This is a genomic window from Ornithinibacillus bavariensis (genome assembly GCF_050433565.1).
Classification (GTDB): domain Bacteria; phylum Bacillota; class Bacilli; order Bacillales; family Amphibacillaceae; genus Ornithinibacillus; species Ornithinibacillus bavariensis.
Genome location: NZ_JBNPWZ010000001.1, coordinates 311,852 through 427,194, shown reverse-complemented (window position 1 = coordinate 427,194; position 115,343 = coordinate 311,852). Strand labels below are relative to the sequence as shown.

Annotated in this window: 103 protein-coding genes, 1 pseudogene and 2 riboswitches (1 of these 106 cut by a window edge); of the genes and pseudogenes, 31 read left to right on the top strand and 73 right to left on the bottom strand. The window is 36.1% G+C overall.

Annotation, left to right across the window (positions count from 1 at the left end; genetic code table 11):
- The 3 genes from HNR27_RS01925 to HNR27_RS01915 all read right to left on the bottom strand — a co-directional run.
- On the bottom strand, window positions 1–198 hold the 5' portion of the coding sequence (locus HNR27_RS01925) for a chemotaxis protein (protein ID WP_429338558.1). It extends 678 nt beyond the left edge of the window; the window shows 198 of its 876 coding nt (coding positions 1–198); its start codon is at window positions 196–198; the stop codon falls past the left edge of the window.
- 87 nt (window positions 199–285) lie between these two features.
- Complete coding sequence (locus tag HNR27_RS01920; protein ID WP_429338557.1) at window positions 286–786, bottom strand: hypothetical protein; 501 nt, start codon at window positions 784–786, stop codon at window positions 286–288.
- A 938-nt stretch (window positions 787–1,724) separates the two neighbouring features.
- Window positions 1,725–1,991 (bottom strand): DUF4190 domain-containing protein, encoded by a 267-nt coding sequence (locus tag HNR27_RS01915; RefSeq protein ID WP_212920549.1) that lies wholly within the window; start codon window positions 1,989–1,991, stop codon window positions 1,725–1,727.
- 327 nt (window positions 1,992–2,318) lie between these two features.
- Between HNR27_RS01915 and HNR27_RS01910 the strand changes: the two genes are divergently transcribed.
- Window positions 2,319–3,182, top strand: coding sequence for a Cof-type HAD-IIB family hydrolase (locus tag HNR27_RS01910; RefSeq protein ID WP_429338556.1), 864 nt, complete (start codon window positions 2,319–2,321; stop codon window positions 3,180–3,182).
- A 143-nt stretch (window positions 3,183–3,325) separates the two neighbouring features.
- Here the strand turns inward: HNR27_RS01910 and HNR27_RS01905 are convergent, their stop codons facing one another.
- The 3 genes from HNR27_RS01905 to HNR27_RS01895 form a co-directional block, all read right to left on the bottom strand.
- The gene (locus HNR27_RS01905; RefSeq protein ID WP_429338555.1) at window positions 3,326–4,366 is read right to left on the bottom strand and encodes a C39 family peptidase; all 1,041 of its coding nucleotides are present in this window, start codon (window positions 4,364–4,366) and stop codon (window positions 3,326–3,328) included.
- A gap of 329 nt (window positions 4,367–4,695) precedes the next feature.
- Window positions 4,696–6,549, bottom strand: coding sequence for an asparagine synthase (glutamine-hydrolyzing) (gene asnB, locus HNR27_RS01900; RefSeq protein WP_429338554.1), 1,854 nt, complete (start codon window positions 6,547–6,549; stop codon window positions 4,696–4,698).
- A 322-nt stretch (window positions 6,550–6,871) separates the two neighbouring features.
- Window positions 6,872–7,003, bottom strand: a complete 132-nt coding sequence (locus tag HNR27_RS01895; RefSeq protein ID WP_280530740.1) for a hypothetical protein — start codon at window positions 7,001–7,003, stop codon at window positions 6,872–6,874.
- Window positions 7,004–7,433: 430 nt separating this feature from the next.
- Here HNR27_RS01895 and HNR27_RS01890 point away from each other — a divergent pair, with 430 nt between their 5' ends.
- Window positions 7,434–7,895 carry an SRPBCC family protein gene (locus HNR27_RS01890; RefSeq protein ID WP_212920545.1) on the top strand — a complete coding sequence of 154 codons (462 nt, stop codon included), beginning with the start codon at window positions 7,434–7,436 and terminating at the stop codon, window positions 7,893–7,895.
- Between the two features lie 44 nt (window positions 7,896–7,939).
- Here the strand turns inward: HNR27_RS01890 and HNR27_RS01885 are convergent, their stop codons facing one another.
- Window positions 7,940–8,203, bottom strand: coding sequence for a YciI family protein (locus tag HNR27_RS01885; protein WP_212920544.1), 264 nt, complete (start codon window positions 8,201–8,203; stop codon window positions 7,940–7,942).
- Window positions 8,204–8,344: 141 nt separating this feature from the next.
- Here HNR27_RS01885 and HNR27_RS01880 point away from each other — a divergent pair, with 141 nt between their 5' ends.
- Entirely contained in the window at window positions 8,345–8,809 is a 465-nt protein-coding gene (locus HNR27_RS01880) for a YndM family protein (protein ID WP_429338553.1), read from the top strand.
- A gap of 153 nt (window positions 8,810–8,962) precedes the next feature.
- Here HNR27_RS01880 and HNR27_RS01875 read toward each other — a convergent pair whose 3' ends face one another.
- The 3 genes from HNR27_RS01875 to HNR27_RS01865 all read right to left on the bottom strand — a co-directional run bounded on the left by HNR27_RS01875 (window position 8,963) and on the right by HNR27_RS01865 (window position 12,100).
- Complete coding sequence (locus tag HNR27_RS01875; RefSeq protein ID WP_429338552.1) at window positions 8,963–9,916, bottom strand: ABC transporter permease; 954 nt, start codon at window positions 9,914–9,916, stop codon at window positions 8,963–8,965.
- Complete coding sequence (locus tag HNR27_RS01870) at window positions 9,909–10,835, bottom strand: ABC transporter ATP-binding protein (RefSeq protein ID WP_429338829.1); 927 nt, start codon at window positions 10,833–10,835, stop codon at window positions 9,909–9,911. Before HNR27_RS01870 ends, HNR27_RS01875 begins: the two co-directional genes overlap by 8 nt.
- Before the next feature lie 71 nt (window positions 10,836–10,906).
- The gene (locus HNR27_RS01865; RefSeq protein WP_429338551.1) at window positions 10,907–12,100 is read right to left on the bottom strand and encodes a DUF418 domain-containing protein; all 1,194 of its coding nucleotides are present in this window, start codon (window positions 12,098–12,100) and stop codon (window positions 10,907–10,909) included.
- Window positions 12,101–12,330: 230 nt separating this feature from the next.
- On the opposite strand from HNR27_RS01865, the gene HNR27_RS01860 reads away from it, so the two are divergent.
- The 5 genes from HNR27_RS01860 (at window position 12,331) to HNR27_RS01840 (ending at window position 18,975) form a co-directional block, all read left to right on the top strand.
- Window positions 12,331–13,041: a response regulator transcription factor gene (locus HNR27_RS01860; RefSeq protein ID WP_212920541.1), complete on the top strand. Its 711-nt coding sequence runs from the start codon at window positions 12,331–12,333 to the stop codon at window positions 13,039–13,041.
- Window positions 13,038–14,774: a sensor histidine kinase gene (locus tag HNR27_RS01855; protein ID WP_212920540.1), complete on the top strand. Its 1,737-nt coding sequence runs from the start codon at window positions 13,038–13,040 to the stop codon at window positions 14,772–14,774. The genes HNR27_RS01860 and HNR27_RS01855 overlap by 4 nt, the downstream gene beginning before the upstream one ends.
- Window positions 14,775–15,033: 259 nt before the next feature.
- The gene (corA, locus tag HNR27_RS01850) at window positions 15,034–15,984 is read left to right on the top strand and encodes a magnesium/cobalt transporter CorA (RefSeq protein WP_212920539.1); all 951 of its coding nucleotides are present in this window, start codon (window positions 15,034–15,036) and stop codon (window positions 15,982–15,984) included.
- 85 nt (window positions 15,985–16,069) lie between these two features.
- Complete coding sequence (locus HNR27_RS01845) at window positions 16,070–17,671, top strand: esterase/lipase family protein (RefSeq protein WP_429338550.1); 1,602 nt, start codon at window positions 16,070–16,072, stop codon at window positions 17,669–17,671.
- A 437-nt stretch (window positions 17,672–18,108) separates the two neighbouring features.
- The gene (locus tag HNR27_RS01840; RefSeq protein ID WP_212920537.1) at window positions 18,109–18,975 is read left to right on the top strand and encodes a YitT family protein; all 867 of its coding nucleotides are present in this window, start codon (window positions 18,109–18,111) and stop codon (window positions 18,973–18,975) included.
- 77 nt (window positions 18,976–19,052) lie between these two features.
- Here the strand turns inward: HNR27_RS01840 and HNR27_RS01835 are convergent, their stop codons facing one another.
- A complete protein-coding gene (locus HNR27_RS01835) occupies window positions 19,053–19,430 on the bottom strand; it encodes a DUF3006 family protein (protein WP_212920536.1) in 378 nt (125 codons plus the stop codon).
- A gap of 292 nt (window positions 19,431–19,722) precedes the next feature.
- Between HNR27_RS01835 and HNR27_RS01830 the strand changes: the two genes are divergently transcribed.
- The 4 genes from HNR27_RS01830 to HNR27_RS01815 all read left to right on the top strand — a co-directional run bounded on the left by HNR27_RS01830 (window position 19,723) and on the right by HNR27_RS01815 (window position 23,140).
- The gene (locus tag HNR27_RS01830) at window positions 19,723–20,931 is read left to right on the top strand and encodes an MBL fold metallo-hydrolase (RefSeq protein ID WP_212920535.1); all 1,209 of its coding nucleotides are present in this window, start codon (window positions 19,723–19,725) and stop codon (window positions 20,929–20,931) included.
- Window positions 20,932–20,947: 16 nt separating this feature from the next.
- Window positions 20,948–21,208 carry a DUF3006 domain-containing protein gene (locus tag HNR27_RS01825; protein WP_429338549.1) on the top strand — a complete coding sequence of 87 codons (261 nt, stop codon included), beginning with the start codon at window positions 20,948–20,950 and terminating at the stop codon, window positions 21,206–21,208.
- Window positions 21,209–21,286: 78 nt separating this feature from the next.
- Window positions 21,287–22,078: an SDR family oxidoreductase gene (locus HNR27_RS01820; protein WP_429338548.1), complete on the top strand. Its 792-nt coding sequence runs from the start codon at window positions 21,287–21,289 to the stop codon at window positions 22,076–22,078.
- 84 nt (window positions 22,079–22,162) lie between these two features.
- A complete protein-coding gene (locus tag HNR27_RS01815) occupies window positions 22,163–23,140 on the top strand; it encodes a proline dehydrogenase family protein (RefSeq protein ID WP_212920532.1) in 978 nt (325 codons plus the stop codon).
- Window positions 23,141–23,180: 40 nt separating this feature from the next.
- Here the strand turns inward: HNR27_RS01815 and HNR27_RS01810 are convergent, their stop codons facing one another.
- The 7 genes from HNR27_RS01810 to HNR27_RS01780 all read right to left on the bottom strand — a co-directional run bounded on the left by HNR27_RS01810 (window position 23,181) and on the right by HNR27_RS01780 (window position 28,098).
- A complete protein-coding gene (locus tag HNR27_RS01810; RefSeq protein ID WP_429338547.1) occupies window positions 23,181–23,903 on the bottom strand; it encodes an amino acid ABC transporter ATP-binding protein in 723 nt (240 codons plus the stop codon).
- Between the two features lie 4 nt (window positions 23,904–23,907).
- Window positions 23,908–24,606, bottom strand: a complete 699-nt coding sequence (locus HNR27_RS01805) for an amino acid ABC transporter permease (protein ID WP_212920530.1) — start codon at window positions 24,604–24,606, stop codon at window positions 23,908–23,910.
- Between the two features lie 119 nt (window positions 24,607–24,725).
- A complete protein-coding gene (locus tag HNR27_RS01800) occupies window positions 24,726–25,508 on the bottom strand; it encodes a basic amino acid ABC transporter substrate-binding protein (RefSeq protein ID WP_429338546.1) in 783 nt (260 codons plus the stop codon).
- Between the two features lie 187 nt (window positions 25,509–25,695).
- A complete protein-coding gene (gene lepB, locus HNR27_RS01795) occupies window positions 25,696–26,232 on the bottom strand; it encodes a signal peptidase I (protein WP_429338545.1) in 537 nt (178 codons plus the stop codon).
- 97 nt (window positions 26,233–26,329) lie between these two features.
- Complete coding sequence (locus HNR27_RS01790) at window positions 26,330–26,788, bottom strand: hypothetical protein (protein ID WP_212920527.1); 459 nt, start codon at window positions 26,786–26,788, stop codon at window positions 26,330–26,332.
- Window positions 26,789–26,862: 74 nt separating this feature from the next.
- Window positions 26,863–27,639 (bottom strand): hypothetical protein, encoded by a 777-nt coding sequence (locus HNR27_RS01785; RefSeq protein WP_429338544.1) that lies wholly within the window; start codon window positions 27,637–27,639, stop codon window positions 26,863–26,865.
- Between the two features lie 15 nt (window positions 27,640–27,654).
- Window positions 27,655–28,098, bottom strand: coding sequence for a hypothetical protein (locus HNR27_RS01780; protein ID WP_429338543.1), 444 nt, complete (start codon window positions 28,096–28,098; stop codon window positions 27,655–27,657).
- A 643-nt stretch (window positions 28,099–28,741) separates the two neighbouring features.
- Between HNR27_RS01780 and HNR27_RS01775 the strand changes: the two genes are divergently transcribed.
- On the top strand, window positions 28,742–29,845 hold the full coding sequence (locus HNR27_RS01775; RefSeq protein WP_429338542.1) for an N-acetylmuramoyl-L-alanine amidase: 1,104 nt from the start codon (window positions 28,742–28,744) through the stop codon (window positions 29,843–29,845).
- Between the two features lie 97 nt (window positions 29,846–29,942).
- Here the strand turns inward: HNR27_RS01775 and menC are convergent, their stop codons facing one another.
- Both menC and HNR27_RS01765 read right to left on the bottom strand, forming a co-directional pair.
- On the bottom strand, window positions 29,943–31,052 hold the full coding sequence (menC, locus tag HNR27_RS01770; RefSeq protein WP_429338828.1) for an o-succinylbenzoate synthase: 1,110 nt from the start codon (window positions 31,050–31,052) through the stop codon (window positions 29,943–29,945).
- A gap of 45 nt (window positions 31,053–31,097) precedes the next feature.
- Window positions 31,098–32,228, bottom strand: a complete 1,131-nt coding sequence (locus HNR27_RS01765) for a M20 peptidase aminoacylase family protein (RefSeq protein WP_429338541.1) — start codon at window positions 32,226–32,228, stop codon at window positions 31,098–31,100.
- Window positions 32,229–32,667: 439 nt separating this feature from the next.
- Between HNR27_RS01765 and HNR27_RS01760 the strand changes: the two genes are divergently transcribed.
- Window positions 32,668–33,048 carry a reverse transcriptase-like protein gene (locus tag HNR27_RS01760; protein WP_429338540.1) on the top strand — a complete coding sequence of 127 codons (381 nt, stop codon included), beginning with the start codon at window positions 32,668–32,670 and terminating at the stop codon, window positions 33,046–33,048.
- A gap of 68 nt (window positions 33,049–33,116) precedes the next feature.
- Here HNR27_RS01760 and cbpA read toward each other — a convergent pair whose 3' ends face one another.
- The 3 genes from cbpA to HNR27_RS01745 form a co-directional block, all read right to left on the bottom strand.
- Window positions 33,117–33,743, bottom strand: coding sequence for a cyclic di-AMP binding protein CbpA (gene cbpA, locus HNR27_RS01755; protein WP_212920522.1), 627 nt, complete (start codon window positions 33,741–33,743; stop codon window positions 33,117–33,119).
- Window positions 33,744–34,003: 260 nt separating this feature from the next.
- Window positions 34,004–34,510, bottom strand: coding sequence for a YiiG family protein (locus HNR27_RS01750; RefSeq protein ID WP_212920521.1), 507 nt, complete (start codon window positions 34,508–34,510; stop codon window positions 34,004–34,006).
- 279 nt (window positions 34,511–34,789) lie between these two features.
- A complete protein-coding gene (locus HNR27_RS01745) occupies window positions 34,790–35,725 on the bottom strand; it encodes a DMT family transporter (RefSeq protein ID WP_429338539.1) in 936 nt (311 codons plus the stop codon).
- 189 nt (window positions 35,726–35,914) lie between these two features.
- Here HNR27_RS01745 and HNR27_RS01740 point away from each other — a divergent pair, with 189 nt between their 5' ends.
- Entirely contained in the window at window positions 35,915–37,159 is a 1,245-nt protein-coding gene (locus HNR27_RS01740) for a TraB/GumN family protein (protein ID WP_429338538.1), read from the top strand.
- Between the two features lie 98 nt (window positions 37,160–37,257).
- Here the strand turns inward: HNR27_RS01740 and HNR27_RS01735 are convergent, their stop codons facing one another.
- From HNR27_RS01735 to HNR27_RS01685, 11 genes are all read right to left on the bottom strand, one after another.
- On the bottom strand, window positions 37,258–42,636 hold the full coding sequence (locus HNR27_RS01735; RefSeq protein ID WP_429338537.1) for a diguanylate cyclase: 5,379 nt from the start codon (window positions 42,634–42,636) through the stop codon (window positions 37,258–37,260).
- Window positions 42,637–42,821: 185 nt separating this feature from the next.
- Window positions 42,822–42,912, bottom strand: a riboswitch (cyclic di-GMP riboswitch).
- A 368-nt stretch (window positions 42,913–43,280) separates the two neighbouring features.
- Window positions 43,281–43,640 carry a response regulator gene (locus tag HNR27_RS01730; RefSeq protein ID WP_212920517.1) on the bottom strand — a complete coding sequence of 120 codons (360 nt, stop codon included), beginning with the start codon at window positions 43,638–43,640 and terminating at the stop codon, window positions 43,281–43,283.
- A 13-nt stretch (window positions 43,641–43,653) separates the two neighbouring features.
- A complete protein-coding gene (locus tag HNR27_RS01725) occupies window positions 43,654–44,115 on the bottom strand; it encodes a chemotaxis protein CheW (protein ID WP_212920516.1) in 462 nt (153 codons plus the stop codon).
- Between the two features lie 18 nt (window positions 44,116–44,133).
- The gene (locus tag HNR27_RS01720) at window positions 44,134–46,101 is read right to left on the bottom strand and encodes a chemotaxis protein CheA (protein WP_429338536.1); all 1,968 of its coding nucleotides are present in this window, start codon (window positions 46,099–46,101) and stop codon (window positions 44,134–44,136) included.
- 64 nt (window positions 46,102–46,165) lie between these two features.
- The gene (locus HNR27_RS01715) at window positions 46,166–47,908 is read right to left on the bottom strand and encodes a methyl-accepting chemotaxis protein (RefSeq protein ID WP_429338535.1); all 1,743 of its coding nucleotides are present in this window, start codon (window positions 47,906–47,908) and stop codon (window positions 46,166–46,168) included.
- 73 nt (window positions 47,909–47,981) lie between these two features.
- Window positions 47,982–48,434 carry a chemotaxis protein CheX gene (locus HNR27_RS01710; RefSeq protein WP_212920513.1) on the bottom strand — a complete coding sequence of 151 codons (453 nt, stop codon included), beginning with the start codon at window positions 48,432–48,434 and terminating at the stop codon, window positions 47,982–47,984.
- Window positions 48,435–48,511: 77 nt separating this feature from the next.
- Window positions 48,512–48,598, bottom strand: a riboswitch (cyclic di-GMP riboswitch).
- Between the two features lie 288 nt (window positions 48,599–48,886).
- Complete coding sequence (locus tag HNR27_RS01705; RefSeq protein WP_212920512.1) at window positions 48,887–49,327, bottom strand: hypothetical protein; 441 nt, start codon at window positions 49,325–49,327, stop codon at window positions 48,887–48,889.
- 380 nt (window positions 49,328–49,707) lie between these two features.
- Complete coding sequence (locus HNR27_RS01700; protein WP_429338534.1) at window positions 49,708–50,871, bottom strand: mannitol-1-phosphate 5-dehydrogenase; 1,164 nt, start codon at window positions 50,869–50,871, stop codon at window positions 49,708–49,710.
- The gene (locus HNR27_RS01695) at window positions 50,872–51,309 is read right to left on the bottom strand and encodes a PTS mannitol transporter subunit IIA (RefSeq protein WP_429338533.1); all 438 of its coding nucleotides are present in this window, start codon (window positions 51,307–51,309) and stop codon (window positions 50,872–50,874) included.
- A gap of 14 nt (window positions 51,310–51,323) precedes the next feature.
- Complete coding sequence (locus HNR27_RS01690) at window positions 51,324–53,426, bottom strand: BglG family transcription antiterminator (protein WP_429338532.1); 2,103 nt, start codon at window positions 53,424–53,426, stop codon at window positions 51,324–51,326.
- Between the two features lie 32 nt (window positions 53,427–53,458).
- Window positions 53,459–54,886 (bottom strand): PTS mannitol transporter subunit IIBC, encoded by a 1,428-nt coding sequence (locus tag HNR27_RS01685; RefSeq protein ID WP_212920508.1) that lies wholly within the window; start codon window positions 54,884–54,886, stop codon window positions 53,459–53,461.
- 458 nt (window positions 54,887–55,344) lie between these two features.
- Between HNR27_RS01685 and HNR27_RS01680 the strand changes: the two genes are divergently transcribed.
- From HNR27_RS01680 to HNR27_RS01665, 4 genes are all read left to right on the top strand, one after another.
- Window positions 55,345–55,902: a hypothetical protein gene (locus tag HNR27_RS01680; RefSeq protein ID WP_429338531.1), complete on the top strand. Its 558-nt coding sequence runs from the start codon at window positions 55,345–55,347 to the stop codon at window positions 55,900–55,902.
- Window positions 55,903–56,317: 415 nt separating this feature from the next.
- Window positions 56,318–57,484 (top strand): HD-GYP domain-containing protein, encoded by a 1,167-nt coding sequence (locus tag HNR27_RS01675; protein ID WP_429338530.1) that lies wholly within the window; start codon window positions 56,318–56,320, stop codon window positions 57,482–57,484.
- 202 nt (window positions 57,485–57,686) lie between these two features.
- Entirely contained in the window at window positions 57,687–58,712 is a 1,026-nt protein-coding gene (locus tag HNR27_RS01670; RefSeq protein WP_429338529.1) for a PqqD family protein, read from the top strand.
- Between the two features lie 493 nt (window positions 58,713–59,205).
- Window positions 59,206–59,772: a glycerol-3-phosphate responsive antiterminator gene (locus HNR27_RS01665; RefSeq protein WP_212920505.1), complete on the top strand. Its 567-nt coding sequence runs from the start codon at window positions 59,206–59,208 to the stop codon at window positions 59,770–59,772.
- On the opposite strand, the gene HNR27_RS01660 is transcribed toward HNR27_RS01665, so the two are convergent.
- Genes HNR27_RS01660 through HNR27_RS01645 form a run of 4 tightly spaced genes read right to left on the bottom strand, consistent with a single transcriptional unit; the run spans window position 59,729 to window position 64,447 of the window.
- Window positions 59,729–60,547, bottom strand: coding sequence for an HAD-IIA family hydrolase (locus HNR27_RS01660; protein WP_429338528.1), 819 nt, complete (start codon window positions 60,545–60,547; stop codon window positions 59,729–59,731). The genes HNR27_RS01665 and HNR27_RS01660 overlap by 44 nt on opposite strands.
- 20 nt (window positions 60,548–60,567) lie before the next feature.
- Window positions 60,568–62,271 carry an ABC transporter permease gene (locus HNR27_RS01655; RefSeq protein ID WP_212920503.1) on the bottom strand — a complete coding sequence of 568 codons (1,704 nt, stop codon included), beginning with the start codon at window positions 62,269–62,271 and terminating at the stop codon, window positions 60,568–60,570.
- Entirely contained in the window at window positions 62,268–63,389 is a 1,122-nt protein-coding gene (locus tag HNR27_RS01650) for an ABC transporter ATP-binding protein (RefSeq protein ID WP_212920502.1), read from the bottom strand. Before HNR27_RS01650 ends, HNR27_RS01655 begins: the two co-directional genes overlap by 4 nt.
- Before the next feature lie 14 nt (window positions 63,390–63,403).
- A complete protein-coding gene (locus HNR27_RS01645; RefSeq protein WP_212920501.1) occupies window positions 63,404–64,447 on the bottom strand; it encodes an ABC transporter substrate-binding protein in 1,044 nt (347 codons plus the stop codon).
- A 537-nt stretch (window positions 64,448–64,984) separates the two neighbouring features.
- Here HNR27_RS01645 and HNR27_RS01640 point away from each other — a divergent pair.
- The gene (locus HNR27_RS01640; protein WP_429338527.1) at window positions 64,985–67,276 is read left to right on the top strand and encodes a glycerophosphodiester phosphodiesterase family protein; all 2,292 of its coding nucleotides are present in this window, start codon (window positions 64,985–64,987) and stop codon (window positions 67,274–67,276) included.
- A 150-nt stretch (window positions 67,277–67,426) separates the two neighbouring features.
- On the opposite strand, the gene HNR27_RS01635 is transcribed toward HNR27_RS01640, so the two are convergent.
- The 10 genes from HNR27_RS01635 to HNR27_RS01590 all read right to left on the bottom strand — a co-directional run bounded on the left by HNR27_RS01635 (window position 67,427) and on the right by HNR27_RS01590 (window position 78,661).
- Window positions 67,427–68,254, bottom strand: coding sequence for an ABC transporter permease (locus tag HNR27_RS01635; protein WP_212920499.1), 828 nt, complete (start codon window positions 68,252–68,254; stop codon window positions 67,427–67,429).
- A gap of 17 nt (window positions 68,255–68,271) precedes the next feature.
- The gene (locus HNR27_RS01630) at window positions 68,272–69,210 is read right to left on the bottom strand and encodes an ABC transporter permease (RefSeq protein WP_429338526.1); all 939 of its coding nucleotides are present in this window, start codon (window positions 69,208–69,210) and stop codon (window positions 68,272–68,274) included.
- A 15-nt stretch (window positions 69,211–69,225) separates the two neighbouring features.
- Complete coding sequence (locus HNR27_RS01625; protein ID WP_429338525.1) at window positions 69,226–70,758, bottom strand: ABC transporter substrate-binding protein; 1,533 nt, start codon at window positions 70,756–70,758, stop codon at window positions 69,226–69,228.
- Between the two features lie 542 nt (window positions 70,759–71,300).
- Entirely contained in the window at window positions 71,301–72,347 is a 1,047-nt protein-coding gene (locus HNR27_RS01620) for a galactitol-1-phosphate 5-dehydrogenase (protein WP_212920496.1), read from the bottom strand.
- A gap of 272 nt (window positions 72,348–72,619) precedes the next feature.
- Window positions 72,620–73,291: a deoxyribose-phosphate aldolase gene (deoC, locus tag HNR27_RS01615; RefSeq protein ID WP_212920494.1), complete on the bottom strand. Its 672-nt coding sequence runs from the start codon at window positions 73,289–73,291 to the stop codon at window positions 72,620–72,622.
- Between the two features lie 34 nt (window positions 73,292–73,325).
- Window positions 73,326–74,357 carry a zinc-binding dehydrogenase gene (locus HNR27_RS01610; RefSeq protein ID WP_212920493.1) on the bottom strand — a complete coding sequence of 344 codons (1,032 nt, stop codon included), beginning with the start codon at window positions 74,355–74,357 and terminating at the stop codon, window positions 73,326–73,328.
- A 72-nt stretch (window positions 74,358–74,429) separates the two neighbouring features.
- Window positions 74,430–75,689, bottom strand: a complete 1,260-nt coding sequence (locus HNR27_RS01605; protein WP_212920492.1) for a galactitol-specific PTS transporter subunit IIC — start codon at window positions 75,687–75,689, stop codon at window positions 74,430–74,432.
- 102 nt (window positions 75,690–75,791) lie between these two features.
- Entirely contained in the window at window positions 75,792–76,076 is a 285-nt protein-coding gene (locus HNR27_RS01600) for a PTS sugar transporter subunit IIB (protein WP_212920491.1), read from the bottom strand.
- Window positions 76,076–76,564 (bottom strand): PTS sugar transporter subunit IIA, encoded by a 489-nt coding sequence (locus HNR27_RS01595; RefSeq protein ID WP_212920490.1) that lies wholly within the window; start codon window positions 76,562–76,564, stop codon window positions 76,076–76,078. The genes HNR27_RS01600 and HNR27_RS01595 overlap by 1 nt, the downstream gene beginning before the upstream one ends.
- 33 nt (window positions 76,565–76,597) lie before the next feature.
- Window positions 76,598–78,661: a BglG family transcription antiterminator gene (locus HNR27_RS01590; protein ID WP_212920489.1), complete on the bottom strand. Its 2,064-nt coding sequence runs from the start codon at window positions 78,659–78,661 to the stop codon at window positions 76,598–76,600.
- Window positions 78,662–78,906: 245 nt separating this feature from the next.
- On the opposite strand from HNR27_RS01590, the gene tkt reads away from it, so the two are divergent.
- The gene (tkt, locus tag HNR27_RS01585; RefSeq protein ID WP_429338524.1) at window positions 78,907–80,907 is read left to right on the top strand and encodes a transketolase; all 2,001 of its coding nucleotides are present in this window, start codon (window positions 78,907–78,909) and stop codon (window positions 80,905–80,907) included.
- A gap of 150 nt (window positions 80,908–81,057) precedes the next feature.
- Here tkt and HNR27_RS01580 read toward each other — a convergent pair whose 3' ends face one another.
- From HNR27_RS01580 to HNR27_RS01565, 4 genes and pseudogenes are all read right to left on the bottom strand, one after another.
- Complete coding sequence (locus tag HNR27_RS01580) at window positions 81,058–81,834, bottom strand: aldo/keto reductase (protein WP_429338827.1); 777 nt, start codon at window positions 81,832–81,834, stop codon at window positions 81,058–81,060.
- Window positions 81,835–82,214: 380 nt separating this feature from the next.
- On the bottom strand, window positions 82,215–82,337 hold the full coding sequence (locus HNR27_RS01575) for a hypothetical protein (protein WP_429338523.1): 123 nt from the start codon (window positions 82,335–82,337) through the stop codon (window positions 82,215–82,217).
- Window positions 82,337–82,539, bottom strand: a pseudogene (locus tag HNR27_RS01570) (helix-turn-helix transcriptional regulator). The gene HNR27_RS01575 and the pseudogene HNR27_RS01570 overlap by 1 nt, the downstream one beginning before the upstream one ends.
- Window positions 82,540–82,793: 254 nt before the next feature.
- The gene (locus tag HNR27_RS01565; RefSeq protein WP_429338522.1) at window positions 82,794–83,540 is read right to left on the bottom strand and encodes a hypothetical protein; all 747 of its coding nucleotides are present in this window, start codon (window positions 83,538–83,540) and stop codon (window positions 82,794–82,796) included.
- 237 nt (window positions 83,541–83,777) lie between these two features.
- Here HNR27_RS01565 and HNR27_RS01560 point away from each other — a divergent pair, with 237 nt between their 5' ends.
- The 9 genes from HNR27_RS01560 to HNR27_RS01520 all read left to right on the top strand — a co-directional run bounded on the left by HNR27_RS01560 (window position 83,778) and on the right by HNR27_RS01520 (window position 93,703).
- Window positions 83,778–85,559 carry a methyl-accepting chemotaxis protein gene (locus tag HNR27_RS01560; RefSeq protein WP_429338826.1) on the top strand — a complete coding sequence of 594 codons (1,782 nt, stop codon included), beginning with the start codon at window positions 83,778–83,780 and terminating at the stop codon, window positions 85,557–85,559.
- 483 nt (window positions 85,560–86,042) lie between these two features.
- Window positions 86,043–88,175 carry a BglG family transcription antiterminator gene (locus tag HNR27_RS01555; protein WP_429338521.1) on the top strand — a complete coding sequence of 711 codons (2,133 nt, stop codon included), beginning with the start codon at window positions 86,043–86,045 and terminating at the stop codon, window positions 88,173–88,175.
- 12 nt (window positions 88,176–88,187) lie between these two features.
- Window positions 88,188–88,634: a PTS sugar transporter subunit IIA gene (locus HNR27_RS01550; RefSeq protein WP_212920484.1), complete on the top strand. Its 447-nt coding sequence runs from the start codon at window positions 88,188–88,190 to the stop codon at window positions 88,632–88,634.
- Entirely contained in the window at window positions 88,631–88,900 is a 270-nt protein-coding gene (locus HNR27_RS01545) for a PTS sugar transporter subunit IIB (RefSeq protein WP_212920483.1), read from the top strand. Before HNR27_RS01550 ends, HNR27_RS01545 begins: the two co-directional genes overlap by 4 nt.
- Window positions 88,901–88,916: 16 nt before the next feature.
- On the top strand, window positions 88,917–90,212 hold the full coding sequence (gene ulaA, locus HNR27_RS01540) for a PTS ascorbate transporter subunit IIC (protein ID WP_212920482.1): 1,296 nt from the start codon (window positions 88,917–88,919) through the stop codon (window positions 90,210–90,212).
- Window positions 90,213–90,377: 165 nt separating this feature from the next.
- Window positions 90,378–91,370: a phosphotriesterase family protein gene (locus tag HNR27_RS01535; RefSeq protein ID WP_429338520.1), complete on the top strand. Its 993-nt coding sequence runs from the start codon at window positions 90,378–90,380 to the stop codon at window positions 91,368–91,370.
- An 86-nt stretch (window positions 91,371–91,456) separates the two neighbouring features.
- Window positions 91,457–92,179, top strand: coding sequence for a creatininase family protein (locus tag HNR27_RS01530; RefSeq protein ID WP_429338519.1), 723 nt, complete (start codon window positions 91,457–91,459; stop codon window positions 92,177–92,179).
- A gap of 79 nt (window positions 92,180–92,258) precedes the next feature.
- Window positions 92,259–92,975, top strand: a complete 717-nt coding sequence (locus HNR27_RS01525; protein WP_429338518.1) for a KDGP aldolase — start codon at window positions 92,259–92,261, stop codon at window positions 92,973–92,975.
- On the top strand, window positions 92,975–93,703 hold the full coding sequence (locus HNR27_RS01520; protein WP_212920478.1) for an SIS domain-containing protein: 729 nt from the start codon (window positions 92,975–92,977) through the stop codon (window positions 93,701–93,703). Before HNR27_RS01525 ends, HNR27_RS01520 begins: the two co-directional genes overlap by 1 nt.
- Window positions 93,704–93,855: 152 nt before the next feature.
- Here HNR27_RS01520 and HNR27_RS01515 read toward each other — a convergent pair whose 3' ends face one another.
- From HNR27_RS01515 to HNR27_RS01480, 8 genes are all read right to left on the bottom strand, one after another.
- Entirely contained in the window at window positions 93,856–94,821 is a 966-nt protein-coding gene (locus HNR27_RS01515) for a Gfo/Idh/MocA family protein (RefSeq protein ID WP_429338517.1), read from the bottom strand.
- Window positions 94,818–95,504, bottom strand: coding sequence for a hypothetical protein (locus HNR27_RS01510; protein WP_429338516.1), 687 nt, complete (start codon window positions 95,502–95,504; stop codon window positions 94,818–94,820). The genes HNR27_RS01515 and HNR27_RS01510 overlap by 4 nt, the downstream gene beginning before the upstream one ends.
- A gap of 70 nt (window positions 95,505–95,574) precedes the next feature.
- Window positions 95,575–96,642 carry an ABC transporter permease gene (locus HNR27_RS01505; protein ID WP_429338515.1) on the bottom strand — a complete coding sequence of 356 codons (1,068 nt, stop codon included), beginning with the start codon at window positions 96,640–96,642 and terminating at the stop codon, window positions 95,575–95,577.
- Entirely contained in the window at window positions 96,639–98,156 is a 1,518-nt protein-coding gene (locus HNR27_RS01500) for a sugar ABC transporter ATP-binding protein (protein WP_429338514.1), read from the bottom strand. The genes HNR27_RS01505 and HNR27_RS01500 overlap by 4 nt, the downstream gene beginning before the upstream one ends.
- Before the next feature lie 199 nt (window positions 98,157–98,355).
- The gene (locus HNR27_RS01495; protein ID WP_212920473.1) at window positions 98,356–99,330 is read right to left on the bottom strand and encodes an ABC transporter substrate-binding protein; all 975 of its coding nucleotides are present in this window, start codon (window positions 99,328–99,330) and stop codon (window positions 98,356–98,358) included.
- A 60-nt stretch (window positions 99,331–99,390) separates the two neighbouring features.
- Window positions 99,391–100,377, bottom strand: coding sequence for a Gfo/Idh/MocA family protein (locus tag HNR27_RS01490; RefSeq protein ID WP_212920472.1), 987 nt, complete (start codon window positions 100,375–100,377; stop codon window positions 99,391–99,393).
- A 71-nt stretch (window positions 100,378–100,448) separates the two neighbouring features.
- The gene (locus HNR27_RS01485; RefSeq protein WP_212920471.1) at window positions 100,449–101,462 is read right to left on the bottom strand and encodes a Gfo/Idh/MocA family protein; all 1,014 of its coding nucleotides are present in this window, start codon (window positions 101,460–101,462) and stop codon (window positions 100,449–100,451) included.
- A gap of 34 nt (window positions 101,463–101,496) precedes the next feature.
- A complete protein-coding gene (locus HNR27_RS01480; RefSeq protein ID WP_212920470.1) occupies window positions 101,497–102,483 on the bottom strand; it encodes a LacI family DNA-binding transcriptional regulator in 987 nt (328 codons plus the stop codon).
- Window positions 102,484–102,656: 173 nt separating this feature from the next.
- On the opposite strand from HNR27_RS01480, the gene HNR27_RS01475 reads away from it, so the two are divergent.
- Complete coding sequence (locus tag HNR27_RS01475; protein WP_429338513.1) at window positions 102,657–103,625, top strand: sugar phosphate isomerase/epimerase family protein; 969 nt, start codon at window positions 102,657–102,659, stop codon at window positions 103,623–103,625.
- 252 nt (window positions 103,626–103,877) lie between these two features.
- Here HNR27_RS01475 and HNR27_RS01470 read toward each other — a convergent pair whose 3' ends face one another.
- From HNR27_RS01470 to HNR27_RS01410, 13 genes are all read right to left on the bottom strand, one after another.
- The gene (locus tag HNR27_RS01470) at window positions 103,878–104,237 is read right to left on the bottom strand and encodes a helix-turn-helix domain-containing protein (RefSeq protein ID WP_212920468.1); all 360 of its coding nucleotides are present in this window, start codon (window positions 104,235–104,237) and stop codon (window positions 103,878–103,880) included.
- Window positions 104,227–105,288, bottom strand: a complete 1,062-nt coding sequence (galE, locus tag HNR27_RS01465; protein WP_429338512.1) for a UDP-glucose 4-epimerase GalE — start codon at window positions 105,286–105,288, stop codon at window positions 104,227–104,229. The genes HNR27_RS01470 and galE overlap by 11 nt, the downstream gene beginning before the upstream one ends.
- A gap of 28 nt (window positions 105,289–105,316) precedes the next feature.
- Entirely contained in the window at window positions 105,317–106,117 is an 801-nt protein-coding gene (locus HNR27_RS01460; RefSeq protein WP_212920466.1) for a CDP-alcohol phosphatidyltransferase family protein, read from the bottom strand.
- Complete coding sequence (locus HNR27_RS01455) at window positions 106,114–107,397, bottom strand: oligosaccharide flippase family protein (protein ID WP_429338511.1); 1,284 nt, start codon at window positions 107,395–107,397, stop codon at window positions 106,114–106,116. The genes HNR27_RS01460 and HNR27_RS01455 overlap by 4 nt, the downstream gene beginning before the upstream one ends.
- A gap of 42 nt (window positions 107,398–107,439) precedes the next feature.
- Window positions 107,440–108,285 carry a hypothetical protein gene (locus HNR27_RS01450; protein WP_429338510.1) on the bottom strand — a complete coding sequence of 282 codons (846 nt, stop codon included), beginning with the start codon at window positions 108,283–108,285 and terminating at the stop codon, window positions 107,440–107,442.
- A gap of 18 nt (window positions 108,286–108,303) precedes the next feature.
- The gene (locus HNR27_RS01445; RefSeq protein ID WP_429338509.1) at window positions 108,304–108,978 is read right to left on the bottom strand and encodes a CpsD/CapB family tyrosine-protein kinase; all 675 of its coding nucleotides are present in this window, start codon (window positions 108,976–108,978) and stop codon (window positions 108,304–108,306) included.
- Window positions 108,968–109,705 (bottom strand): YveK family protein, encoded by a 738-nt coding sequence (locus HNR27_RS01440; protein ID WP_429338508.1) that lies wholly within the window; start codon window positions 109,703–109,705, stop codon window positions 108,968–108,970. The genes HNR27_RS01445 and HNR27_RS01440 overlap by 11 nt, the downstream gene beginning before the upstream one ends.
- Window positions 109,706–109,756: 51 nt before the next feature.
- On the bottom strand, window positions 109,757–111,001 hold the full coding sequence (locus HNR27_RS01435) for an O-antigen ligase family protein (RefSeq protein ID WP_429338507.1): 1,245 nt from the start codon (window positions 110,999–111,001) through the stop codon (window positions 109,757–109,759).
- Between the two features lie 42 nt (window positions 111,002–111,043).
- Entirely contained in the window at window positions 111,044–112,054 is a 1,011-nt protein-coding gene (locus HNR27_RS01430; RefSeq protein ID WP_429338506.1) for a polysaccharide deacetylase family protein, read from the bottom strand.
- 23 nt (window positions 112,055–112,077) lie between these two features.
- Complete coding sequence (locus tag HNR27_RS01425; RefSeq protein WP_429338505.1) at window positions 112,078–113,253, bottom strand: glycosyltransferase family 4 protein; 1,176 nt, start codon at window positions 113,251–113,253, stop codon at window positions 112,078–112,080.
- A gap of 319 nt (window positions 113,254–113,572) precedes the next feature.
- A complete protein-coding gene (locus HNR27_RS01420; protein WP_429338504.1) occupies window positions 113,573–114,343 on the bottom strand; it encodes a tyrosine-protein phosphatase in 771 nt (256 codons plus the stop codon).
- 196 nt (window positions 114,344–114,539) lie between these two features.
- A complete protein-coding gene (locus HNR27_RS01415) occupies window positions 114,540–114,755 on the bottom strand; it encodes a DUF2922 domain-containing protein (protein ID WP_212920457.1) in 216 nt (71 codons plus the stop codon).
- Window positions 114,756–114,802: 47 nt separating this feature from the next.
- A complete protein-coding gene (locus tag HNR27_RS01410; RefSeq protein WP_429338503.1) occupies window positions 114,803–115,027 on the bottom strand; it encodes a DUF1659 domain-containing protein in 225 nt (74 codons plus the stop codon).
- Between the last annotated feature and the right edge of the window lie 316 nt (window positions 115,028–115,343).

Genomic DNA, 115,343 nt, shown 5'->3' with positions numbered 1-115,343 from the left:
AAGTTCCCACAACTTCTCTTGCTCTGGTGCAAAAATTTGGGACCAATAAACAGGTTGAAAAATGAGTTCAGCCTCTGCATTTTGTTTAGGAAGCTTTCTTGCAAATGTTTCCTTAATCCGCTTGACTAACTTATCTGCAAAATTTGTCTCAGGAGTACCAGCACCATGAAGAATCAAGATAGCAATTTTTTGACTCATGAATCCTTCCTCCTATTCGTTTTTAATATAGACAAGTTATTGTTCTATCATATGAGAAAGTCATTAAAAAGTTAAGATGAAAATTACCTAATTTTCATCCATTTTCAAGAAATCTTCTGATTCATTATAATCCCAAAGTACTGTCCACTCTCCATCAAGACTCGTAACATAAACCGATTGAACAATCTCAAAGTTTCCAAAGATGCCCTCAAAAAATTGTCTCACTTCTGTTTTATATACTTCTTCGATTGGCTCACTGTCTTCATCTACCTGCCAATTTTTAATTAATTCTGGATCGTCCACTGTAAATGAAAATGTATGTACACCATTGTCATTAAATAAAGCCTGGACACGATCTTCTATATACTGATTCTTCTCCAGACGTTCCTTCATAAATGGATGGAACATTTTCCATGACTCTGCAAAATTCCCATCCTGTTCATAAGCGTAGAATTCCTCAACTGCGGCTTTTGCTTTACTGGAGGGAGATTTAACAAAAGTGAAGAACAGAACAACCGCTAACATACCTATAATCATCACAATAAGGAAAAGAATAAGGAATCTCTTTTGATAATTTCTTATCACCATATTGTACCCCCTACTGTTGAGCTACTATATAACTGTCTATTTGAAAATCTATGTATTACTACTATAAAATTGTATATGTTAGCAGTTGCTAAGTTATCATACAATAAGAATCGCAAGTGCGCATCACAACTAAAGTTCCAAAGTATTATCTATTCTTATAGCTAAAAATGTGTTTAGATTAAGAAACCATTCTATTTATTAAAAAAGTTATTTGTATTTTTTAAATAAATAGTTTGAGTATATGAAAAAAAATGAACACAACTTATTATTCAAAATCTATCATTTTAATAATAGTTTTTGCTTCTCAATTGCTATATTTCCCAACAGAAAGTCTTTTTCCACTAATCCGAAAATTAATTAATATGTAACTGGCGGCGCCTTGTAATTCAAATTTTTGCAAAAAAGGGGGATATTTACATGAAGAAAAAACTATTCAATATCATAATTATATTATTATCACTAAGTACTACGTTGCCAACTACAGTACTAGCAAAAAATAAAGATAAAGTCACATTTATGAAGTGAATTAATGCCTTTAGCACCAAAAAATTGCTGATCAAGAAATAATACAAGTAAAACAAGAAAATAGCTATATAACAGATGATAGTATAGGAAATTACCTTTTAATCGCAGAAGAAATTGATTCTATACTTTATGAAAAAGATATTAAAAGTATTCTTAAGGATTTTGATAATAAAACTATTGGATTTTTCTGAATAATAAATAATGCACCTGTTACTGAAATTCAGGTGGTGGAAGTTGTACCCTTATTGATTCTTTTCATTATCGGATGTGAATAGGTGAATAAACCTAGACCGAAAATAAATATATTATTTTATTAATGGTATGATATGAACTAGGAATTGTAAGTTTGTAACCCATAATTAAAAAAGTTCTTCCCATATTAAAATGGGAAGAACTTTTTTGTTTAAATATTATTAGTATGTAAATATTGAAGCTAATGCAGCCCAGAAAAGAACTTTTAAAATAATAGTAATGATTCCAGTAATTAATCCTGTTATTGCAAACCCCTTTTTCACAGGGTTTTTCATTGCAATTAAACCAAAAATAATAGCTAATATTCCAAGTGGATATGGTAATCCCGGAACAAATACTAAAACAAGACCAACTATACCTAGTACCATAGAAGTTATTCCTAAACCATTAGACTGATTCGAAACAGTTACATTTTGATTAGTCTCCATAATTATCCCCCCTTCTTTTGAACTAGTCCATAAGAATTATATATGAAATTAATAACTGAGTAAATACCTTTTATTATATTTACCATTAATAATGAATCATTATTAATTACTTAATTCACTAAGCACCACGCTCTTTAACCATTTTAGAAATTAGTTATCTGAATGCCTATTAATTAAAGTTCACTTTTCTCTAAGTGTACTCTTGGACAGAACATTATTAATTGCGTTTTATTAGGCTAGGGTTATGTACAGCAGCTATCTTTGGGTCTTTTTTATTTTTCAGCTATAATATAGATGTACATCAAAAATATATAGGAGATATAAAACATGAAATTAATAGCAACTGATATGGATGGGACATTATTAAATGAATATGGGAAAATAAGCGAAGAAAATTGTACCGCTATTAAACACGCTTTAAATAAAGGAGTTCAGGTAGTTGTAGCAACAGGCCGTTCATATGAAGCAGCATACAAACCTCTTCAGGAAGTAGGTTTAAAACTTCCAATTATTAGCCTTAATGGTGCAAACATCCACGATCTCCATGAAAATTTACTTCAAAGTACTCCAATGGATCCGACCTCTTGTCTATCCATTCAACAGGCATGTCATAATGAAAACATGTATTTTGAAGTTTTTACAAACAAAGGGATATTTTCCGTAAGTCGAGAGCATTTTCGGGATGTATTAGTAGATATAATGGTCACCGCCCACCCAACATTTACAAAAGAAGAAATTCAAATTGCTGTTGAGCAACGCTTTCAAGACGAAAGGGTAAAATTTACCGAGGATTATCATACATTATTTCATGATCCTGCCATTGAAGTATATAAGATTCTTGCTTTTTCACTAGATGAGACAGCCTTAAATAGAGTGAAGCAATCCTTAAGGGATCAGAATCAAATTGCTATCACTTCCTCTGGGAGTATAAATCTTGAATTTAATCATGTGCATGCGCAAAAAGGAATTGCTCTAAAGTTTTTTGCAGATTCATTACAAATTGATATGAAAGACGTCGTTGCATTTGGAGACAATTATAACGATTTAAGTATGCTACTTGATGCTGGTATTGGTATCGCAATGGAAAACGCTGAAGAGGACATTAAAAAACAATGTGATATGGTTACAAAGAAAAATACTGAGCATGGCGTTGGGTATGCTATCGAAAAGCTATTGAGTGAAACAGATTAATATACTTATTTTTTTGTATCAAAAATAACCAAAATAAGCATAGAGTATCGTGGTATGCTTATTTTGGTCTCTCAATAATTAGGACTATTGTATAGGTAATAAAATTGTCCAAGCCTCTTACGGTTATTCAGCTATTGCAAGCATTATTGTATTATCATCGCATGGCTACCAGCCATCTCATATATTTCAAAGAATCTCTTTTTAGGGTATGCTATGTTTCCCTTGAGTGGATCCATTACAAATACTTGATTCTCACTAAAGCCCGTTAAAACTACAGTATGAGAGTTTCGAAGTACATCTATACGTTTATCAGTATCGCGGATATACCAAGAATAATTAAATAATGGATCTCTTTGATCAATGGTTGTCCAAATGATTACAGGTATACCTTCTAAAATATAGCTTAGCAATTCTTTCTCAGTACTCCCACTAATATCCACTGGTTGATGAGCACCTTTTACTGACTTGAAAAATAGATTCGCGGTTTCAATAATAGGCTGGACATAGCTATAAAAGCCTTGGTTTTTACTTCTTGGATCACCAGCATAAGCTTCCATAGGGTTTGCCCCATATAATTTACCATTTATAACCTCAAATGGTACCTTTGGAAGATAATCATCGGCAAGTTCAGTTTTATCAGCTTCATACCCATAATAAGTTAAAATAGCTGCTAAAGATGTTACCTCACAGCCATTAGGCAATTCAGGCTGCTGAAGTGTTGCTTCAACTGGAAGTTTCATTTCTGTTGGTATTAATTCATTGTTGTCATTTCGTTTAAATGCAGTAACTACAGAGGATATCTCATTTTGAAATTCAATGGTCTCTTTTTCTGTTTTCAATTCCACCATTAGGGTTTCGTCATTCACTTGGTAAGGCAGGACGACATTTGACTGTATTACTTGATATTGCCTATTTAGTGGTAACTTTTCTGATTCTGCTATCCCATCACTAGATGTAATAAGCTCTGTTATTTTCTGCTTTGTCTCTGGGTCAATTATTTGAAATGTTGCTCCATTTATCGGGTAGCCATTATGAGAATCGACATTTACAATGGTAATAACTCCCTTAGATTCATCAAAAATATCATGCACAAACGCATATAATTTATCCCCCTGAGTAATCAGGAGGATTGTGCCTGTGAATGCAATAAATAATAGGAATGAGTTTCGCAAAATTAACTTCATTGTGAACTACTCCCTTTAGTCCATTGTTAAAAAATAATAACCACTTTATAGGTCAAAAACACTAGTTTCTCCGCAAATTAACAAACATTCAATAAGGGGTTTCTCCCACTGAAAGTTAGTGATCTAATGTTTATTTGCTTGCGGTGAATCACCAACTTACCTTCCTTGGTAATCTCGCAGGCATCTTGAAAGCAATATGTGGAATTAGTAGGTAAGTCACACTTTTCCATTTGTACAGAGTAGTAAAAAATTACTATCTACATAGGTGTACTGAAAGCATTCGCCAAAAAATTCGGCGAATGCACTTTTATAAATTTCTGATACACCATTTAATCTTCTATATCTACAAAAAATCGCTTATACCATACGAGGAATACATACACTGTCCAAATATAACGAGCACGGTTTACTTGACCGTTATAATGCTCATCTAAATATTTCACAAGTTCTTCTGTATGGAAAAACTGTTTTGCTATATCGGATTCAAAGGTTTCTTTTACAAGGTTATAATATTTGGATTGCTTCATCCAGTCACGGAATGGTACAGGAAATCCAACCTTTGGACGGTTTGCCCATTCGTCAGGAAGTACCTCATTTGCAGCTTTCCGTAGTACATATTTTGTATCAATATCATTAACTTTTAAATGTGCAGGAATCTTTCCAGCCATCTCCATTACTTCTTTATCTAAAAAAGGAACGCGAAGCTCGATAGAATGAGCAGAGCTCATTTTATCTGCTTTTAAGAGAATATCTCCAGGTAGCCAATGCTTCATATCGACATATTGCATCTTTGTCACATTATCTTTTCCTGAAACCTTTTCATATGATTCGCGGACAATTTCTGCAGGTGATGGTGCATTTTTGTAATCATCTTTTAAAACATGTATTGCATCCTTTTCATCAAATACTTTAGCTTGGCCAATAAACTTCTCCTCTACCCTTTGACCACCTTTAGTAAAGAAGGTTGTAATCCTATTTTCAGGTAACTTCTTCGCTATATTAGAAACTGCTCTTCTTAAGAAGAATGGAAGCTTTTCATAGGCACGCATTTCTTTAGATGTCTCGTACCATGCATATCCACCGAAAATTTCATCCGCACCTTCACCAGATAGGAGTACAGTTGCATGCTTGCTTGCTAATTCTGCTAAGAAATATAGCGGAACTGAGGATAGGTTAGATTGTGGCTCATCCATATGGTATTGTACAGTTGGAATAACATCAAAGAATTCATCAACACTAATAAGCTTTTGATGATTTTCAATCCCAAGCTGTTTTGATAAATCTGCTGCGATGTTCGTCTCATTAAATATTCCCTCATAATCCTTAAATCCTACGGAGAAAGTCTTATCTGGCTTTAGGAGTGCTGTAACATAGCTTGAGTCAACTCCACCAGAAAGGAAGGAACCAACCTTCACATCACTAATACGATGGTATTTAACCGACTCTTCCATCGTTTCTTTAATTTTTCCCACATAATATTCCAATGAATTTTCTTCCGTATCAAATGGAATATCCCAATATTGCTTAATATCAATTTGACCATTCTTGTAAATCATATAGTGACCCGGTCTTAATTTATATACTCCTTTAAAAAAGGTTTCATCAAGAACAGAGTATTGGAAAGTTAAATATGGCTTTAATGCTTGTTTGTTCAATTCTTTTTGGAAGCCTGGAAACTTCAAGAATGACTTAATTTCAGAACCAAAAAGTAAAGAATTATCGGTAGTATTTTGTGTATAATAAAGTGGTTTAATACCAAAAAAGTCACGAGCAATAACTAGTGATTCCTTCTTCTTATCCCAAAGTGCAAAAGCGAACATCCCACGTAGCTTTTGAAGAATATCAATTCCGTACTCCTCATATCCATGAATAATGACTTCTGTATCACTTTGACTTTTGAAAATGTGGCCCTTTTCCTTTAAATCATCCATTAAAGTTTGGTAATTGTAGATCTCTCCATTGAAAATTATTGAAATGGAGTCATCTTCATTAAACATGGGCTGACTAGCATCTGTTGTCAGGTCAATAATTTGTAGTCTACGAAAACCTAATGTAATATTCCCATCTACGAAATATCCGTCACTGTCTGGTCCACGATGACCGATGGTATTCATCATCTCTTGAATAACACTTGCTTTATCTATATCATTTGAATTAGTTGCAAATCCTACAATACCGCACATAAACATAATCTCCTCTTATTCGGATTGAAAAACATTTTTCTATAAGATTATTTATCTATATATAATGTATGAGTAAGCCTATATCAATTCATACCTAATAATTTTATCAATTTCATGCTTTATTCTCAAGAGAAAGTACGACAAATCCCCTTATATTTCTACAAATAGTATTTATCGTATATTTACTATTTTCTTATAACAATGGTAAAAAAGAGGAAAGGAGTAGTCCGAGGATGGACTACTCCTTTAGGTTAACCTTGGAGAGAGGGGCCATAAAGGGCTATAAGAGGATTATTGCAGAAATAAGATTAGAAGTGCTATATTATGTAAATCTAGCTAGACTAATTTCAGACAATCTTCTATTTGTTGCGGCAATAATTTCCATTAGCTGTACAATTGTTTCTTCATGTCTTTCTACTATCCTTTTTAATTCAAGAAATTCTGTTTGGTTCATTATCATACCTCCTTCTCATACCCTTGTATTATAAATACCATATTTTAAACACCGTGACTAATACTCATTTTTTAAATTTGCGACCTAAATCGACTGGTAAAATACACAATAAATAAAGTTTGCTTGGAAATATTTTTGCATAATGGCATTTTAGATAAAATAATTCAAAAGAAAATTAATTATTTGCATTCGTTCTACATTTTTCGACAATATCTAAACTTCATTCATTTGTAGCAAAACTTTCGTGAATAATTAACCATAATCCTAATATACTTTGTAACATGAATTAAAGTGAAGGTTGTATTTTTGTCCAATGGATACAAACAATTTCTTCAAAACCCTAAGTTGAACAAAGCAGCTAATAGAAGGAGTTTATGTCAGACTTTCGTTACTATATGGGTTGTTATAAGAGAATAAAGGAGGTTGTGCTATGCCTGGAGGCACCTATTCCAAGGAATTGGATTTACCAATTGAAAAAATCTGGGAGTTTGTTAGCGATATGAATAAGTGGGCACCTTTAGTACCCGGGTATATTGACCATCAAATACTTAATGAAAAACAGTCGACTTGGAAGTTTAAAGGAGATATCGGAAAAATCCAAAAAACTGTTAATATGCGAATTGATATTACCGAGTGGAAAAAACCAACGAGTGTCCGATTTACGTTAACTGGAATCAGTGAAAATGTGACAGGAAATGGTTATTTCGAGGCAGAGAGCATAACAGCTTATAAAACGAAAATGACTGGTTATCTTACAATGTCTGCAAAAGGACTAATGGGGCCAATGGTTAATCCCGTATTAAAATCGTTAATTCCCAAAACAACAAAGCGACTTACAGAATCTGTCGCAATTAAAATAATTGAAAATCAGCGAATTGCTGCTAGAGGCTAATAAGCGTGAAGGACTGCACCTATCTAAAGGGACAGTCCTTCTATTTATGCCTGTTTCATATCCCATTCATGGATTTCATAGCCTCTTGCACCAGTTTGAATATAGGGATCCTCTTTGACTATCACCTCGACAGCATTCCGATTTTGTGCCTTATAAATGACTAGACCACCCGCTCCGTCGGTAAAGGGGCCTTTCGCAAATATATGACCCTCTTGTTGTTTCTTCTCTAAAAAACGTAAATGCTCTGGCCTGTGAATCTTACTTTTCTCCTCGTCCTTCATAGGTAAGAATACAGCAAAATATTTCATGTAAACTCCTCTTTTCTAATTTTATTTTCCATCGTATTGATATCATATTTTTAAGTGATTTGCCAAATAATAAGAGAAATACCATCATCATTTATTGTGGACGAGTTATTGTTAAAACTTATCTAAAGGATGTGTTTCGCTTTGAATCTGAACTGGAAGGTAATTGGGATTAAGCTAATCATTAGTACAATTGTTGTTTTCTCGATCTTTGGGATATTTTATCACGCCAATATCATGAATTTAATAGTCGTCAGTATCCTAACAGCAGGTGTCTCTTACTTCGTTGGGGATCAGTATATTCTACCAAGAACAAATAATCTAATGGCAACACTGGCCGATTTTGTTTTGGCATTCGCAACACTTGCCGTACTTGGAAGCTTTTTAATCGTCACAGATATGCCTGTTATATTAGCTTCCTTATTCGCTGCATTTTTCCTAGCCCTAACAGAGCCTTTGCTACATGCGTATATACAGGACGGAGAGGAAAAGGAAAGGGATAATATGCGTTATGTACCAGGAAGAAATTTACAAACGGAATTTGCCGAGGAGACGGACGAGGAAACCTTGCTACGTAAAAAAGATCCAAGACGAGATCAGACAGATTAGCGAACATGTACCTCGATTACAATATTACTGTGTTTATTATCCCCCTTACATTTTCAAAAGGATTCTAGTTAAATCTTTCTAAACTAGAATCCTTTTTATCCTTTTCCATAGTAAATAAGGGTAAAAGGGTTTTTTATGATTAAAATAAGCTTTTTACGTACCAGCTACATCACGCTTAACAAATACAATCCAAGATGAGATTACGAAAAAGGCATAATAAATCAATAGGATGATGATAGAAAATGTTAGACTCATTCCTTCTATGAAAGGTTCGTTACCATTTACATATTGGCTTAAATCTGTATTCGCAAACAAAATAAATTTTGCCCAGCTATGTTCTGCAAAAAACATGACAATTGAGTTTCCTGCTAACATTAAAAATACAGCTATACCAATAGCAAGAGCACTACTCCTAAAAATACTCGAAATCATAAACGCAAAGGTAGCCATCATAATTAGATTAACCATCTTGAAACCATATCCGACTAAAACTTCTTTTATTATTGATACATACGCTAATCCATTATTCTTCTCCATTACCATATGGGGATTTAATCCATCAACACCGAAGAATAAAGCACCAATCAACCATGAAAAAGCTATTAAAAAAAGAAGTGTCAGCAAAGCAAACAATATTACTGCAACATATTTTGATAAGAGTATCTTTACTCTAGAACTAGGACGTATCAGCAATAGCTTGATTGTTCCCCACTTAAATTCATTAGCAACTATCCCAGCCGCTACAATAATAGTGAACAAGCTAATAAGTGATACTAGAATGATGTTTTCGTGTACATATTGCCAAGCACCATAGCCTGGTGGCATGATATCATGTTCTAAATAATAATTGTTTTGTTCAATTAAACCGGTATTGTACTCCTGAAAAATTGCCTCTTCTTGCATCTCCTTCGTTAATTTATTGTTTTCCTCCTGTAGCTCTTCACGCCAAGTGTCTTCATTGTAGTCCCTCGTTATGAAGTCACTAGTAATTGTAATTAATGCTGCCCCAAATAGAATGACAGTAAGAAGGATATACATCACCCAAGTAGCCTTTTGGATGTAAATCTTTTTTAATTCATTTTGTGTAAGCTGCCAAAAATTAACCAATTGTGTTCTCTCCTATCAAATCAAAAAATTTATCTTCTAAGGTTGCCTTTGATACCTCTACCTGATATATGGAGATATCGTTTTTCACAAAGCTTTGAATGACGTTTGGTATGAGTTCCCGTTGACAATGAAAATGAATCAATCCACGATCGAAGTCCCCATCCATTCCAAATTCTTCTTTCATAATGCTAATAGCTTTGTTAGCTGGTTTTGCTTCTAATTGGACCCGACAAACCAGTTCTTCTATGTCATCTGCTATAGGACTCACCGATTGAATGGCGACTAGCTCCCCATTCTTTATAACTGCAATCCGATCACACATCAATTCTATTTCGGATAACAGATGACTAGAGATAATCACAGCCACATTTTCCTCTGTCGCTAGCCTGCGAATATATTGACGAATTTCTCTTATTCCTGCTGGATCAAGCCCATTAGTCGGTTCATCTAAAATAAGAACAGAAGGCTTATGTAACAATGCTTGAGCAATTCCTAATCGTTGACGCATTCCTAAAGAGTACTTGTTCACCTTTTGCTTAATCGCTTTTTCCAGGCCTACTAAGGAAATAACCTCTTGAACTCTCTCCTTACTAATACCAGGAATCATCCTAGCAAAGTGGTTTAAATTTTGTAAGCCTGTCATAAACGGATACATTTCCGGATTCTCTACAATAGCACCAACCTCACGTATTGCCTCTTTATAATGATGTTTTATACTTTTACCTTGTATAACCACATCCCCTTCTGTAATTCTCATTAGACCTACCATCATACGGATTGTTGTTGTTTTCCCTGCCCCGTTTGGTCCAAGAAAGCCAAAAACTTCACCAGATTTAATTTCAAATTCTAATCCTTTAATGATTTGTTTCTTTCCTATTGATTTCTTCAGATTTATTAGTTTCATTGCTGTATTATCCAATAGATATCGCTCCTTAAATCGATTATTAAAGTTAGACTGTGAGAGGACTACCATCCTCCCTCCATACTTTTTTAACTACCCACAGCTTTCTGTCCCGTATGTTGCTTTTTCTTTAGAGTGGTCTTTACCCTTCCTTTCCATGTTAAATAGGTGAAAACCCTCAACAGCTTTTCAAATGGCCCCATTTTCCAAAGTCTTAAATAATAATAACTAGCTATAAATTGGAGGCTATATATCCCGATAGCTAATATAATTCCATAAAATACACCGATCTTGCCAAATAGACCTATACCATATCCATAAAAAATAGAGGTACAAATGATGCTTTGAAGTAAATAATTGGTCATCGATAGGCGCCCAACTTGTTCAAAAAACAATAAAAAGCTCCACCTTTTTTCGGTATATAGAATACTGAATAGAAAGATATATCCAATTGCAAGAAGTGGTGCCCCAATCATATATAGACTCTCACCTAATGCAAAATCTAGGAAAACGAATTTGATTGATTTTAAGATAAGCCCAGTCACTAAAAAGATTACTGCAAAACGGATATACCCTTTTCTTTCCTGACTAGGATCTGTAAACCAGCCACTTTTAGCGGCATACATCCCGAATAAAAGCATTGGACAATACATCATCGGTGCCAACAATAGAATAAATAAGTAAGCATAATCTGGAATACCTAAAGGAAGATCTGCATTCAAGCGAAAATCAACGGTTTCCCAATATCCTCCAGATGAATAAATTGTCGTTTCCTTCTGAACATATGCTTCAGCACTTGTTATTTCCTTAGCTGATTTTTCAAATTCTCCTAGTCCTAAGATAGATGTTAGGGTAAATAAAACAATCGCCCAAATGAAAAGTGTCCTTTTCTTTCGATTTAAGAAGAACAAAGTCACAAAACCTAGCATCCCATAAGCAAATAAAATATCTCCCTCCCAAATAAACGTACTATGCAGTAATCCAATAACCAATAATAGAAAGAACCGACGGACTAGATGCCATATCGTTCTTTTATTGTGATATTCAAGTTTATTTTTCAGTAGAATAATAGAATAACCAAATAAAAACAAAAAAATAGGCATAAAGCTAGATTCTACAAATATCTTTACCCACACATATGCAGGCATATCAAATGCTGTTAGCTGAAAGCTAGTTATACTATCCTTGCCAAACATCCCATATTGAAAGATAAGCATGTTTGCAATCAATATACCTATTAAACTAAGACCTCTTAACCCATCAATAATTTGTAATCTTCTCATCTCTCTTTACTCCTTCTTCATCTCTAAAGTTATCGTAGCAATTCCAGTTTTCTACAAATTGAACAAAAGTTTACCAATAGATAAATTATTAATAATTCTGTGCCATTGAGAGATCCTTTGCTTTTCTATGGGTTGTTGGCATATTCTTAATGGAATTCTTACTTACTGTAATAATTTTTTGTTCAACTTCTCGTAAACTTCAAATGGTATGATAAATTGGGGTGAGGAAGTTGAAAGATATATCTATACTGATTGTTGATGACGAAAAATCAATCGTAACGATGCTAGAAACAATGTTGCATAAAGAGGGGTTTCATTATGTATACAAAGCCCACACGGGAAAGGATGCATTGAAGTTCTTAGAGGGAAATACCGTTGATATTATTATTCTTGATGTCATGCTTCCTGATGGAAATGGGTTTGAATTTTGTCCACAAATAAAACAGCTTTCGAACGCTTATATCCTGTTTTTGACTGCTAGGGTCTCTGACTTAGATGTTCTGACTGGCTTTGCAACAGGGGGCGATGATTATGTTACCAAACCATTTAACCCTTTAGAGATTGCTGCTAGAATTAAAGCGTATATCAGAAGGGCTGAAAGTCAGATTCAAAATACCTCTATTCCACAGAAGCGATATGAATATGGAAGATTTGTATTAGATGAAGCAGCTGGAGAATTGATCGTAGCGGGAAAGGTGGTCAGTTGTCCTTCACAGGTCTATTTACTATTACTTTATTTCTGTAAACATCCAAATATTGTATTATCCAAATCTACCCTCCTGGAAGCAGTATGGGGATTTGATAGCTATGTAGATGATAATACCGTTTCTGTACATATTAGAAGAATTCGAGAAAAAATTGAGAAAGACCCTAGTAATCCTGAGTATCTTGTTACAGTTCGTGGACTTGGCTATAAACTAGTAAAAGGAAATATATCATGAAAAAGTTAAGATGGCGTTTATTTTTAAATTTTTTACTGCAATTTATTCTAATTGCTGCTTCAATGCTGCTTGTTATCTTATTCACCTTAATATTTGCAGTATTGTTTTTTACACAAAATTATTCGCAACATAATTACTATCAAGCAATGATTGAAGCCATTTCCATGGATACAGGGAATTCTTTCACCGAATTAGAAATGACTGACGGCTGGGACAAAAACCTTTCCAAAGATAATGTATGGGTGCAAATAATTAATGAGGATGGACATGTCATTGATTCAGGAAATGTGCCAAGCAATATTCCAAAATTTTATAGCCATAATGATTTAATCACTTTAAAAGAGTCGAAGGAGCTTTATGGATATTCACTAGTTTTTTATTTGGAAACTACATATAAAGATAATTACCTATTTATTTTAGGCTACGAGGATAGAGCGAATCAATTATTACATCAAATTGTACAGAACTATGGTAGAGCGGGATATATTTCAGATAAGGATGTCCCCTACGTACAGGCTATACTAGAAAAAAACGAAGGAAAACTAGAAATTTATGATTCAAGTGACACATTACAGCTAACAATCGGCGAAGATATTGATAGTGGAAAGCCGATAGACGTTTTTGTAAGGGATGAATATCCAGATACTTTTTCTACTAAAGAAACTACCTATCAAGATCCAGATTCTGGAGTATTATGGGTACTTTACACACCAAATGAGAATAATAAGGAAATTGAGTTTAACGAAGCTCGTAATGTTTTAATTGCCTTTGCAGTTACTGCATTTATTGTTCTTTTCATCACGATCCTAGTATCCATTTGGAATGGTTTTCGATATGGGAACCCTTTGTTTATCTTCACTAATTTCCTGAGTAGGCTTGGAGATGAGCAATATGAAGAAGTACTTACATCTCGTGAAAAGAAACAAATTTTTAAACGTAATGGAAAAGTTAAATTTCGCTATCGATTATATAAAGAAGTTTTTCAAGCTTTTTATACTATGGCCGAAAAATTAAATAGCTCGAAAAAGGAAAGGGAACTGTTAGAAAAATCGAGAGAAGAATGGATGGTAGGAATATCTCATGATTTACGTACTCCGCTAACCACAATGCAAGGGTACGGAAAACTATTAGAAAATGAAGGATACGATTGGACGAAGGAAGAACTAACTGAAATCGGTAAAACGATTAATGATAAAAGTGAATATATGGTTAGGCTAATTGAAGATTTTACTCTAAGTTTTCATTTAAAAAATGATAACAACCATTTCTTGTTTGAATCTGTAGAACTAAACGCATTCCTGAAGGCGATCACGGAAAAATACTTTAACGATCGAACCATTGAGGACTATGCAATTAATGTCCACTTATTGAATTATGAAGTCTATTTGTCTATGAATAAAAGACTTTTCGAGAGAATGATGGATAATCTCATTTATAATGCAATCAAACATAATCCAAAAAATACGACGATTGATATACATGTTGTGGATGTTACGGAGAGTGACCAAATAATGATAACTATTAGTGATAATGGTGTTGGTATGGATGAGAGCACGAAACAGCATTTATTTGATCGTTTCTATCGTGGCACCAATACAGATGAAAGAGTGGAAGGAACCGGACTTGGCATGAGCATTGCTTTACAGATTGCAAAGCTCCATAAAGGAGATTTTCAGGTGGAATCAGAAGAAAATGAAGGCACGACCATTTCTGTATCATTACCAATTGAATGACAATATGCAAAAAGGAATTTCATTTACGAAATTCCTTTTTGTCTTTTTTCTAAGTCTCAGGATGATAATTCACCTATTTGCCTGTACATGGTTTCTAAATATGGTGTTTTACATTCACCCATGAACTTCCTAATGACAATTGAATAATAGAACCGCTCAGTAATGTAAAAATTAAAGCCAATAGCATTTATACATAATTAGACTGCTAAATGCACAAACTTAGAGGATGAAGTAACTTTAGTTTGAAGGGGAAAATCCATTGATTCAAGTAATTGCTATCTCAAATAAAAATGAACGAATAACAGATTTAACGATTGAGAGTGTTGACTTTGATAGGTTCAAATGGTGGTGGATTGATTTTAATAATCCAACAGAAGACGAAATCAAGAAGCTTGATTCTGTGCTACATTTCCACCAATTAGCGATTGAGGACTGCATTTTTGGCCAACAACGAGCGAAGCTAGATTATTATGATGATTATTCATTAATCGTCACCCATACACTCGGTCCAACGGATTTTGATCAATATGAGCTTAACTTCTTTATCGGTCCAAATTATATCGTTACCTTTCATCTGTCAGATCTTAATGAGGTTAATCAAGTATGGAATAACTTCTTATTAATAGAGGATCTAAGTGAATGGGATGAATACCGTATTTTTTATGAACTATTTGACAAGATAGTCGATAACTTTTTTCCAATAATTTATGAGCTAGAGGATAAAATTAACGAGGTTGAGCAAAATCCACACGATTTATCGATGGACATTCTTCTCGATTATTTATTTGAGCTCCGTCATCAATTATTAAAACTACGTCATGCGATTCACCCTATCCGGGATTTACTTTATCGTATATTAAATTCACATCATCTCGTTGGAATTGAGGAACGAAAGGAATACTTTCGTGACATCTATGACCATTTATTAAAACTTTCGGAAATGATAGAGTCCAATCGTGAAATAACAAATGATATTCGGGATAATTTTATCTCCTTAAACTCCTACCAACAAAATAAAGTAATACAAATTTTAACCGTGATTACTTCAATATTTGCACCATTAACCTTTATCGCTGGTATATATGGAATGAACTTTATCCATATGCCAGAGCTTAAATGGCAATATGGCTACTTTATTATTCTTGCTGTAATGGCTATAATCACTATTTTCATGATTATTTGGTTTAAGAAAAAAGGCTGGTTTGACTAACTTTTCTACTTTCCCAACCTTAACCCCTCATGAAAGCCCTTTCAATTGAATAAAATGGAAGGACTATTTCATGAGGAGGAATATAATGACCAGACGTTTTTCTATTTGTGCTTTGTTCGTTTTTTTTAGCATTTTCTTTACTATACCAGGCTCTATATCCGCTTTAGAAAAAAACATATTAACTACAGAACTTGCTGATCCTACTCCAGTTAAACAAGCTGAACCGAACTTCATGGTATCTGGTAAGGCGAATAATGGAAATAATGAGGTTCCTGGTGAATGGTATATAGGGGAAACACCACCAAATTTGATTACAAATTCCCCTATTCTTCTATTTGTTCCTGGACTAAATAATGTCGCACAGATTTTTTGGGAAGATAACGATATGTATCAAACAGCATATAATGCTGGTTATCAAACTACCTTTGTTCAGCTTTATGATGCTGGAGGAGCAAGTGCTGATATGTGGGAAAATGGACAGCTTCTAGCAGATAAAATTAAGGAAATATCGAATCACTTTGGAGGAAGACCGATTACTGTCGTCGCTTATAGTAAAGGTGGTGTAGATACACAAACAGCCCTTACCTATTATGGGGCATGGCAATATGTGGATAATGTTATTACATTGTCGAGTCCACATCATGGCTCCCAGTTAGCAGACCTAGCTTATAGTTCCTCTGCAGGATGGTTGGCTCGCTTATTAGGGGCAACAGGGGATGGAACCTTCTCAATGCAAATGGGATATATGGCCGATTACCGTAACCAAACTGATATTCAACCGAAAGCTTACTACAATAATTATTACACGCTAGGCGGAACAAGCTGGGGGAGTGTGTTTTCTTCCACATGGTTTGGAGGCATTTACTTATCCCAATATGGTCCAAATGATGGGGTTGTGACTACTGTGAGTAGTCAGTTACCACATGGGCAAGTACTAGCTATAGATAATTGGAACCATACATCTGTGCGTACAGGTACAACCTTCCCTATCTTTCAAAACTATTTATCTGATAACGATTATTTTCATTCTTCCTTCCAAGAACCGATTCACAGCAAAGTTTCCCCATCCTTTAATCAATGGGTTGACGGGGGACCTTTAACAGCTAACAAACAGGCTGCTATATCATTTGTAGTAGAAGACGGTGTCCAGGAGCTTAACCTAAATATGATGACCTCTACAGAACGGATGAAGTTAAAACTTGTTTCCCCTACAGGAGATGAAGTTGCTCCAAAATTCCAAGTAAACAAAGTGGAAGAAGGAGTATTCAAGGGTGCTATTCAGACCAAAATTACTTTAAAGGTTCCACAAGACGGGAAGTGGAACTTATACGTAACAGCAGAACAAGAGGATGCTTACCTATTCGTTGCAACATATGATGAGTTACAACCTAAACTCGTTCAAAGTAAAAAGTTCACCCTAAATAAATCCTCCCTCCTTTATCAAATAGACGGAAATCCGAAAGCCGTGCGAGAAGGTTCTCTACAGGCTACCTACAAAATTACCCAATCAAGCGATCCTACTATTTCTCAATCAGTCACTACTTCGGGAAAGAACAATTCACTTTCGCAATCAATAACCTTTCCAAACCGAGATGAAGTATATAATATTACCATTGAAATAGACGGAATCACTAAAAATGGAATCCCCTTTAAACGAACCCTCATTGATTCGGTTTACGTAGAATAATAGACATTAAATCTGCCATCACCCCTATAAGGCTGATGGCAGATTATCTATTAGATTTTATAATAATTTAGTATCGGGCAATTCGTTCCTTTCAAAATACTTGGAAGGAACCGAAGCCACTTCAATCAAATTGTAGATAGCACAAGTTCTTTAAACTACGCTTGGAATCATTTACATTTCCCTATTGCATCAATAATGGAGGGAGCCTATTAATCAAAGGAGATAAAAATTCAAAAATAACTATAAGGATGTAACTAGAAATTTGTCGATAAAATGAGCAATTATTGAATCTATCCCCCCAACCCTAACTACGAAAAGTTCTACATAATCAACAGAAAAAGTATGATTATGGAGAGTTTAGCACAACATAAAATGACATTTTTTAGTATACTTTAAAAGTACCATTTATTTCATATTTTTATAAAGAGGGTGTATATATGGGGAAACAGCATAGAAAGGAAAATTTTCCCAGGCTGATTGCTCGGTACTTTATGATGTTAATTGGGGCTTTACTTGCTGCCATCTCACTGGAATTATTTTTAGTACCGAATTCAATTATTGACGGTGGTGTCATCGGTATTTCGCTAATAACCAACCATCTAACTGGCCTTAATTTTGGTATTTTAATCTTACTTTTCAATATTCCATTTTTATTTGCTGGTTATCGACATATTGGAAAAAACTTCGTATTCTCTTCTCTATTTAGTATTATTGCACTTGCACTTATTGAACCAGCACTTCACGCTATCCCACCGGTTACGGATGAACCGTTATTATCTACTGTATTTGGAGGAATTATTTTAGGAACCGGAGTAGGTATTGTTATTCGTAATGCCGGCGCCCTAGATGGAACAGACATCTTAGGAATTCTTCTATCTAAAAAGTTCCCCTTCTCGGTTGGAGAATTTATTATGTTCTTTAACCTTTTCATCTTTGGTTGGGCAGGCTTTGTACTTGGCTGGGATCAAGCAATGTTATCCATTATCACCTACTTTATTGCATCAAAAGCAATAGATATTGTTGGACAAGGCTTTACAGGCGATACAAAAGCAGCAATTATTGTTTCGGATGAGCATGAAGAGGTTGGTGAGGCCATTCAGCATCGTCTTGGACGTATGATTACGAAATTGTATGGAAAAGGTGGGTATATCGAAAATGACAAGGAAGTTATCTTTGTTGTCTTAACCCGTCTAGAAATTGCAAAACTGAAGTCAATTGTACACGAAACCGATCCGAAAGCATTCATCACCATCGTGGATGCCCAGGAAGCTCATGGTGGAAAATTTAAATCTGCAATCCACTAAGAATTATTAGCATCGAAGCTTGTAACGGTAATCAGTATATAGGAAAATATGCCTTTTAATTTAGTAGGCATATTTTTTTATTTTCTTTTTTCGTTTAGTTGTTGTCGTAATACTGTTAACCGCCTTCTTTCCTTTCGTGTTTTATTATCATCAACAGATATTCCTCTTACACGGTTATCCTCGAAATATATGGATACCCACGTACTTGGATTAATTTCTTCCTCTACTTTATCTATTGGAACTACGATTTCTCTATTATCATTCTCGAGAAGAATGATGTAAAACTTTTCTTCTATTCGATCAACCACTCCCTGATGTTCCCGTTTGAACGATTTTTCCCTATTTACTTCTACCGTCTTCCCGGTACAAATATTAACGAATCCACTAAGTATGTAAAGAAGTACTAAGGTGGTTATGCATGTGTCTCGACATTTATTTTCAATGAAATATCGCATCGCCATTCTTCCTTATCCTTTTTAGATTAGTATGGCAGTTGGATAGAAAAATCTCATCTTGGTAAAAAACTAATTTATCGGAGTATGCAGTTCAAAATGACTGATTTTCTTAATATTAATGTGCATTTTCACCTTCAAAAATTAACTAAACAGTTGAAACAATCATTTTTAAAAATTTTTTCGAAGCTATATCTAATTCTCCTTACATTAGCTATGATTACTTCATATAGATTTACCTGTGTATTTTTGCTACGATTAATAAGGATTTTATTTTTATTGGGGGAAATTATATATGTATAAAAGGCTCATACTTCCTGTGCTTATGACAATCTTATTAGTAGCCTGTGGTCAGAGCATGGATCAAGAAATTAATGCAGATGATTCCCATAGTAATACGGGAACTACAAAGCAAGAAGAGGAGATGGAAAAGGATAACCTCTCTGAATTAAAGGTCCATTTCTTAGATGTCGGTCAAGCAGATGCCACATTTTTTCAATTTGGTACACACGCTATTCTCTTTGACACAGGGGATTGGAGCGGAAATGAAGTAGTAGATTACATAACCTCACTAGGTGTTTCTAAAATCGATTTAGTTATTGGTAGCCACCCTGATGCTGATCATATTGGTCAATTAGCGAATGTAATGCAATCCTTTAAGGTGGAGGAAGTATGGCTATCAGGAAACGAAAGTACTTCACAAACCTTCCAACGAGGACTTGAAGCGATATTAGCTAGTGATGCAGAATATGCTGAACCTAGATCTGGAGAACATTATAGGATTGGCTCGATGGATATTAAGATACTGAATCCCAAATCAATAACGGGGGCTTCCAATGAGGAATCCATTGCCATGCTTTTAACCTATGGAAATATTAAATTCATCCTAACTGGAGATGCTGACCAAAACGCAGAGCAACAGATGATGAAATTAGGAATCGATTTAGATGCCGATATAATGAAATTAGGGCATCATGGCTCCAATACGTCAAGTAGTCCCTCCTTTATACAAGCTGTAAGTCCAGAGGTCGCCATCTATAGTGCCGGAGCGGAAAACAGTTATGGACATCCACATGCAGAAGTAGTTTCTCGTATCCAAAAAGCGGGAATTGACTTATATGGGACAGATGTTCATGGAACGATTGTCGTCACAACAGATGGTATTAATTACAAGATTGATACAAAAAAACAGGGAACCATTAAACCAAAAAGCACCGAACATAGGGCAAGTTCCCCGTCTACTTCAGTTTCAAGCTCTAGTAGGAAAAAAAGCGGAGGCTCTAGCAGTAATAATAAGCAATCCACATCGAGTGGGAGCTGTATTGATATTAATACGGCTTCTAATGAAGAGGTAGAGCGTATTAAACATATTGGTCCAGAACTAGCTCAGGACTTAATTAATCTTCGTCCTTTTAGTTCTGTTAGTGATCTTACTAGAATTAAAGGAATTGGACCGGCAAGAATAAAGGATATCGAGGAAGAAGGACTTGCCTGTGTAAAATAATTATTTGGAGGTAATTATGAAAGGTGTATTCGATCGTATAGAGGGAAACAATGCTGTCATTCTAATCGAAGAAGAAAAAGCAGAGCTTGTTGTACCTATGAATGAACTTCCGTACGGGAGCAAAGTGAACACCGTCTTCTCCATTGATAAAGTTGATGAAAAATATCATATCATTGGCATTGATCAAATAGCAGAACAGGAGGCGAAAGAAAAAACATCAAATCTATTAGCAAAGCTTCGTGCCAAAAGCACTGGTAGCAAATTTAAGAATGACTAACGATAAATGATTCCCTACATTAGATTTTTCTAATGGATATTGGACTTTCGATGATTTTTAACATAGGAGGTTGATAGAATGGATCTTGGATTAAAGGATAAATCTGTCATTGTACTGGCGGCTAGTAAAGGACTTGGAAGAGCTACAGCTGAAGCATTTGCAACAGAAGGAGCATCGATTATTATCTCCAGCCGTAACGAAGAGGAACTTAAAACAGTCGCATTAGCGATTCAGGACAAGACGAATAACCGTAATGTTTACTTTAAGACTTGTGATGTCACTAATCCTACTGATATTAAAGAACTGGTTCAATTTGCAATAGAAAAGAATGGTAGAGTGGATGTGCTTGTTAATAATGCCGGTGGTCCACCAGCAGGTGAATTTATGAAGTTTAGTGATGAGGAGTGGCAGCATGCTTTTGAACTCAACCTATTAAGCTTTGTAAGAGCCATACGAGAAGTCATACCATACATGAAAGAGCAAAAAAGTGGTCATATTATCAATTTCACATCCTCTTCTATCAAACAAACATTAGATAATCTTATCCTTTCTAACACTTTTCGTGCAGGAGTTGTGGGATTAGCAAAAGGGCTTTCTCAAGAGCTTGCACATGATAATATTTTAATTAATACAATAGGTCCTGGCAGAATAGCTACTGATCGCGTAGCAGAACTTGACCAAATCCGTGCAAATAGTCTTGGAAAGTCCTATGACGAAGTGAGAAAAGAAACCGAAAACAGTATTCCTATTGGTCGTTATGGGCTACCAGAGGAATTTGCAAAGCATGTTGTCTTTCTATGTTCTGCTGCTAACACATATGTTACAGGACAAACCCTCCTCGTTGACGGTGGACTAGTAAAAGCATTATAAAAAGCGATGCATCTGAAATCAAAAGTGACAGAAACCCACATTTTCCGATATAATAAAAGAAAAAATATAAATGAGGTATGAAGTATGTCATTAAAGGATTTTTTCATTGGAATGTCTCAAAATCAATTTTTAAATAGTGCTGCAAAAAAATATGGTCTAAAATTAGGAGCACAATCTGTTGTTGCGGGTACGAATATACAAGAAATGATTCAATCGGTTAAAGAATTAAATGCGCAGGGAATTTCCGCTACCATCGATAATCTTGGAGAATTTGTTTATGAGGAAGAGGAAGCCTTAAAGGCTAAAAACCAAATTCTTGAGGTAATTGAAGCTATCAAAATAAATGATATTGATGCCCATATTTCATTAAAGCCTACACAATTGGGACTGGATATAGACTATGAATTCTGTAGGAAGAATTTGAGAGAAATCGTTTCAAAAGCATATGAGTATGGCATATTCATTAACTTTGATATGGAAGACTATGGCCATTTAAAACCATCCTTTGACTTGTTAGACGAACTTTCTAAGGACTATGACAATATTGGAACAGTTATTCAGGCCTATTTCTATGAGTCCATTAAAAATATTGAAAAGTATAAGGACTATCGCTTACGTATTGTAAAAGGCGCCTATAAAGAACCTGAAACCGTTGCCTTTCAGGATAAAAAGGATATTGATCAAAATTTCCTAAAACTAATAGAATATCATTTACTAAGTGGCAAATTCACTTCGATTGCAACGCATGACCATCGCATTATTAATCATGTAAAGCAATTCGTACAAGAAAACAATATTCCATTAGACAAATTTGAGTTTCAAATGCTTTACGGATTCCGTAAAGAAATGCAAATCGAGCTTGCAAAAGAAGGATACAACTTCTGTACATATGTTCCTTTTGGTGATGACTGGTATGGATATTATATGCGTCGCCTAGCAGAGCGCCCACAAAATATGAATCTAGTAGTCAAACAAGTATTCAATAAGAAAACGAACACGGTAATCGGGGTGGCGGCTGGTGCATTCCTATTAGGTAGACTTACAAAACGTAAAAAGAAATAGATAGAAAAAAGATGCGATTTTCTCGCATCTTTTTTTCTATTTATAGTACTTTACTTAAAAAATCTTGTGTTCTTGCACTCTTCGGCTGTCCATAAACCTCTTCAGGTGTACCTTCCTCAACGATAATACCACCATCCATAAAGAAGACTCGGTCTCCCACTTCTCTAGCAAATCCCATCTCATGCGTAACGACGACCATGGTCATACCTTCCTCTGCAAGTTGTTTCATCACATCAAGTACTTCTTTTACCATTTCCGGGTCTAGAGCTGATGTTGGCTCATCAAACAACATAATTTTTGGTCGCATCGCAAGGGCTCTAGCAATTGCGACACGCTGCATTTGCCCACCTGATAACTGCTCAGGGTAAGCATCTGCCTTATCACGTAATCCTACCTTTTCTAACAATTGAAGCGCTAAATCATTCGCTTCGATTTGATCCATTTTCCGTATTTTGATTGGTGCAATCGTGATATTTTCTAACACTCTCATATGTGGGAAAAGATTGAACTGTTGAAATACCATCCCTACCTCTTTGCGAATTTCGTTTATGTCTGTTTCTTTTGCATTAACCTGAACTCCATCAATAAAAACCGATCCATTGGTGATATCTTCAAGCAAGTTAATACAACGCAAAAAAGTACTCTTCCCTGACCCACTTGGCCCAATAACACAAACAACCTCTTTCTCTTGAATCTCACAATTTATGCCCTTTAAAACCTCTAGGCTGCCAAATGATTTATAAAGACCTTCAACTTTTATCATTTAATCACCTACCCACTGAAGTGCGTCCAAACGAAAAGACCCGTCGTCTTTGTGGAGGAACATAGCTATTACTGTATCGATTTTCCACATAGGCAATAATTTTTGTAAATATCCAGGTTAGAAGTAAGTAAAGAATTGCAACAGTAATATAAGGCTCCCAAAAGCGTGCATAGGCACCTGCAACGACTTTACCTGCATACAAAAGGTCCGTTGCTGCAATTACGTTGACCAATGAAGAATCCTTCAGTAAGGCTATTAGCTCATTTCCAAGTGGAGGAATCATTCGTCTAAAAGCCTGTGGCAAAATGATATGCTTCATTGCTTCCCTTTTCGGCATACCTAAGGATCTAGCGGCTTCCATTTGTCCTTTTTCAATAGATTGAATTCCAGCACGAATTATTTCTGCATTATAGGCTGCACAATTTAGTATTAATGCTAACGATCCAGATACAAAGAATCCTAAGGAATGACCAAAGATTGATGGAATTAGAGCCAGATGAATAAGTAATATTTGGACCAGTAAAGGTGTTCCTCGGAAAAAATCAACATAATACTTACAAGGATAATAGACCCATTTCTTTTTTGAGAGCTTACCCAATCCAAGGAACAGTCCTAATATCACACCACCAATATATCCGATTGCAGTTAAAGCTAGTGTAACCCAGAGCCCTGTGATAAAGAGCTCCTTATAATTCCATATCATATCAAGTCTAATATCGAATTCGATGGAAATCACCTCCAGTATGTTTAGAAGTATAGCCCAGACGCCCTTAGCTATATATCTTTTGAAATAAAGGTATCTTTGTATGGAACTAGCTATACTTATTCAATGTCTAACCCAGTGATTTTTTTTAACGTTCCATCCTCTTTAATCTTTTTAATTCCTTCATTTAAGAGGTCTACCACTTCATTATTTCCTTTTTGTACCATTAATCCGTAATACTCCTTCTCGAAACTTGCATCCTCAATGGTTTTCAACTCAACATTCGGATTATTTTTCACGTATTCTAGCACAACAGAGTTATCCCCTACTGCAGCATCTGCATTACCATTTAGCATCTCTGTAATAGCAAGTGGCATCGTTTCTGTTGCAACGATGTCTAAACTTGTATTTCCTAAAAGACCTTTTACTACCTTATGACCAGTTGTATTAATTTGCACCGATACCTTTTTATCTTTTAAATCCTCAAAACTCTCAATATCCGTATCTTCAGGTACTAGAATTAACTGATTTGCTACAAAGTATGGATCTGAAAAATCGAAGGTCTTCTCACGGTCAGGATCGATAGTAATAGAGGATACCGCAAAATCAACCTCACCATTCTCCACTGCAGCAAATAAAGGCTCCCAACCATAATTTTTAAACTCCACTTCAAATCCAGCCGCTTCTGCAATTGCTTTTACTATATCAATATCTATCCCAACAATCTTACCTTCATCATCCATGTATTCCATTGGTGCATATGTAGCATCTGTTGCAACAATTAGCTTGTCCTTAGAGCCTGACGAGCCATTACTACTATTCCCTGTCCCACAAGCTTGCAACCATATACTGAAAGAAAGAATCAAAATACCAAGCAATAGAAATTTACGTCCGAACTTCATTCCATTTTCCCCTCTCCATTCATGTACCATCTATTTAATTGGAATTATCCAACAATTCGGATGATTATCATAATTATAAACGAACAAGCAAGTAGAAATCAATAACAATTAAGGTGCGAGTAGTATGGAAATATCAATTTCCCTTACTACACGCACCTATGAGATGTGATCAAAAATAAAATCCTTCCTAAAACGGAAATAGGGTGAACATAACTTCACCTAATATATTTTCTTGTTGAATGGCACCAACATTCTCACTCCTGCTATCCAAACTCTCACCAGGTGTACGATTGTCACCTATTACAAAATAAGAATTTCTTGGGACAATCACTTCTTGAAAATCATTTGGAACCCCGATAATAGAAGTTTCCTGTAAGACTTTCCCATTAACAATTACTGCTCCATCTTGAATGGCAATTGTATCATTTGGTAAGCCTATAACTCTCTTAATTACATTAAAACCGTCTTGGTCACGGTATACGATAATGTCATTACGTTCAATATTGAAGAATATATTACTAGTTACAATGACATTCCCTTCTTCTAGCGTTGGATTCATCGAGTCACCTGCAATAACAGTAAAACCAATAACTAAACGAAAAACGATGAATACGATTACTAATAATAGAAGAAAAACTATCCAGCTTAACCATCCTAATTTTTCTTTTTCTCTATCCCTTGTGTCCTTTTTTAAAACCAACACCTCTGAAGCTATATTAACCACCTCTCGTCCTAGAACAAATACCGATTCTTATGTTCGGTTGTCAATTTTCTACTTCTTGACAATCAGATTTCTTAAGCCGAATTTATTCCCTTCTTTCTCAATTATTGCTACAACTAATTAACTCATTCTCCCCCTTTTTCCCCAGAACAATATCCATTTCTATTTCTGCTTTTTGTTTTATACATTCTAGCTTCTTAATCGTTTCCTCCCTTGATATTTCAGGGGCTTCATATTTTTCAATGAGCTGTGTGGTATATTTTTCCAAGCCTTGAACTCGTTTTAACTTTTCGCTTTCAATAAACGAATGATATTGTTCTTCTGCAGCCTTTATTTTTTTATTTATTTCACTCTTTAAGCGGCTTGTCTGAGTTGCTTGTTCTTCAGAAATAGTATTGTCTATTTCTTTTAAGGATTCTATTCTCTTTCTATCCAGCCAATTGGATATCATATAGCCAATATCCTGATCGGCAAAGGCAATTTTCACCCCACTAAAAATAATCATTAGGATTAGGGACATTCCTGCTAATCGTAAAAATAATTTTTTATTTTTTTTCATGAATGCACCTCCTAAAAGAAGAGAGATGTCCCGTTAGTTAAGGGGGTAACTAGTTTGGGACATCCTCTTTTTAATTAATTAATATTATTTACAACCTCATCTAAAGCAGCCTTTGCATTATCTTCAAGCTCCTGTGCTTTTGCCACAATAATGGCTTGCTGCTCTTCAACAAGCGTGTCTAATAATGCTGTTACATCCTCTCTCAACTCCTGGATGCGCCAATCAATTTGGTTTTTTAAATTTCTAACAGTTATTTCCTCTTGATTATTTAGCTCCATGGCAAGTCTCTCTTGTGCTTGACGAATTGCGTCTTCCAGTTCTTGAACAGCTCGATCTCTAGCTGTATTAATATCTGCTGTCATTTCATTTATAGCTGCTTGACCTAATTGACCAGTATAATTCGTGAGATCATTGGTAGCAAATTGTATTCCCTCATCTTTCAGACGGATAATTTCGAAATAGCCATCGAGGAATACGTTGTAAAATTCTTGCCCTATCCCCTCTAAAATGGCACGTTCTTCTTCACTTAAAGAATCCAAGTGACTTAACTTAGCGTTAATAATTTCTTCTAGTGACTGGCCAGTTGCTAACTCCCTTGACAGATCAATGTCAATCTGAGCTTCTGACTTCAATCTCTCGTATTCTTGCTCTAAGCCTGGGATTTTACTCTCTCCATATGCGTTTACTTGTTCTTCAATGGATGAAACTGTCTCACCAAACATCGCTTGATACCACTCACGAAGCTTTGTGCCTGCATCAGTATTTGCAAACGCTATTCCTGAACCAGTTATAACCCCAACTGCAATAACTCCCGCTGCCAGCTTCATCTTCAGCTTTTTACCTTTTTCCAATTTTCTTCTTCCTTTCTATTTAATAATATTGTTGCTTCCTTCTCCTCCAAGTAATTCACTTAGGTAATCTTCCATATCCTCTTCTATCTCCAACTGTATTTCTCTCGTTTTCTGATTGATATATTCTTCATATTGTGTGCTCATAAGAATATCTTCTTCCAATTGTTTAAGGCTCATTTCGTAATTTCCCTTATACTGGATGACACCGCTAGTCGTATTCTCTCTTGTATTGCTAATCACAGCAGCTAGTTCCTCCTCCATACGTTTGAAGTGTTTTTCCTGACGACGATCCTTTAGAAATTCTGACACTGCTGCCTTAGGATCCATTAACATAGTTTCAATCGCATCTATTAAGCTCTCTAGCTTTTCCTTATGGAAGAATTTTTCTGCTTGAACAGTTATGACTCCAAATATTAGGATTGTGATTGATATGAGAATGACGGCTAGTATTTTCCTCATTATCACCCGACCTTTCTATCATAAAATTTCCAACATTTCACATCATGTTGACTCAGTATACCCATATTAACAGAAAAGTCCGAATTGCAAATCCTATTAATCTACCATTTATTGAATAGGATGATAGATTTAATTCCTTCCGAATAAATCAGTATATCCTGTAGAAATTTTCCGTTGTTCCTTTGATAACTGTTCTTTATCGTCGAGAAAAGAATTAAATCTGGATAATTGATATGACTTATTTGTATACTTAGTCAGTATTAGATACACTACTAGTTCGAATCGACTAGTCTATCTTCCCTAACTTAATAGTTAGTCAGCTACCAATTATTGTCTAAAGAACAAATAATAAGTAACTATTTGACAACTACACGAATATAGGTAAATAAGATATATCGAAGTTCGACAGTTCTACCATTTCAGCATTATATAAGATGAACTAATAACAAAGACCAATTAATTCTTTTTAATAGATTTCCCCCTACTAAAGTAGGGTTTACTCCTAATAAACCCTTAATAAGTCCTATATATAAGCTAGCATCAGTACTTATATAATTTTTTTCATTTTAATAGTATAAATCTATTAATTTGTGGTCATCCTTTCTACTAGTTTCATAATTTGTAAGAGAAGGATTGATAGAATATGAGAAAAATATTACTGATGTTTTTACTAATTGGAACAGTATTTGTGCTGTTCTTTATTACTCCAAACAAATCTGTTCATGCTGAGGCAAACGGGCAAGAGGATCACCAATTATTTGAGGTAAAAACAAAATTTCTAACGATGCGAACAGCACCTGATGAAGGCGCAGAAATTGTCGGCCATCTTGTGGTAGGAAATAAGCTCCGTACATTTGAAGAATTCAATGGCTGGGTAAAGACTTTTTACGCTGGACAGCCTGTATGGGTTATGAAAGAGCACATATCATTAATTGAAGAGCAAGTACATGTTGAAGAAATAGAGCCAGAATTTGATGAAGAGCAAGCTGCTACAAAAGAAGTAGAGGATAAGAAGTCTACTGCAGAGAGTCATCAGAAGAGTAATAGTTACGATAAAAAAGAAGTGTCAGAAAATGCACAAGAGAATTTTACTAATCCATTTTCAATTAAACAGGAAAATAATGAATATGCCGATATTCCGACTGGCTACTTAGAAGCTAAAGAAATGAAAATCTCGGAAAATACGATTATGATAACAAAACAGGAACTAGAAGGTGTTGAGATTTTACTAGATCCGGGTCATGGCGGGAAGGATTCAGGGGCAACAAAAGATAAAATATTCGAGAAGAATTTAGCATTATCCACTGCGAAAAAAGTAGCGGAAAAACTATCACAGGCTGGTGCCAGTGTACATTATACAAGGGAAAATGATACGTTTATTTCCTTAGAAAATCGGGTAAAAAAGAGTAATAGCCATCAAACAGATGCCTTTATTAGTCTCCATTTTGATTACTTTAATGATCCTGAGGCAAACGGTGTAAGTACCTATTTTTATAATCACGGTACTAGTAAAGCACTTGCAAACGAAATACACTCAGCACTTATGGATGGTATTCCTATGGCCGACAGAGGTGTACGGACAGCAGATTACTATGTATTAGTGAATAATCTGAAGCCATCTGTATTACTCGAGTTAGGCTTTATGACAAGTCCTACTGATTTTGAAAAAATTCAAACCGAAGAATACCAAGATAAGGTTGCAAAAGCAATAACTGATGGCTTAGTAAACTATTTTAATCAGAATTAGCACACTATCAAGACATAGGCCCTCCCATATTTACATGCACCTGAATCAATTGATTCAGGTGCTCCTTTTATTTCTTTCTTGAATGTCATAACTGTTACTATATTTGGTATTCCTGTCGTTCAACACGGAATTTTCTTAAAGCATCTTCGTTTATCTCGTATCCAATACCAGGGGAGGTTGGAACTTTAATGATACCTTTTTCAGCTACAACCTCTGGATGAATGATATCCTCTTCCCAATATCTGGATGAACCAGAGGTGTCCCCTGGTAGTGTAAAATTAGCTAGCGCTGACAATGCAATATTGTGGGCTCGTCCAATCCCTGCTTCTAGCATTCCCCCACACCATACAGGAATCCCCTGTTTCTTACAATAATCATGAATCCGCTTTGACTCGGAAAGTCCTCCAACACGCCCAATTTTAATATTAATAACTTTGGAACTTCCAAGTTCAATTGCCTTTTCTACATCATATAAGGAATGAATACTTTCATCTAAACAAATTGGTGTTTTTAATTGATTCTGAAGCTTAGCATGGTCAATAATATCGTTATGCTGCAGTGGCTGTTCAATCATCATTAAGTCCAGATCGTCTAACTCCTTTAAGAGAGAGATATCCTTTAGTGAATAGGCCGAATTTGCATCCGCCATAATAGGTGTATCCGGAAAATGCCTTCGTACTTCACGAAGAATTTCTACATCTAGTCCAGGCTTAATTTTAAGCTTAATACGTTTGTAGCCTTCCTCTAATGACTGCTCTATCTTAGAGATGAGTTCTCCCACGGTCCGTTGTATACCAATACTAATACCTACACCAATTTCTGTCTTTTCTCCTCCAAGTGCAGTCGCTAAGGAAATGCCCTTCCGCTTGGCATATAGATCCCATATTGCACCTTCTACAGCAGCCTTTGCCATGTTATTTCCTCTTAGTTTTTCAAAAAGAGGGAAAACCTCATCGGGATGATAAAGCTCGTGTTCGCGGAGTATTGGAATTAAGCAATCTACAATAATATCCCGATTCGATTTCACGGTTTCTTCTGTATACCACGGTACAGAAAATGCAACTGTTTCCCCATATCCCTTGTTCCCATCAGAATCTACTACTTCAATAATATAAAATTCCTTCTCCTGCATTACTCCAAAGCTAGTTGCAAATGGTTCCTTTAGGCGCATCCTTAGCTTATGCATAATAATTTTCTTTAACGGGATAACCAATTCTTATAACCTCACTTTAATGCTGTTTATATCAAAATCCTATGCCTGATATCTTTCTAGGGTTTTTAACAAAACCTGTACCATTATTTTAACACTTGGCTCAATAGCCTCATAATTGAATGTCATTTTTGGATGATGTAAACCCGGTTCTAGGTCACAGCCAACTGCTAGCATGGTTGCCTTCATCGATGGCTTTTTTATCGAATAAAAGTGGAAATCATCCCCACCAGTCGTTCGTATCATAGGTACAAGATGCTCCTTGCCTACTGTTTCAATAATCGCCTCCTGCATAATTTGACTAGCCTCTTCATTGATTACTGCAGCTACTACATCGGAAGTAATTGATATATCAATCTCGACCCCATGGTATTCGGAAAGCATCCTTGCCACGCGGTTTACCTTATCCATCAATGCTTCCATCCCCTCATTGGTTTGAGCACGCATGTCTATAGAAAATGTGGCATTTCCTGGAATGATATTCGTACTTTCACCACCAGCATGAAAGCTTGTCATCTTTACAGAATGAGGAATGATTGGGTCAATATATATGTTATTTAGGTGTTGAAAAAACTCACACCCTACTTGAATAGCATTCGCGTTTAGATGTGGTCTCGCACCATGAGCATCCTCTCCAGTAATTACCCCTTCAAGTGAACGTGATGCACCGTGCTGTATTGCTGGGGAAAACTGACCATGGGCCAGTTCTTGAATTGGTCGTAAATGTAACCCATATAAATAATCTACATCATCAATTATACCCTTTTTCACTATAGCAAGTGCCCCTTCTCCCTTCTCCTCCGCAGGCTGAAAAATAAAACGTAATGTACCTTGGGAAGGGGCTCCATTTTGGAGCAAAGTGAACAAAACGCCAAGTACGATAGTCATATGGGCATCATGTCCACAGGAATGATTCGCTCTAAATTCTCCATCTACCTCCTGCCACAATGCGTCCATATCTGCCCGAACTGCAATAACTGGTCTCCCACTACCTATCTCAGCAACTAGACCTGTCATGTCTTCAAACGTCCTAATCCTACAATTCAATTCTTTTAACAACCCTTTTAAATACTCTGTTGTTTTATATTCCTTCCAGCTAATTTCTGGATGCTGATGTAAATGTCTATATATCTTTTGAAGCATTGGTTTAATCGTTTTATATGTCCTATTCATGATGTAACAAAAGCTCCCTTCGATATTATCTTATGCAAAATTAATTTTTTTTCTAATATCGTTAATAGCTGCAAATCAATACCACGAAAAGCATACCTGCATTCAAGCTTTATAAAAAAGTATTAGGATTAATGTCAAATAATTTTTCAGAAAAAAGGTACTGGTATTTATTATACCAGTACCCCTCACATCTATAATGAAACGAATAAGGGCTGTTCCACTTTCCCATCATTAAGCGATTTCGATAATTAGCCGCTTCTTCTGAATGTGTAACCTAATCAACCTAACTTTCAGTATATTTACAAAAAGACAAAAGTGTTTTTACTTCCACTATTCCACTTAAAATGAGGACCGCCATGTATACTGGACTACGACTTGAATACTTGCTAGAATTAGACTGCATTGTAAAAATCAAGATATTTTAAAGGAATGGTATATATTGATAGAGGTATACACGGATGGTGCATCGAGAGGTAATCCAGGTGCTAGTGGTGCAGGTATTTACATTAAAGCTCAAAACAAAACATTTGAATATAGCATTCCACTTGGGGAAATGTCCAATCATGAAGCTGAGTTTTATGCAGTATTAAAAGCACTTGAAATTTGTCTACAGGAATTCCCAGGGGAAATCTTATCTTTTCGTTCGGATTCAGAAACTGTTGTTCGTGTCATCGATAACGATTTTACCAAGAATAAAACATTTCTTCCCTTCCTTGAGAAAATTCGCGAGTTGACAGCTAAATTTCCTTATTTTTTTATTAAATGGATACCAGAAAAAGAAAATAGTCATGCCGATCATTTAGCCCGAAAAGCAATATGAAGTCTGTGAAATTCCATATAGGAATAAATATAGGCTGCTGGAGTCTATTCCAACAGCCTCGGGCATTCCTAGTTTAGCTTCTCAACATCTGTTACTGTAAAATTATTCTTTTCCAGGTCATCCTTTACTTTTTCCATTAATTCCTCATCCACTTCTATAGGGAGTACAATACATACCCTTCGAACATATTGGGAGTTATTATTTAAGGAGATTACACTCTGAACGTTACAGTATTTATTTACTATCCTCAGCATCTTCTGAAGTGCACCTGCATACTCAATAGTTCCTATGGTAAACGAATAGCTTCCATTATGAACTCCCCAGGCATTTTCCAGTACTTGAAGGACATTTCCATTCGTTAGAATTCCTAAGAACTCCATCGATTCATTTACGACAGCAAGGTATGGTAATTTCTTGATGGAAGAAAAAACTTTGAAGAAAGGGTCATCTTCCTTTATGTAGCCTTCTTTATCTGTTACTAATTGTTGAAGTGTACCTACCAATGAGTGGTCAATCTCAAACTCTAGTAAATCCACTTTATAGATATTTCCAACATACTTCTCACCTGCTTCATCCAACACAGGTATGCAGCGGTAACCAGAGTCTTCCAGTGTCTTCGTGACTACTTCTAAACTGTCATTTTCCCTTACAAAAACGACATCCTTTTTATTAACATAATCATTTTTTACTAACATTTTATTCCCCCTCTTCATCATCGTAAGCAAAAGGTAAAGACTACAACCATATTTTCCCACATTTTCAGTAAAATATCAATACTCAGAAATATTGATGGTCATATCGTCATGCCTCAAATGCTTGATAGCCTGCAAAGAACTATAGCTTCAATTTTCTTTTTATCCATAGGTATTATATTATGGTTGCTCAACTAAAAAAAGACCATTAGCTAGGAGCTACCTATGTATCTCCCAGACTAACAGTCTCTTAAATAAATTGTTTATTCTTCTTCTTCCTCAATAAAGTCATATTTTTCAATTAATGAATCCCAGTGATCTGATACAGCCTTGTCTTTTTCTGCTGCAACTTCCGTTAATTCATCTAATTCTTCCTCAAGTGCAAGAATATCCTCTTCCGTAGAATTTTCATCTAGAAATGCAGACAAATATTCCTTTTCTTTTTGAACAACATTATCCATCGCATCTACTAATTCTAAATGCAACTTATGATATTCCTTTGCAACATCACTTTCTACCTTCTGTGAATCATAGTAATCTCTTATCTCACCAATAAGTGGAACTAATTCATTATCAAAAACTTCTAGTGCCTCTTCGTCAGATGCAGCTGCTGCAACCTTTGTATAAAGTTCATCAATTTTGTCTATCTTCGGATTAATATTTTCTGCCATAGCATTATGGTACTCTAAAACTTCATCCGCTTCAGGTGAGCTACACGCTGCAAGCACCATGATAAAAATAATTCCAATAACTCCAAGTATTTTTTTCATCTTGTCAATTCCCCTTTATTTATGTACTCTTTAGTATTTTAAATGAAAAAAATAATGTGTCAATTGGGTAAAAGTTCCTATACCAACATTAATAGTAAATAAGTCTTACTTTTACCAGATTGTACCATTCCATTAAATGGAAATATCACTATAAATAGGGGTATTTAGAATCAATAAACTAACAATAAATGTCAGAAAAATAGTCCAAAAGAATTATTTTTAGTGTTTTTTCAACATTAAGTGACATTAGAAAAAATTCTCACTCTTATATAACTATTGTTAAGATGCTCGCCCGATATTATTCTTTCCATGATAATTGACAACAATTATTCCGATAGCAACTAATACGATAGAAACGATTATGAAAAAGTTTAGCTTTTCTCCTGGGATAGTCATAGCAGACATCACTGCTCCTGACACAGGAACGATAAATTTATACATGCTTAGTTCACCCGCAGGATTGTATTTTAGTAATGAATACCAAAGCGTAAATGCTACAGAGGATAGTAGTGCCGAATAGATAAACAATCCAAAGCCAAACTGCGTAAAAATAATAGCACCCTTAGACATAACGGGTACGCCAACCATTAACATGATAAGGCCACCTAACGATAATTGCCATCCAGTAATCGCGAATGGGTGAATGCCAGAAGCTAGTTCTTTTGCCATAATTGTTGCAATGGCAGCGGTTAGACCAGATAAAATCATATAGCCTTCCCCGTCCCACTGGAAGGTAGTTCCAAAATCCTTCCCCCAATTCGCAACAATTATTCCCATAAATCCCGTAAGAAGCCCCACGGTTTTTTGCCAATTCATCCGATCACTACGATAATAAAAATGTGCCAGAATTACGGTAAAAAACGTGCCTGCTGAATTTAATATTGCTCCTTTCATTCCAGATACATTCGCTAAACCATTATAAAAAAAGAAATATTGTAAGGAGGTTTGGACAACCCCTAGTAAAATTAATACAATAAATTGCTTCTTGGTTACCAATAATTGTTTCCAATTACGTACGAATAAAAATACTAATACGATAACTCCGGCAAGAAGAAATCGCATCCCCGCAAATACTATTTTTGCAATGACATCATCCTGTGCAATTTGTAGTTCCTCATAGCTGACCTTTAATACTGGAAAAGCACTACCCCATAGCAATGAACAAAAAATGGCAATTGCTATTACTGACCATTTTGTTTGAAATATTCCCTTCAATCTAATCATCTCCGCTGTCTTGATCCAATAATTTTCACTAAAGTGTAATGATACTTGAAAACATATCTCAGCTCAAGATAACTGCATCATTCCATGAATAATTTTGCAGTTTATTGCTCACTTTTGCTGAGGCTGTTATAGTTATGTGAAATAATACTAGTAATTTTTAAACAGATTGGGGGAGATTTTTTGAAGCGTTTTTTTAGTCATCTTGTACTGTTGTTAATCCTATTTGTTGTTGTGTCCTGTCAGGCAAATGAAAAGGAAAATTCGGTGCTTTTTTCTGATTATCAGCTGGAGCAACTCATTCGTGAAGAAATCAATCAACCGGAGGGCGATATCCAATTAGAGGCATTACAGAAAATTACCAGTTTAAATCTATCCAATAGCCGAATTAAATCTATTGATGGTCTTGAGTATTTGGATAAAGTAACAAATCTTAACTTAGAGAATAATAGAATATTAGATTTTTCACCACTAGTGAAGATGGATAGTCTTAAGGAGGTAAGCATTGGCGGAAATCCTTATGATGAATCCACTATCGCAAAGCTTGAGGCAAAAAATATCGTCGTTCATTCTAAGGTAATGGTTGCGGTAAGAGGGGAGCCAGATGGACCTGGTGGCTTTTTATGGAAGGTGGATAACGGTAATACAACCGTCTACCTTCAAGGCACCATTCATATTGCAACAGAAGCATTTTTCCCTCTTAATCAAAAAATAGAAGAGGCATATGCGGAAGCGGATATTATTGTTCCAGAAATTGATTTAAATAATATTAACCTATTAGAAACTCAAGCACTATATTTGGAGCTAGCAACGTATTCTGACGGAAGTAGTATTGAAGATAATATTATTAGTAGCCTTTACGCCAAACTGAAGAATACGTATAGCGAACTAAATTCCTCGGTAGATATGTTTAGTATGTATCAGCCCTGGTTTCACTCTACATTAATACAACAATTAATGAATGAAGAACTTGGCTATATTGAAGGGGTAGATATGTATTTTCTAGATCGTGCAGAACGTGATCAAAAGAAAATTATTGCACTGGAAACAGTAGAAGAGCAGTTAAGCCTTTTTGCAGATACAACTCCTGAATATCAAGTACAAATGCTTGAAGAATCGTTAGTTGATATCGATGACTATGGTAGTCAAATGGAGAAATTATTCTCCCTGTATGTGAATGGGGATAGTGAGGCGCTGCTTTCCTACCTAATAGATGAGGATGGAAATCCTTCAGCAGAGGAACAGGCATTTATGGAAGCATTAAACGACAAGCGTAACTACAAAATGGCTGAAAAAATTGCGGGATTTTTAGAAGAAGATAGTGGAGATACTTATCTCGTTATTGTTGGAAGCCTACATCTATTATTAGAGCCACATATCCGCTCTATTTTAGAGGAAAAGGGTTATACGATAGAAAGAGTATTATAAAAAGGCTGTATGGGTAGGAGTGAACGTATCTCCTTCTCATACAGCCTTTAATAAAGTTTGAACAGTAAAAGCCTCTTAATCTATAAGAAAATCTCCATTTATAATATAGTTGCAATTAAATCACTATACACATTTAATACATTGAGCTCATCTGTACCAAATTCTTTTAATCTTGTCGGGGCAGAAAGATACAAAACGCCCTTCATGTTCCCGGCTGACATAATTGGAACAGCAAGAATAGAATCCCAATCTGGTAGTCCGTTTACCATATTAATTTTATCCGTTGTCTCCCAATCAATCTGGTATAGTCCCTGTCCACTTAAAATAACTTTTTGTATAATTTCTTGATTATAAGCAACGTTTTCTACCCATTCTTCTACTTGTGTCTTTCTACCAAATTGCTTAGTTATGGAATTATTGCTTGTTAAGAAAACATACCCATATTGTGCTTCCATTATTTCAATCATACGACCGAGGAACTTGTATATTTTATCCTGCTGACTAATATTTTTATTTGTTAGCTGAATCAGCTCCACAAGCGCCAACACATTCCGAGCATCTCTAATTTCATCACCAGACATAATTCCTGTTAATTTATTTGCAGGCTTTGCCTTACTCTCAAAATCTTTCTGCCATGTTTGTGAATTATTTCTACCATTTTCCTTTGCAACATACAGTGCCTGGTCTGCCTTCAATATAAGTTCTCTCACTGTTTGTCCATGTTCAGGATATGTTGCAATGCCCATGCTAAGGGTAATGTCTTGTTTATCACCTAGAATCTGCCTACCTTGTACTTTTTTTCGAAGCGATTCTGCAACTTCCTTAGCTTCTAGCACATCTGTTGTAGGTAATATGATAACAAACTCTTCCCCCCCATAGCGTCCTAGGGTACGATTTCCAGTCAGGTTGTCTAAAATAATCGAGGAAACCTCTCTTAGTACTTTGTCACCTACTTGGTGTCCATATCTGTCATTAACACCCTTGAATTTATCTAAATCAAACATAATAATACTAAATTCTCTTCCATTTTTCCTGGAAAAGTCTAGCGTATTTTGTAAGGTATCCTCTAAGTATTTTCTTGTTAATGCACCTGTTAGCTTATCAATAGATGCCGTTAGCATTAACTGGCGTTTCTCTAATAATAACGCTAAAAGGCCCACTAATTCAGTACACAAATCAAGTCCGCGTTGGTTAAAATTATTAACCATTTTATCCGTTTCTAAATAAATATAGCCTAGAATTGTATTGCGCTCCTCTAACCTTCCTGCTTGTAACTTAATAATTGGAATACACATAACAGCGCGTTTATCATTCAGAAGTAAATTATGTTCCATTTTATCCTGCTTCTCCGATTCTGCGAATAGAAATGGTTTTTGGGTTGTGCGTACACGGTTAAATATGGACATGTTCACCGTAAACTGCTTATTACCATCTGTTGAAGACAGAACCGTTAAATTGTGTCCATTTTCCGCGGAAACGATTAATCCCTTCGTAGCTAGGGTTCCACCAGCAAGATATTTTCCAATCATATCAAGATTTTTCACGTCATCACTGTCCAGATTTCTCAGAATATCTTGCTCTGACAAAATGCCACTTGACAACCGTTTCATATGCCGCGTACGAATATAGTACATAAATTCATGATTATGAATAAATGCATATATGTCATTCGTACGCAGTAAATCCTCTAACTCATCTAGTGAAGTAACTAATTTAGGGGCCGTATCACTTTCTTGAGGAATTTCTTCCTGTAAAAAGATCCACCTTCCAATTAATTCCAGTTGATAAAATACATTAGCAAAATATCGCCCATTAATAAAATTCACCCGGTTTTCCTTTGGCAGTTGTCCTAATAACGTTTTTATACTTTCAACACTTTCTAATAAATAGTTAGCCGCATCGTAATATTTTCCTAAGGTATAGTAACATGCACCTAAATCAGCTGTTATACGAGAAATAAGCTCTCTACTTTTAGATTCCTTTGCCAACTCTAAGCTGCTCTCAAGGTAACGTATTGCCATCTTTGGATTTATACCAAACTCTACGATACCTTGTGCATGCTGAAAAATGGATATTAATCGACCAGGTGAATCCCTCCGAATATTCTGTTGAACCTTGATTAATAGCTCTTTAGCTAAAGTATAGTCGCCTTTATGGCAAAGGATGAAGATCACATCGCATATGCTTTCTATATTCATCTGTTTATTTGTAATTTTTTCTGATAGGGACTGGATTTGTTTCACTAAATAGGAATGATTCCGTCCTTCACTCTTTCTCAGTTGATTAATGAGCATATTCAAACTTGATGTATACTTTGAAATATGCTCATGTTCACTATGAAAGGCAATTACCTTCTTGTTATAATAATCCGCTTCTTCATAATTGCCAAGTACTTGAAATAGCTTTGCACAAGTATTATAAAAACTACCAATATCAAAGCCTTTGTTTGGATTTTCTTCTATGTCCTGTCTTAAACGGTTATAATAATGAAAGGCGTCTGAAAAACGATCCATTTCTAGGCTTACTAAGGTTAAAAAGTTCAAAAGCATGAATTTTTCTTGAATCATCTTATAGCGCTCTGCCTTTTTAAGTGCTATATTGAAATGATCAAAGGCAGTTTCAAAATCATATTTATTCAAATTAGCTTCGGCAATATTAATAAGACCAAAGACTTCACTAGTAAAAATGCCGTATTCTTCACTTAAATTTTTAACTTGCAGATGGTATTCCATCGCTTTATCAAAATCTTCATAAACCTCCGCGTAAACGGCACCAATATTGTTGAGTGCCAGTAATACACCTCTTGTATAGTCAATTTTCTCTAATGCACGAATCGATTCATGGTATGCTGCCAAAGCTTTTTCAGGCTTTCCGGTATGGACATAGATAAACCCTAACGTTCGATAGGCATTACCTTTTACTTTATTAAATCGCTCTCCGCATTCTTCAATTACCTCAATTAATAAGTCTCTTGCCTCTGCAAGGTAATTCTCATCTAATAATAATAGGGCGCGGATACGCTTTATATCTAATCGAGCCTCTTCATCTGGATTACTATCCAGTACCTGTTCAATTCTATTAATATACTCCAATACCTTGTCATTGGCATATAAGAGAAGATTAGCATTTGCTAAATTTAGATACACATCTACGATATTTCTTGCAAATCTATCAGAGGTTGATAAATCTTCCGCATCATGAAGATATTCAAGTGCTAGTGGAATATCACCTGTATCCGCAAGTAGTGCACCAATTTCTATTAATAACTCTGTTTTTTCCTTCTGATTTTCGGTTAAATTTAGAATACAAATTAAGTTATCAATTTGAGCCTTCGTATTATGGAGAGACTTCATTTTAGCTGCATTTAATCGATAGTAGGCTTTCACTTTAGAAATCTCATTTGCCTGACCATAGTGATAAATTAGTTCATCATAATTAGTGAGGGTTGATAGCTCTAACCTTTCCTCCAGCATTGCTGCTGCTTTGCGATGTTTTTCAATTTTTTCTTCTGGCAAAACCTTGTCATAAACAATATTTTTCAATACCTTACTACGAAAATCATATAGATAGGAGCTATCACCGATTAGACGTTGGATGACACCTCTTTTTCCTAGAATTTCTAAGCTTTCTTCTAAACTGTTGCAGGAAGAGATAAACTGCTCAATCATTTCCATGGAAATTGGTTTTTGAAAAATAGAAATAACCTTTAGTATCTCTATACTAAAGGAATCAATATCCTTTAGCTGGTTTACTAGTGCTTGTTCTACACTATCTGGTAATTCCAGTAAGCTATAGTTGCTTTCCTCCGGCAAATCAATATTCCATCTAGCTGTAGACTCATGTATATAGATAATATGACGACTATAGAGATCCTTCATAATTTCGGTGATAAACAAAGGATTACCATAGGATTGACTATAAATTCTACGTGACAAATTCTTCGGAACAAACGGCATTGTCAATATACACTGAATCATATCACCAGTTTCCGCTTCATTAAGAGGCTCTAACCGAATCGTTTCCGAATCTGGTCTCTTTTTCATATTACTAACAAATTCCAAGGCAACAGAATTCCAGGAAGCTTCGCTGTCGTCACACGAAAATATCAATGTTAAATTTGTATTTTCTAGAACCTCGGAACACAAATAATGAAATGTATCAATGGTAAGATCGTCAGCTAAATGTATATTATCGATAACAAATGCTGTCGGACGGTTTTGGATACTTTCACTAATAAAGCCTGAAATTCGATTTAAAAAGCGATACTTGGATATCTCTTCATTCTTATGATGGACATTTACATTCTTCTCCGTTAATTCTGGAAAATACTTCCCTAACTCAACACTATATTTTTCAACAATATGTTGATCCGTTTCCATTATTAACTTCTTAAAAATGTCTATCCAGACTTTATTGTGGCCATCTGCAAGACCATTCAAGCTAAAACTCGAATAAACGCTAGCTTTACTAAGATCAAACAAGAAGTTAATTTCCTGTAGCAAGCGTGTCTTCCCAATTCCATTGGTACCTTGCACAAAAAAGATTCGATTTCCTGACTGATAAGAAACCATTTTTTCATAGGCACGTAAAATAGCATTTACTTGATTTTCTCTACCAATTAATTTGGTGTAAATGTTCAACCCCTCATACTCCTCTTTATGAACGATAGAGTAATTCGTATGCAATAATAAATTTAACTCTTCAATAACGTCATAAACAGAATCGAATTCAAATCCCTCTTTATGAAGCAATTTTTCAAGTAAGGAAATTAATTGTAATATATTGGGGTCATTCGTTTCTAATGACAACTGAGATAACTCATCTATTGGACTGTACAAAAATGGCTTTCCACAAAGCATAGCTAATAGAATAACAGCTAAGGAATAGATATCTGATTTGACATTTGGCTTCATCCCCGCTAAAACCTGGGGTGAAATCAAGAAAGTATACTCCATCTTTTCTTCCTGGAGAAGTTTTCTACCCTCGACAGTAGCAATATCCTGAAGTAGAATATGATACTCTCCATTTTCTGCTAAGACTTTCAAGTTATCCCAATTCAGTGCCCCATATACAAAGCCTTTTTGATGCAAATAGTACACCGCCGAACATAAATCTAGGAACAAATCCATCTTTTGACGGAAGTTTATTCGACCAATTACAGTAAATAACTCTTCTGCATTGTCATGGTAATCAGAAGTATAGAAGTATTGTGGCTCTGCTTGTCTCTCTTTATCTACATAGGATAAGGAATTAAAGCTATAATTTCTAACAATTCTTCTATTAGTCAAGTTCTTTATATCTATAAACCTATCAATGAAAAATTCAATAATTGATTTGGGTGAGTATTCTGAACTCAATAGGTGTAATAAAAGTACCTTATTATCATCTCGCATATCATACACTAAATAATGTGTGGCTAGCTTGTCTTGTTTTAGTAGCTCTTTTATCCGATATCTGTTATTAATTATTTCCACCATTTTCACCCCCAGGTAAAAGAGTCCGCTTTATTCACGGATAACATAATAAACATTTCAAATCAAACGTAATTACGTAAGAAACCGGGTGTAAACTTTTAATTATGTGAAATACAATATTATAAACCTTCCTCTATATAACAAAAATGACTATTCAAATAAGTGAATAGCCAAAAAGAAACAAACGTTTTGGCAGCTAGGCTATCATAGGCATGCTTGATGCACCTTAGATCCTCGGCTTTGCGTCCTACTCTTTCGAATAGTTTGCCTTTTTCAACATTCTATTATTAAATTACTGCTACTTAATACCTATTTTACATCAATCTTTCGATAATTCAATGGTTTATACTAATATAATGTATAACTATATTTCTTTCTGCCATTCCTATTACAGAAAAAAGAAAAAACATCTGGCTTTAATACCAGATGTTTAACTTTCTTTTATTGGTTTCAAATCTTTATCGTATTTAACAACCTTCTACCTAAGTGTATTTTTTTACATATTCCTAAAACTATCCTGTTCAACACTTCTCATGAGAGCTGTATTCTTCACTAATCTAGACAGTACTTTTATGTATTACTGGACTATCTGGAATCTCCACGAAGATAGTCTAATCTAGTTCAGCTTATGAAAAAGCAAACCAAAATTAAGATAATACTTTTGCGAAGGATTCTTTAATCCGATCAAGATTAAATGGTTTTACAACAAAATCATTCGCTCCGGCTTGAATGGCATCCACTACCATACCCTGTTGTCCCATTGCAGAGCACATAATAATTTTTACGCCTGGTAAGAGCTTTTTAATTTCTCTAGTAGCTTCAACACCATTTAATTCAGGCATTGTTATATCCATCGTTATTAGGTCTGGCTGTAATTCCTTCGCCTGTTCAATTGCTATACGGCCGTTTTCCGCTTCCCCTACCACTTCATGTCCTAATTTAGTAACAATATCTTTCAGCTGCATTCGCATAAATGCAGCATCGTCTGTAATTAATACTTTTGCCATGAGGTACCTCCACTTAGTTAGCTAAAACTTCTTGTAGCTCTTCTTTTTCTTCCAGTGCTAATACTCGTCCTAAATCTAATAATATTAATAATTCATTCGCAAGTTTTGCTACACCTTTGATATAATCTTTATGAATAACGCCACCCATTGCTTTAGCGTCTTCGATTATCTCCATTTCAATGTCTATTACATCTGTTGCAGCATCCACTATCAATCCAACCTGAATATTATCGATATTCACAACAATAATACGATTGGAATCTGTTTGTGCTGTTTGTTCCATTTGTAGACGTTCCTTTAAATCAAGCACTGGAACTGTTTCACCATGAAAGCTAAAAATCCCTTTTATGAAAGAAGATGTACCTGGAACCTTAGTAATTTCTTTCATTTTTTCAATTGAAATAACTTGTTGAATATTCGCCCCAAACCGTTGACCGCTCAAGCTGAATACAATTACCTTCATTGTTTCTTCCATTTCAAGGCCTCCTATCATTTATTTCACCAAAGCATTTGGGTCCACAATTAAACAAACCTCACCATTTCCTAAAATAGTAGCGCCAGAAATAGCAAATACATTCTTTAGGTAGTTACCTAAGGATTTCAAAACAATCTCCCGTTGACCTAAGAACGAATCTACTAATAAGCCTGCTTGCTTGTCTCCCTTTTGAATGATGACAGCAGAATTGCTGGCTTCACTTTGCCCTGATACTCCATAAACCTCTTGCAAGGACACTAAAGGAACAATATGTCCTCTGAAGTCCAGTACCTTTTGACCATGTACATATTTAATATCCTTATCACCAAGAGCCACCGTCTCAATAATAGAAGAAAGTGGTATCGCAAATTTCTCATTACCAACGTTTACTAGTAACGTTGATAAGATGGAAAGTGTGAGAGGCAACTGAATAGAAAACTTACTTCCTTTTCCAGGTACTGATTTCACTTCAATCGAACCACCTAAAGACTCAATCTTGTTCCTTACAACATCTAGTCCAACGCCACGACCAGAAATATCGGAAATTTGATCAGCGGTACTAAATCCTGACGCAAATATCAGGTGATATACCTCTTCATCAGTTAAATGCTTAGAATTCTCAGGACTAATAAGGCCGTTCTCGATTGCCTTAGCCTCTACTTTTTCCCGATTGATACCCGCACCATCATCTTCAATATCAATAAAGACATGGTTTCCACTATGGTATGCTTTTAGAGATATTCTTCCTTCTTCCGATTTACCACTCTGCTTTCGTGCCTCTGGTAATTCGATACCATGGTCAAGAGAGTTACGAATCAAATGTACTAATGGATCGCCTATTTCATCAATGACCGTACGATCTAACTCGGTTTCACTACCCTCAATTTCCAAAGCTATTTTTTTATGTAATTCCTTGGATAAATCACGGACCATGCGTGGAAAACGATTAAACACTTGCTCAATTGGCACCATTCGCATAGCAAGCATCATACCTTGCATGTTCTCTGTCACACGGGCTAAATTTTCTACTGTTTCTCTAAGTTCTTGATCATGATAACGATGGGATATATCTTCTAATCTACTGCGGTCTATAATGACTTCTTCAAATAGATTCATCAGTCCATCAATACGTTCGATATTGACACGAATTGTTTTCGAGTGCTTAGGCTTATTCTGTTCTTGTTTTCCCTTTTCTGAGGACTGGGTCGTTTCATTTTCTTTCTTCTCCGTCTTTTTTTCTAGGGAAACATCTTGTAATTCCACATGATGTATCTCAGAAACTCGTTCTATCGTTTTCTTGACCGTTTCTTTTGATTCAGACGTAATAAAAAGAAGGGTAAAGGTATTTTCAAAATTTCCTTCTTCAATTTCCTCTACTTCTGGATTCGTTTTAATTACCTCACCAATTTTTTCAAGATTGTCAAATACCATATAGGCACGAGGTCCTTTTAATACACAATCCTCATTAAGTTGAACGGTGATTTGGTAAGGGTGATACCCACTACTAATTGCCTGCGAGATAACTGTTGATTGATATTCATCTAACTGGATAGAAAGAGAAGGTAATTCTTCACCTTTCTCTAGACTTACTTCAGTAGTTGCTACCTTCCCATTCTCTAATTCTTGTAATTGAGATACTAAAGCAGTAACATCCTTTTTCCCATCATTCCCATCACTGACAGACTGAACCATTTCCTCAAGTGCTCCTATCGCTGAAAAAGTGATATCGATAACCTTTGTAGATACCTCTAATTCATGATGGCGAATTTTATCCAGAACATTTTCCATTTGATGGGTAAGCGAGGCAATATCTTCGTAACCCATTGTTGCTGACATTCCTTTTAGCGTGTGTGCAGAGCGAAATATCTCCTGAACAATATCAATTTCTGTTGGTTCATTTTCTAATCTTAGTAGATTATCATTAATCGCTTGCAGATGTTCTCGACTCTCATCTAAGAATACTTCTAAATATTGATCTGTATCCATGACGGTCCCTCTTCCTTCTATTTAATATTTTAAGCTAAGCGCTGATGTCTAAATCTATCAATCATTACAACTTAAATTTATGCACTAAACCTGATAGTTCCTCTGAAAGTTTGGCTAGTTCCTCCGAGCTTCCTGCTACTTCCTCCATGATACTGCTTGTTTGTTCTGTTGATGCGGAGGTCTCTTCAACACCTGCTGCTGATTCCTCAGATATTGCTGCAATTTCCTCGATAGAACGTTGCATTTTTTCACTACCTGCTACGATTTCCGTCAGATTATTAGTAATAGTGGAGATGTTATCAGTCATTTCATTTACAGCCTTCTTAATGTTCATTAGTGTTTCCCCAGTTGCAGCAATTTGTACAGTTCCATGTTCTACCTCTTCGTAGCTAACGGTTAAGGATTCAGATACGGCCTTAGATTCCTCTTCAATACCATTCACAATTTCTGTAATATCTGTAACAGATACGGAAACTTGTTCTGCCAGTTTACGAACCTCATCTGCTACTACAGCAAAACCCTTTCCATGCTCTCCAGCTCGTGCTGCTTCAATAGCTGCGTTTAAGGCAAGCAAGTTCGTTTGATCGGCAACATCACGAATAACCGTTACCAGTTCAGTAATTTTCTTCGTCTTATCATCTAACGCTTTCATTTTTTTAACGGTATCTCTCACATCTTGATCAATTTTTAACATCTGTCTAGTTGTATCTTCCATCAGCTTCGTTCCATCCTCTGTCATGGTCAATACTTTTTGTGAGCTTTCTCTTACAACTCCACCGTTTTCACTTGCTTCTTTCACTTTGACAGAGAACTGTGACATACCATTTGCTAAATCACTTGCACTATTAGCCTGCGTTTCTGTTCCAGCTGCTAATTCCTGCATAGTAGACGCAACTTGTTCAGAACCAACTTTTACTTCATTCGCGGATTGTGTTAGCTCCTCACTCTGGCTTGTAACAAATTCAGAAACATGTGTAACATTCTTAATCATCTCGCGTAGATTTGTACTCATATCATTAATAGAACGGGATAATCTACCAATCTCGTCTTTCCCTTGATAATCTATTTGCTCCACAGCAAGATCACCCGAAGCAATCTGATCACTAACTTTTACTACCTTATTTAAGTTTCGAGAGACTGCTCTACTAATAATCAGAACTAGTAGAATCCCAATGATAGTTGATACAATTAATGAAACTAGCTGTACTATAAAGGTTAGATGCTGACTCTTTTGGGTCTCTATAACTACTTCATTACGATCTTTTATTGTGATTTCCTTAAGGTTATCAAGCATGATTACCATTTCGCTTCGAATCTTGTTGGCTTGAATAACATGATATTCAGCAGAAGTAGAATTACCTTCCTGTACTCTAGGAACAATATTTTCTGTAAATAATTCATTCAGTAATTTGTCATTTTCGATAATTTGCTCAAGTAGCTCCAAGTTTCCTTTATCATTGATTTCTTGGCGGAGTTTCTCTACTAAGACATTAAACTCCTCGCTGTACTCTTCATATTCCCTAATAAGATTGGGATCTGCTGTTGCCCAGAAATTTACAATCCGGATACTTTTCGCACGGGTTAATGACCCTAATTCAGTCATATTTAGTGCACGGTTATCACTTTGATCAAGTGCGTTAACATTATTTCCAATATTAGAAACAAGTACTGCCCCTATTATTGAGGATATGCCGAACAATACTAATACTACGGATAATACTAGTCCATATTTCCATCCAATTGAAATATTTCGAAAATGGTGTTTTCCTTGTACACCATGTCTTTTTCTGCTCAACTTGATTTTCATGCTAGTAAACCCCTTTTATGTAAGTTTATTCTTCATTTCCTATGTATTTGAATATACCTTGCGTTTCTTACGACTAATCTACTAATAAGAAAATATTTAAAATACCTGTCGAGTTAAAGATAACTGGTAAGTGAATTGCTTTTTCATAACCAGATATTGTAGTACTTCCCTCTATAATAGTAGGTGAAGTAATGTCCGTTTTTATGCCACTTTGTATAATGGTTGTCGATATTCCACCAGCTAATATATTGCCTAACTCACCACTAAATGAGGCAAGCATGTCATCCTGAACTGGCATACCAAACATCGATTCACCAATCGTACTAAAAACAGCTGACTCCCCAGATAAGATCAGCTTTCCCTTCAAATCTCCGGTAATCCCAATTAATACTCCAAAGTGAAGCTTTAGAAAACTCTCAGACATTTGTGGTTTGCTAATTTCATGCTGAATGGGTATTGTATTTTTAACTGCTGTAATTGCTCCATTAAGAAGGCTTGTAATTGCTTTACTTCTCTCTTCCTGCATTCTGTGTCCCCCCTGTTCGTAAAATAGAAAAGGCCATTCTGATAAAGAATAGCCCTGTATCTATACAGTTTTACTTCTTTGGTAACCAGGCGATCATAACCAAAAATGGCTTTAGACCCTAGGCTTTGCGTCCTATTTTTTCAAATAGTTTGCCTTTATCAGTAGTAGAAAATATTTAGTCTATAGTAAAAAAGTACCATACAATGGTAGTATAGTGCAATAGAAATAGTATCTGAAATAGCTGTTTATTTAAATCAACATCTACAGTTTCAAGAAATCTATCAATATGTTCATGTTTAAATGGAACTACCTAGCACTGCTGATTGGTTTCAAGAACGAGCCTCTATCAAGGGATAGCTTACACTAACAATTTTCTTCGATACGCCTACATGTACTCTAGTATCCTATTATTCACATAAAAAACACCACCTTCCATATCTAGAAGATGGCTTTTATTTCTTTTTCTTTCGTAAAAAGAGCCCAGCAGCAATCACTGCACTTCCTGCCCCCATATACTTTAGCCCAGTGATTGTTTTCTGCTTCCAGTAGCTTCGTATCGATTCCATATCACGAATAAGATCTGATATCTCCTCGTAAATATAGCGCCTCTCCATTGGCGTAAGGTTCCTTGATTTCAAACCTTCACTTAAACTTTTAATCGATGTACAATTTCTTACCTTATCTTTATCCGATAGCTTTGTACTAATCTCATTTATCATCTCTAGGTATCGAAGAATTTCTCTAGCAAATCGAACAGCATCGGATCTTCTGATTAAATCACTAATATAGTTCTCTAATTCTAAATCTCGAAGTTCACCTAATTGGTGAACTACTTCAAAAATCTCGTCATTAAATCCTTCAATATTAAACTCGCGTGTATTCATTCGTCCCACAAGTGTTCACCCTATGTCTTCATTATCGTTAGAAGTTCAAAATCTCTAACTAATCATACAACATTCTACCCAAAAAGCAATGACATATTTGATTACAATTATATTTCAAAATAAAACATATAGATGAGGCTATGACAAAACAAAAACAATTAACTCAGATGACCAATAATCCACTGTTTTTTCGGAGGATAAATAAGAAGATTTAGCGGAAGAAAGGGCATCGGTGAGACCCCTTTGGAGGGAGGAACAAGGAGGCTCACCAACCACATGGGTAGTACAAAGTCTAATAGTTTTGGAGCAGATGTTGCCTCTGGTAATAAGGGCGTAGTATATTTCTGGTGCGTTCTTTGTACCGAACTAATAATTAATATTCTATACTCCTAGCCCCGTATATAGGCATTTATATTTTCCATTTCTTTCATAATAATTGGTACCAAGGCATGGTCTGATTTTAGACCTGAAATTCTTTCTAACGCATGCCTATACCCTTGCTTTTCTATCAGTTGTTGAAGTTCAACTGCCTCTCTATCCATTTCATGTGAATACATCAGTGCTGCGGCTATTACCTTTGCAAGCATTATTGGACTTTTACCGGTTATTTCCCAGTACATTTTGGCAGGTTGAATTAACCGATCATTAGGACCAAGCTTACGAATAGGGCCCCGGCTAACCCTTGCAACATCATCTGATATATGTGGATTTTTAAAACGGTTAATGATTTTTGAAACGTACTCCTGATGGACAGCCCTATTAAACCCATATGTTTGAATGATTGCCTCACCTGATTCGCCTAACGCACCTTCCAATATTTCTAATACCGACCTATCCTGCATAGCCTCATAAATGGTGTGATATCCCATCAAGTGACCAATATATGCAGGAACTGCATGTCCAGTATTCACTGTAAAAAGCTTCCGCTCAATATATGGTTTTAAATCATCCACATAAGTAATTCCAGTAATTTCTGGTATCTTGCCTTTAAAAGCAGTTTTTTCAACTACCCATTCAAAGTATGGCTCAACTAAGACCTCTAATCGATCATGATTCATTTGATTTGGAACAATACGATCCACTGCTGCATTCGGAAAACCTACTAAACTATTCAATTCTCCATGGTCTTTTTCTGCAATATGCTTATAAACATGCTCCTTCAAAATATCGCTACCACCGACCATATTTTCACAAGCAATGACGTTAATTGGTTTTGGATTTTTGTGCAACCTTTCCTGAAGTCCTTTTGCCACAAGTTCCGAAATTAATTCTAGTACGTTAGGGCCAACTGCAGTAGTAATTAAATCTGCATTCACAATTGCTTGAACGACCTTCTCAGAATCTATCATACTATTAATACCTGAAATATTTCGAACTGTAAGTACTTCTTTTTTTTCATCGGCTAACACAACATCATACTTTTGTTTACGATTAATCTCATCAATTACCTTCCCATTCACATCTACAAATAGCGTATGAAAGCTGGATTGATAAAGCAATGCACCAATAAATCCCCTACCAATATTTCCAGCTCCAAAATGTACTGCAAGCATTTAATTCACCTCTTGGAATAATCGTAAGATGTCATTTTTGGTTTGTACTGTCAGGATTTTCTCAATATTGGATTCCTCCGAAAGAACAATTGCTATTTTCGATAACACCTCTAAATGTTCATCACCCTTGCCAGCAATACCTACCAAAATTTTGACGATATTGCCGTTTCCAAAATCAACACCGTTCGGAACAGTTACAACCGAAATCCCTGTTTCCACAATCTCCAATTTTGCATCTTCTGTCCCATGAGGAATAGCTACATGATTACCTAAATAGGTCGAGGATAGTTTCTCCCGTTCTAGCATTTTTTCAATGTAGTTTTTTTGTACATGGCCATTTTTATAAAGAATCTCTCCAGTATAGCGAATCGCTTCCTCTTTATTGTTAAATTCCATATTTAAATGAATATTTTCCTTTGACAGCACTTCTTTAACCAATCATGATGCACTCCCTACAATAGATTTTTTTCCTTGAAAAATTTCTGAAACTGTTCAATTAGAAATTCTCTGATTTTCTCTTCATTTCCTGATTCAAATAGACGTGAATTCTCGTCCCTTTGAATAATTAAATTACTTATAAAACTCAATATCTCTAAAACTTCATTACTTGTATTCTCTGGTGCAAGCATTAATAGAACGGTATTCACTACTACTTGCTCCCCATCCATTCCTTTAATACGTTTTGATTGTTTTAAAGGATAAACATGAAAGCATGGCCTTAGCACTTCCTTCGATCTTGCATGATACAGTGCCAAGGTTGTTCCCGGGATACCTAAACCACCAATTTCTTCACGTTTTAGTAATTGACGATGGACACTAGAAGCATGCTGTACAATATGTAACCCTTCCAGCTGCTTGCAAATATTCAGTAATACTCCCTCCATATGGAGGTTTTCTTCAATTCTCTGAACCTGAAAGTCTTCTAATAGCGCTATAATCATATTCGAATATATCTGTGTAGCTTTTAGTTGGTGAATAAAATTATATTGTCCAGCCCCATTACTTGTTTTAGTTAAAGGGTAGTCCTTTGGTTTACTGGATTGAATTTTCCTTGATCGAATTGTTTTCTGGATTTGCTGAATTTCTCTTTCCGTAAGCATTGGCGAGGCAACTATATAATCACGACCAATATCCATTAATGGAATAGTAGAAATGATAAGGTCGTATTCCTCTAGGTTCAGCTCATCTATGTCAAATAAGGATTTATGATCCACCTGCTTTATCTCAGGTACCTTTTGTAATAGCTTCGTTGCCAACATCTTTGCAGTACCTATTCCACTCGAACAAATGACTAGTGAACGAATTGGTGTATCGCTCTTATCTAATAAGGCTGCAGCAAAATGCAGGACAAGGTATCCTATTTCTGCCTTTGGAAAAACCAATTCAGAAAAGGTATCCTTCACCCCTTGCTCTATTAACCAAAACAATTCCTGATAATCCCTTTTTATTACATCTAATAAGGGGTTTTTTATTGGCATACCTTGCTTTAATCGATAAATAGCTGGCTTTAAATGGGCAACTAAGTCCTTTAACAGGGACGTATTCTCACTTAAGCTCAGCTCCAACTGTACTTCGATATATTGAATTAATTCTGCTGCTTTTATTGCAATATCCATACTGGAATCTTCAATAAAAAAATCTTGATTAAGCTGCAGCTTTGCACCCATCAAGTGCATCGTGATATAGCCAATTTCATCTTCTGGAATATTCATTGATAATGTCAGCTTTAAGTCTTGGATAATCCGTTTTGCAATCGCATACTCTTTCGTTTGTACAATTTGCTGTAAATAATCGGATCCGAACGTAATTTGTTCACCCTTTTGTAGTCTTTCTATTGCTAGTGCTAGATGCACGACCAGGCCAATATAGGAATTGTCTGCAAGCTCATGTGGAAGCTTCTTGATTGCCTTTTCCACTACAGACTGAATGACTAGAATGTTTTTCATGTCAATGGACTCAAGTAAGCGAGCCGAAATATATTCCGAGGGCGTATTTCTATTGGAAGCTTCGGTTTTATTTCCTAAAGAAACGATTGTAAATGGTTCAACGTATTTGGTAATGATTTGACTTAAAACTGCACGTTTCTTAATCTCTTCACCAATAATTTCTACACCATACCCACGTTTACGAATTAGCTCTAGATTATATTCCTTAAGCTCTAACTCTATTTGGTCCAAGTCATGACTAATTGTTGCAATGGTAACAAACAATTCATTTGCAAGGGTAAACAGTTTGATCGGTTCTTTTGCTTCGAGAAGTGTAGATAAAATGATAGCTCTTCGCTCTTCTGGCGTGAATTCTATCAACGGTAAACCAGCAATCGCTTTCAGTAGTTTATGCTTTGCTTCAATTGACCCGGAAAGCTTAATACCTGCTCCAGATTTCTTCGAGATTTCAAGTTGATAATCCGATAAAACCTCGACAATATTTTTTAGGTCACGATGGATTGTTCGCTCACTAACATCTAAAACAGTTGCAATTTCCTTTACCGAAACAACTCCTTGTTCTTGAGCCAAAAATTCTATTATTTTTCTTTCTCTACTCGTCAGATACAAACTGCTTACCCCCTTTCCTGTTTCATGAATGTTTATTTAGAAAATCGTTGAATAAGCTCCTCATATTTTGGACTATTCAAGAAGTTCTCAACAGAAATATGCTGTGCATTTGGCAGTTTTGCCTTTGCTCGTTCTGTTAATTCCTTTTGTGTGATGACGATATCAGCATCACTAGGTAGCTCATTGATTGCACTATTTGTTACAAGAATATCAATATTAGCATCCTTAAACTTCTTCTTCAGTAGAGAAGCACCCATGGCGCTAGAACCCATACCTGCATCACACGCAAAAATAATCTTTTTAACCTCTTCTTGAACAACTGCTGCTAGCTCTTCTGCTGCCTCTTCGTTACTTTGCTTCAATACATCTGCAACAGAGCTTTTCTTTCCTTTCATATCTTCCATCTTCTTTGTAGCATCCGATAAATCATTCGTTTTCGATTTATCCGTTTTTAAGATTACAGAAGCAACCGCAAAGGAAACTGCTGCAGATACAACTACTGCAAGAACAACACCAATGTAGCTATCCTGAGCTGTCATCGCCAATACTGCAAAGATACTTCCTGGGGAGGCTGGAGCACGTAACCCTGCATCAAAAAGTGTAAGTGTAAAGACCCCACTAATACCACCGGCAATGGCTGCCACTAATAGCATTGGTTTCATTAAAATATATGGGAAATAAATCTCATGAATCCCACCTAAAAACTGTATTGCTGCAGCACCTGATGCAGAACTCTTAGCTGCACCTTTGCCAAAAACAACAAATGCTAATAAAATTCCAAGTCCAACTCCAGGATTTGCTTCCAAGAGGAATAAAATAGATTTCCCACTTTCATTTGCTTGCTCCACACCAATTGGACTTAAAATACCGTGGTTAATTGCATTATTTAAGAATAATACCTTTGCTGGCTCGATAATAATGTTGGCAAGTGGTAATAAACCTGCCTCAATAATAAAGTCAACCCCAGTAGCTAGAACCTTATTAAGCCCTGCAACTACTGGTCCAATAGCCTTCACCGCAATTCCAGCAAGTATTGCTCCTAGTATACCGGCAGAAAAGTTGTTATATAGCATCTCAAATCCGGAACGAATTTTATCCTGGAACACGCTGTCGATTTTCTTCATGATCCAACCAGCGAGTGGTCCCATCATCATCGCACCTAAAAACATTGGTACATCTGCACCAACAATAACACCCATGGTCGCAATAGCACCTACTACTCCACCACGGAAATCATAAACCATACGTCCACCAGTAAAACCTATTAGTAAAGGTAATAAGTACTTAATCATTGGATCTACTAGTGCTGCTAGGTCTTCATTTGGAAAGTATCCATCTGGAATAAATAATGCTGTTATAAGTCCCCAAGCAATAAAAGCACCAATATTTGGCATAATCATACCGCTTAAATGGCTACCAAAACGCTGGACCTTGGCACGGAAGCCTTTTTGTTCCGTCATCGTAATCACCCCTATTTTTGATTATAATTAGATAAATCCTTACATATTTAATGATACAGCGCTTTCATCTTACCAAACAACCAAATCTAAATGTGTTTTTGTCACTCCTCTTCCTGACAAAATTTAAATAGGGAGAATTTTATGAGCAAATCATACTACTATTTTCAGGTCCTGGCTCACTCCAAAAAACATATTGGTTAACATCATGGAATTCTCGAAGTCTCAAGCCAATATTGATAGATTCTGGTTTAGAGGAATCCACATTCGGATAGTTATAGTAATGAGGAGAATATGTCTAATGCTGATTAGTGTGATTATTTAATGATACAATCACCGCCAACCCACTTGTATAGTAGGAAAGAAAGCAACCGACTACAGCCATAGGGAATAGTAGGTAAGACAGATATTAGCTACCGAAATTTGGGTGTGGTTATGGGATACGGTAGGTATAACGACTATTGGTTACCGAAATTCGGAGCAGTCATGAAAAACGGGTTGCAAAACGACTATTGGTTACCAAAACTCGGGGCAGTCATGAAAAACGGGCTGCTAAGCTGCTATTGGTTACCGAATTTCGGAACGTTCATGAGAAACGGGTTGTAAAGCTGCTATTGGTTACCGAATTTCGAGACAACCATGAAAAACGGGTTGCAAAGCTGCTATTGGTTACCGAATTTCGAGACAACCATGAAAAACGGGCTGCAAAGCTGTTATTGGTTACCAAATTTCGGGACGTTCATGAAAAACGGGTTGTAAAGCATCTATTGGTTACCGAAATTCGAGACAACCATGAAAAACGGGTTGCAAAGCTGCTATTGGTTACCAAATTTCGGGGCAGTCATGAAAAACGGGTTGCAAAGCTGCTATTGGTTACCAAATTTCGGGGCAGTCATGAAAAACGGGTTGCAAAGCTGCTATTGGTTACCAAAATTCGAGACAACCATGAAAAACGGGCTGCAAAGCTGCTATTGGCTACCGAAATTCGGGGCACCCATGAAAAACGGATTGCAAAATAACTATTGGTTACCAAATTTCGGGACAACCATAAGAAACGGGGCTGCAAAACGACTATTGGTTACCGAAAGTCGAGACAACCACGGGAAACGGTAGCCAAAACAGGCATTACCTACCAAAAGTCGATACAGCCATAGAAAGCGACTAGCAAGGATAAAACTTATCCATAGAAATCTTGCCTCTTGTATATCACACTATAACAATTGCATTTTTCTGTCATCTTTACACTTATATTGAAAAGCATTATAATTGGAATCGTGATTATTCGCGAAAGAATGCAAAATTATTGCCCTAAAGTGAAACTTCATTCGGTGAGTTTTAACTGCTAGTTAACTGTGATAAAACTACTTCTTAGTGGATGAAATAACAATTGGATTATAAACTCATATATAAGAGCTAAAGACAGGAATGAAGAAAATGATGAAACAATCACTTCATCTTTCATTAATTCAAGAAGAGAAGCGAGCAACAATTTGGTTTTTATGGCTATTTTATATTGTATTCTTTGTTTATGATATATTTTATAATTTTTTACTTCCAAACACGCCATGGAATGCTCCAATGATGATTATTACAAATCCATTTGATTATGTATTATATATTATCATGATTGCACTATTACCATTTTCTATCTATCTAATAAAAACAAATAATCCCAAATCGATTAAGTATATTTACTTTATATGCTATATCGTTATGAATATAGCAAGAGATATTTGGGTTTATGAAGGTAAGGATGTTCCATACAGCAGTGGAAATCTAGTAGAAATTGTAATGGTTTTGTTTTGTCCTATTTTTGTTAACAAAACTTATTTTTACTTAGTTTCTGGTGGAGTCCTATTAAAATACATAATTATCGGTAGTGTGATTCAGGATTCTATTGTAATCCTTCCATTGTTAATTGTTATTATCTTATCTATAATCTCTTATATCATTCTTCATCGTTTTATGAGTTATTTAGAGGCAGTAAAACAAGAATATGATAACCGACTAGAAGGTATCGTGAAAGCAATAATTCAAACGCTTGAAATGAAGGATCCATACACTCGTGGGCATAGTGAACGGGTGGCAGAATATGCACTTTCTCTAGCAAAAGCTACTGGCAGCTTAAGTAAAGAAGAACTTCGATACTATTATTTTGCTTGCCTGTTACATGATGTTGGAAAAATTCGTATTCCAGATGCCATTCTAACAAAGCCAGGGAAGCTTACAAAAGAAGAATTTGATTTAATAAAACAACATCCCGAGATTGGCGCTAAGGCTGTAGAGGATGTGGTTGAAATCTCGAATAACCTCGGTGTGATCTTACACCATCATGAACGCTGGGATGGGAAAGGCTATCCAAATGGATTAAAGGAAAGAGAAATCCCTTTTCTTGCAAGAATTACATCCATAGCAGATGCTTTTGATGCTATGACCTCATCAAGGGCATATCGAGATGCACTTACAAATGAAGTAGCGTATAATCGTATTTTAGAAGGAAAAGGTACTCAATTTGATCCTGAACTAGTCGACATATTTATCCAAGTATATCCCACTTGGGAAGAAATACATTATAAACAACATCATGAGCAAACAAAATAACTTCGCATTTCCAAAGGGGAAATGCATTAAAAAAGTGGGAAGGCATTCGCTTTCCTTTTTCTATAGGAAATTTGAAAGGAGGTGTATAAAAATGAAAGTCCGTAAGCTAAAAGAAGTTAAAGCAACTTGCTGGTGGTGCATCTTTTTCCCACTAAACTAATCTAGCATTCTATGAACTTAGAGAGAAGTGGTGGTGCCAATCATGAAACTAAATGCAGAGTCTAAGCTTACTTTATATCCACTAAAAATACACCCAGATAAAAAGAACTTCATTATTGAAGATGAAGCTACTGGAGAGTTTTTTGAAATGCCACAGATTTGCATTGATGCAATCGAGCTAATCAACCAAGGAAAAAAGCTTAGCGAGGTGGAGTATCAATTATTACAAGTATATTCTTCTGAAGAAGTGGAAGTTATTGATTTTGCCTATCAATTAATGGAATTTGGACTAGTTAAAACAGTAGATGGACAAGCTACTTCAGTTGTGAAAAAAACACCTTCAATAAAAGGGATGCGGTGGATTTCACCCAAGCTTGGAAAACTTTTTTTTAATAAGATATCGACTATACTGTATTTCGCTTTTTTCATCATGAATATTACATTAATTATCTTTCATCCAGAATTTATTCCACATTATCGTGATATCTTTTTAGTTGATTCTATTGTTCTTAGTGTCCTTATTTATGCGGCCATATCCTTTTTACTTCTTATGATACACGAACTTGGCCATATTTTAGCAATCCGTTCTTACGATTTACCAACAAAACTATCTGTGGGACATAGACTAATTTTTATTGTCCTGGAAACAGACTTAACTTCCGCTTGGAAATTACCACCTCGTAAACGAAATACACTTTATCTAGGTGGTATGGCATTTGAACAAGTGATTTTAAGCACCACCTTACTACTCTCTATCTTCTTAAATGGAAGCGGTACCTTTTGGACTAGTATACTTACAATTATCATCTTTGATATTTGTATAAAAACGGTTTACCAATGCTGTATTTATATGAAAACAGATTTATACTATGTTTTCGAAAATATGACTAGTTGCTATAGCCTCATGGAAAATAGTAAAGATTACTTAAGCAAATGGTTTCCTTTTCTTAAACAAAAAGAAAATACCGAAATCTTTTCAGGTGAAAGCCTAGTCGTACGACTGTATAGTATTCTTTACCTGATTGGTCCTCCTCTAACGGTTGCACTTCTCGTTTTTATTTGGCTTTAGAGGTATGGCAGCTATTCTGGAAAAAATAAAAGCAATTTTACTAAACTTAAAAGCAAAGCTTCAACCTAAAAATGGCCGATTTCCTGTGCGTATACGAAGGAGTTGGCTTTTTTTGATGGGATTGTATAACTAGTCATAGAGAGTTAATAATTGTTATGAAATACGACCTTCTCTACTCACTTTGCAAACCAATCTCATCAATGCATGCTGTAATGGGGGGAAAATTGTAAATACAATGTTTATTGTTTTACGCATTAGCATGGGACAAATAATAGGCTTATTTTTATGAACCTCACTTATGGTAATTTTCGCTAGCTTTTGGAGGGATATCATCTTTTGTTTTTCTCAGATTGTAGTTTATCGATATTGATTGCTTTTGCCTTGTTTTCTGTCATTTATTGTCGAAAAATAGGGAGTTTTTTGTTTTATGCTCTGTACCTGCTCTCTATTGTTATGGTATAATCGATTCAAAAAATAGGGGAGTGAGAAATGAGTGGACAATATAGTAGATTTAGTTCAATCCCAGGTTATTGCTTCGGTCAAGCATGAGGATCATTTAGATATGGCAATTCACAGTAATTCAAATATCATTTTCCTATTAACTGGCGACTTGATGACAACGAAGGATTATTTAGACCGTTTAAAGAAATATAATAAAACAACCTTTGTTCATATAGATTTTATTGACGGGCTCTCCAATACGAAGAGTGCAATTCAATATATAACAGAAGTATGGCAGCCGAAAGGTATTATTACGACGAAAAGTAATTTAATTAAATATGCTAAGGAAGAAGGTCTCATGGCAATCCAGCGTATTTTTTTAATTGACAGGAATGCCATGAAAAAAGGAATTGAAATCGCTCACACTTGTAAACCAGATGCAATAGAGGTTTTGCCTGGCGTAATGCCACAAATCATCGATAAATTAACAAAACTAACCCACCTACCAATTATAGCAGGAGGGTTAGTAAGTAATAGAACTGAAATTAATAACGGACTAGAAGCCGGAGCGCTAGCTATTTCTTCAGGTGATCCAAAGCTTTGGAATCTGAATATCTAGTAATCTCAGGAATTTCGCTAATACTGTTCAGTACATATTTCGGCTGATGTTGGGTATGCTCAAGCATACCCTTTTCAGTTATACCTGTTAATACGAGAACAGATTGTAAGCCGCAATCATTCCCCATTCGAATATCTGTCTCTAATCGATCTCCGACCATATAACAATTTTCAGGTGGTAGATTTAAAATATCCTCTACAATGAATTTCGCAGCAAGAGGGGAAGGTTTACCGAGAATTAGTTCTACCTTCTCCCCTGTTGCCCCTTCCATTGCACCAATCATTGCACCACAATCTGGAATTTGGCCACCTTCTACTGGACAAGTTCGATCAGGGTTAGTTGCAACGACAATAGCACCATTACGCCAAGCTTGAAAAGCACGATTCAGCTTGGCATAGGTGAATTCCCGATCCCAACCCAAAACCACATAACTAACCTCTGCCTCATCATCGGATATGCTAATACCCATATTTGTTAGTTCATCAAATAGGGGCTGCTCACCGATAACCATCACCTTTTCCTCACTACTGATTCGTGAAGCTAAATATCGAGCAACTAAGAAATTAGAGTTTATGACATTTTCTCGGGTTACTGTAATACCTAGCTTTGTTAGCTTTTCAACATATGCAGAAACCGTTTCTATCGATTTGTTTGTTAAAAAGACAACCTTATCGCCACGTTCCTTCAGTTCTTTAATAGCTTCAGCAGCTCCATCAATCAATTGGTTATCAATATAAACTGTTCCATCCAGATCAAAGATAAAACCCTTTTGCATCTTTCTCCTCCTATACAGACCTATGATTTATTTCCCCCAGATAGTTTATTAGCAAGAGCCTGTAGCAGAAGGACCATGATGACTAGGATTACGGACATCGCTGCAGCGGAGTAGTACTCTGCCCGTAGCACATTTTGGAAAATTGCTAAGCTCATCGGTGCCCACTCTGCTGGAGCCATTAATATAGAAATACTAGTTTCTTTAATGACCGTTACGAAAACTAGAATCGATCCTGCAGCAATACCTGGTAACATTAACGGACCAACAACTGTAACAGCAGCGGTCAAGGTGGAAGCGCCAAGGTTAACTGCTGCTTCCTCAATATCCTGTTTAATAGATTTCATGGTACCAACCGTAGAACGAACCATATAAGGTAATCGTCGGATTGTATACGCAATAATCAGAATCAAAGCGGTACCAGTAAGCTGTAAAGGTGCTGTATTAAATGTTTGTATTAATGCAATACCTAGCGCAATACCTGGTACAATTAATGGAACGGTTGTCATAAAATCCAATGTTATTGAGCGATGGCGCACAACAAAGTAGGATACGAAAATGGCAATGATTACACTAAGCACTAGTGCCCCACCAGCTAGGACAAGGCTATTTTGTATATTTCCTAATGAAGATGTAAAAATCGTTTTATAGTGTTCTAGTGTATAGCCACTTGGTAATGGATCCTTACCCCAAGTTGTTGCAATCGATTGTAAAAAGATTGTACCCATGGCTAACAAAGGAATAATTACTACAAAGCCAGAAAAAATTGCTAACGGAACTGTTAATGCTTTATTCTCGATTAACTTAATTTTCTTAGGCTTTCCGGAAAGCGTTCCATAGTCCCTTCCCTTTAGAAGGTAATTCTGCAGCCAATAAATCACACCAGCTACTGCAATCATGATGACGGTTAGGATTGCCGCTCCACCCCAGTTAAAGAATCCTGCAATTTCACGATATGCATCAACTACAATCAGATTTAGATCACTTGGTGCTAAAATAATAGGTGTTCCAAAGTCTGAAAAGCTAACTGCAAAAATCACAAGAGCAGTGGAAAGCATTCCAGGAATAACTAATGGGAAGGTAACAGTAATAAAGGTTAACCAACTTTTTGCACCCATATTACGAGAAGCTTCCTCAAGCGATACATCACTTACTTTGAATGCAGCTACCATTGGCCATAAAGCATAAGGAAAGAAGAAAAAGATTTGCACGATAGCTATTCCAGTCATGGAATACGGATCAATTAGCATCCCTTCTCCACCCAATTGCTGATAAATATACGTTACCCAGCCTGAACGACCGAACATGATAATGAATGCATATGCAGAAATAAATGTAGGAATAACTAATGGAATAGTTACTAACCCACTTATTGTTTTCTTAAATGGCATTTTTGTGCGGGCAATACCATATGCTATCGGGATACAGATGACAAGCACCCATAATGAAACGATTAATGATAGCTTTAAACTATTCAGTAACCCTTGAAAATAATGCCCATAGGAAAAAATAGACTTAAAATTATCAAGTGTCGCATTTTTGAATTGCTCGATGGTAGTTTGCATCTGCTCAAGACTTATCAATGAGCCAAATACATTTATTGGTTCATTTGTAAAAGCAACCAAAAACACGGATAACAACGGGATAATGAGAAACAACAGGAAAAATCCATAGATAAGAAGCTTAATAAATCCCATTCCTGATAAAAAACGTTTTAATTTACTCATATTAGTAACACCCTTTCAGGTGATACTCCTAATCGAACCTTCTCCCCGCTTCGTTTAATACTATCCCCAGATTCATATGTAGTGTCCACTACAAGCTGATGCTCACCAACTTTTATATCGTAACGAACGGTGTTACCTAGATACGTAGCAAACTGGATAGTACCTTCAAAAGCATTGTCATAATCATCGCTACCGCCATTTAAGACATTGATATTTTCTGGACGAATAATTACTTGAACATCCGTCTTATCGGTTTGCGTAACTGATTTAATCTGTTGATTTCCAATCTGGACAGTAGTAATTCCATTATCACTTGCTACCACTTTACCAGGAAGAATATTCGACGTTCCTACGAAGTCAGCAATAAATGGTGTCTTTGGATTACTATATAAATCAGTTGGTGTACCGATCTGTAATATTTCTCCATCCTTCATAACGGCAATCCGGTCTGCCATACTCATTGCTTCTTCTTGATCATGTGTAACGAAGATTGTTGTAATTTTCAAATCCTGTTGAATACGTCGAATAGTATTACGCATCGTGTGACGTAGCTTTAAATCGAGGTTGGATAAAGGTTCATCCATTAATAGTACTTCCGGTTCCATTACAAGGGCTCTAGCTAAGGCAACACGCTGTTGTTGTCCACCAGAAAGCTCACTCGTCAATTTTTTTGCATGGTCGGTAAGCTCAACATACTCTAAAATATCCATAACCTTCTTTTCGATTTCTTTAGGATATTTGACTAATTTACTATTGAGCATACGTGTGTAAACCCCGACCTTTTTGAACAAGTTACCCTTTCGTAGCTCTTTAATATTTAAACTATAAGCGACATTATCAAATACATTCATATGTGGAAATAATGCGTAGCTCTGGAATACCATTCCACAGTTTCTTTCATTTGGTGCTAATTTTGCTACATCCCTATCTCCAATTTTGATAGTTCCACTTGTCGGACTTTCAAACCCAGCTATACATCTCATTGTCGTTGTTTTTCCACAACCAGATGGACCTAAGAGAGCAAAGAATTCGCCCTCTTTAATGTCCAAATCAATGTTCTGAAGTACAGTTACACCCGAAAAATCCTTCCTAAGCTGTTCTACTACAACTGACCCCATATTATCAACTTCCTTTAGTTAATTTTACTTTTCCACTCATTACGAATACGATCATAATTTTCGTTTACCCAATCAATATCTAAATCAACTGCATTTTCCTTGATAGAATCAATATTTAAAGGTGTTTTAGATTCTACTTCTTTATTAATTGGAATATGATACCAATTTGCAAGAATTTGTTGTGCTTCCTTACCTAGCATAAAGTCCATGAATTTCTTTCCACCCTCAGGGTTTGGAGCACCTTCTACAAGAGTTGCTGGGTTTACAAGAATAGGAGTTTTATCAGGAACAACAAAATCTACTGTTTCACCCTTTGCTTTATGCTCATATGCCATAAAGTCAAATCCAACTGCGATATGTGCTTCACCCATTGCTACTGCTTTTGTAGGTGCTGAACCAGAGTCAGGAATTGAGTTTGATTGATCTGCTAGCTTTTGGAAATATTCCCAACCAGCTTCCTCACCATACTGCATCATGTGGCTTAACACCATAAGTGTCGCTGTTCCGGATGCTGCTGGATTCGGGAATTGAATTTTCCCTTCCCATTTTGGATCTAATAAATCTTCCCAAGTTTTTGGTGCTTCTTCTTCAGTTACCAGATCTGTATTGTAAGCAAAACCTAATACGAATAATTCAGTGCCAACATAATATCCATCTTGATGCTTCATTTTTATACCATTTTCAACTACTTCCCAGTCTTCTGCACTTTCTGGTATGTATTTCGTAATGATACCTTTATCAACTGCAGATTCAAACGGTAGAAGTCCCCCACCACCATACCAAACGTCAGCTTGTGGATTACCCTTTTCCGCCATCATTTGGTTTACTAACACATTCGTACCAGCATAATGAACGTTTACCTTTTGTCCATACAATTCCTCGAACTTTGCAGCCAGTTCCTTTGTTAAATCAGGAGTTTCTGGTGAATAAAGTGTTATTGGATCAGAGGAATCCCCTTTTCCTTTCCCCTTTCCATCACCAGAAGATTCACCTGCACATGCGGCAAGAAAACCTACTAAAAATACTAATGAAAATAATGCCAAAACTATTCGTTTCATGTATATCCCCCTTTAAATTTTAAGTGAATAAATTCCCATGATAGAAAAAAGAGAACGAAAAATTCCCCCTCTCCAAAAAGAAAGGGCCTTCATTTCATTCTCTTCTCTTATATTCTCTGAGAACTATTCAATTAAGGTTGTATTAATTTTAGCAAACGGTTTCATTTTTGTAAATAGGGAAATTTTTAAATTCATTACATAATTATAGTATCTCAGTATTTTATAATAATCTGAGTAATCTATATCCTTACCAGTTACAGGACCTACAACTTGGGAAAGAAATATAATTCTAAATTACTAGAATCCGTTTAATAGAATGAAGACTTCTCCCTATGGACGAATCCTATGCGCCATAGGATATACTATTATTAACTTTATATACTGGTAGGAGTCCAAGAGAAGATACCGAATATCCCCCTAATTTATAGGGCTATTTGGTTTCTTCTCTTTTTTTCTACCGTATATCGAAAGGGGGAAAGAATCGTAGAAATAGTATTTAAGTAAGTTTTTACCAATATGTAAGGAGGAATATTTCTAATGAGGAAACTTATTTATCTAATTCCTATGCTAGCAATTTTATTTATGCTTACCTATTTACTACAGACACCTCATGCTTCCGCAAATGAAAATAAGCTAATTGAAGAGAACTTTAATCAGCTAACAAACGGACAGCTACCAGACGGGTGGGAGATTCTAGAGGGAAATGCAACCACTCAAGATGGGAAGCTGATCTTATCATCTTCAAGTACTTCGTCACCTTCTAGAGTATTAATTCCAGTGCCTGACAAAATCGGAGACTACGTTTTTGAAGCAGATGTAACATTTAAATCTGCTGTAGATAATGCTCGATGGGTATCTCTCATGTATCGCGTACAGAATGATAACTACCCATATTACCAATTTGCTGTTCGTAAGGGAACTTCTGCCTTAAACGGAGTAGAATTTGCAATAAGGACAGAATCAAATACATGGAGTGTACCTGCAAAGAAGTTCTATCCGGAGGACTTTCGATATGGGCAAGCATATCGGCTTAAGGTAATTGCAAAAGGTGAACGTATTCAACAATATATTAACGGTCAGCTAGTAATTGATACTGATCTTGCGAATCAATGGTTAGAGGGAGATTTAGGTTTTCAAGTATCTGGCGCCACTGTAGAATTTGATAATGTACTCGTAACTACCAGAGCAAATGATTTACCACCAATTGAACATTCTAATGCCTTCTTACCAGATGAACCAGACACAAATATGGTAAATGCACCAACAATTATTTCTAGTGATACCAACCTATTATCAGGTGCTTCCAATGTGCTACTAGATGCGCAATTAAATGAAAGCGGTAACATTACAGTTGGAGATATATTACTCTTGGATATGCTTGCTAGTATAAGAGGGAAAGCAATACCAACTATCCAAGTAGAAAATCAAGACGTAGCAAATGGAGTGATTGAAGTTCTAGACACTGTTTCCACAAAAGATATTCACATCATATCCTCCAATCAAGAAATTATTAACCAAATTAAAGCAGCACACCCTCAAGTACGTGGTGCGATTCTTTACAATAAAGAACATTTAAATAAGCACGATCTAAAAAAGCTCGTTACGGATGCAAACCGTAGTCGTTCAATGAGTATTGTTCTACCAGAGCGTCTTATAACCGATAAAACTGTTTACTTTTTCCATACTCGTGCGATTGCTGTTTGGGGAATTGGGGAGAATATTCATGATTTACTACACGCTGGTGTTGATGGGATTATTACCGAAAATCCAAGTAAGGCTGTAACAGCATACAGTCTTTATCCAGAAAACACATTCGTACAACGTCCTATTGTTGTCGCGCATCGTGGCGTACCTTCCCTTGCCCCAGAGAATACAATGGTAGGCTATCATTTGGCATACGACTTAGGCGCAGACCTTATTGAAACTGATGTACAACAAACAAAAGACGGACAGCTAATTATAATGCATGATACCACTGTCAATCGGACGACAAACGGCACTGGAAATGTTGCAGATTTGACCTTAGAGGAAATCCGTTCACTTGATGCAGGAATAAAATTCGGACCTGAATTTGCAGGAGAAAAAGTACCAACCTTCCGTGAATTCCTTCAAGGGTTTAAAGACAAAGATATCATACTTCTAATCGAAGTAAAGGCTGAAAATATTGAAGAGCAAGTTTTGCAAGAGATTAAGGACGAAGGAATGGAAGACATGGTTGTCCTACAAAGCTTTAGTATAGACACGGTCAAGAAATTCCGTGAAATTGCACCGGGGATTAGTGTAGGCTATCTATATTCAGCCTCTGTACCTGGTTCCGAGCAACAGCGCATACAGGATGCAGAACAAATGCTCAATTATGCAACAACAATCGGCGCGAGATTAAATTCTAGCTATGGTAGTCTTTCCGAGGAATCTATTACGTATATGAGACAACGAGGTATTATAAATATGCACTGGACATTCCGTAGTCAGGAGCCTTTTGAAGAACTACTCAAAAAAGGACTTATTGGACCAATAACCGATTATACACAGTGGCTAACAGATGCGCCTACTAAAATCGACACACCAATTAAAAAGCGGAATTTAAAGGTAGGAAAAACGGCAACCATTCAAGCTAAGACTTTTGTTAACTATCGGGTAGATGAAAAGCAAAACATTGAAACAACACTCTTTGCGTCTGAGAACGAACAAAATGTCCAAATTGAAGGAAACACCATTACAGCTCTATCACCTGGACAAGCGCAAATATTTGCTATGCATACATTTGAAATGCTCGGCAAACAGTGGAACTTAGTATCTGTACCAATTGAAGTAAATATATCCAACTAGTTCATTACGCTTAGGATTACATGTGATTACTTAGCATTGGTTGGAGCAATGCTAGCTATTACTTGGGAAAATGTTTTCTAAATGAATAAAGGGAATAGCACCTTCATGAAACTCTCTCATAAGTGCTATTCCCTATCTATATATATTTCATTAATCCCTCATTCTAGGATCACTAATCTCACTGATTGCATTACTCAACATATAAAAACCTAGCACAACTAACGTAATAGCTACCCCTGGCGCATAAGTATACCAGGGAGCACTTACTAAGTAGGGCTGTGAATCCTTAAGCATCCTTCCCCAGCTTGGATCAGGTGGCTGTACACCAAGGCCTAAATAACTAAGACCTGCCTCAGCTAAAATTGCTACTGCGAAAGCTATCGAAGCTGCAACAATCAATGGTGAGGATACATTAGGTAATATGTGGCGAAACATAATGGTAATAGGCTTTATTCCCATCGCTTTGGCAGCCAACACAAAATCCTGCTCCTTTGTCTGCAGAAATCCACTACGTGCAATTCTAGCAATACCTGGAATAGCCATTAACCCAAGAGCAATCGCCGTATTCCACATTCCTGAACCAAATACTGCCACAAGCATTAGTGCGAGAATAATTCCTGGAAATGCCATTAATGCATCGATAACCCTCATAATAATTTCATCGACCCAGCCCCCAAGATAACCAGAAATACCACCAACTATCGTACCGACAACAAGGCCAATTCCTACTGCAACAATTCCAACAAAAAATGCTGTCTGTGTTCCTTTCATCATTCGACTAAAAATATCCCTGCCAAATTCATCTGTACCAAGCAAGTGAGCAGCACTTGGTGACTGCAATTTGTTCGGAATATCCATCTCCTCTACACCATATGGCGTATAGAAGAAACTAACCGTCATCATCACTAGAAAAAAAACTAGGATTGCCCCACCGAGTAATAGATTAATATGTTTTCCAACATTTCGTAATCGTTTCATACGGGTCCACCTCCTAGCTATAGTCGTATACGAGGATCTATAATAGAATATAAAATATCAATAATAAAGTTAATGAAGACGACAATCAAGGTAATATACATGACAATCCCCTGTACTAATGGAAAATCACGATAACTAATTGCCGTTATTAATAGACTACCAAGACCAGGTAGGCCAAATACTTGTTCTACAATAATCGTACCTGCAACTACTTCAGCAAAGATTAGGCCAAAGACCGTTAAAATTGGGATCATTGCATTCCGTAGTACATGCCGATACATCAAGGAACCTTCCCGCATTCCTTTACTACGGGCGGTACGAACATAGTCACGCTGCATTTGCTCTAGTACAGAGGTACGAATATATCGAAAAGAAACGGCAATTTGTGGAATAGCAATAGTAAGTGCTGGCAATATTAAGGTTCCAAGCGCTCCCAAGATACTCTCCGACCATGGTACATAGCCACTAATCTGAAAAAATGAAAATGTCATCCCTAGATATAGGATTAATAACATTCCTAACCAAAAGGATGGGATTGCCATTCCTACTTGAGTTACTGTCGAAAGAGCATAGTCCATCAATGAATTAGGCTTTTTAGCAACATATATGCCAAGTGGAATGGCTATTATTACCACTAGAATGACAGATAACACTGCAAGAGAAAATGTTATTGGTATTCGGTCATAAATTAAGTCGGAAACTGGACGAGAAAAACGAATAGATTTTCCAAAATCACCAGTAATTGCCCCACCAACCCAGTCTACGTACTGGATATGGAGGGGCTGATCTAAACCAAGCTCTTTTTCTAACGTTTCAATTTGCGTTTCATCGGCTTCTGGCCCTAGCATAATTCGAATGGGGTCACCAGGTATAATTTGAAAGACCGCAAAAGTTATTAGTGATACAAGCACTAATGTAATAAATAACAGAACGAGCCTTCGAATAAAATAGGCCATGCCAGCCAATCCCTTCTAGTCAACCAATTTCACTTCAGATAAATCATGGAAGAAATACGGGTATAGCTTATAACCTTCCATTTTAGGATTCATCGCCCAAATGATTTGATAATCAGCGATAAATGCTGCAGCTGCTTCTTCCGCAAGTATCTCCTGTGCACGATGATACATCTCAATCTGACGGTTTTCATCTGTTTCTAACAATACATTTTTCATTAATTCATCATACTCATTGTTGGAGAAATGAACTAAGTTACCACTATCCTCTGATTGATAACGTTTAATGGTTTCATAAGGAGAAAGCTTTCCAGTAAAGTCGATAATTGTCATATCATAGTCTCTACCTTTGTAAATACGGTCAAGCCATATTCCCCATTCCACAACTTCAATTTTTGCTTTTATTCCTATTTCTTTTAAGTTTTCCACAACAATCTGTGCAACATCTGTATACATTGCAGCATGTGAAGAAATGGAAATAGTAGTTTCAAATCCATCTGGATAACCAGCTTCACTTAATAAGTTCTTCGCCTTTTCTACGTCATGGTCATACATCTTTTCAAGGCCTTCCTCGTAGAATGCTCCCATTGCAGGGCTCATATTCGATCCAATCTTTGTTGCGTACCCAGAAAACACTGCTTCAATAATATCATCCTTATTAATCGCATAATTAATTGCTTGGCGAACTCGTGTATCATTAAACGGTTCTCTTGCTTCATTAAATCCGACTAATAAGGTAGCATTACTATTTTGATATTCTAGTTTAAAATTATTTTCAACCTCTGGAACTCGATGTGCCCCGACGGAAACTAAGTCCATTTCACCTGCTTGAAGAGACATTAATGCAGTCTGATCATCAGGCTGAAAGGTAAACGTTACTTTATCTAAATATGGTAGTCCTTCTTTCCAGTAATCCTTATTTTTTTCTAATACGAGATTATTCTGCGGACTATAACTTTTAAATTTAAATGGACCTGTACCGATTGGCTCCTCACTATGTTTCCCATCATTACTCTTTGGTAATATAGCTGAATCCTGTGCGGTTAAATACGATAGAAAGGCAGAATTCGGTTTTTTCAATGTAATGACAAAGGTTTTATCGTCTGGAGCCTTTAAGGATGCAATATTATCAAAATTGGAAGTTAGCGGCTTTCCAGAGCCTTTACCCATTAGGCGTTCAAAGGAATACATGATATCATCCGTAGTCAAAGGATCGCCATTGTGAAATTTCACATTATCCCGAATGGTAAAGGTATACGTTAATCCATCGTCAGAAATCGTATAATCCTCTGCAAGTGCTGGCTTAAGTGAACCGTCTGTATCCCCGAACATTAAGCCATCAAAAATATTTAAAAGCATTTGAAATGTAATCGAAGCTTCTGCCATATGTGGATCAAGAAAATCAGGATCATTATTCACTCGTATATTAATTTCTTGGCTACTAGATCCATCCTTATTCTTATCACTATCCCCTGTTGAACAAGCACTTATTACTAAAAACAATGCAAAAAATATGGTTATAGGTACCAGTTTTTTGAATACGTTTTGCATGAATAGCCTCCTTCAGTAAATTACCTTCTATTGTATACGTTCATGAAAGTATATCCATGTAAATTCCCTAAAACAGAGTTAGCATTATCACTATGTAAAATATACCATCCCTAATTATAACGTAAACTGATATGATTGGTACAATGGTTTTTATTATTTAACAAACATAAAATAAAACCCTTGAGATTACGGTGTTTGCCAACTTCAATGTTATTGTCAAACCCTCTATTTACTTTGCCCATTAAACAAAGATATTTTACATAATCCCTTCAATTACTAGAAGTCACCAACTATACATTACTTATTCCTTGCTTTGCAGGAATAATCACTGATTAATATTAGGCAACATAACTTGTATCCTGTATCGTAACAAAGGATTTCTATACTAGTATTGATATCTACTAGCTGCTAGAAAACAACTACCCTAGTTATTACATAAAAAAAAATCCAGCAATAAATGCTGGATGGATAAATGACTATCTATTTTAATATTAAATAATCCTAACTATATCTTATCAATAACAATGGAAACTAAGCTCGGATTACGGATGGAAAATTACTTTTACAGAATCCATTTCACGATGGATGATTTTTCGGAAAGCTTCTGGTCCTTCTTCTAATGATAGACGGTGAGAAATCATTGGTTCTGACTGTATTTGTCCTGTGCTCATATAATGAATGGTGGTGCTCCATTCTTTTCCCGGAAATGGGGCTGATATAGCATTCCATGAGCCATAGACGGTTAGCTCGTTACGAACAATTTTTTCAAAGAAGAAACGCTCAATATGAATGTCTGCATATGGAATACCCAAAAATACTACTTCACCGCCTTTACGTGGCAATGCAAATACCTGGGCAGAGGTTATCGGTGAGCCTGCTGACTCTACAGCTAAATCTACTCCTTGTCCATTTGTATAATCCATAATTTGTTCATGTGCAGGCTTTTCTAACGAATTGATAGCAACATCAGCGCCTAGCTTTTTAGCAATTTCTAGTTTGTTGTTGTCGATATCAATAGCATATACCTTCTTTGCCCCAAATATTTTTGCCCACTGAATGGCAAGTAATCCAATACTACCCACACCCATAATAGCTACTTCAGCACCTGGCTGAATGGTAGTTCTATAAAAGCCATGGGCAACTACTGCAGATGGTTCAACCATTGCAGCCGTATCAAAATCTACATTATCGGGTAATGGGATGACATGTGTATTTGGTAGTTTCGTATATTCTGCATAAGCGCCTGGGCGGTATGCACCAATGACAGAAAGCTTTTCACAGCGAGCAGGCTCGCCTTTTTTACAGCTTTTACATTCATCACAAACAAATGCTGGACAACCCGCAACACGATCTCCAACTTTTACATTGGTCACATTAGCACCTATTTCAACCACTTCACCTGCGAACTCATGACCAAATGTCATACCTTCTACATAAGGACCAAGTTTTCGATAACGGGAAGTGTCGGAGCCACATATTCCAACAGATTTGACCCTAATGATAACATCATTTGCATCTTCGATTACCGGTTTCGGTGTATTCTCTTCAAATCGTAGATCCTCTACACCATATAAATTTAAAGCCTTCAAAACAAACACCCTTTTCTTTGTTGTGTTAACTAGCTGACTTTTTCTCAGTTTTTTTATTATTGTTTAAGATTTTATACACAGCAAATCCGATGACAATTGTGTTCATAATCATTTGGTGTTCAATATAAAATTGACTAATACCTCGTAAAGGTCCTAACATAAAGTCTAAAAGAGCATCTACCATGGTTGTTCACTTTCCTTCCATAATTTTCATTATTCCTTGTTATATGACAAGATTTCAGATAAAAATGGGGAAATATCTGGCACTTCATTTAGTAAGATGATGTCGATACTCCACCGTTAATGATTGCAGTGGCACCACTTGCGCCAATGCGGGTTGCACCGGCTTTGACAATTTTTACAGCATCCTCATAGGTTTTAATACCACCTGCTGCCTTTACACCAAGTTTATCTCCAGCGACAGAGTGAAGTAGTTTTACATCTTTTTCAGTCGCACCACCACCATTAAATCCTGTAGCAGTCTTTACAAAGTCAGCTCCAGCCTCCATAATTAACTCCGTAGCTTTTACTTTTTCATCATCCGATAATAAGGCTGTTTCAATGATTACCTTCGTTGTTAGTCCATTAGCTGCTTTCACAACTGCAGCTATATCATCACGTACAACATCATATTCACCAGATTTAAGTGCTCCTAAATTAATGAGCATATCAATTTCAGTTGCTCCATTTTTAATTGCTTCCTTTGTTTCTTCTACCTTTACATGTGTAGTTGCTCCACCTAGTGAGAATCCGATTGGAACCCCTACCTTAATACCATGTGAAGACAATAAACGATGAGCATAAGAAACATAATATGGGTTAACAAATACTGTTTTAAATCCATATTCAATTGTTTCTTCACAAAATAGCTTAATATCTTCTTTCGTTGCTGTTGGTTTTAACAATGTATAATCAATAATGGAAATTAATTCTTCTTTATTCATTCTGACTGCCCCCCCCGTTAAAATAGAGATTCTATTATTCTACTGGTGTTAATAAAACTTTAATAGCCTCACCGCTTTTAATTGCTTCATATGCCTTATCCCATTCAGTAATATCAAAGATATGCGTTACAAGAGCTTTGGCATTTACTTTTCCTTCATCCATCAATGCTAAAGAAGGCTCCCAGTCAGCAGGTCTTTGACTTCTACTACCTACCACACGAATCTCCTTTTGAATGATTTTGTCCAAATCAAATTCAACCATTGGTTTAGCAAAGAGTCCGACCTGTGCATATTGTCCTTTTTTACGCAAAAGGCCTAGTGCTTGATTCGCTGCTGGAACGGCACCTGAGCATTCAAGTACAACATCTACTCCATAACCATTTGTTAATTTGTTTACTAGTTCTGATAGATCTTGCTCCTGTGTATTGACTGTATAATCAATACCAACTTCCTTTGCTTTATCTAGGCGTACCTTATCATTTGATAAACCCGTAATAATTACAGTTGCACCATGACTTTTAGCTACTTGTGCAGCTAGAAGTCCAATTGGACCAGGACCAGTTACTAAAACGACATCCCCCTGATTTATATCTGTTTTTGCAACTGCATGGTGTGTACATGCTAAAGGCTCAGTCATTGCAGCAGATTGATAATCAACATTTTCCGGTAAATGGTGGACGCTTTCTTTCCGAGCAATTAAATACTTTGCAAAGCCACCATCTTGTTGGGAACCAAGTCCTTTACGATGGTTACAAAGATTATAATCACCAGATTGGCAATAGTTACATTCTCCACAAATATAAAAAGTTGTTTCTGAAGTAACGCGATCACCCACTTTAAACTCGGTTACATTCTCGCCAACTTCTACAACCACACCAGAAAATTCATGGCCTAAAGTCACTGGAACAGCAACTTTATAATGTCCTTCATAGGTATGGATATCAGAACCACAAATCCCTGCATATTTCACTTCAATCTTTACCTGGTCTGGACCAGATGTTGGTACAGGTTTATCTTGTACCTCAAGATGACCAAATCCTAATTCTGTTTTGACTAATGATTTCATTGATGTCTCCTCCTTTAGAAACTAGGTCCAAATAATTTAGTGGGACTAACCAGTTAGCCCCACTCTTCATTATTAATTAAATAAATCGAATACTCTCCAGATTACCCAGTTAATCAGGTTACCACCTTGGTCAATACTTGAAACCATTGCTGAGCCTTCTGGTAATTTAATACTTGCCTCTGTAGCCATTTGTGAAAACACTGGGGCAATATCAGTAGCCATATAAAGAGATAAAGCAATCATAATGGTACCAACAATAACAGAGTGAATAATATTACCACGAGCAGCACCAACGATAAAAGCGATTACAAATGGAATTGTTGCTAAGTCACCGAATGGCAAAACATTATTACCAGGTAAGATTACTGCAATTAAAACTGTAATCGGTGTCAAAATTAGTGCTGTAGCGATTACTGAGGGATGTCCTAATAGTACAGCTGCATCTAGACCGATAGTAATATCACTATCTCCAAACTTCTTATTTAACCAGTTACGTGCTGATTCTGATACTGGCATTAAGCCCTCCATCAAAATCTTAACCATACGTGGCATCAAAATCATTACAGCAGCCATTGACATACCAATATTAATGATCTTACCAAAATCATAACCAGCTAATGCACCGATAGCAGCACCCAGTATTAGTCCGATTACCATAGAATCCCCAAACACACCAAAACGCTTCTGAATCGAATCTGCATCTGCTTTTAAATTCTTAAGACCTGGAATTCTTTGAATACCTTTTACTAAAAAAATGAAAGGAGCATAAGATATTGTACTTCCTGTCGCAACAGATACACCAGGCATTTCATAGAAATCACGAACCATTGGTGTCGTCCAGTCTGCAATTTTCAAACATACAATTTGGAAAAGAACAGCAGCAATTAAGCCTTGAATAATACTTCCAGAGATGGCATAAATAACAGCTGCCATAAATGTATAATGCCAGTAGTTCCAAATATCAACATTCATTACTCTCGTTGTCTTTGTTAAAAGCATGACAACGTTAACCACTAATCCTAGTGGAATTATAAATGCAGCTACAACAGAAGCCCACGCAATGGAAGATGTTGCAGGCCAACCCACATCAATCACATTCAATTCCACTCCTAGACGATCAACCATACCTTGAGCAGCTGGGCCTAAGTTAGTCGTTAACAAATCAATAACTAAGAAAATACCAACAAAAGCTACCCCAATTGTTAAGCCTGAACGGAATGCTTTCCCTGGCTTTTGTCCAAAGAATAAACCAAGTAAGAATATTGCGACAGGCAGAATTACAGTTGCACCTAATGCTAGAAATCCTTGTATAAAATCAACAAATGATTGCATTCTTTTTCCTCCTAATGAAGAGAGATTTTAGATTGTCCCAAACGAAGGTCAGACTAAAGGAATTTAGGCCGACCTCTATTCTTTAGGACCACCAAACCCGCATTACTTTTTAAGTTCATCCAAGATTTGTTTTTTTGTATCTTCAATACCAATACCAGTTAAGAAATTACGTGCATTTATTACCGGGAATGGATATTCAGTTTTTGTCATAGCAGTTGTAACTAATAAGTCTGCAGTATCTAAATAACTATTAACCTCTGCAATTTTAATTTGAACTAGATTCACATCAATATTATGTTCCTTAGCCATTTCTTCAATTGCACTGTTTACAATAGTAGAAGTAGCAATACCTGCACCACAAGCTACTAAAACGGTCTTTTTAGCCATTATCTTTCACCTCCTTCATATGCTGCTAAGTCTAATTTCTCTTCTAATAGTTTTTTTATATTCGTTTTACTTGTTTCATTAGCAATCGTTGTTAATGTTTGTTCATCCTGGAAAATCTGCATCAGTTTTTGTAACAATGTTAGCTGTGAATGCGCTTCATTCATTGCCAACATAAAAATAATCTGTACTGGAGTTGTTTCTTGATCGTCTCCCATGATGACAAAATCAACTGGTTGTTTTAGTACAGCTACACTGATGGTTTTTTGATTCACATGCTCTACATCCGTATGTGGAATTGCTACAGAAACTCCAGCAGTAGGAAGGCCTGTTGCAAACTCACTTTCACGTTTTAAAATTGCTGGAATAAAGCTCTCCTTCACTAAGCCTTTATCCACTAGATTTTTTGCAACAATTTCTAATACGGATTCCTTTGTATCTGCTTCAACATCTAATAGAATTACAGATTCATCAAATATTAAGTCACTCATCGTTGTCACTCCCACTTCCTTTTGCCAATTAGTTCAATCCTTGGAATAGTGTTGAATGATCTCAACTATTTCTTGAACTGAATTGGCGTTAATTAATTTATTACATTCCTTCTCAGAACCAACCAAATTCATGAGTTGCATTAAAGCATGAATATGCTGTTGCTTGTCCACCGCTGAAATAGCAATTATTAAATAGATGTCATAATCATTCGTATAGGAAACACCATCCCGGATTCTAAGAAAGCTCATTCCAACCTGCTTAGCACCATCATCTGGAGCAGCATGCGGAATAGCAACACCAGGTGCAATTACAATATAAGAGTCTTCCTCACAATAGCGGAGCATTGCATCAACATATCGAGGTTCTATAATCCCTTTTTTCAACAGCGGATTTGCACCTAAACGAATAGCTGTTTCCCATGAATCTACCGAATCAACTAGAGTAATAGTATCCGGATTGATTAAATCTTCTAAATTCAAATCATTCCCAACGTAATGATGTGTAACAAATTTCCCATTTTCATTTAAATCCAAGTACTGTACTAAAGACTGCTTTAATTCCGCTTCCTGATGAATCGTCGCATAGTTAGCAATTAACTCCAATAAGTAATCAATATTAACACTTTCAGGAACATAGCCATGAATACCAAGCATGACCTGTTTCCGAAGACGATATTTTTCTTCTTTTCCTAGAAAAGCCTTTGTCACAAATAGTTTCTTATTTGTCTCCAAATTTATCGGGGAAAAGATAACATCATATTCTAAAGGATATTTTAAGAACTCTCGCACCGATAAAAAATCAAGAAAAATAAACTCAGGAAACAATTCTCTCAGCTCATTAAACATAAGCCTTGATACAGAAATGCCTTGTGGACAAACGACAACAGCCTTTACTTTTTTATCAATGCTTTCCCCTTGACGATCCATCCATCCGCCAATAAGCATTGTTATGAAAGCAATTTCATTATCAGGTATCTCTGAACCTATCAATTCACGAAGTGGTCCAATTGAACGTTTTACTAAATGGTGTAGCTCCTTGAACTCTCTACTTAGAGAACCTTGAAAAAGGATGGTATCTGTAAGATGATACTTAATTCGATAATAAGCTGGCTTCAAATGCTGTAATAGCTTATCTAACAGTTGATCTCGATCCCGCAAATAAACACAAGCACTCTTTTCAAAATGCCTTAGCATATTATCGATTGCAGGTAAGAGGTTCGTCATCAGATCATCTTCCAATATTTCTGATGAAAAAATGTTTGTCGTGAGAATATGAAGCGTTATGAATAAGCGATCCGATAACGGGATGTCTTCCATATCGTATAAAAGCTCTTCGGTCGCCTTATATTCTTTAGTATTTGAAAGCTCCTCATATTCAATTGAAAATGCTTCCATTTGATGGCCCTTTTTAATTCGTCTTAACAGTAAGATCAAGACGTATGGCATCATATCATGCTTCTCATCGGTGAATTTTAGGTTGAGTTGATTTTCAACCTTTTCCACACGCAACTTGAATTCATTTAATTCATCAGCTTTTATATTGGCTATCTTCTGTAACCAGCTTTCCCCACCACGTAATTGCAGGATTTGAAATGTCATATACATAAGCAGTTTTCGAATTTGGAATTCCTTTCCTTCAAGTACATATCCAAATTTTCTCGAATAACGAATCACTATATTGTATTCGTGCACATAGGTCTGTGCCTGCTTTAGATCATTTAGAACGGTGTTTTTACTCACATCCAATTCATACGTAAAATGATTAAGTGACAATTCTTCCTCTGAACTTAGAAGCATCATTAGAATAAAGTGCACTCTTTCATCTTCCCTCAAAATTGTTCGATTGACTTTCTTAGAAATCGCTTCCCAATTTCCACAGAGCTTTGTTAATATAGCTTGATCAATTACAAAATGACCTTGTCTTGTTCTTTCAATTGCCGGGAGATCATGACCCTTCAGCCATTCATTTATTTTTGTAATGCCGTACCCGAGTTGCCTTCGGGTTAAGCTATATTTCCTTTCAAGCTCCATGCTTGTCATACTAGGATAACTCATTAAGTCATCTAAGATTCTTTTATATCGATCACTTAGTATCACTTCTATCTCCCCTTGACATGTATTATTGTAGCACCTATTATACACGTTTTGTATCCGTTTTCATCCCAATTTACCGAACAATCTTTGTACAATATTGTGATTTACAATATTAATCAAAGTATTTACATTAATTATTCACAGTTTTGTACAACATAGGACTTGTTATTCGACATATTTCGTTTTACTATTTGATTATGAAAGCAATTTCATAAAAACTAGTAAATTAACAAAGGAGATTATTAGATATGGCTAATACTATTGAACAACAATCAATCAATACAATCCGTACACTATCCATAGACGCTATTGAAAAGGCAAACTCTGGTCATCCTGGATTACCAATGGGGGCTGCACCAATGGCATATACACTTTGGACAGATTTCATGAAGCACAATCCGAAAAATTCCAAATGGTTTAATCGCGACCGTTTTATTCTTTCGGCTGGTCATGGCTCTATGCTACTGTATAGTCTTCTCCACCTGTCTGGATATCAAGTATCGATTGAAGATATTAAGTCTTTCAGACAATGGGGCTCTAAAACTCCTGGACATCCTGAAGTGAATCACACGGATGGTGTAGAAGCTACAACTGGACCTCTTGGGCAAGGAATTGCAATGGCAGTAGGAATGGCAATGGCAGAACGTCATCTCGCCACTAAGTATAATAGAGAAGATTTTAATATTATTGATCATTTCACCTATGCTTTAGTTGGGGATGGTGACCTAATGGAAGGTATCTCTCATGAAGCAGCCTCTCTCGCAGGACATCTAGGTCTTGGTAAAATCGTAGTATTATATGATTCAAATGATATTTCACTAGACGGTGATTTAAACCGTTCCTTCTCTGAAAATATTCAAGAACGCTTCCAATCCTATGGCTGGCAAACCCTATTTGTGGAAGATGGAACTAACATAACAAAAATTAGAAAGGCTATCCAAGCAGCTCAAGAAAATACAGAGCAACCAACATTAATTGAAGTCAAAACTGTAATTGGTTATGGTTCACCAAATAAGTCTGCATCTGCTGCTTCACATGGTGCACCACTTGGGACCGATGAAGTAAAACTCACGAAAGAATTTTATGGTTGGCAACATAAGCCATTCGAAGTTCCAGAAGAGGTATATGCTGATTTTAACGAGAAGGTTATCGTTGCAGGTGAAAAAGAAGAGGCTAGCTGGAACAATTTATTTGCTAACTACGAAGAAAAATACCCAGAGACTGCTAGAGAACTAAAAGGCATTATAAATGGGGAGCTACCTGAAGGCTGGGAAAAATCTTTACCGGTATTTGAGCCTGGTGTCGATAAGCTTGCAACACGAGATGCTTCTGGTAAAGTCATCAACCAAATTGCTAATACAGTCTCAAACTTCATAGGTGGAAGTGCTGACCTAGCAGGTTCAAACAAGACAACTATTAATAATGAAAAAGACTTCTCTCGTCATGACTATACAGGCCGAAATATTTGGTTTGGTGTACGTGAATTTGCAATGGGGGCTGCCTTAAATGGGATGGCACTTCATGGAGGACTAAAGGTATTCGGTGGTACATTCTTCGTATTTAATGACTATTTACGTCCAGCAATACGTTTAGCGGCTTTAATGAATCAACCAGTGACTTATGTACTTACTCACGATTCAATTGCAGTCGGTGAAGATGGTCCAACCCATGAACCAATTGAACATTTGGCAGCGTTACGTGCAATGCCTGGACTTTCAGTGATCCGCCCAGCTGATGCAAATGAAACAGCTGCTGCCTGGCGTTTAGCAGTCGAATCAACTGATACACCGACTGCGTTAGTTCTTACAAGACAAGCACTTCCTACTTTAGAAGGGACGAAAGAACATGCTTATCAGGGCGTGAAAAAAGGTGCCTACATTATTAGCAATTCAGAAAAGGAAGTACCCGATGCTATTCTATTAGCAACTGGTTCAGAAGTTCCTTTAGCTATGCAGGCACAGGATGCACTAAAGGAAAAAGGGATTGATGTACGAGTAGTTAGCATGCCATCTTGGGATCGTTTTGAAGCGCAAGATCAAGCATATAAGAACAGTATCCTCCCAACGGAAGTTAAAGCACGAATTGCCATTGAAATGGGATCTACGTTTGGTTGGGAGCGCTATGTTGGTCTAGAAGGCAAAGTATTAGGTATTGATCGTTTCGGTGCATCAGCTCCTGGTGAAAAAATAATTGAGGAATATGGATTTACAGTAGAAAATGTCGTGAAAACTGTAGAAGCAATCTTATAACGTTATAAGAGGTTCTCATTATATTAGAAAATCCCAAGAATCGTTCATGTTCATTCTTGGGATTTTTTATTTTATTCTAATAACTATTTTTTCATATCTACATACCATTCTAATCAGGAGTTATGTACAACTCTCCCCTGAAACAAGCACCTAAAAATCATCTGGATTTGATCCACTACGATCATTTATATTCAAGCCGTCAATTTTTTTCATATCTTCGTCTGATAAGACAAAGTCAAAAATAGTTGCATTCTCTTTAATACGTTCTGCACTGGTCGATTTCGGAATGGTAATTACATTATGTTGTATATTCCAGCGAAGGATTACCTGAGCTGGTGATTTACCATATTTTTGTCCGACTTCAATTAATGTAGGTTCTGTTAATAATTTTCCACGCTTTAACGGTGACCATGACTCAAGTTGAATATTTTCTCTTTCACAATAATTTTTTAGCTCTTTTTGTGTTAGATGGGGATGATATTCAACCTGGTTAATTACCGGCTTCACAGAACAGTCCTTTAGAAGGCTCTCTAAATGATGTACATGGAAATTACTTACACCAATTGCCCGTACTCTTCCCTCTTTATATAATTTTTCTAATGCTAGATAAGTTTCTATATATTTTCCACTTACTGGCCAGTGAACCAAATATAAATCCAAATAATCCAAACCTAGCTTTTCGATACTTTGCTCAAATGCTCTAAGTGTCGATTCATATCCTTGCTCGTCATTCCAAACCTTTGAAGTAATAAAAATTTCCTCACGCGGAATGCCAGACTCCCGAACGCCTTGGCCAACACCACGTTCATTATTATAGAAGGAAGCAGTATCTATACTTCGGTAACCAACTTCAATTGCAGTGCGAACAGCTCGAATAACTGTATCTCCCTCGTCTACCTTATAAACACCAAGGCCAAATCCTGGCATTTCAATACCATTGTTTAATACTACCTTATCAGATAAGCTTGTAATCAATTTAAATTCCTCCTATGATCTTATCTATAAAAGCTTTTACTTCCTTGCCATTGAATATATGGTGACATAGACCCCCTAACCGCTTATTGTTAAAGGTATTTCTCCTTCAAAAAAGTAATGTTTAAAAAGAGAATAGCAAATTATAGCTAATAACCTCTCCTTATTTTGGCATCATACTAAATATAAAACTAAGTTGTATAAAAAATAGCAAAATACCTATCCTCACGATACTAATTATCTGTGAATTTCCAGTGAAAGCAGAATAAAACATTAATCCAAACAATCAAATAATCAACCTAAGATTTACCAGCCTATGTAGCTTAATAGACCTTTTAATATGACAAATCTTTTCCCGTCATTAATAAATTTGCCGAAACTGTTTGAGTGTTATAGCCGAAAATTAGTTTGTGTAATGCATATACACTCATTAGTGTATAAATTACAATCATTTTCATTACAATTCCACCTCATTAAAAATGAAATTTTTTTCAATTGGCTCTTGAAATACATTAGCAATTTTTACCGCTATCAATTAGGATGGCATATATTCATTTCTTCAATTAAACTAACCGTTTGCCTAGAAATTTTCGCTCTCTTGGCTAGCTCTGTTTGATTCAATCCATCTCTTGCTCTTAGTTCTTTTAGTCGGTTCTTCACTCTATCACCTCACAGCCATTGTAAATGATAGTTTTAGTCAATAATTCATAAAGAGTTGATACATATTTAACTTGTCAGATATGCATCAACTCTTTATTTTTAAACGATCACAGTGTTAGCAAAATTAACGCTTTTAATTAAAAATACAAGTATTATAGTTATTTTCAAGACATAAACTGCATCTGCTTTTTCTCCAGCACATTTGCTTAATAATAAAAAAATAGCCCCCACATTCCGTAGCGGCTATAATGATTTTACTTCTTAGTAAAATCAACTTCGTTTAATCCACTAATACCAATCTGTTGACCATCTTCCAAGGTGACAGTTATTTGTTTTACTCCCATTTCACCTGTTGCATCTAGTATTTCATTTGTAGTTGGAACTCCAAGATTATTATATATGAAGAAATTTCCCGATCCACTAGGTGTTGTAACATTATATCTCCCTGCTTTAATATCTAGTCCAACTATCCATGTACCTGTTGTTAGCTTGTTAGATAACTTAGTCTTCGCAGGAGTAAAGGTTACAGCGTTAAGTCCGGATATTTCAATTTCTTGTCCATCTTTTATGTCTGTCGTAACATTCGGTACACCCATATCAGCACTTTTATCGAGAATTTCATTTACTACTGGCAAACCATCCTCATCATAGACAAATAAATTTCCTGTACCCTCACCCGTTATCACATAACGACCTGCTGGAATATCAGTACCCACTGTAAATTTTCCGGCATTAAGTGTAGTCTCCTTTGCTGACGAATTATCACGCTTTGCTGCCGCAGATTCTTCCTTTGTGGTATCATTATCTTCATTTTTTCTATTATTGTCTTTTGTCTTATTGTTAGTATCATTAGTAGTTTCTTCTGTTCCAGTATTGGTAGTATCCTTATTATCTTCGTCATTCCGACCGGCACTAAATATGATAATGAGTAGTACAATAACCACAATTAACCAAAACCACCATCTCTTATAAAACGGTGCTTTATTCTCATCATTAGCCAATTCTATTCCTCCTTTTTATTTTAGTATGGATGTTTTTTTTATTGTTATTACATTAAATATTGTCACGAAATAAATTGTTAGATAGTTATTATTTAACAAAATAGTAGTTATTTACTAAATAATCATTTAATTATATATCGTTTATAGGTATAATGTTCTAAAGAAGTAAAAAAATTGTCGAATTATAAGTTGAAGTTGAGTTAGTTTACTATGCGAAAGGAGATGATTGAAGTGAAAATGCTAACTCAAATAAGATTTAAACTTCCTTTTATGATGGCTTTGTTACTAATTATTCCAATGTCAATTGTCGGCTTACTTAGCTTTAGCCAGACGAAAGTACTAGAGCAGGCTGTCATCAACAAAGAGGTAATGGAAAATATTGGAGGGAAATTTAAGAAGGTTTTTCTTGAGTATGAGAAAATTATCACGGATATTGCTGCTATGGAAGAGTTGGATTATCAATCCTATACCTATAGTAACGATAAAAAAGATGATATAGTAAATATGCCGAATATTAATGACCCAGTGAAGACAGCCTTCTATGAAGCGTTTTTAAAAAACATCGAAAAGCAATATGATTACTTATTGAATACATATTTTGCAACATTAGAAGGTGAATTTTATCTTTCTAATATACCTCCTGTTGAAGTTGATTTGTCAGAGTTTGATCCAAGACAGCGGGAATGGTACATGAATGCAGAGGCAGCTGATGGTGATATCATTTGGACTGAGCCATACATGGACACCGGCACTGGAAAATCAACCATTACTTTGGCAAAAGCAATGGTTGATGAAAATGGAAAGATTGTTGGAGTTGTCGGTTTAGACTTTGATATGCAAAAGCTGGCACGTTTAGTTCGGATGCAAATTATAAAAAACACATCTATTATTGGCGGCATTTCACTTCTAATAGGAATATTTTTTGTTTATTTATTTGTTCGTCGCTTTAATCGTAGCCTAAGCAAGATCCAGCATGGAATGGAAAAACTAGCTACTGGTGATCTAAGGACTGAAATTGTCGAAACAACTAGTAAGGATGAATTAGGACAATTATCATCTAGCTATAATAAAATGCTTATAAATTTAAAGGAATTAGTTACTAACGTTATTCAGACTTCAGAACAGGTAGCAACTTCCTCTGAACAGTTAAGTGCAAATTCTGAGGAAACTTCTAAAGCTACTGACCATATTACTCGTTCCATTCAAGAGGTAACAGCTGGTACAGATGACCAGCTTTCCAAGATGAAACTATCAATGGATTTTGTGCATAGAACATTGCACGATGTTAATGCAATCCAGAAAAGCTCACAAGCTGTTTCCTTAACATCAGAAGGGAGTTCGATTCAAGCAAGGAAAGGTAGAGATATTATTCATCAAGCTGTAGAACAAATGCATGCTATAAGCGACAATACGAAGAACACATCGACTATCATTTATGATTTGGAAGCTCGTTCCAAAGAAATAGAAAAAATCCTATCAATCATTAATGATATAGCAAATCAAACAAATCTACTTTCATTAAATGCTGCAATTGAGGCAGCAAGAGCTGGTGAACATGGAAAGGGATTTGCAGTTGTTGCTGATGAGGTTCGCAAACTAGCAGAGCAGTCTAGTGAATCTACAAAACAAATTTCCCAAATCATTAATGAAATTCAACAGCGGACTGGAATGGTCGTGGATTCCATGAAAACAGGAGAAGAAGCAGTCGGTAAAGGTACGGAATTAGTGCAAACTGCTGGTGATACATTCATAAATATCTCAGACTCCATTGATGACATTGTTCAAAAAATGTGTGATGTCTCCAAAGCAATTACGCAAATTAGTATAAACACGGACGATTTAGTTACATCCATGGAGAACGTTTCGAATATATCTGAAAAGACGTCTACCTACATGCAAGAGGTAGCAGGAGCAACCGAAGAACAAACTGCCTCCATGCAAGAAGTCTCATCTGCAACAAGGCTACTAGCCGACATGGCAATAGATTTACAAAACCTTGCAGAACGATTTAAGATTTAAAGCAGTTTTATTCGGTAAACATTCTACCTCTTAATATAACTTTGTCGAAAGAGTCCATTTCAGTTAGCAAGCTGAAATGGACTCTATATTATTTTGTCGAACTTAAGTGTTCCCATGATAATTTTACATTTAATTTCAAATTAAGTATCCCGAACAACTATAGAAAGTTATTAGGGTCACATAACTTCGGGTGTATTTAGTATCCTATCAAAATCATTAGCTATTCCCAATGAATCGTCCAATTTACCCAATAGCTAGTATCTCATTTATAATTAATACCTACAGTAGTTATTCCCGTCCTTGCATTTATTCAAAATCGACTATAGACAACAAATTTGGGGAAGTCTAAGAAACCCACCCATATTGCAGTCCAATTTTGCAAATTCGGTTGTGATTGATTTGGTCTTACTCCTTAAACCATATCGGTCTATAATTTGGGTATAGGACATACTACTTATGAACTATTGAATTAGGGGGATAATAATGGATCAACGTAGTATGGCAGTTTTTAATCAGTTATTGCAAAGGGATTCATATATTTCTGTTCAAGAGCTTGCTGAAAAATTAAACGTGTCGCGACGCACCATTTATAATGATCTCGATAAAATAAATGATTGGTTAAAGGATCATGACTTACCAGAGATTCAACAGGTTAGAGCTCAAGGATTGTATTTAGATGAGCTAACAAAAAAAGAAATATTGAATAGCTACTCCTTCTCGGAAATATCATATTATGAATTTTCCCCCGATGAAAGAAAAGCTTGGATATATATCCATATTGTTGGACAGAACAAGCCCTACTTTTTAGAGGATGTTCGGGAATTATTTCAAGTTAGTCGGAATACAGCACTTGATGATATTAAGCGGTTAAAGAATGACCTAGCTGCTTATAGGCTACAGGTTACAACAGAAAGAAAAAGTGGATACCAGATAATTGGAAATGAAGATGATATTCGTAGGGTACTTATTTATTTCTTATCTCAGGTAATTCCAAAGGAAGGCTGGTATGGCCTAACTGCGGACTTAGAAAACGCTACAAAGGGTAGGAAAGACCGTGCTCTTGAGCCTTACAAAATATTTGACGTTCCACTACTAAACCTATTACGAAAACTTTTAAATGATTATGAACAGCGATATATGATAGAACTTACTGATGACATTTTAAATAGTATCGTGGTTTGGTTTCACTTTTTCATCAAACGAATCATGCAGCAGGCATTTGTTGAGGTTGATTCGATCGAAAAGGAAATTATTTGGGAAACCGATGAATACGTAGGAGCAGACTTCCTATGTAACAGTATTTCTGAAAGCCTAAACATACAGATTCCAGCAAATGAGATTTACTATTTTGCGATGTATCTTCTTAGTGCCAAAGTGAATTACAACTCTAGCCCAAAACTAAAAGGGGAAGAAAAGAAGGCTTTGCGAAATGTTGTGGAAAAAATGGTTGCCGATTTTCAATTATATGCAGCCATTGAATTTCAAAACCCTGAGCAGATGATTCAAAATCTATTGTTACATCTGAAGCCTGCTTACTACCGAATTAAGTATGGGATCGATGTTGAAAATACGTTACGAGAATCCGTAATGAATAATTATCCAGAAGTATTTCACATTACGAAAAAGGTAGTCCATCACTTTGAGGACGTCATTGGGAAGAGAATAAATGATAATGAAGTAGCCTTTATTACCATGCACTTCGGTGGATGGCTACGTAAAGAGGGAGTAACACTCGATAAAACACGAAAAAAAATGTTAATCGTCTGTACTAACGGTCTAGGTACTTCACGACTTCTAGAAAGTCAACTGGAAGGATTGATTTCCGATGTACAAATAGTCGGTGTCACCTCTTTAAGGGATTATGAAAAGATGGCTTTAAATGTTCATTTTATCGTATCGACTATTCCTCTTCCAGATAAAGGTGTACCAGTATTTGTCGTAAATCCCGTCTTAAATAATGAAGATAAAGAACAGCTCTTAAAGAGAGTAAATTCATTATTTGAAAATTCATCAAAGCAACAGATTTATTCTGTTGATACAGTAATGGATATTGTCGGGAGATATGCAAAAATTGAGGATTCAGAAGCTTTATCGAAAGAGCTTAGAAGGTATTTCTACTCACCGAAAAACACGGAAACAGAAATGATGAAGCCAAACTTAAGTGAGCTACTTCCAGAGGAACGAATTTCGTTTAAAAAACAGATTTCTAGTTGGGAAGAGGCAGTTCGCTACGCTTCTATGCCATTATTAAAAGAAGGCTTCATCAATGAAAACTATATTGAAAAGATGATTCAAAACATCATCAAGCTAGGACCGTATGTGGTTATCTCCGATAATTTCACTTTACCACATGCAAATCCGGAGGACGGTGTTCTCAAAACAGGTATGAGTATGCTACTTCTGGAGAATCCAGTTGACATGCTAGGGAAAAAGGTAAGCGCTTTTGTTATATTAGCGTCTCGAGACAATGAGCAGCATTTAAGAGCTCTACAGCAGCTAACCAAGCTACTTACCGACAAGGAACATAAAAAAATTATGATGAGCACCACGGATAGAAGTCGTATATTAAGCCTAATTCAAGCTTATTCGACTACTCAGATTAACAACAAGGAGTAGGTGTAAAAGAAAATGAAGTTTTTAGAGGAAAACATTGTTAAGGTTGGTGTGGAAGTAGCCGATGCGGAAAGCGCAATAGAAGCTGCTGGCAACCTTCTTTTTACCCAAGGACTAGTAGAAAGGTCCTATATTGAAGCTATGAAGAATTCCTTTAAAGAAAATGGGCCTTATTTTGTACTTGCGCCGCAAATCGCAATTCCACATGCAAGACCAGAAGATGGAGTAAACGAGGCTTCCGTTTCGATGGTCCAGCTAAAGAATCCAATTAAGTTTGGCCATGCATCGAATGATCCGGTGCGTCTTGTATTTGGATTAGGTGCATCTTCAAGTGATGAGCATTTAACATTACTACGAGAATTAACAAGCCTATTAAATAATCAGGAAAATGTAGAAAAACTAACAAATGCTAAAAGCTATGATGAAATTAAGAACATTTTAGAAATGGAGAGATTAGGATGAAGATATTAACAGTATGTGGATTAGGACAAGGAACTAGCTTAATTTTAAAAATGAATGTGGAGCAAGCTCTAGCATCTAAAGGAATTAGTGCTGATGTGGAACATACAGATGTTTCTACAGCATCTAGTATGTCTGCAGACTATATCATTACTAGTAACGAGCTAGCTGAAAGTCTAATTGGCCATAGCGCAAAAGTTTTCATCGTAAATAACTACTTTGATATGGATGAGATCAATAAAGCTATTGATGAAAATATCGCTGGCTAAATAAGGGGGAAAAATAATGGATGTAATTTTTTGGATTGCCACAAACATTTTTGGACAAGCAGCAATACTACTTGGTGCAATCGTCCTTCTAGGGCTATTACTACAAAAGAAGAGTGCCAGCCAAGTTATTAGTGGAACCTTTAAAGCCATAATTGGATTTTTAATCATTAGTGCAGGTTCAAGCGTTATTGTTGGTGCATTAACTGTATTTGAACCACTATGGAAAGAGGTTTTCAACCTTTCAGCTGAACCACTTAAAGATTTTATGGGTCAGGAAAAATTCAATGCTAAATTCGGTAGTGCCGTTACTTTGGCAATGACACTTGGATTTATCATTAACGTTATATTAGCTAGATTTACGAAATTAAAATTCATCTATCTAACTGGACACATGATGTTCTGGACAACTACTATTTTTGCAGGAATTGTTGTTCAGGCAGCTGGAGACGTTTCATTTGGTAAACTAGTTATCTTCCTAGCTATCTTTATGGGTCTATACTGGACTATTCAGCCAGCATTAACGCAACCAATCATGCGTAAAATAATGGGAAATGACAATATCGCATTAGGTCATACGTCTGCATCCGTTTCTTTACTTGCAGCACTAGCTGGTAAATTTTTAGGTAACAAAGAAAATGATTCTGAAAAGATCAAGTTACCTAAAGGCTTAGAATTCTTAAGAGACTCTAACGTTATTACAGCACTAACAATGGGATTACTATTCTTAGTCGGTGCAATCATTATTTCCTTTAAGAACACTCCAGGAGCACAGGAACTTGTAGCTGCTGCAGGTGATCAAAACTTTATCGTTTATGCGATTATCCAATCATTCACTTTTGCTGCTGGTATTGCAGTAGTATTACTTGGGGTACGTATGTTTATCGGTGAAATGGTCCCAGCATTTAAAGGGATTGCAACTAAAATCGTTCCAGGTGCAAGACCAGCACTAGATAGCCCAGTTGTATTCCCATTCGCTCCAAATGCTGTTATCTTAGGATTCTTAGGTTCATTTGCAGGAGCATTAATTTGGTTAGTAGTTTTAGGTAATACGGTAAGTTATATCTTCGTTCCAACAATGATCGTATTATTCTTCCACTCAGCTACAGCTGGTGTATTTGGTAACGCTACTGGTGGTGTCCGTGGTGCAATACTTGGTGGATTTATCACATCTACTGTCGTAGCTTGGGGACAATTTATCATGGTTAAAATGTTACTTCCTAATACTGTTCCAGATACAGCGATGTGGGCAGCAGATTCAGACATGTTTATTTTAGGTCCAATTGTTAAATTCTTAGCACAGCTATTATTCTAAAGAATATTAATTGCGGGGAGGTGTTTTTACTTCCCCCTTTCCATTGGTGAATAAATAGGAATGACCCTGATACTTTCATCAATTCTAATTGGGTGTCAGTTTTTTTAGAAAGAAATGCTTACATGATGTTTGAAGACAACAAGAATCTATATAGGAGTGATTGATATGAGTTTTATTAGAACATTTCATGGAGATATAGACCCATCAGAATTAGGTTTTACGTATTCACATGAGCATATTGTTTGCAGACCTCCATATTGGGTAGAGCATGAGGCAGACGACTTACTACTTGATGATAAAGAAAAATCAAAATTAGATGTCTTAGATTTCAAAAATCTAGGCGGACAAGCAATTGTAGATGCAACTGCAATTGACTATGGACGTGATGTTCAAGCAGTAAAAGAAATTGCTGAAGAAACTGGTGTAAAAATCGTTGGTACTGCTGGCTTTAATAAAAGCTTTTTATGGGATGCTAAAATTCCTGAGCGCCTAAAGAACGTTATTGGAGATTATGATACGTACCATGAATGGATCGATGCAAAATCCATCAATGAACTTGCTGATTTTGTAATCAAAGAAATTGAAGAGGGCTTAGAAGGCACTACAATTCGTGGCGGCCAAGTTAAATTTGGTACTGGCTATAACCGAATTACTCCTTTAGAGGAAAAAACATTACGTGCAGTTGCAAGAGCTCATCATGAAACAAAGGCTCCTCTACATTCTCATACTGAGGCAGGTACAATGGGATTAGAACAAATTGAACTACTTAAAAGCGAGGGAGTTAATTTAGAATACATCAGTTTCGGTCATATGGACCGTAACCCAGATCCATATTACCATGAACAAATTGCTAAAACTGGTGCACTTCTTTCATTTGATGGTATTTCTAAAATTAAGTACGCACCGGAAAGCACCCGTATTCAATGTATCTTAGACCTTGTTGAGAAAGGCTATGAGGATCAAATTTTGGTAAGTGGTGATACCGCAAGAAAATCCTATTACAAACACTATGATTTCGGATTAGGTCTTGAGAATATCATTGGTAAATGGGTACCGCGTTTTATAGATGAAGCGAATAAAAAAGGCTTTGACGGCAATAAGCTAATCGATAAATTCTTCGTTCAGAACCCTGCACGTTGCTTTGCATTCAAGAAATAAGGTCACTAAGAAAAGCGTAAAGTACACGGAGTCATCTGTGTATATTGTTTCTATCAAGAAAAATTCAGGCTGGACGGTGAAATTTTATGGAATTCCAATATGAAAACTCCTTTGAAGTAAAGGAAAAAATTAATCAATCCAAAATTGCAATTTTACCTATTGGAGCAGTTGAGGCACATGGTCCCCATTTACCATTAGGAACTGATAATTTACTTGCTGAAAGACTTTCACAAAAATTAGCAGAGCGTGTGAACGGTTTTGTACTACCAACCTTACCATATGGTCAGGTTTGGAGTCTTCGTAATTTTCCTGGAAGTATCAATGTAAGTAATGAATCTCTTATTAGTTTTCTAGTCGATATAGGTGAAAGTTTATTTAAACAAGGCTTCCGAACTTTTGCTATGGTAAATGGTCATTTAGGAAATCAAACAGCATTAAAAGAGGCTGCCAGAGTTCTATATGAAACATGTCCAGAAATGCGCGTGTTCTATTTCTTCTATCCAGGAATGAATAAGGCAGCAGCCGAAGTCCGAGATAAGAAATCGGCACACAATGCCTATTTTCATGCATGTGAAATCGAAACATCTTATATGCTCTATCTAGCTCCAGAATACGTAGACATGAGTAAAGCACTATCAGAAGATCCGATTATCTCTATGGCAGCTGATTTCACCCCAACTCCTTGGGAAGAATTCACAGAAACAGCTGTACTAGGCGATGCTAAACTAGCAACAGAAGATAAGGGTAAATACATTGTTGATATCGCTTTAGAGAATATGGTTAAAATGATTGACGAATTAAAAGGATAAGAGCTGTAATAGAGGGGAAAGGTTGAAACAATCTTTCCCTGTTATACATTAGAAACTTAATAAGAAGGTGTGAGTGGGAATGAACGATAAACTTTATGGGAAATTTTTATTTAACTTTTTAGCTAAAGACCAGAAGAATGCTGAAGCTGTTATGGAAGCTGGAAAAGGCTTTGTCGTACCAGGTATAACGGCCGATAAATTTAATACAGTGGAAGAAGCTGCTGAAAAAGTAAAAGAATTAAAAACGGTAACAAATATGGTTAGTATTGGACTTGGCGGTGGCGGTAACACAGCCAATTGGAAGAAGGTTCTAGAAATTGCAGCTGCTTCAAATCCTGGTCATATCAACCAGCCATTTGAAACAGCAACCTATTCAAAAGGTTATTTAGATGGAAACGGAACCCCAAAGCAATTAGTAAATGCGCTAATTCAACCTACTGGCGAAGTTGGTAAAATCAAATTAGCTAATTCAGGGACAATTCTAGCTGTTGAAGAATTCATGGAAGTTGCTACAGGTTTAGGAATTGAAAGCATCAAAATGATGCCAGTTAAAGGTACACAGCATCTAGAAGAGCTTATCTACGTAACAAAAGTGGCTAGTAAAAAAGGTATTCGTGGTTTCGAACCTGCTGGTGGAATTAGTGCAAGTAATATTAAAGAAATTATCCAAGGTGTGAAGGACATCGATATCGAATTCTTCATGCCACATATTTTCGGTACTACCATTGATAAAGAATCTGGTGAAACAATTCCTGAAAAAGTACAAGAAATCTTAAACGAAGTGGAGGGGTTATAATGATTCATGATTATTTTCATAAAATCAGTGAATTATTAGCAACGGTTGAAAAAGAACAATCAATGAATATGAAGCAAGCTGCTGAGAAGGTTGCAGAAGCCATTCAGCAAGATGGTGTTATCCACTTATTCGGTTGCGGACATTCCCATATCCTAACAGAAGAAGTTTATTATCGCGCAGGTGGGCTTGTTCCAATCCATCCTATCTTACATGAACCATTAATGCTTCATGAAGGAGCTGTTCGCTCTTCCTCCCTAGAACGAAAAAATGATTATGCGAAAACATTTATGGGTGAACAGGACATTCGCAAAGGCGATGTTGTATTTGTCATCTCCACATCAGGAAGAAACCCTGTACCAGTTGATGTTGCGCATATTGCTAAAGAAAAAGGTGCCTACATCATTGGAATTACTTCCATCGAGTATTCTAGCAGTCAACCATCCAGACATACGAGTGGTGAACATCTTTTCGACGCAGTAGATTTAGTCATTAACAATCATGCACCAGTCGGAGATGCGCTCTTATCTCATGACAAAGTAGAAGTCAAATTTGCTCCAAGCTCAACTGTAATTGGTGCAACTATTTTAAATGCAATTCTGGCTGAAGCTGTTGGCATAATGGGAAGCTCCGGATTTACCCCACCTGTTTTTCTAAGTGGCAACATCGAAGGCGCAGACCAGCATAATGAAGAACTAATTAAGAAGTATAGTGACCGAGTTAAACTGTAAAAGAAATTGGGTATCAATTATTCCCAGCTATTACATTTTCTCGACGAAACAGAGTAACCAAGATGAAACCGCATGAAATCATGCGGTTTTTTCTATGTATGCCCTTATTATGGATTTAATCAAACAGCTATATCCATTGCGAAAAGTTAATTCTATCTCGAAAAATTGCAGGCATTTTCATATGCGGTTAGAGCGACTTCTAACGCTTTTAATCCGTCATGACCTGTTATGGTAGGGGATTTTCCTTGTTTAATGCAATTGACGAAGTCTTTTATTAATTCAAAGTCTATATCACTTCCGTATAGGACATGAGTCAAAGATTTCCTTTCATTTGAAAACAGCCGAAAATACTCACCAAAGCCATCTGCTTTCACTGTTTGTTTTGTCCCTATAACTTCAATTGTAGCATCTCCCCAGGTTGGATATTCTGGAAGCCGAGACCAGCTAACATCATGGGAGGCAATGACCCCATTTTCAAATTCTAATGTAAGTAACCCTGCATCGTCTATATCTCCATTTTGAAAAAAAGAATCCAGAATCGCGTCGACCTTAACAACCTCCATACCGAGATACCAGCGCATAATATCAACCATATGTACAGTGTGATCAAGAATAGCCCCACCACCACTTTGTTCCTTATCTACAAACCAACCACCTGGATATTGCCCGCGATTTGTTGAACGAAAAGCAACGATTTCCCCAAGTTCACCGTTGTCAATTAACTGTTTTACTTGTTGAATGGCGGGACTAAAACGCACTGGAAAAGCAATTTGTAAGGTCACTCCACAATCAGCACAAACATCAATCATCGCTTGAGCATCCTCAATAGTAGTTGCAATCGGTTTTTCACACAAAATATGTTTACCTGCCCTAGCAGCATTTATAACCATTTCTTTATGTCGTATATTCTCACTACAAATAATGACTGCATCCATTTCCTCCGCAAGAAATTCCTTTTGGTCCCCAAAATGGATTGTCTCGTATTTGTTTGCTGCCTCCTTTCCACGAGAAACGTCATCATCAAAAATACCAACAAGTTCTGCTTCCTCTAGCTTCAATAAACAATCTGCATAGCTATATGCATGCATATGTGCAAAGCTCATTATTCCAATCTTCACGACTCATCCCCTCCTACTAATGACCGATATCTCTGGAACTCTTCCCATACTAAATCTAACCTTTTTGAACTCTCCAAAATAGACTTTATATCATACTGTAACGTTATTGGATGATATAAACTTGGCTTCACTGGATTCACTTCTTCACTATGAAATTCAATTATTTTCCTAATGCCACTCCATTCAAGCTCAACAAATTCTTTATCAGAAAACGTATAATCAATCTGTGCCATTGTTCCACAAACATAACGAATTAGTACAATAACATGTGCAGGCACTACTCCCAATCGACTGTGCCTTATAACTACTTTCTCTGTTTCTCCGAACATAGAAGCTAGCACACAAAGGTCACTTAAGATAACAGCATTATTCTTCACACTATCTACCATTCTACGTAACCGAAAAACTCCCTTTGGAGTACATTCTTCCAAGATAATCTCCTTTGTCCGTTGGAAAAAGGGGTATTGCATAAGTTCATGATAAGCTTTGACATTATTTCCCTGAATAGTATCTATCACCGTAGCAGGGACATACACATCATATTTTTCTAAGCCACTTAATGAAAGCTTATCTACATCAAGAACCACTATCTCCTTCCCATCCAGAGAAAGAGAATCAACTACTCCAGCTGTTTTTGAGCTAGCAGCAATTCGATTCCATTTTGCAAAAACGACATTCTTCATTCGAATTCCCTCACTATCCACCAAATTAATAGAATAATGGGGCTAGAAATTATTCCCCACCCCATTAAAATTACGCAGTTTTCTCTTTTCTTTGTAATAGCACAGCTACAATTACTATAACTCCTTTAAATGCTTCACGAAGGAAAGGCGGTACACCGAACAAGTTTAATAAATTATTCATTACCGCAATAATGAGCATCCCATACACTGTACCAAGAATATACCCTCGGCCACCAAGCATATTCGTTCCACCAACAACAGCAGCGGCGATTGCATCCATTTCCATCCCTCTTCCAGCATTAGAAAAATCCATGGAACCAATACGTGATACCTGAATAATAGCCGCAATTGACACTAGTAATCCCATTAATGCATATACACGAAGCTTAACCTTATTGACATGAACACCAGAAAGCTTTGCAGCTCTTTCGTTCGATCCAACCGCAATAATCTGTCTTCCAAAGGTAGTACGCTTCGATACATAATAGAGGATTGCCGCAATTATTGCCCAATAAATGATAGGCATAATCATAAGATTACCTATTTTAAAACTAGAAATTTGCAAAAATTCTATAGGCACTGTCGTATTATAGCCTTGTGTAAAATGCTGTGTAACACTTCTAAAAATCATCATTGCACCTAAAGTTGCTATAAACGGTGGTACCATACCTTTCGTAATTGTAATACCAATTAATGCACCCAATGCATATCCAAATGCTAACACCAAAACAATCGTTAGTAGGATAGCTGGGGCACCAGTAATTCCTACCATACCCAAAATACCTTGTGTGCCTGTATCTAATAGGTACATTGCAAATGCACCAGTGACTACTAATGTTGAACCAACTGATAAATCGATTCCACCGGTCATAATGACAAATGTCATTCCTAATGCTACAATTCCAACGCCAGCATTGTTACGTAAAATATTAATCCAGTTACTGGTCCATGCTTGGAACCACTCACCAAAGGAATTAAAATCAAAACCTAAGGTTAATGTCTGTAATACTACCATAATAATAAGTGCAATCAGAATACTAAATAACGGGTCATTTGACCACTTGTTTTTAAACCACTTCGTGAAACTCTTTTTCAAAGGGTTTATATCATCATAGTTTTCTTTCTTATTTGGAATCATTGCTGGTGCACTCCCTTCTCTTCCCCAAGCTCCCCACCAGTTGCTAAGCTCATTATTATCTGTTCATTCATCATCTCATCACGAACCTCACCTTTAATAACTCCATGGTACATGACAAGTGCCCGATCACATACGCGAATGATCTCCTGTGCTTCACTGGATAATACAATAATTGCAATATTTTCTTCTGCTAATTTCAAAATGATATCGTAAATATCTTCCTTCGCCCCGACATCAACACCCTGGGTTGGGTTATCTAGTATAAGCACCTTAGGGTTTGCTGCTAGCCATTTCGATAGGACAACCTTCTGTTGATTTCCGCCTGATAGACTCGTAATGTTGTCCGTCATTTTGTCCATTTTAATCCGTAAAGCTTCCTGTTGTTCTTTAAATAGCTGTTCATGTCTTGTTGTATTGATAATGCCACAGTTAGAAAACATCGGCCAAGTTACTATTGAAGCATTTTCGATTATATTCATATCCTTGATAATGGCATTTTCTTTTCGATTTCTAGGAAGATAGGCAATTCCTTCTTGAATAGCATGGTACGTGTCCTTAATCGTTACTTCTTTTCCTTCTAAAAAAATCTTTCCAGATTCATAGCTATTTGCACCAAATATTGCTTGAAACAGTTCACTACGACCATCTCCGAGAAGTCCCGTTATCCCAACAATCTCTCCAGCATGAATGGAAAAATGAATATCCTTAAAGTGACGATTGTCTGTTAATCTTTCAACTCGTAGAACTTCCTTATCCTTTTCTTGTATGTTGTTTCTTCTTAAGGATTCCGTTCTTACATCAAACCCTACCATATAGCTTGCTAAATCCTTATTTGTCACATCACTTACATTTCCTGTTGAAACTAAAATTCCATCTCTTAAAACGATATATCGATTACAGATTTCCTTTACTTCGTTTAACTTATGCGAAATAAAAATAATTCCAACATTATTCTCTTGTAAGGTTCTCATCATCGCAAATACTCGTTCAATTTCTGTTTCCGTTAATGATGTTGTAGGTTCATCCATAATAATGATAGAGGCATTCATCATCATCGCTCTACAGATTTCTACTATCTGTTTGTAGGAAGCATCCAGATCACGAACCATTGTATTCGGGTCTAGCTTTACATTCATCCGTTCAAATATCTCGACGGTTTTATCATACATTTGCTCTAAATCAAGAATTCCTCTTTTTCTTTTAATCTCCCGACCTAGAAACATATTTTCATAGACAGGTAGATCATTAATTAAGTTTAACTCTTGATGAATAAATGCAATTCCTGCTTCTAAGGAATCAACAGGAGTTTCAAATTGAACCTCCTTATCATCAATTAAAATAGATCCAGAATCCATCCGAACAACTCCACCTAATATGTTCATAAGTGTGGATTTTCCAGCTCCATTTTCGCCAAGCAATGCACAGATTTCCCCACCCTGTACAGAGAAAGTGACATCCTTTAAAACATCATTGCTGCCAAAGGATTTTCTAATCGTATTCATTTCTATTTTCATGTAATCACTTCCAGACTAATTTTAAAGCGAACATTGTAGCAGTTCCTATGTTTGAAAAGAGAGGCTACAGCTAAGCCATAACCCCTCCTTTTGGTGCAATCGAATTAGAAAACTTGGGATTTGCTGATTTAAAATATCTTAAGCTACTTTTCTTAAAAAGTAATCCATTCCCATTAACCAAAGCATCTCTACTTAAGAATTAGTATGGCGATTCAGCATCTAAGAATTCCTTATAATTATCCCTGTCAACTACAGTAGTTGGGATGATGATTTCCTTTTCCACGGACTCACCATTTAGTATCTTAACAGCTGTATCTACAGCATCCTTTACCATTGCTGGGCTATAAAGTGCTGATTGAATCCAAATATCCTCGTTTTCTGGCATCATATTGAAATACTCTTGCATACCCCCACCACCAGTTACTACCTTTATGTCAGTTCTTCCAGCTTCACTAATTGCTTGTAAGACACCAATTGAAGTTTCATCATCCAAGGAATAAACTGCATCGATGTGATCTAAGCTTGTTAAAATATCAGCAAAATCCTTCAAACCATCTTCTCTTGTAAATTGAGTTGCATACGTGTGAAGTTTTAAATCAGGGGCAATCTCCTTTACCGTATCAAGGAAGCCATTCTTACGTAATTCTGAGACGGAACCAGATGAAGGCACTTCTAGAATAACAACTTCGCCTTCCTTTCCAATCTTGTCCACGATATACTTAGCACCTTGAACACCCATATCATAGTTGTCACCAGCGACACGATATACATCAGGTACATCAATAACAATGTCAAAGTTAACCACCTTGATTCCTTCCTCTAAAGCACGTTGGATTGGAACTTCCATCCCTTCCCATTGTGGGAATGCAACAATCGCATCTGCCCCCCAAGTAATTAAGTCATCTAATTGAGATGTCATCTCTGATGCATTACTGCTTGTATAAATTTGATAGTCAATCTCCTTGGATAATTCTTTCGCACGTGCCTCTGCATGATAGGCAACAGCAGCAACCCATCCATGTGTTACAGCCGGTGCTAAAATACCAACCTTGTACTTGTCGCCAGACTTTTCTGACTTCTTTTCACTACTAGATGCATCATCAGAACCACACGCTGCAAGTACAGGAGCTATTAAGAGTACTAGCAGAACTAAAACCTTCAAATACTTTTTCATTACGAAAACCCCCTTAATTTTTTGAATTGATATAGTAAAAAATAATGAAACCAATTGTGATTAAATATACACTTCATGCCCGGTCTCGAGTGATAGATTAATAGCTTCTAATAGTCTAATCACATACTGAACATCCTTTAATGGAATAATCCTATTCTCCCTATTACTTTCCACACAATCTACAAAATACGCTAATTCATTTTGGAAGGCATCCGCCTCCTCGACCTTTACTTCGGTCATCTCCTCATTCTCATATAAAACAAATTGACGACTATTAATACCCTCAATGTTCTCTCCAGCAGTCAATTGGAATTCCAGTGTATTATTTGGAGTTTGTGCTCTAAATGCCATTGTAAATGGATATCCCACTGGCATTCTTTGGGATGCTTCCACAAACGCTTTGACTCCGCTTTTAAAAGTAAGCGTTGTCATTATATGATTCCAAGCTCCGTATTCATTCTGAGAGCCTGCCGCATACACATGCTCAACCTCTCCCAAAAGATAATAAACAAAATCAATATCATGTAAATGAAGATCAAATAATGCTCCACCACTTTTTTGGGGATGTTGAAACCAGGTGCTCCAATTAGGCAATTGCCCTAACCGCCTTGCATGCACAATGTCAATGTTCCTTAGCATATCTGTCTCACTATATTGTTTTATCAGTTGGTATTCCGGCCAAAAACGAAGTACATGCCCGATAAAGAGCCTCACTCCACACTTGTTCACCTCATCATAAATTCTCATCACAGATCTTACCGACAAGGAAAGTGGTTTTTCACAAATAATATGTTTTTTGGCTCTTGCCGCTTTAATGATATATTCCTCATGTAAATATGTAGGTAGACAGATATCAACAATATCTATATCATCACGCATAAGGAAGGTTTCATAATCAGCAATAAAGGTATACTCAGGGAAATGCTCCTCATCTCCTTCTCCATTTCGAGTGCAAATGGCAACTACTTCAGCATTAGAGATTTTTTGATATGCCTCTAAATGGGCTTTTCCAATAAACCCCATTCCTACAAGCCCTACTCGCTGCATGATATCATCCCCAATTCGTTTTTGATTGAGTTTTCATTGATAAATTTAAATGTAAACCATTACATTTAAATTTAACCTTGTTGAGCCAAGATTTTTTCTACTACCTGCAAGGAAGTAATAGCCTCCTTACTGGTTACTGGTGCAGTTTTCCCATGAATAATACAGTCAATAAAGGCATCGATGACACCTGTCTTCATTTGGTTATCATTGGTTTGCATATGTTCGAGCTCATAGTTGATTTTCGTTCCATCTTTCATTTCAATAATAAGCTGCGCATCATGTCGGTGGTAAAGTTTAATAATTCCCTTTTGACAATAGATCGTTGTTGAATTATCTTCAGCTCCATAATAAGTCCAGGAAAATGAAGCCGTCCCTAAGTACCCTTTCTTCGTTCGAAGTATTGCGACTGCATTATCTGGAACTTCAATTGGGTTACCATGCTCGTTTACTTTATCGAGAGCTCCATGAAATGCGTGGACATCTTCTATTTCATCCTCGAGTAACCAATGGATTAAATCTATCTTATGAATTCCTAAATCACCAATAACGCCACTGTATGAACGTTCTTTTTTGAAGAACCATGTAGAATTGGATTTTGATACACTCCAGCTCTCTGGACCTTTATGTCCAAAGGTAGTTCTAAAAGTCAGAACTTCACCTAATTCTTTATTTTTAATCATTTCTCTTGCCTTTTGATGTGCTTTTGTAAACCGTTGGTTATGATCAACCATTAAAATCTTACCTGATTGACGCTCCGCTTCCACTATTTTCATCGCGTGCTCTACGCTTATTGCAAGAGGCTTTTCACAAAGAACGTGTTTTCCATTTAATAACGCTTTTGGTGTATAAAAATGATGCATTTCATTTGACGAGCAATCACTTACAGCTACAATGGAAGGATCATTTAGCAAATCCTCCAGTGTATTAGCTACGCTCCCACCAAATTCTTCAGCAAGCTGCTTAGCTCTACCTTTATTTCTATCGAAAAAAACAATTTCATCAACATGTGGATTTGCTTTATATTCTGGAGCATGGCGGTATTTAGTTATCGAACCACAACCGATAATGCCTACATGAATCCCCATTTGCTCAGACCTCCTAATCGCTTGATAATCTTACCTATTCCATCGTTGACTCCCGAATGATCAATTCATGTTCCAATACTATATTTTCTACATTCTCACCCTTAATTCTAGAGAGGAGCATTTCCGTTGCCTGACATCCCATCATGTACATTGGTTGCGAAATCGTAGTAAGCGTTGGATTGGTCATACTAGAAAAACTTATATTATCAAACCCGACAACTGCAATAGGCTCTGAATCCTTTAATTCCATATTGATCGTTTTCAGTGCACCTATTGCTAATGTATCTGAAATAGCGAAAACCGCTGTTGGTCTATCCTCGTTCTGTAATAACATTCTCATCGCATGTACACCATAATGGAAATCGAGTCCCTTTGTATGGTAAATCCACTCCTCGCGAATCGGTAAGTTATATTCCTTTAATGCCCTCTCATACCCTGTACGGCGTAGTCTTGCATAAAGAAATTTTTCATCGGAGGTAATGAGTGCAACCTTTTCATTTCCAAGTTTTATTAAATGCTTCACTGCTTGGTATGCAGCCAACTCACTATCTACAGTTATGTATGGTATTTCCCCGTTCTCCTCATATTCACTACATAGAATAACTGGATAATGTTCGGCAAGCTCATTCAATTTTTGCATATTGACAGTCGGATCCATCGAGATAACACCATCTGCAAGCTTATTCTTCACCATATTAAAGTAAATATTTTCTCGTTCAGGCTTAGAGTCCGTTTCACAAAGTAGGATATGATAACCACTTGCTATCGCAGTATCCTGAATCCCATTAATAATTTCAGTGTAAAAGGGATTGGAAATATTAGGTAAAAGTACTAATAAGAGACGACTTTCCGAATTTCTTAAATTACGACCTAGCATACTCGGTTCATAATTTAGTTCTTTTATAGCGTCTTCAACCTTACTTCTTGTTTTCGGGCTTACGGAAGTGGCATTATTTAACACCCTGGAAACCGTAGCAATCGAAACACCCGCCCTTTTAGCAATTTGTTGTATATTCGCCATGAAGATTCCTACCTTTTCAAATATGTAATCGATTACAATTTGATTGTAGATTTTAACGAATTATTTGTCAATGATAAATTATGAATAAATTTAGAATACAGTAAATTCATATATTATTTTTAAAAAAATTATGTATAATAAATGTAATGGTTTACATTTAAGGAGGGTTTAGGATGAAATTAGGAGTTTTTACAGTCTTATTTTCAGACAAGAAGCTTGAAGAAATGCTTGATCATGTAGCAGCAAGCGGAATTGAAGCAATAGAGTTGGGTACAGGAGGATATTCAGGAAATACTCATTGCGATGTTGATGAATTATTAGACAATGGGCAAAAACAGAAAGAATTCATGGATAACATTGACAGGCGCGGTTTAATGATTAGTGCACTAAGTTGTCATTCCAATCCACTTCATCCACAGAAAAAAATTGCTCAGGAAGCAGATCAGTTATTCGAAAAGACCGTTAAATTAGCTAGTCAGCTCGGTGTTCCGGTTGTAAATACATTTTCGGGATGTCCTGGTGATCACGAAAATGCACTATATCCTAATTGGCCAGTCTCCCCATGGCCAAACGAGTACCAAGAAATCTTAAAGTGGCAATGGAAGGAAAAAATTATTCCGTATTGGACAGATAAAGCAAATTTTGCCGAGAAGTATAATGTAAAGATTGGTTTAGAGCTTCATGGAGGGTTTTCTGTACATACCCCTGCCACATTATTACAATTACGTGATGCATGTGGTCCAGCTATTGGTGCAAATTTGGACCCAAGCCATATGTGGTGGCAAGGAATTGATCCAGTAGAAGCTATTAAAATACTTGGGAAAGAAAATGCTATTCATCATTTTCATGCAAAAGATACTATAATCGATCAATCGAACCTTAACAGAAACGGGTTAACCGACATGACTCCCTATTCTAATATGCAAAATCGGGCTTGGTACTTCCGGACAGTAGGATTTGGACACGAATCAAAGGTGTGGGCAGACATAATAAGCACACTTAGGCTATACGGATATGACTATGTTGTAAGCATCGAACACGAAGATGGCCTTATGTCCATAAACGAGGGATTCACGAAAGCGATTCAAACGCTAAAACCAATCATGGTAAAAGACTCCATTGATGAAATGTGGTGGGCATAGGTCTTATCTATTCCCGAATGCTATAACATTCTATTGAAAAACCATTTCAGTATATTGTAAGCTGAAATGGTTTTTCCTTTACAATATTTCTATTTTCCAATGAATGACTTTATAAAAGATTCCTATACATAAACAAGTATTAAAGTAGATAATGTTAAAAAGTAGTTATTTGAATGGAGGCTATTTTTGTCGAATATTTCCGAGGAAATAACATGCATCTTGTCATCTTTAGTGAGATGTTACTTCGGTTATTCACTGCTTGATTTCCTCTACTTTCTCTCCAATACCTTTTTCTTGTTGCCATTTGATGAACTCAATTATTGGGAGGAGTTGTTGGATTTTTTCTTTTTGTATTCCTAGTTTTCTTATTTCCTCGATAAATTCGATCCATTCAGTTTCGATTATGTTGCTTTTTGGTGATTTTTCGACTAACGTTGGGATGGTTACGTCTAGTGCTTCTGCTATTTTAATGATTACATGTATAGACGGGTTTTCATTTAAGTGTCGCTCCATATTGCTTAGGTAGGACTTGGAGATATTTGCCTTTTCTGCTAGTTCCGATAAACTGAGTCCTCTTTCCATTCTTACCCTTTTCAGATTTTCACCGATCATTGATAATTACCTCTTTTTCAAAAGACAGGTTATTCCTATGCTTATACCCACTCGGATTTGCCTTTTGCCACCTCCAGGTATCCTCACACATTGTATTTATATCTTTCTCAGCTGCCCAACCGAGTTGATTCTTTGCCTTGGAAACATCTGCAACACAAAAAGCGATATCTCCCTTTCTGCGAGGCTTTATTTGATAATTAATTCTTTTTCCAGATACTCGCTCAAATGCTTGAATCATCTCCATGACACTATAACCTTTACCCGTACCAAGATTAAATGTTTCAAAGCCAGTAGTATCCATTGTACGCTTAAGCACTTCTTTATGCCCTTTTGCTAGATCCCCTACATGGATATAATCTCTGATCCCAGTTCCGTCCTTTGTTGGATAATCATTTCCATACACAAATAGAGTCGAAATATTACCGACTGCAACTTCCGCTATATATGGAAGAAGATTCGTCGGTACACCTTTTGGATCTTCTCCAATTAACCCACTATCATGTGCACCTACTGGATTAAAGTATCGTAAAATACTAACACTCCACATAGGGGAAGAATGATATAATCCTCGAAGCATATCTTCAATTATTTGCTTTGTATGACCATACGGATTAATTGCTCCAAGTGGATGGTTCTCAGATATTGGCATATGATCATTAGTTGGTGCGTAAACCGTAGCAGAGGAACTAAATACTAGCTTCTTAACATTAAAAATCTCCATGACTTCACATAAATTAATCGTACCTGTTATATTATTGGCATAGTATTTTAACGGGGATGACGTCGATTCGCCAACGGATTTAAATCCTGCAAGATGAATAACCGAATCAATAGACTCCTTAGAAAATATCCGCATTAAATTCATTTTATTATTTAGATCAACATTGTAGACACGTAATGTTCTTCCAGTAATTTTCTGAACACGTTTTAATGCTTCAGGGCTACTCGTAGAAAAATTGTCCAAAACAATTATGTCATAGCCTGATTCAAGTAATTCAATACATAGATGACTTCCTATATAACCAGCACCACCCGTAACAAGAACAGCCAAATGATCACCACCCATCCCTTATGTACAATTAATTTTTATACACGGTTAATCGCTCAAGTACTTCACTAAGATTATTTTCCCAACGGTTTATATTTGCTCGGACATAGATCATACCGATAATATCAACGAACGCCAAGAACACGGTGAAATAATATTGTTTATCAAATATCAACATATCCAATAGGATCATGAGATAGAAAAAATCATTCATAAGTATAGTAGTTATCCACTTTCTTACGGTTGATTTAAAGTGGTTGGTCGTATGCTGTTTTTTATAATCCCTATTTTTATGTGATTCATAATTATAGGTAATCGTGTTATGATAAACAGCCTGCCTAATAAATAACGCCTCTACATCCTTCTGTGAAATATCGAATGGTGATAGCTCACTTAATAAGCCAACAATGAGAAAAATGATTAAGTAGGCAATTTGATTACTTGTTTCGTAAAATGCAAAACCAATAATAAAGAAATATAAAGGGTGGCAAATATTATGAACTAATCTATCAAAAAAGACCCCCTTTATTGAAGCAGTTTTCTTGATTCTTGCTATATTTCCATCCACAGAATCAAGGGAAAGCGTAAAAAATGAAATCAATAACGAAATAAATAGAAACAATAGGTTAAAGGAAACAATTGCATAATAAAGCATGCCAGCAGCTAGTAGATTTAATGGCAGCATACTCAAAGTAACAAAATTAGCGGAAATCGATGGGAAGAGCTTTAAAATTACCCAGGTTAACATAGCACCGGATTTTCTTTTTAAAACCGTATAATAATTATTCGCTTCATCCTTTTTCATGTGCCGTATAACGTCCTTATATTTCAATATGACACCTCCTCAAGTAACGTGGACTCCTTTCTTTTATTTCCTAACTCGGGTTTATCTTTCTTAACAATACTGATTAAGACGATAAGTAAGCTAAAAGCTTCAATAAACGATGACAATATCACAGCCAGTGCAGCACCAATTACACCAAATAGCGGGATGAAAATAATACAACCAATCACACTAACGAAGACCCATAGAGCCGCTAGATATGGCTGAGATTTAAAATGTCTTGTTGCAATAATTGCTGTACTCAGGAACGTTGACGGGTAATTAAAAATCCCTGCAATCATAAGAGCTATAAATAGCCCAGTATAAGCTGCATACGAAGGAGTATAAATAAGGGTTAACAATATATCCCCAAATACATAAGCAATAAAAAGCACACCTAATCCCATAAGAAGCCCTAAGCCAATTAATATAATAAGCAGCTTCTTATAACCACTTTTGTCTTCTATCTGATATAAGACCGCAAGTCTAGGAGCTGCTGGTTGTTTGAGTGAATTTGCTACTCGGTTTCCTGCTAACAAAATATAATAAAGAGCAACAAAATACCCTAGCTCTTCTTTACCTAAAAAATGTTCAATGAAGTAACTTGGAATATTCGTATTAAAAGAGGTTAATAGCCCCATAAACCCTAATGGTATAGTTAATTTCGTTAACTCTTTTATCTTAGGCAAATGAAAGCTAATTTTAATAGCTGTATATTGTTTTGCAATTCGCCCATCATAGAAAAGTAGTATCAGTGTCCAAACTAATAGTTGACCAATAATAGCTAAAATTAGATCCTGAGTACTATATAAAATGATTGCAAATACGATAACCGTTAAAACCCCTTTAATAATATTTGAAATGGTGCAAAAATCCATCCGTTCATGTTTTTGTAATAAACCATGAAATATATCACTTACTGCTTCTGGTAATTTTGCCAAACCAATTAAAATAATTATCATAGAGGTATGAAATTCATATCCAAAAAGGAGAACAATCAGTATAAAAATAATGAGGGAAATGATAGTAGAAAAAATTCTCGTGCCTAAATAATGCTCAAATTGAAAGCTAGTTTTAGCGTCTGTAACAAGGGAAAGTCTAAGCTTCATGTCAGTAAGCATAACAACAGGAGCAGTTATTGCTAACCCAAGGGCATATTGCCCGACCATTTCTGGAGTACCTAACTTAGCGATTACAATTAATAGAAGCCATTGTGTAACTGAGTATATAATACTGCCGGCTAACGTCCAGGCAATATTCTTTTTCAATGATAGTTTTTTTAATACCACATCGTTCCCCTCAATCACTTTAAAATAGGATTCGATAAATTATTACGTTTTCTTCGTAACATATGTCCGGTTGTTCTCTAATCTTCTCGCCCTCAAAAATTCAGATCGTTTCCTCATTTTTAACCAAAATACGAAGACTACTAGTCTCCCAATCATGGACTGAGGATAAATCCTTTTATCAACATCCACTTCTTCTCCACCAAATTCCTTTTTGAATCGATTTATATGATTTTCCCCATCTGTACTTGCATGAACAAACAATCCCCCAAAGTCAAACCATATTAGACCCATTCTTTTAAAGCTTCTCATGTCCTGCCAGTGGAGATATCGATTCGCTCTACCAATCTTATTACGAATCTCCCCATTATGAAATCTGGCAGATGCGGAATATAAAAGGGAGCAATAGCCTGTTACTTTTACATACGCATGATAGCAAAGAACCGTAGCATCTTCGTCTGTGGCATATGAAATAATAAGCGCTTCTTTATCTCTTAGACTCTTTAATCTTCCATAGTTTGCCTTTGGTAATTTCTTTTGCGCTGCAAATTGATCGAAAAATTGTTTAAACTCCCAAATTTGTTCATCTGTCGGAGCCGTTAATTCATGATAGTTAATAGAATCTCTTTTCTCAGCACGATTAATCTTATATCTAGCATTTTTATGTATATCCGAAAAAATCTCATTTTCTGTTCGATTCAAATTAATTACTAATGTTTTACCAAAGCTATGTAAAAAGCCTTTTGGAGATACATGTTTCACACTCTCTCTGTTCGGAAACAACACCTCTTGTGCAATAATAATGTCTACTTCCCTTTTGTGTTCAATATTAGTAGAACCATATAGATCCATCATGTGAATGAATCCGCGCTTATAATGAACCTCTACCATGTTTAACTAACTCCTTTTCTATTGATAATAATAAGAGCCCTTTGGTTGTTTTTTTCCATTCAAAACCGCTCCAATTATATTTGCTCCAGCAAAGGTTAGTTGCTCCTGCACCCTTTTTACTTCCTTCATATCATTTTTCTTTGCCCGGACAACTAGTAGCAATCCATCACATTTACTAGCTACTAATGTAGGATCTGTCACAATTAGTACTGGTGGTGTATCGAAAATAACGATATCATATTTCTCTTTAACTGCTTGTATAAACTCACTCATTTGAATAGACCCTAATAATTCTGATGGGTTAGGGGGTACAATACCGCTGGTAATAATGTCTAGATTGGGATACGCACTGTGTATGATAGTATGTAGAGTTTTTTGTCCAATTAAATAATTACTAAGTCCATATCTATTTTCTAGCCAAAATACATGATGAACACTTGGCTTTCGCAAATCAGCATCTACTAATAAGACCTTTTTTCCTTCCTGACTAATAACAACAGCAAGATTAGATGCAGTCATCGTCTTTCCGTCACCAGAGCTAGGCGACGATACAGCAATAGTTCGTAATTCTTTATCAATAGAGGAAAAATAAATATTTGATCTTAAGCTACGAAATTGTTCTAGACCCTGTTTGTTTTTATTTTCTATTGTCATTAGACTACCTCTAGCAGCTTTCAAATTTTTACGCCTCAAGGCTCCTCTCCTCCTTAGCAAAATCATTATGTGCTTCTCTATTTCTTTGCGTTGTTCTGGCCATTTTCGAAATGACTCCTAGTACGGTTATTCCTAGTACCTCGATATCGCTTTCTAGCTTTACCTTTGTATTTAAAAATTCTAGAAGGAATACTAATCCAACACTCGTTGCTGCTCCTATTATTCCTGCGATAATCATATTAATAAATGGCCTAGGAAACACAGGGTCCTGTGATAAGACTGGGTTTGCCTCTGATAAGACAAATACATTTTCGATATTCATTATAGAAGGAATTGTATTCTTGAACTGAGTAACAATCACATTAGCAAGCTCGGCCGCTTCCTCAGGGGTGTCAGCCAAAGCAGAAACACTCACTACTTGAGAGTTTTCATTACTAATGACTTCAATTTTTTTCCCTAGTTCTGTTGGGGTAAGACTTAGATTTAATTCGGTAATAACCTTCTCCAGAATAAATGGGCTCTTCATAATTTCGGTATATGTATTGATCAACTCTAAGTTTGTCTGGATCTCATTTACACTAAATGGAATCGAATCACTTTGTTGTTGATTGACGATAAATTGTGAGGATGACTTGTATGTAGGTGTCAGGAGATAGAAGCTGATAATTGCAGCAATCACGATAAAACCAATGGTTAGAGCTGCGATTAGTACGATGCGTTTTTTTAGTAGTTGAGCAATATCTTGAATAGTAAGGGTATCTTTCACAATTTCACCTCCATTTTCTCTACAATAGGGTCAGCTGACATGATAGTTTGTCTACTGGTTTGTATATGGTATATATGATTTGTCTACGACTACATAGGAAATTGCTATAAATAACCAGATAAAACGGATATTTTCAATATTGATTGATAATGCCTGAATGGCTACTGCAATTAATCCTATCAGTAAATAGAAATACTTCTTTTCTCCATAGCTAATGAGCCCCACTATTAATTTTGTAATGAGATATACCGGGAACCAAATAAAAGCACTAAACCCGATTATCCCCGTTTCCGATAAGAAAGAAAGATAGGTATTATGTGGGATGTTCGTTAAGGAATATCCAAAAACCTCAGGTGAATAGGAAATATATTGACCAATTCCTACCCCAAGAAAAGGATTTTTTGCCCACATTTCAAGTGCAGACTTCCATAAAAAAATTCGGTAAGACGTTCCATCTCCATTGGATCCTATATTTGACACTCTCTCTATCGCAAAGCTAATAACATCAGATGTGGAATGGACCCAATACATTACAGAAGAAAATATGCCAATAACACAGATAAACAAAATTAATTCCTTAATTCTCCCTGATATGAAGCATAGATACAAAACAAAGCTTAGACCAAGCATAATACTCAAAGTTCCACCACGTGATGCTGTTGAGAATAAAGCTACTAACACAATAACCATGGAAGGATTAATCACCGTTCTTTTTTGTAAATAGATGGAGGAAAGAGCGATAATAGAAAAAGAAACAATTAAGTATAAGGCTGCTAAATTTGGATCATTTAATGTTGCCTGTGCACGTCCATCTAAGGTTAGCCCGTTATCAATACCCATTCGATATAAAATAACACTTCCAATACAAATAATAGAAATCGCGATTGCAGTATATTTCCACCAGCGAAGAATATGTTGTAGCAATGCTTCTTTATATTTTTCCAAAAAAATCAAGAAAACAATTATGTATAAAAAGTTAATGGTTAACTTTACTACTGAGGATATACCATAGGGAATATCAACGAATATATTCGTAAAGTAATTCACCATGCTTAAGATACAGCAATAAATAAGCAGTAGACTGTACAAGATAATGAGGTAATATTTTCTTATAACAATCGCTATAATCGCGTTATTTTCTTTATTTGCGATTAACCAAATGAGAATGGCAACCATCAACATATCACCATAAGACACATTCCATTCAATGATTAAATTCAAATGAAACATAAACGGTATACAACAAATTAGGAGCCCGATTAAGAATAGATCAATTCTCCGTATTAACAAATGCATTTGGTAACACCACGTTTTAAATTATTTTCCAATAGGTTCACCTTAAAACAGCCTTAATTCTGATAAACGCTTCAATTTACTTCTTACTTTCTCACTGACCTCTTCCATTGTTAAGCTCTCCATGCCATATTGCTTCTTTAGCATGAGAAAATGGTCCAAAATGGCGTCTAACATTTGCATATTTTCCTCTATGTGTACACCAAAATTATGCGGATGCCACCAAAGATGATACAGGCCACCCTCTATTGCTGCCTTTGTCATGCTATCCTTTATTCTTTTTAATTTTAATCTTTCAAGAGAACGAAATCGTTTGGAATATGGTCTAAGGAATCGACTAGATGGAACATTTATGAGTTTCGATTCTCGTGTTAACTCGGTAAAAGAATAGGTATGGTCCCCAGTAATATTCATGTAACTGTCAAGAAGTCTAATAGCTCGCTTCAATCCCCCGTCCTCACCTGGCATTGCCCGATATAACCAATGCCTTTCACAGCCTCTATACGCAGTTATTTGATGTTTTTCACATATCTTTAAATAGGCGGAATTCACTTGATTTCGGGGGAAAACAAAGGATTTAATCGTTTTATTTTTTCTCTTTGCTACATGTATTGCTTGCATTAAATCCGCTTCAAAATCTTGAATGGTTTGCCCTTTTTCTAAGCAATAATAATGACTGAAAGTATGTGTTGCAATTTCCTGATTTTCATGTTCACTAATGAGCCCAACTAAAGAGGAGCCAAAATGGACCGGATCAACGAATTCATTTTCACCGATACTCTTTAAATGTAAATAGGAAGAAAGCTTCTCATTATCATAGTTTGGTAGACTCTTGGGAATATCCTTTAATAAAGCTCGCTTATTCGAATAAAATAAGAATCCAACAATTGCCCATGTTGCATGTATCTCATTTTTATTAAATCTTTCTAGTAGCATAGGTATTACCTTTCTTGCACCAAGTAAATTATCCTGATATCTTTCTAATGGTAAACAGTCATGAACCCCCCAATTTAATTCAAAATCCAAGGATATTACTAATATGCCTTTAGTATTCACATCATCACCACCAATTTTTTACATTAAGGAAGTTGCTTGAGATCACTTTGCCTCTCATATACTACTCCCCTTGCCATTGGATATAGGGATGCTTCATAAACTGTCTGCAACTCCTCTAAAATGATGCGCAAATCAAACCTCTCAAGGATCTTTTTTCTACCTGCCCTCCCCATAGTTTGTCGTAAGTTTTCATCTTGAATCAAGGTTAGACACGAAGTCATCAGATCAATCGGACTTTGTATTGGGATGATAAAACCATTTTCACTTTGGACAAGATCCCTATTTCCACGAATATCCGTTACAATTAACGGAATTTCCATTGCCATCATTTCCATGACAGATTTCGGCAGGCCTTCCCGAATCGAAACTAGTAAGCCAATATCTGTAATACTCAAAATATCTTCTATATCTGTTCGATATCCTAAACAACGAATATACGGTTCTAGATTTCTACTCTGGATTTCATTTTGTATCTCATCTTTTAATGGTCCATCCCCAAGTAGTAGAAATATAAACTCCTGATTATATTCCTTTAATTGTTCTGCAGCCAAAACAATATCAATCTGACGTTTATTAGAATTAAATTCTGCCAAATGAGTAATTACCTTTTTATGTCCATCTATGTGGAGCCTTTCTTTTATGCTACTTTTCATAGAGTTGGTATACTTTTCCGGATTAAATACTGATGAGTCAATACCTACGCCGTTTATAAAGTAAATTTTGTCCGGTGGAAATATCTCTTTAGCCTGCAAATAGTCTTCCTCGTTGATAACGATTAGCTTTGTTGTTTTTCTCTCCATTACACGCTCAATAGTTAAATAAAGCCAATTACTTATCCGAGAACCATTATCGTGAAAATGAAACCCATGTGCCGTATAGATTACTGGTTGCCCCTTTTGTGCAGCTAGTCTAACTAAAAAAGAAGCAATTGGTGTATGCACGTGAATAAGATCATATTCCATTTGCTTTAGCAGCTTTCTTAAAGAGAAATAGACTTTTGCATTATCAAAAGGATTGAGGTTTCTCTGGAAGGGTATATGGTGAAATGTAACCCCTGGTAATGCTTTTTCCAAACTTTTCACGTCAGTTACGGCAGTAGCGACAGATACCTCAAATCCCATATTCTGTAGTAGTCTGATATGTGGAATAAAAAAAACCTTAATGATACGATCTGTATTCGTAACGACTAAACACTTCAACTCTTACTTCCTCCCCCCTTCTATTGATTTGTATGGATAGTATAAGGGCATCTAACCCTCCCTCACATCACTCCATCGACGACTTGCATCTAAGGTCTATTTCAACCCACAGAATGACCGAGTGCCTACTTTGATAACGGTTTTGTAGACATGACCAGTGTGTACTCCTTTTTATTGTTCACTATATAGAACGTTATGTTTAAAAAAAATATTTCGAAAGTAAAATATTAAAATAACTCGCGAATAATGTTCATTATAAAGAACATAATAACATCATAAACGATAAAAGGATTGGTGACAAGTAATTTTTTACAATCGATTAAGGAAAAATTTTAAAAATACTATTTTTCTTTTTAACAAGAAGTGGCTCTATGCGATGAACATATTGATTTTCAAGTAACAGCTGTGGATTTTCCATGAATGTATAATAGACATCCCATCCAAATTCCTTCCTTACGAGTTGAAATGCTTCCTGCAAAATAAATCTTCTTGAGGAAGTATTATGTGCATCTGAGGCAATAAAATGTGTTAAATGGTGCTCAATGAGCTGATAGGATAACTGTTGCGTCTTCTTTCCAAATCTACCTGTCAGACTTGCAGCAGTAATCTGTGTAAGGGCACCTTTTTTGACAAAATCATAAAGAATGGACGGATGCTCAGCTATTTGTTGATTTCGTTCAGGATGAACAATAATAGGCATGAAACCGGCAATTTGTAAATCAAATAATAGTTTATCAGCATAACGAGGAACTTCAAAAGAAGGAAATTCAACTAAAATATACGATGTATCTTGTAGGGGTGCTATGATATCTTCATTTAGCTCTGCCATAAAATCAGCATGTATTCTCGTTTCCTGCCCAACTAGTATAGTAAGTGGAATATTAAGATCCTGTAAACAATTCCTGAATTGCTTTACCTTGTTTACGATATCTTGTTTTTTATTCATATAATACCCGTTTTGATGATGTGGCGTTGCAAAAACTGTGTGGATTCCTTGCTCAACCGCTGCACGTGCCATTGCAAGACTGTCTTCCATGGTCTTGGCACCATCATCAATACCAGGAAGAATATGTGTGTGAATATCAATCAATTCTCTCACTTCCTTATTCCATAGTTAGTAAAGGAGGGTCTAGCACCAGCAGTTCTTTTTACTATTATCTATTAATATGACACGAAATTTCAAACTATATCAAGTTTTTCGATAATAAAATCAGACTCATTAAACTATATCTGCATATGTAAAGGGGGCACCACTAGGATAGCACCCATGATAACCCCCTTTCGTCTTAAATGATTTCAATATCCTGAACATTATTCTCTACTAGACGTGCACCCTTTTTCGCGACTAAATCACCACCACTAGTTGAAAAAGCGTTTTGTTCAAGAATAACATCCATTGCACTTGTTACCGCAACCGGATCCACTGGCTCAATTGGTTCTTCCAAGGAATACGTAACAATCTTTCCTTCTTCATTCTCAAACTTTAGTTCTAGTCTTTTCATAACTCTCCCTCCTTTCCACTTCTTACTTTTACAGCTTCAACACCCTTCTAAGCCTGGCGAATATCTGAGCTATCCTTACGCTCGATGATATTTAATGGGCGTTGCTGTAATCCAGCAAAAGCATTAGCAATTGCATATAATTGATCTGCAGTTGCACTTGTCTTCACACCATTGAAGCTCTTTACTTTATAAATAGGTTCACCAGAGGATGGATCATTCCCATCATAAAGTACTAAGCGCAGCTGCGTATTCATTAAATCAGCTACTGCCATTCTTAACACCTCCTTTCATCCCTATAATCGAAAGAATGACGACTAAGGTGGCGAAGGGAAGAAAAGCGTGTAGTGTTCTTTCTTTGTTAAGCTGAAACGTTACAATGAACATCATTTTTTTTGCTAAGTAATGCCCGAAGAAATTCGTAATTCTTCATTTTGATACAGATTTACTTTCTAAATGATGCATAGAGATCTGCTATGCATCTTTTCGTTTCAAATTTCTCTTCAAAATGATGTATAGAGACCTGCTATAATTCATCTCGTTACAAATATTTCTCCAAAATGATACATAGAGATCCGCTATGCATCTTTT

Excerpts from the sequence above, each read along its gene's own strand:
- HNR27_RS01920 (WP_429338557.1), bottom strand. The coding sequence starts at position 786 with ATGGTGATAAGAAATTATCAAAAGAGATTCCTTATTCTTTTCCTTATT.
- HNR27_RS01915 (WP_212920549.1), bottom strand. The coding sequence starts at position 1,991 with ATGGAGACTAATCAAAATGTAACTGTTTCGAATCAGTCTAATGGTTTA.
- HNR27_RS01910 (WP_429338556.1), top strand. The coding sequence starts at position 2,319 with ATGAAATTAATAGCAACTGATATGGATGGGACATTATTAAATGAATAT.
- HNR27_RS01905 (WP_429338555.1), bottom strand. The coding sequence starts at position 4,366 with ATGAAGTTAATTTTGCGAAACTCATTCCTATTATTTATTGCATTCACA.
- asnB (WP_429338554.1), bottom strand. The coding sequence starts at position 6,549 with ATGTGCGGTATTGTAGGATTTGCAACTAATTCAAATGATATAGATAAA.
- HNR27_RS01895 (WP_280530740.1), bottom strand. The coding sequence starts at position 7,003 with ATGAACCAAACAGAATTTCTTGAATTAAAAAGGATAGTAGAAAGACAT.
- HNR27_RS01890 (WP_212920545.1), top strand. The coding sequence starts at position 7,434 with ATGCCTGGAGGCACCTATTCCAAGGAATTGGATTTACCAATTGAAAAA.
- HNR27_RS01885 (WP_212920544.1), bottom strand. The coding sequence starts at position 8,203 with ATGAAATATTTTGCTGTATTCTTACCTATGAAGGACGAGGAGAAAAGT.
- HNR27_RS01865 (WP_429338551.1), bottom strand. The coding sequence starts at position 12,100 with ATGAGAAGATTACAAATTATTGATGGGTTAAGAGGTCTTAGTTTAATA.
- HNR27_RS01855 (WP_212920540.1), top strand. The coding sequence starts at position 13,038 with ATGAAAAAGTTAAGATGGCGTTTATTTTTAAATTTTTTACTGCAATTT.
- HNR27_RS01845 (WP_429338550.1), top strand. The coding sequence starts at position 16,070 with ATGACCAGACGTTTTTCTATTTGTGCTTTGTTCGTTTTTTTTAGCATT.
- HNR27_RS01840 (WP_212920537.1), top strand. The coding sequence starts at position 18,109 with ATGGGGAAACAGCATAGAAAGGAAAATTTTCCCAGGCTGATTGCTCGG.
- HNR27_RS01835 (WP_212920536.1), bottom strand. The coding sequence starts at position 19,430 with ATGCGATATTTCATTGAAAATAAATGTCGAGACACATGCATAACCACC.
- HNR27_RS01830 (WP_212920535.1), top strand. The coding sequence starts at position 19,723 with ATGTATAAAAGGCTCATACTTCCTGTGCTTATGACAATCTTATTAGTA.
- HNR27_RS01825 (WP_429338549.1), top strand. The coding sequence starts at position 20,948 with ATGAAAGGTGTATTCGATCGTATAGAGGGAAACAATGCTGTCATTCTA.
- HNR27_RS01820 (WP_429338548.1), top strand. The coding sequence starts at position 21,287 with ATGGATCTTGGATTAAAGGATAAATCTGTCATTGTACTGGCGGCTAGT.
- HNR27_RS01815 (WP_212920532.1), top strand. The coding sequence starts at position 22,163 with ATGTCATTAAAGGATTTTTTCATTGGAATGTCTCAAAATCAATTTTTA.
- HNR27_RS01810 (WP_429338547.1), bottom strand. The coding sequence starts at position 23,903 with ATGATAAAAGTTGAAGGTCTTTATAAATCATTTGGCAGCCTAGAGGTT.
- HNR27_RS01805 (WP_212920530.1), bottom strand. The coding sequence starts at position 24,606 with ATGATATGGAATTATAAGGAGCTCTTTATCACAGGGCTCTGGGTTACA.
- HNR27_RS01800 (WP_429338546.1), bottom strand. The coding sequence starts at position 25,508 with ATGAAGTTCGGACGTAAATTTCTATTGCTTGGTATTTTGATTCTTTCT.
- HNR27_RS01790 (WP_212920527.1), bottom strand. The coding sequence starts at position 26,788 with ATGAAAAAAAATAAAAAATTATTTTTACGATTAGCAGGAATGTCCCTA.
- HNR27_RS01780 (WP_429338543.1), bottom strand. The coding sequence starts at position 28,098 with ATGAGGAAAATACTAGCCGTCATTCTCATATCAATCACAATCCTAATA.
- HNR27_RS01775 (WP_429338542.1), top strand. The coding sequence starts at position 28,742 with ATGAGAAAAATATTACTGATGTTTTTACTAATTGGAACAGTATTTGTG.
- HNR27_RS01765 (WP_429338541.1), bottom strand. The coding sequence starts at position 32,228 with ATGAATAGGACATATAAAACGATTAAACCAATGCTTCAAAAGATATAT.
- cbpA (WP_212920522.1), bottom strand. The coding sequence starts at position 33,743 with ATGTTAGTAAAAAATGATTATGTTAATAAAAAGGATGTCGTTTTTGTA.
- HNR27_RS01750 (WP_212920521.1), bottom strand. The coding sequence starts at position 34,510 with ATGAAAAAAATACTTGGAGTTATTGGAATTATTTTTATCATGGTGCTT.
- HNR27_RS01735 (WP_429338537.1), bottom strand. The coding sequence starts at position 42,636 with ATGGTGGAAATAATTAATAACAGATATCGGATAAAAGAGCTACTAAAA.
- HNR27_RS01730 (WP_212920517.1), bottom strand. The coding sequence starts at position 43,640 with ATGGCAAAAGTATTAATTACAGACGATGCTGCATTTATGCGAATGCAG.
- HNR27_RS01725 (WP_212920516.1), bottom strand. The coding sequence starts at position 44,115 with ATGGAAGAAACAATGAAGGTAATTGTATTCAGCTTGAGCGGTCAACGG.
- HNR27_RS01720 (WP_429338536.1), bottom strand. The coding sequence starts at position 46,101 with ATGGATACAGATCAATATTTAGAAGTATTCTTAGATGAGAGTCGAGAA.
- HNR27_RS01715 (WP_429338535.1), bottom strand. The coding sequence starts at position 47,908 with ATGAAAATCAAGTTGAGCAGAAAAAGACATGGTGTACAAGGAAAACAC.
- HNR27_RS01710 (WP_212920513.1), bottom strand. The coding sequence starts at position 48,434 with ATGCAGGAAGAGAGAAGTAAAGCAATTACAAGCCTTCTTAATGGAGCA.
- HNR27_RS01700 (WP_429338534.1), bottom strand. The coding sequence starts at position 50,871 with ATGCTTGCAGTACATTTTGGAGCTGGAAATATTGGTAGGGGATTTATT.
- HNR27_RS01685 (WP_212920508.1), bottom strand. The coding sequence starts at position 54,886 with ATGACGGAACAAAAAGGCTTCCGTGCCAAGGTCCAGCGTTTTGGTAGC.
- HNR27_RS01675 (WP_429338530.1), top strand. The coding sequence starts at position 56,318 with ATGATGAAACAATCACTTCATCTTTCATTAATTCAAGAAGAGAAGCGA.
- HNR27_RS01670 (WP_429338529.1), top strand. The coding sequence starts at position 57,687 with ATGAAACTAAATGCAGAGTCTAAGCTTACTTTATATCCACTAAAAATA.
- HNR27_RS01660 (WP_429338528.1), bottom strand. The coding sequence starts at position 60,547 with ATGCAAAAGGGTTTTATCTTTGATCTGGATGGAACAGTTTATATTGAT.
- HNR27_RS01655 (WP_212920503.1), bottom strand. The coding sequence starts at position 62,271 with ATGAGTAAATTAAAACGTTTTTTATCAGGAATGGGATTTATTAAGCTT.
- HNR27_RS01650 (WP_212920502.1), bottom strand. The coding sequence starts at position 63,389 with ATGGGGTCAGTTGTAGTAGAACAGCTTAGGAAGGATTTTTCGGGTGTA.
- HNR27_RS01645 (WP_212920501.1), bottom strand. The coding sequence starts at position 64,447 with ATGAAACGAATAGTTTTGGCATTATTTTCATTAGTATTTTTAGTAGGT.
- HNR27_RS01640 (WP_429338527.1), top strand. The coding sequence starts at position 64,985 with ATGAGGAAACTTATTTATCTAATTCCTATGCTAGCAATTTTATTTATG.
- HNR27_RS01635 (WP_212920499.1), bottom strand. The coding sequence starts at position 68,254 with ATGAAACGATTACGAAATGTTGGAAAACATATTAATCTATTACTCGGT.
- HNR27_RS01630 (WP_429338526.1), bottom strand. The coding sequence starts at position 69,210 with ATGGCCTATTTTATTCGAAGGCTCGTTCTGTTATTTATTACATTAGTG.
- HNR27_RS01625 (WP_429338525.1), bottom strand. The coding sequence starts at position 70,758 with ATGCAAAACGTATTCAAAAAACTGGTACCTATAACCATATTTTTTGCA.
- deoC (WP_212920494.1), bottom strand. The coding sequence starts at position 73,291 with ATGAATAAAGAAGAATTAATTTCCATTATTGATTATACATTGTTAAAA.
- HNR27_RS01610 (WP_212920493.1), bottom strand. The coding sequence starts at position 74,357 with ATGAAATCATTAGTCAAAACAGAATTAGGATTTGGTCATCTTGAGGTA.
- HNR27_RS01605 (WP_212920492.1), bottom strand. The coding sequence starts at position 75,689 with ATGCAATCATTTGTTGATTTTATACAAGGATTTCTAGCATTAGGTGCA.
- HNR27_RS01600 (WP_212920491.1), bottom strand. The coding sequence starts at position 76,076 with ATGGCTAAAAAGACCGTTTTAGTAGCTTGTGGTGCAGGTATTGCTACT.
- HNR27_RS01595 (WP_212920490.1), bottom strand. The coding sequence starts at position 76,564 with ATGAGTGACTTAATATTTGATGAATCTGTAATTCTATTAGATGTTGAA.
- tkt (WP_429338524.1), top strand. The coding sequence starts at position 78,907 with ATGGCTAATACTATTGAACAACAATCAATCAATACAATCCGTACACTA.
- HNR27_RS01580 (WP_429338827.1), bottom strand. The coding sequence starts at position 81,834 with ATGCCAGGATTTGGCCTTGGTGTTTATAAGGTAGACGAGGGAGATACA.
- HNR27_RS01575 (WP_429338523.1), bottom strand. The coding sequence starts at position 82,337 with ATGAAAATGATTGTAATTTATACACTAATGAGTGTATATGCATTACAC.
- HNR27_RS01560 (WP_429338826.1), top strand. The coding sequence starts at position 83,778 with ATGCTAACTCAAATAAGATTTAAACTTCCTTTTATGATGGCTTTGTTA.
- HNR27_RS01555 (WP_429338521.1), top strand. The coding sequence starts at position 86,043 with ATGGATCAACGTAGTATGGCAGTTTTTAATCAGTTATTGCAAAGGGAT.
- HNR27_RS01550 (WP_212920484.1), top strand. The coding sequence starts at position 88,188 with ATGAAGTTTTTAGAGGAAAACATTGTTAAGGTTGGTGTGGAAGTAGCC.
- HNR27_RS01545 (WP_212920483.1), top strand. The coding sequence starts at position 88,631 with ATGAAGATATTAACAGTATGTGGATTAGGACAAGGAACTAGCTTAATT.
- ulaA (WP_212920482.1), top strand. The coding sequence starts at position 88,917 with ATGGATGTAATTTTTTGGATTGCCACAAACATTTTTGGACAAGCAGCA.
- HNR27_RS01535 (WP_429338520.1), top strand. The coding sequence starts at position 90,378 with ATGAGTTTTATTAGAACATTTCATGGAGATATAGACCCATCAGAATTA.
- HNR27_RS01530 (WP_429338519.1), top strand. The coding sequence starts at position 91,457 with ATGGAATTCCAATATGAAAACTCCTTTGAAGTAAAGGAAAAAATTAAT.
- HNR27_RS01525 (WP_429338518.1), top strand. The coding sequence starts at position 92,259 with ATGAACGATAAACTTTATGGGAAATTTTTATTTAACTTTTTAGCTAAA.
- HNR27_RS01520 (WP_212920478.1), top strand. The coding sequence starts at position 92,975 with ATGATTCATGATTATTTTCATAAAATCAGTGAATTATTAGCAACGGTT.
- HNR27_RS01510 (WP_429338516.1), bottom strand. The coding sequence starts at position 95,504 with ATGAAGAATGTCGTTTTTGCAAAATGGAATCGAATTGCTGCTAGCTCA.
- HNR27_RS01505 (WP_429338515.1), bottom strand. The coding sequence starts at position 96,642 with ATGATTCCAAATAAGAAAGAAAACTATGATGATATAAACCCTTTGAAA.
- HNR27_RS01500 (WP_429338514.1), bottom strand. The coding sequence starts at position 98,156 with ATGAAAATAGAAATGAATACGATTAGAAAATCCTTTGGCAGCAATGAT.
- HNR27_RS01495 (WP_212920473.1), bottom strand. The coding sequence starts at position 99,330 with ATGAAAAAGTATTTGAAGGTTTTAGTTCTGCTAGTACTCTTAATAGCT.
- HNR27_RS01490 (WP_212920472.1), bottom strand. The coding sequence starts at position 100,377 with ATGCAGCGAGTAGGGCTTGTAGGAATGGGGTTTATTGGAAAAGCCCAT.
- HNR27_RS01485 (WP_212920471.1), bottom strand. The coding sequence starts at position 101,462 with ATGGGGATTCATGTAGGCATTATCGGTTGTGGTTCGATAACTAAATAC.
- HNR27_RS01480 (WP_212920470.1), bottom strand. The coding sequence starts at position 102,483 with ATGGCGAATATACAACAAATTGCTAAAAGGGCGGGTGTTTCGATTGCT.
- HNR27_RS01475 (WP_429338513.1), top strand. The coding sequence starts at position 102,657 with ATGAAATTAGGAGTTTTTACAGTCTTATTTTCAGACAAGAAGCTTGAA.
- HNR27_RS01470 (WP_212920468.1), bottom strand. The coding sequence starts at position 104,237 with ATGATCGGTGAAAATCTGAAAAGGGTAAGAATGGAAAGAGGACTCAGT.
- HNR27_RS01450 (WP_429338510.1), bottom strand. The coding sequence starts at position 108,285 with ATGGTAGAGGTTCATTATAAGCGCGGATTCATTCACATGATGGATCTA.
- HNR27_RS01435 (WP_429338507.1), bottom strand. The coding sequence starts at position 111,001 with ATGCATTTGTTAATACGGAGAATTGATCTATTCTTAATCGGGCTCCTA.
- HNR27_RS01415 (WP_212920457.1), bottom strand. The coding sequence starts at position 114,755 with ATGAAAAGACTAGAACTAAAGTTTGAGAATGAAGAAGGAAAGATTGTT.
- HNR27_RS01410 (WP_429338503.1), bottom strand. The coding sequence starts at position 115,027 with ATGGCAGTAGCTGATTTAATGAATACGCAGCTGCGCTTAGTACTTTAT.